We start from the raw sequence: 115343 nt of genomic DNA, 5'->3' as shown, positions 1-115343 counted from the left end.
TCACGCCCTCTTTAAGAGTGGACATTCCACGACGAATCATGAGGTTACTCGTCAATGACACCATCACCCGAATCCGATTTCAAGCCAAACTATCAAAGCCATCTTAAACACCTCAAGCTCAAAGGGTTGCAGCCCAAGACGATAGAGAGGCCTAACCGCCATCACGATCACTGCGGTCTGTTTTTTGAAAGCAACGTCATAAACAGACCGCAACCGCCCAAAACACCGAAAAGCTATTTTCTTATATTAAAGTGACCTACCGAACCCAGGGCTTGTCCAACAATCGGTTCAGATGGTGGCTTCGCGCGTTGCGCTCGCACCATCTAACCTTATTCGTTAGGCATTTTTCTTCTTGGGCTTGGGTTGGGGGAGCTCATTTGCCGTAACCTGAATTAACTGGCTTAGCCAGTCTCTGTCTTCCCACAAGTCTGCGGTAACTAAAAGGTGGGGTTTTGCTCCGGGATAAGGAGAGCCTTCAATTACCTGTGAAATAAACCCTCGGCCAGTACTCGTGGGTTTTAGAAACAGCTGATCGTCGCAGACTAGTGCGACGGGTTTCCCCGCCAAATACAAACAGTACTCCCCAAACATCTTTTTTGCGGATACTTGGCCTAGACTCGAGAGTTGGTCTAGGAGAAAGTCCATGGTTGTTTGAGAGGTCGTCATGCGGTTAATGCCTAACGATAAGGGTAACTTGACGGCGCAAGCGTAGCGGCGAAGGCCGCAGAGCTTTTGCCGGTCAAGTTGACCCGTGGGTTATGCGATGAATTCCAATCGCGGCTCATTTTCTAATTCCAGGATGATTTCTTTCTTATCTGTACGAAGACAAAAAATATGTTCACGAACCCAATGCATGCCTACAACACCATCCATACACATGTCGTCGTATTCATCATCGATAGTTTCTTCGGAGTAGGAGCGGATACCGGTAAAAATTACTTTGGTGTGCGGCTTTAAGCTATTTGGGTCCGGTACACATTCAAGGACCAGTGTTCTGTTACCAATATCGTAGACCAAGCTGCTGATATATGGTGAACAACTTGCTAGATACCTATTTGTAAGATCTTCCATGCCGAATTGTCTCTAAAGCGCATAACGATAGGTATAACGTGCCCAGAAAAGCGGAGCGGCGATAGCGGCGGAGCTTTTTGGGGTCAAGTTGATACGCTCGTTATGAGCTTTGCCTCTATTCATTGTTTTTCCCAGATCTTTCGGATAACCGAGAAAAGTTTCCTTTCTTCCTTTTCAACAACTTCAACTTCGGGCTTAATCTGATCGCTCTTTTCAGGGTTTTCCACTTCTAACTTCCATTTCTCGTCCTCGGTTAGCGGCTGCTTCAAGCTGCTTCCACCTTTGTGAGGGTATGGGACATAGTTTTCCGGAGGAGAGAGAATCAGACTCTCACATTGCTCAGAACAACTATTTATTAATAGCGGGACTACATCCGTACCAATACGAAGAGAAACCCATAGTTGATTGGTTTTATCGTAATCCATCTCTTTGTTACAGATACTACATTTAACGGTTTCTTGTGCGTACCTCACCGGATTTCTATCAAGTCCTGGAAAGCCCATACGATTTTTACAGTTTCCATATAATGCTCTCGTGCTAATCCGACTGCCCTTAAGCCGCTTACATCGTATAATCTCGTACGGTAACCAATGCAGCTCATAAGAAGTATACGGATCAAAAAATTCCAGCGACTCCATTTCGCCAATCTCTGGCGGAATTCTTTCTATCATGCTGCCGTAAAGCCAAACCTTCTTAACTTTATTTAATTTGGCTATTGATTCAGGTAATTCCCGAATTTCGCTAAATAATTCAGCACCTAGTACTTCCTTTGGTGAAAACTCACCACCACCATTATCTGCGAGCTCATCGACATACTCACAAAGCTTCTTCCAAGCCTCTGAAGTCCTATCTTGAACGTTATTCCTTATTGCAGATATTCGTGTGCTCAATGTTAAAACTCACTCTGGAATTTGGGTGTTCATAACGTAATGTATACGACATTGCTTGTCCTATAATCCAGGGCATTATGTCGTATAATCCTTTTTTCATGATAGCAAGTTATTGTTTGTGAAAGAATTCGCTCGGGCAAACGGGACATGTTATGGAAACAAATACGACATCGGCACCGCCAAAAAAACGACTGGATCAGGTACGCGATAAAATTCGTTTCAAGCACTACAGTCTGAGTACCGAGGATACCTATGTCTACTGGATTAAGCAATTTATTTTATTAACGCCAAGCGTCATTCGACGGAGATGGGTGCGGCCGAAGTCGAACGGTTCTTGACCTATCTGGCAACCCAGCGGCATGTCTCCAGCTCCACGCAAAATCAGGCTTTGTCGGCCATTCTGTTTTTGTATCGCGACATGCTAGCGGTGCAATTGCCTTGGTTGGACGGCTTCGAGCGCTCGAAAAAGCCGCGCGGATTGCCGGTGGTGTTGACGACGGCCGAAGTGCGGCAACTGCTCAAACACGCGGAATCAGCGTCGCCGCCCATAGGCCTCCTCATCCGCTTGCTTTACGGCACCGGCATGCGATTGATGGAAGCGGTTCGTTTGCGGATCAAGGATGTGGAGTTATCCCGCAAGGAGATTGTGGTTCGCGACGGCAAGGGCGGCAAAGACCGCGTAACGATGTTGCCGGATAGTTTGTTGGAGCTGATGCGGACACAACTGGCGCTGCGCAAGTCTTGGCACGATGAGGATTTGCGCTTGGGGAAAGTCGATGTCTGGTTGCCCGACGCGCTGGCGGTCAAATATCTCAACGCGGCAAGGGAATGGGGCTGGCAATAGGTGTTTGCAGCGGCAAATTATTCCGTCGATCCGCGTTCCAAAGGCGAACGCCGCCACCATGTCTATGAAAAACAGGTGCAGCGCTATGTCAAAAAAGCGGCCGCGGCGGCGGGCGTCGTCAAGCCGACTTCGCCGCATACTCTGCGCCATTCTTTCGCGACCCATATATTGCAAGCCGGCTACGATATTCGTACCGTGCGGGAATTGCTCGGCCACAGCGATGTCTCCACAACCGTAACTATTCAGCGCGAAGTAAAAACGCCCTCTCCCGACGGAGCGGGGGGTGAATACCTTGATGTCAGCTATGCCGTTCGCTGAGCGGAGTCGAAGCGAAATCGCTGGCTTCGGCTCCGCTCAGCCAGCGGCTTACATTGACTGTAACCGCTTAACTTGACGCCATTGGTAACCACCTTCCCCCCAAACGGCCTCTGAATAGTTACCCACGACCATGATATACACCCATGTACTGAACAAAGGCGGTAAAGGCGTGACCAGTCCGCTGGATTTAATTAAATAAGCACCAAACCGAGCAACAAGCCAGCAGAAATCCATCGGCGCCAGGTCTTGCAAAACCCGCGTAAGCCGACAGGCGTTTCTCCGCATGATAGTAACCGATGGCGCTAGCACCGCTGCTGAAACACGACTAGCTTAACCCACCTGATTTTCGCCGTTCTCACATACCTTGTCATAAACCTCGCGCAAGCTGAGTTGGCAGTCGATGCTTTCAAGGGGCACGTTCGCGTCCAATCCCAGCGATTCGCTCAATATCCAGACTTCGCCTTGGCGCAGATAGCGCTCGATGCCGGGCTGATCCTGGGTGACCAGCAGATATTCGCGCAAACTGGCGATTTTTCGATAATGGGCAAACTTTGCACCGCGGTCGTAGGCCTCGGTGGACGGTGATAACACTTCGATCAGCAGCGTGGGATTGAGCAAGGTATCCAACTGGGTGTCTTCGAACTCCGGTTTGCCGCAAACCACGGCGACATCCGGGTAATGATAGCTGCGGGCCTTGGCGGCCTTGACCCGCATGTCGTTGACATAGGCTTCGCAGGGGCGGTTTTTCAGTTGTCTTCGTAACTCTCCAGCGATATTGATGGTTATCAAATTATGCTCGCGGCTGGCACCGGTCATGGCATGGATTTGCCCGTCGTGGAATTCGCTTTTAATCGCGGCGCTGCGTTCCAGGCTTAAGTATTCTTCGGCGGTGTAGCGGGTTTGTTTAACCACGGCGGACATGAATCACCTCGACAAATCATCGCAATTAAGGGAGCAGACCAAATGACGGTGCTGCAAATGGCGGGAAGCTCGATAGGCGTTCAATTCTACGGAAAAACTAAAATAGCAGGCAACTTCCTACTTTCGTTTTACAGGGATTCTTGTAATGCCGCGCCCTAAATGCTCTCGGCACAAACCACCCCGGCCTGAGATAATAAGCGCTTCGTTGTTTCGCTGTATTCGCCGTCCGTGTCCCCCAAACTCAATCCGCAACAACTCGCCGCCGTCAAAACCATCGATCATCCGCTGCTGGTGTTGGCCGGCGCCGGCAGCGGCAAGACCCGGGTGATTACCGAGAAAATCGCCTATCTGGTGCGGCAAGGCACCCCGGCCCGGCATATCGCGGCGGTGACCTTCACCAACAAGGCGGCGCGGGAGATGAAGAGCCGGGTGTCCAAGTTGTTGGACGACAAGCAAAGCCGGGGACTTAGGGTTTCGACCTTTCACTCGCTGGGCCTGGACATACTGCGCGCCGAGTACAAGACGCTGGAGTACAAATCCAGCATCAGCCTGTTCGACGAACAAGACCGGCTGAGCTTGCTGAAAAATCTGGTCAGCCACGGCATCAAGGATTGCGACGAGGATCAGATCGACCAATACAACTGGCAGATCGGCCAATGGAAGAACGCCTTCGTCACCCCCAAGCAGGCCCTGCATTTGCCGGACGCGGCGCTGCACGCGCCGGCCAGGCTGTACGAGGCCTACACCCGCAGCCTGAAAGCCTACAACGCGGTGGATTTCGACGACTTGATTCTGTTGCCGGTGTTGCTGTTTCAACAGCATGCGCCGGTGCTGGAAAAATGGCAGAACCGAATTCGCTATTTGCTGGTGGACGAGTACCAGGACACCAACATCACCCAGTACCAACTGGTGAAACTGTTGGCCGGCAACTTGGGCCGCTTTACCGTGGTCGGCGACGACGACCAGTCGATTTACGCCTGGCGCGGGGCGCAGCCGGAAAATCTCAGTCAGTTACAGAAGGATTTCGGCCGCTTGCAGGTCATCAAGCTGGAGCAAAACTACCGCTCGGCCGGGCGAATCTTGAAAGTCGCCAACCACCTGATCGCCAACAATCCGCATACCTTCGAAAAGAAATTATGGAGCGAGCTGGGTTTCGGCGACCCGCTGCGAGTGCTGAGCCATAAAAACGACATTGCCGAGGCCAAGCAGATCGTCGCCGAAATCGTCCACCACCGCTTCAAGACCGGCGGCTCGTACGGCGATTACGCGATTCTGTATCGCGGTAATCATCAGTCGCGGTTGTTCGAGAAGGAATTACGCGAGAACAACGTGCCCTACTTCATCAGCGGTAGCGCCTCGTTTTTTTCTCACGCCGAGATCAAGGACGTGTTGGCCTATCTGCGCTTGTTGGTCAATCCCGGTGACGACGCGGCATTTTTGCGGGTGATCAACACCCCACGCCGCGAGATCGGCCCGACCACGCTGGAAAAACTCGGCGCTTACGCCAACGAACGGCATATCAGTCTGTTCGACGCCTGCGGCGAGTTCGGCTTGCAACAGCGCATCTCGGAAAAATCGACGCAACGTTTGCACAAGTTTTGCGAGCTGATTACCGACACTGCCCGCGAGGTCGAAACCGGCGACACCTTCAAGACCATCCACCGTCTGATCGACCAGATTCATTACCAATCCTGGTTGCAGGAAAACAGCAAAACGCCGGCGGCGGCCGAACGGCGGATGAAAAACGTGCTGGAACTGGTCGAATGGCTGGAGCGCATCGCCGTAAAAGACGGAGCTAACGGCGACGGGGATGCCGGAGCTAGCGCGACGCATGCGGCGGGCGCCGGGAAGTCGCTGGCCGAAGTCATCGCCAAGGTGATGTTGCTGGACATCCTAGACCGCAACCAGGAAGAGCAGGCCGGCGATCAAGTCAGTCTGATGACGCTGCACGCCGCCAAGGGTCTGGAGTTTCCGCATGTGTTCATGATCGGCATGGAAGAAAACCTGCTGCCGCATCAAAACAGCATCGAGACCGACAACATCGAGGAAGAACGCCGGCTGGCCTACGTGGGTATCACCCGCGCCCAACGGACCTTAACCTTCAGTTATTGCACCCATCGCAAGCGCTACGGCGAAATGGCCGAATGCGAACCCAGCCGGTTTTTGGCGGAATTGCCGGAAGAGGATTTGGAGTGGGCCAACAAGAAACAGTTGGCACCGGAAGAAAGCAAACAGCGCGGCAAGGCCAATTTGGCCAATTTGAAGGCGATGCTGAGTTGATTTGCATTGTATTTACAGTAATTTCGCAGTAGTCTTTTGTGTCGACGGTTTCACTTTTAGGAGCATTGACATGCCACGCTTTACGATAGATCTTTCCGCCGAGATCGACCAAAAACTCACCGAAATTTCGCGCAAGGAAGGCATCAGCAAAGCCGAAGCCATGCGCCGGGCTTTCGCGTTGCTGGCTGTTGCCGAGCAGGAGAAATCCAAGGGCAATTCATTGGGTATCGTGCGCGAAAATGCCGACAGTCATGAATTGCAAGCCATCGGCAGAATTGTGGGGGTCTGATGGCTGAAAAGCCGCAATCCCGGGACGTTGATATCAACGATGCTTTTCGGAGCGATAGCCAAGTCGGACTCGACGAGAGCGATAGGCTAAAATTGGCCCGCCAGGTGTTAATGGGCATGGCGGCGATTTGTATTGGGGTATTCGTTGGATACGCCAGTTATCCCGACAACAAAGCGTTGGTGGATATTTTTGAGCTGATAAAGATCGGTGCTTTGCCGTTAATTACGTTAATCGTGTCGTTCTATTTTCCGAATAGTGCGAAGTAGCTCGATGAAAGCCGGGGCAATCCAGTTTACCCCGGCTTTTTTCAATTTATTGCAGTACTACGAAAAACGCTTCTCCGCCGCGTTGCAGATTGACTAGCAGCGGGGCATTCGGATTAACCACCTGTTTTATTTCATCGAGATTGCGCACCCGGTAGCGGTTGGCGGTAACGATGATGTCGCCGGGGCGTAAACCGGTTTTCCAGGCCTTGGAGTTTTGCTCGACTTTTTCGATCAGCACGCCTTCGACCTGATCCTTGGGCGTCACGCCCAGCGCCGCGCCGCTCAGCGTGGGGTGCAGTTTGTCGCCGGCCAATTGCGGACGCTTGGGTTTGCCTATCGTGGCTTGCAGATTCATCCGCTCTTCGCCGCGCACGACGTCCAGATTGGCGGTGTCGCCGATTTGCAGCAAGCCGACGGCATTGCGGATTTGGGCACTGCCGCCCTTGACGTCCTGACCGTTGATGCCGACGATGATGTCGCCGGGTTCCAGGCCGGCTTTCTCGGCTGGCGAACCGGCTTCGACCCGGCTAACCACGGCGCCGTGCTGGCTTTTCAACGAAAAGGCCTTGATCAGATCCGGCGTCAAATCCTGAGTGGTCACGCCGAGCAGACCGCGACGGACTTCGCCGTGCTGAACCAACGACTCCATCAGGCGCATTGCCATGTTGGACGGAATCGCGAAACCGATGCCGACGTTACCGCCGCTGGGCGCCAGAATCGCGGTGTTCATGCCGACGAATTCGCCGCGCAGATTGACTAGCGCGCCACCGGAGTTGCCGGGGTTGATCGAGGCGTCGGTTTGAATGAAATCTTCGTAACCTTCGATACCCAAATTGGAGCGGCCCAAGGCGCTGACGATGCCGGAGGTCACGGTTTGGCCGAGGCCGAAGGGGTTGCCGATCGCCACGACGAAGTCGCCGACCTTGAGTTGGCCGGAGTCGGCGACTTTCAACGCGGTCAGATTGTCGGCCGGAATTTGAATAACCGCCACGTCGGCTTCCGGATCGGCGCCGAGCAGTTTGGCGTTCAATTGCCGGCCGTCGGCCAAGGTCACGGTGATCTTGTCGGCTTTGTCGATGACGTGGTTATTGGTCAGCACGTAACCTTGATCCTTATCGACGATGACGCCGGAACCCAGACTGTTTTTTTGTTGCTGGCGCGGATTGTTAGGAATGTTGAAGAAGCGCCGAAACACCGGATCGTTCATCAACGGATTTTCCTGCATCCGCACATTGGTGGAGGTGGAAATGTTCACCACGGCGGGCATGCTTTGTTCCAGCATCGGCGCCAACGACGGCAGCGGACTGCCATCCACTTGGCCAGGCAGCGCGGCCATGCCCCCGGTGCTTTGGAGACCTATCGCTATAATCAGTAACAATCGGGTAATCTTCATCATGGTTTCGGGTTTTAGGCGGTTAAAAATGCCAGCATGGACAAGCTGGATGACGAAATGTTTCTACAAGCCTATAAGTAATAATGTTCTATCATAATTCAAGTGCATCCGACGCAATCCCACCACTTTTTATCCGCAACTGACCCGTGGCTGTCGATATCCATTCCGCCGAAGGCCGGGTCATCCGGCAACTGATACCGCTGTCGACGCTGCCGTTCAACAAGTTCGAGGAGTTGTGCGGGCTGGTCGAGATCGAACAGGCCGAAGTGGGCGATTATTTGTTTCGCTACGGCGAGGATCGTAACGATCTGATTTATTTGATCGACGGCAGCGTCACACTGCAGACTGACGAGTTGACGATAGAAACCATCAAGGCCGGCGGCACGTCGGCCCGCTTCGCGCTGGCGCACCAGATCCCACGAAAAGTCAATGCGCTCGCGGATAGCAGGATTCGATTTTTACGCTTGAGTGCTGATATGATCAGGGCCGCGCAAGAGCCGCCGTACGAAGAAACCGAGAGTTATATGATAGTTGACGATGTCGAGGAAAACGACGATTGGATGACGACGTTGTTGAAGTCCCCGGTATTTCGCGCGTTGCCTCCCGCCAATTTGCAAAAAATTTTGATGGGTTTGCAGGAGGTCCGCTTCAATCCCGGCGACGTCATTGTCAGGCAAGGCGATGTCGGCGACTATTACTACATCGTCAAGAAAGGCCAATGTCTGGTCAGCCGCAAGCCGGCGCCCAACGCCAAGGACATTAAATTGGCGCAGTTGGGCAATCAGGATACCTTCGGCGAGGACGCCCTGATTTCCGGCGAGCCTCGTAACGTTTCGATCACCGCGCTGACCGAGGTGTCGTTGTTGCGCCTGGCCAAGGAAGCCTTCATCACGCTGATCAAGACGCCCACGTTGAAGTACGTCGATTATTACGAGATGCAGGATCTGGTGGCCAAGGGCGCCGATTTGATCGACGTGCGCGAGCCGGACGAATATCGCCGAGGTCATTTGCCGCTCAGTATCAACGTGCCGTTTTACTCGTTGCGGATGCAGATCAAGACCTTGAATCGTCAACACCCCATCGTGGTGGTTTGCCAAAGCGGCCGCATGAGCGCCACCGCCGCGTTCATCCTGCTCCGGCACAAATTCAACGCTTTGATCCTGAACGGCGGTTTAGACCAGATCGATCCCGGTCAATTGAAAACGGCCTCGTCGTTTCCGATCGACGACGGCGTCGAAACCAGTAACTTCATCGACACCACCGGTAGCGAACCGCAACCGGTCAGCAGTTTGCCGGCGACGACCCAGGCATCGTTCGCCGAATCGTCGTCGCTGCAAGACGATACGGTGCGCATGCGCCGCTTGTTGCAGCAACTGAAGACCAAATACAATATTTTGGATGCCGAGAAAAAGGCTTTGGAGATGAAGTATCTGGCACTCGCCAAATACACTGAAGCGTTGAAGGCCGAACTGGCCGAATTGAAAAAACCGCGCTAGCCGGGCCGGCGATGCGATGGCATCCGGCCCAATCCAGCGGACGGAAAGCCTTTATTTGATTTTGGCTTCTTTGTACATCACATGCTTGCGAACGACGGGATCGTATTTTTTGATCTCCATTTTTTCGGGCATGGTTTTTTTGTTTTTGGTGGTGGTATAGAAATGGCCGGTGCCTTCGCTGGATACCAATTTGATTTTGTCGCGCATGGTCAGTCTCCTTAAACTTTTTCGCCGCGTTTGCGGATGTCGGCCAACACTGAGTCTATGCCGTTTTTATCGATGATGCGCATGCCTTTCGGCGACACTCTCAAGCGGACCCAACGGTTTTCGCTCTCGACCCAAAATCTGTGGTAATGCAGATTGGGCAAAAAACGTCTTTTGGTGTGGTTCATTGCGTGCGACACGTTATTGCCGCTCAGCGGGTTTTTACCTGTTACTTGGCATACTCTGGACATGACTACCTCAGTGCGAGCTTTTAATTCAAAATAGCCGCGCTTTATATCAAAAAACTTAAGCCGGTAAACCACAGCCCGGAAAATAAATTTGATAGAATCGGACTTATTTTCTCCGGTTTTCCCCGCGAAAGGACAGCAATGGCTATCAAACTCGGCATGGTCATGGACCCCATAGACCAAATCAACATCAAGAAAGACACCAGTTTCGCCATGCTGTTGGAGGCCCAGGCGCGAGGCTGGGAATTGCATTATCTGGAGCTCGCCGATCTTTACCTCAGCAACGGCCATGCTTATGCCCGCAGCCGGCTGCTGAGGGTGGAACGCAATCCGAACGGATGGTTTGAGTTTACCGGCGAACAACGCATTGAATTGGCCGATCTCGATGCGATCATCATGCGCAAGGACCCGCCGTTCAATCAGGAATACATCTACGCGACCTACATGCTGGAACAGGCCGAGCGTCAGGGCGTTTACGTGGTCAATAAGCCGCAATCGCTACGCGACGCCAACGAAAAAATGTACACGGCCTGGTTCCCGCAATGCTGCACCGACACCTTGGTGGCTCGCGAACGGCAACGCATTCGCGAATTCCTGGCGGAGCACCGCGAAATCATTCTGAAGCCGCTGGACGGCATGGGCGGCGCGTCGATTTTCTACGTCCGCGAAGGCGATCCCAACCTGAGCGTGATTCTGGAAACGATGACCGACCACGGCAGCCGCTTCATCATGGCGCAAAAATACCTGCCGGAAGTCAGGGACGGCGACAAACGCATCTTGATGGTCAACGGCGAGCCGGTCCCTTATTGCTTGGCCCGCATCCCGGCCAGCGGCGAAAGCCGGGGCAATCTGGCGGCCGGCGGCCGCGGCGAAGGACGCGAATTGAGCGCCAGGGATCGCTGGATCGCCGAGCAAGTCGGCCCGGTGTTGCGCGAAAAAGGTCTGATTTTTGTCGGTCTGGACGTGATCGGCGACTATCTGACCGAAGTCAACGTTACCAGCCCGACCTGCGTTCAGGAATTGGACAAGCAATTCGGCATCAACATCAGCGCCCAGTTGATGGACCATATCGCCGCCAAGGTATCCGCCTGAAATGTCCGCACCGCCATTGACGCCAACGCCGTTATCGCAAAGCGACACGCTGCTCACCGCGCTATTCGTCGCGGCGATCATTCATGTCGCGGTCCTGCTCGGCGTCAATTTCACCGCGCCGCATCCGCCCAAGGCCGACAAATCGATCGAAATCACGGTCTCGCACGCGCCGGCCAAGCAGGCGCCCAAGGAAGCCAAATACTTGGCCGCCGATCACCAAATAGGCGCAGGCCGCGAAACCCGCAAGCCGGCGACGATTCCGCAAACTCTACCGAGAGCGGAACAAACCGAAAGTCAGCCGCGGCCTAAAGCCGCGCCCGTGCCGGCGGCACCGTCTCCCAAACCCGTCGTGCAAAAAGTCCTGACCCAGGCGCAAGCGCCGGTCAAGGTCGAATCGCGCCCCGAGCAGGCGGTCGAACCGGAACAGGTGGCCGAGCCGCTCGAAGACAAACCGAAATTGTCGGCCGAAGCCTTGCAACAGCAGATCGCCCAACTCGGCGAGCGTATCCGGGCCAGCCAGCTCAGCGCCGAAAACACCAAGATCAAGTCCGTCAACGCCATCAGCACGCATAAATATTTGGCGGCGCAATACGTCAAGGATTGGGAGGACAAGGTTGAGCGTACCGGCAATCTGAATTATCCTGAGGCTGCGCGTAAAGCCGGCTCCCAGCAAATGCTGACCATGGATGTCGGCATCAACGCCGACGGCAGTATTTACAGCATGCGCATCGTCCGGTCTTCCGGCAACCCGGCCTTGGACGACGCCGCCAAGCGGATTGTCAAGATGAGCGCGCCGTTTGCCGAATTGCCCGAGGAATTGATGCGCGAAGTGAACGTTTTGGTAATAACCAGAGTCTGGAAATTTTCAGACGAAACCGGGATGACCGCCCGCTAGCCCAACAGTATTCCCATGACAGACGCGACTTATCTGAATAACCAATTTCTGATCGCCATGCCCAGTTTGGCCGATCCGCACTTTTTTCATACCGTGACCTACCTATGCCAGCATAACGACGAAGGCGCGCTGGGTATCGTCATCAATCGACCGACCGGTATGAAATTGCGCGACATCTTCGAACAAATGGGCATCGATTGCGACCTGAACGACGTGCTGGAAACGCCGGTCTTCGCCGGCGGACCGGTGCAGCAGGAACGCGGCTTCGTCATCCACGGTTTTTGCGAACAGCACTGGGATTCCAGCATTCCGACCGCTGAAAACATTACGTTGACCAGCTCGCGCGACATCCTCGAAGCCATTGCCAAGGGCAAGGGGCCTAGGGATTATCTGATCGCTCTCGGTTACGCCGGCTGGGGTAGCGGCCAACTGGAAAAAGAGATCGTCGAAAACGCTTGGCTGAATACCCCGTCCGGCGAAACGATCCTGTATCACACGCCGATCAGCCAGCGCTGGAATGCCGCCGCCAGCCAACTTGGCATCGACATCAATCGCCTGACCACGCCGGCCGGCCATGGTTAACCGCGACCCCTTGGCCGCCAAACTGAGTAGCGACACGTATCTGGGTTTCGATTTCGGCAACAAGAAAATCGGCGTCTCGGTCGGCCATGCCGACACCGGCATCGCCAGTCCGCTGGCCACGTTGCGCTCGATTCAGCAAGTGCCGGACTGGCAAGCCATCGGCAAATTGATTGTCGAATGGCAACCGGTCGGCCTGGTGGTCGGCATTTCCCGGCAACAAGACGGCAGCGACAACGTCATCACCCCCCGTATGCGGAAATTTTGCCGGCAATTGCACGGCCGCTACCAACTGCCGGTGCATCAGATCGACGAAACCCTGACCACGTTCGCCGCCAAGCAAATGCTGTACGACGATCTGCATGTCAGCGCTGCTAAACTATGGGCCGTGCAGGACCAATTGGCCGCTCAAATCATTCTGCAGAGCTGGTTCGACCGCTAGTCGAGGCCGCTTCGGCCCGGTTTTTTCTTCGCTGGTTTTTCCTATAATAATTACAATCCAACCGCCAACCGCCATGTCAACCGCTACTTTAAACATTGATGTATTACTCGACGCACTGGAGTTGGCGATACGCCAGCAAATCGCCGAACGCAAGCTGCACAACCCGCTGCTGATCGGGATTCATAGCGGCGGCGCCTGGGTCGCCAATCACATGCATCGCCGCTTGGGCGGCAGCGAGCCGTTGGGCTTGTTGGACATCACCTTTTACCGAGACGATTTTTCGCAAATCGGCATGCATCCCAAGATCAAAACCAGCCAATTGCCGCCGCATCTGGAAGGCCGCGACATTATTTTGATCGACGACGTGTTCTATACCGGTCGCACCGCGCGGGCCGCGCTGAACGAAATTTTCGACTACGGCCGGCCCAACCAAGTGGTGTTGGCAGTGTTGATAGAACGCGACGGTCGGCAGATACCGCTGCAACCGGATTGCCGGGGCATCCGCATCGATTTGTCCGGCAATCAGCGCATCAAACTGACTGGCCCGGAACCCTTGGGCATCGAAATTCAAACCCCTAGCGGAGTACCTGCATGACCAAGCATTTGCAGCTCAACGAGCAGGGTAAGCTCAAGCATTTTCTATCCATTGAAGGTCTGAGCCGCGAACTGTTGACCGAGATCCTCGACACCGCCGAATCCTTCGCCGGCATGTCGGAGCATCAAGTCAAAAAAGTGCCGCTGCTACGCGGCAAAACCATCGTCAATCTGTTTTTCGAAAACAGCACTCGTACCCGCGCCACTTTCGAACTGGCCGCCGCCCGGCTGTCGGCCGACGTGATGAATATGAACATCGCCACTTCGTCCACGGCCAAGGGCGAAAGCCTGCTGGACACGATACATAACCTGGAAGCAATGCACGTCGACATGTTCGTGGTCCGTCACGCATTGAGCGGCGCCGCGCATTTCATCGCGCAGCATGTCGCGCCGCATATCAGCGTGATTAATGCCGGCGACGGTCAACATGCCCATCCGACCCAGGCGATGCTGGATATGTACACGATCCGCCAATATAAACAGCGTTTCGAAGGACTGAAGGTCGCCATCGTCGGCGACATTTTGCATTCGCGGGTAGCCCGCTCGCAAATCGTCGCGCTGAATACCTTGGGTGTTGCCGAAGTCAGGGTCATCGCCCCAAAAACCTTGTTGCCGGCTCAGGTCGCCAGCATGGGCGTCGTCGCCGTGCATGACATGGATGAGGGCTTGGACGATGTCGATGTGGTCATCATGCTCAGATTGCAAAAAGAGCGGATGAATTCGGCCTTTTTGCCGAGCGAAAGCGAATTTTTCCGTTGCTTCGGCCTGACCGAGGCCAGGCTGCAACGCGCCAAGCCGGATGCCGTCGTCATGCATCCCGGCCCGATCAATCGTGGCGTGGAGATCGCCTCCAGCGTCGCCGACGGTCCCCAGTCGGTGATTCTGCAACAGGTTAGTAACGGTATTTCGGTGAGAATGGCGATTATGTCGATGACGATGTCCGGTCAGGGAGGAACGGCGTGAGCAAAATATTGATCAAGAACGGCCGGGTGATCGATCCGGCCAACCGGATCGACGCCCAAGCCGATCTGGCGATCGCCGACGGTAAAATCGTCGGTTTAGTCGGCGACGACTTCAGTGCGGATCAAATCATCGACGCCGCCAACCAAATCGTTTGTCCCGGCTTCGTCGATATGAGCGTGCGGCTGCGCGAGCCGGGCCAAACCCAAAAAGGCAATATCCTCGGCGAATCGCGCGCCGCGCTGGCCGCCGGCGTCACCTCGTTGTGCCTGCCGCCGGATACCCAACCGGTCATCGATACGCCGGCCGTCGTCGAATTCATCAAGGACAAGGCCGAAAAAGCCGAATACCCGCAAATCCACCCGGTCGCCGCCTTGACGCAACGCCTGGCGGGCAGCGAGCTGAGCACGATGTTCGCACTGAAACAGGCCGGCTGCATCGCGGTCGGCAACGCCAGCGCGCCGCTCGCCAACCTGTTGATCCTGCGCCGGGCCATGGAATACGCCGGCAGTCACGGTCTGCTGTTGATGTATCGCGCCAACGAAGCCTCGCTGAGCGGCAAGGGATGTGCCCATGAAGGCGCGGTCGCCAGCCGTTACGGTCTGCCGGGCATTCCGGAAGCGGCCGAGTCGATTGCGTTGGCCCAGTGCCTGGAACTCGCCGAGCTGACCGGTTGCCGCGTGCATATCAGTCAAGTCAGCTGCCGACAGTCGGTGATTAAAATTCAGCAGGCGAAAAAATACGGGCTGAACGTCACCGCCGACGTCGCGGTACACCAACTGCACCTAACCGAGAACGACATTACGCCGTTCGACAGCAATTACCACGTGATTCCGCCGCTACGCAACGATATCGACCGCCAATATCTGCGCGACGGTCTCGCCAACGGTACGCTAGACGCGATTTGTTCCGACCACCAGCCCCACGACCTGGACGCCAAGCTCGGCGCATTCCCGGAAACCGAACCCGGCATCGCCGCGCTGGAGACGCTGCTGCCGTTGACCTTGGCCTACGCCCGCCAACATGGCTTGAGTCTGGCGCGCGCCATCGCCAGTCTCACCGAGAAGCCGGCGGGTATATTGAGCCTGAACGCCGGCTCGCTGACACCGGGGTGCCCCGCCGACGTTTGCGTGTTCGACCCCGAGTACCTTTGGCGGGTCGAACGTGGCCAATGGCTGAGCGCCGGTTGCAATACGCCCTATTGGGGACAAACCTTGACCGGCCGGGTCACGCACACCCTGCTCGGCGGTAGATTGGCGTATCGATTGCCACCCGGATGATGCCAGCTCGCCTCCGCTAACCCCATTTTGCGCCGCCACGCGGCATCTTTCAGGAAATACCCATGGTTTGTATCAAAAACAGGAATAGCTCGCCGAGCATCATCGACGACTTGAAAGGCGATCAGTCTTGGCGCATTTTCCGGATCATTAGCGAATTCACCGAAGGCTTCGACGAACTGTCGGATCTGTGCGACGCGGTTTCCATTTTCGGCTCGGCGCGGCTGGAGCCGGAACACTTTTATTACCAAAAGACCGTCGAATTGGCCGAGCTGCTCAGCCAACATGGTTTCGCGATCATCAGCGGCGGCGGGCCGGGCATCATGGAAGCCGCCAACAAGGGCGCGCTGGCCCAGGGCCAGACATCCATCGGTCTGAACATCGAGTTGCCTATGGAGCAAAAGCCCAACCCCTACCAAAGCCTGTCGCTGAATTTTCGCTATTTTTTCGTCCGCAAGGTCATGTTCGTCCGCTATTCGATGGGTTACGTGTGCATGCCCGGCGGTTTCGGTACGTTGGACGAGTTTTTCGAAGCGCTGACGCTGATGCAAACTCACAAGATCTATCCGTTGCCGCTGGTCTTGTTCGGCGGCGATTTCTGGAACGGATTGGTGGATTGGATGAAATGCAAGATGCTGGAATACGGTACGATTTCCGAGGAGGACCTGTCGTTGATCACGATCACCGACGATCCCCGCCAAGTCGTCGACATCATGATCGCCCATCGGGAATGGAAAGACCAACAGCGGCGCAATTAAACTTTCCGGGCCGCCATCTGTCACAACCTTGCTTTAAACCAGGATTTTATTCGACATGACCGAGACCAGTCTCAGTACCAGCCAAGCCGCCCTCCAACAACTGCAAGCCCACATCAACACCCAAATCATCGGCCAGGCCGTTCTGGTGGAGCGGATGCTGATCGCGCTGCTGGCCGACGGCCACTTGCTGGTCGAGGGCGCGCCGGGATTGGCTAAAACCCGTGCCATCAATGTGTTGGGTCAGGGGCTGGAAGCCGATTTCCATCGGGTGCAATTCACGCCAGACCTGCTGCCCGCCGATTTGACCGGCACCGAAATTTACCGCCCGCAACAAGGTAGCTTCGAATTTCAAAAAGGTCCGCTGTTTCACAACCTGATATTGGCAGACGAAATCAATCGGGCGCCGGCCAAGGTGCAGGCGGCGCTTTTGGAAGCGATGGCGGAACGCCAGATCACGGTCGGCAAGGCCACCTACCCGCTACCGCCCTTGTTCATGGTCATGGCCACCCAAAACCCGATCGAACAAGAAGGCACCTACCCGTTGCCGGAAGCCCAGCTCGACCGTTTCCTGCTGCACGTCAAAATCGATTATCCCAGCCCGAGTCACGAGCAGGCGATTCTGCACCTGGCCCGAGCCGAGGCGCGCGGCGAGCTGGCGCATAAGACCGCGGCGCCGACCAAGGTCGGCCAACAAACTTTGTTCGCGGCGCGCGCCGAGGTGCTGGATTTGTACATGGCCGAAAGTCTGGAGCAGTATTTGCTGCAAATCGTGCTGGCAACCCGCAATCCGGGCGCGTACGGCCAGGATTTGGCCGGCTGGATACAATACGGCGCCAGCCCGCGCGCCAGCATCGCGTTGGACCGGTGCGCCCGGGCCAAGGCCTGGCTGCAACAGCGCGATTTCGTCGATCCCGGCGACATCCAGGACCTGGCCTACGACGTGCTGCGCCATCGTTTGATTCTGTCCTACGAAGCGGAAGCGGAAGGCATCAGTCCGGACCACGTCATCAAAGAGTTGATCGCCCGTATCGCGGTACCCTGATGAACCAGTTCCAAATCGCCGGCAACGAACGCATCGCGGTCGACTTAAAGACGCTGCTCGATTTGGCCAAACCGGCCGCCGCGTTGAAACTGGGCAGCGGCACGATTCGCGCCAGCCAGGGCGGACATTATCTGTCGCGCTTCAAGGGTCGCGGCATGGCCTTCGATGAAACCCGTCTGTACCAACCCGGCGACGACGTGCGCCGCATCGATTGGCGGGTGACCGCGCGCACCGACAAACCGCACAGCAAAATCTATCGCGAAGAGCGCGAGCGGCCGATGTTTATTGCCGTCGATTATCGCGCCAGCATGCAATTCGCGACCCGAGGCGTATTCAAGGCGGTACAGGCCGCCCGACTGGCGGCGCTGCTGGCTTGGGCCGCCTGGCATCAGGGCGACCGGATCGGCGGGCAGATTTTCGCCGAACACGGCTGCCAGGAATTCAAGCCGCAAAACGGCAAGGCCGCCGTGTTGCGTTTCCTGAACGCGCTGGTTCGGCCGGATTTTGCCGGCGACCCGGTGACCGGTTTGGACCAGCCGTTGGCGCGTTTGCTGCACCACGCCCGCCCCGGCAGTCGGGTCTATATCCTCAGCGATTTTCGCGGACTGAACGCCGCCGCCGAAAATCATTTGGCTTATCTGGCTCGCCACTGCGACATCGTATTGGTGCAAATTTTCGATCCGTTCGAGCTTGCCTTGCCGGCGAGCGGCAGATTCCGACTGGTGGACCGCTGGCGCGAACTGATCGTCGACGCCGCCGACCGTCGGCAAGCTGAGGCGCATCGCCAACGCTTCGAGCAACGCCAAACCTTGCTGCAGCGCTTGAGCAAGCAATTGCGCTTGTCGTGGCTGCAATGCAGTACTCAGCAGCTTCCGCGGCAGGCCTTGGGACCGACCTTGCCCGCACCCGGAGGCCGGGCATGAACGCGATGCCGCCGATGTTTAACATCGTAGACAATGGGTTCGGCCAGGTCGGCCGCGAAAGCCGAAGCCTGCCGCCCGCCGGCATCAAAGCCATGTTTTGGTTGGCCGCCGCGATGTTCGCCAGCGGCTGGGCCGGCTTGAATATCGTGATTCCGCCGGGCTATGCCAGTCCGCTGTGGCCGCCGGCCGGTATCGCGCTGGCCGCGTTGCTGATCTGGGGCCGCCGCTTGTGGCCTGGCGTCTGGTTAGGCGCGACCGCGACCCAGTTTCTGGCGATCGCCGACTTTACCGAACACTATTCGCTGGTTTCGGCGCTGACCGCGTTGGTGATAGGCGGCGGCAGCACCTTGCAGGTGTTGGCCGCCTGCTATTTATCCGCGAAATACCTGGAACCCGGACTGCCGAAATTGGACAGCCCGCGCTCGATACTCGGATTCTTTGTGCTGACCGCGCCGCTGGCCTGCTTGATCGCCCCGAGCGTCGGCGTTGCCGCGCTATTCGCCGCGCAATTCATGCCACCCGAGCAGTTGGGAAGCGCTTGGCGTAACTGGTGGATAGGCGACTGTCTCGGCGTTACCGTCGTCACGCCGCTGTTGTTGTGCTGGTTCGGGATGCCTCGCGAACTCTGGCGGCCGCGCGGGATCAGCGTCGCGCTGCCGTTGCTGGCCGCGTTGTTGGCTTTGGTGCTGGTTTTCGTTCAGGTGTTTCGGGCCGAGCAGGCTCGCATCCAGGTGGCATTCGATAACCGTGCCGGCGAGATCGAGCGCTTGTTGACCGAGTACGCCGCCAATGTACTCGACAATACCCTGGCCCTGCGCGATGTGTTCGTGGCGTCCGAGGAGGTGACCCGCCGCGAGTTCGCGGTGTTCGCCCAAGGCATCTTGTTGCGCCATCCGGAAATTCAGGCCCTGGAATGGCTGCCGCTGGTCAAAGCGGCACGGTTGGCCGCTTTCGAAACGTCGGTGCGCGCGGAAGGTTACCGCGAGTTTCGAGTGACCGAGCGCCGGCCCGACGGCTCGCTGGCGCCGGCTGAATTACGTCCGGAATATTGTCCGGTTGCGTTTATCGAACCCATGCCGGGGAATCAGGCCGCCTTCGGCCTGGATTCCTGCGCCAATTCGGCTAGTAAAGCCTCCAAGGATTACGCTCGCGAAACCGGCAAGATTAGCGCCTCGCCGCTTTTGAATTTGATTCAGGATACCGCCGGTTTGCCGGGCATACTGGTATCGGCACCGCTGATCAAGCAAGCATCGAGCATTGATGCGCCGGTATTCGAGGGCTATATATCGGCGGTGCTTCTGCCGGCCAAAATGGTCGACATCGTCACCCAGGGTTTGAGTTTGGACGAATTCGGTTTAAAAATCGAAGATCTTGGCGCTCCGGAAACCTTGGCGGTGTTGTTCGCCAAACCCATCGACAGCCTGACCGGCAAATACGCTCTGAAAGAGTGGCACCATCGCTTTGCGTTCGCCGACCGAACTTGGCAAATCACGGTCAGTCCGGGTAGCGGCTTCGTGGCAGCGCAAGGCTCGTCGCTGCCCTGGATTACCTTGATCGGCGGTTTATGCTTCGCCAGTTTGCTGAACGTGTTGCTACTGATCGTCAGTGGCCGCACCGCTCACGTCGAAGCCTTGATCGAGGAACGCACCGACGAATTGGAAAACGCCGTCGCCGAATTGCAGTCGGCCGCGGCCAAGGCCCGAGAATCGGAAGTGAAGTTGCGCACCATCGTCGATTCAGAGCCGGACTGCGTGAAACTGCTGGATACCGCCGGCCGTTTGTTGCAGATCAATCCGGCCGGTTTGGACATGATAGGCGCCGAGAGTCTGGAACAGGCGCAAGCGCTGGATTTGGCCGAACTGATCGTGCCCAAGTACCGCGCCGCTTTCGAAGGCTTGAGTCGGCGGGTGTTTGCCGGCGTATCGGGAACCTTGGAATTCGAAATTATCGGCTTGAAGGGCCGCCATCGCTGGCTGGACACTCATTCGGTGCCGATGCGCGACGCCGAGGGGCGGATCACCGCGCTGCTGGGCCTGACCCGCGACATTACCGAACGCAAGCGCGCCGAGGAACATTTGCGGCTGGCGGCCAGGGTGTTCAGCGATGCCCACGAAGGTATCCTGATTACCGACGCCAACGCCAATATCATCGATGTCAATCCGACCTTTTGCGACATTACCGGCTATAGCCGCACCGAAGTCCTCGGACAAAATCCGAGGTTTTTGCAAAGCGGCAAACACCCAACCGATTTCTACGCGGACATCTGGAGAACCCTGCGGCTCAATTCGTATTGGCGCGGCGAGTTGTGGAACCGGAAGAAAAACGGCGAACTCTATGCCGAACATCTGACGATCTCGGCATTGTGCGACGCCGACGGCAATACCAGCCACTATATCGGCCTGTTCTCGGACGTGACCCACGCCAAGCAGCAACAGCAATTGCTGGAGTTGATCGCCCATTACGATCCGCTGACCGGCCTGCCCAACCGGATTTTGTTCGCCGACCGGCTGAACCGGGCCATCGCCCACGCCAAGCGCGAACCGTCGCTGCTGGCGATCTGCTTCCTGGATTTGGATGGTTTCAAGCCGGTCAACGATCAGTTCGGCCACGACGCCGGCGATCGGGTGTTGGTCGAAATTGCCGAACGCATCAAGGGCGGCATCCGCGAGGAAGACAGCGTGTCCCGCCACGGCGGCGACGAATTTGCGTTATTGTTGGGCGGCATCGAGTCGGTCGAACAATGCGAACAAGCGATATTGCGCATCCACCGGGCGATCTCGCAACCCATCCTGATCGACGACCAGCCGGTCGAGGTCGGCGCCAGCACCGGATTCACGGTGTTTCCACTGGACGACGCAGACCCGGATACCTTGTTGCGCCATGCCGACCAAGCTATGTATCAGGCCAAAATGGCCGGCAAGAACTGCTTCCGCCTGTTCGATACCAACCGCGACCAGCAAATCATTCACCGCAATCTGCGCCTCAAGGAAATCGAGGAAGCGTTTGGCGCCGGCCAGTTTTGCCTGTACTACCAACCCAAGGTCAACATTCAAACCGGTCGGGTGACCGGCGCGGAGGCCTTGCTGCGCTGGCGGCATCCCGAGCAAGGCTTGGTGCCGCCGCTGAGCTTTCTTCCCGCCATCGCCTCCACCGAACTGGAAATCCGGATCGGCAATTGGGTGATCGCCGAGGCTTGCCGACAACTCGCCGACTGGCAAGCGCAAGGCTTGAACTTGGAAGTCAGCGTCAACGTTTCGTCCTACCATCTGTTGTGGCCCGGTCTGTACGAGCACATCGAGGCGACGCTGGCCCAATATCCGGCGGTCGACTCGACCTATCTGCAACTGGAGATCCTGGAAAGCACCGCGCTGGACGATTTGACCGCGGTCAACCGTACCGTCAGGCATTGCCGCGAGGAGTTGGGCATCAGCATCGCGCTCGACGATTTCGGCACCGGTTACTCGTCGCTGACCCATTTGCGGCACTTGTCGGTGGATACCGTCAAAATCGACCAAAGCTTCGTCCGCGACATGCTGGACGATCCGGACGATTATGCGATCATCGAGAGCGTCATTGGGTTGAGTCAGGCGTTCCGGCGTCGGGTTATCGCCGAGGGGGTCGAAAACCCGGATCACGGTACCGTCCTGTTGTTGATGGGTTGTCAATTGCTGCAAGGCTACGCCATCGCCAGGCCGATGCCGGCCGCCGATCTGCCGGCCTGGATCGCCGCCTACCGCCCGTATTCGGAATGGCGGCATTACGCCAATGCCGGTTTGGCGCCGGATCGGGCCCTGGTCGAGATCCGCAAATTCGACACCCGCCACTGGCTGGCGCATCTGCGAGACAGTTTGAATGCGGAATCCGGTGCCGACCGGCATTGGCCGATATTGAATCCGCGTAAATGCCATTTGGGCCGGTGGTTGAAACAGGCCAAGGCAGGGAACAAACACAGTCAGGCCTGGTTGAACCAAATAGAGGTCCTGCACCAGGAACGTCATCGCTTGGCCAGCGACTTAAAACATCGCTACGATGCCGGCGAAATCGCGGTCGCTCGCAACGGGTTCGAGCAAGTGCGGGCCGTCCACGATGCGCTGTACGCGCTACTGGTCGCCGAACCCGAACCGGACACCGAGGACGCTTGATCATGGATGGCTTGCAACTCAAGGATATACATTTGCCTAGCCCGGTCGGCTATTGGCCGCCGGCACCGGGTTGGTGGCTGCTGGCAATAGTGCTGCCGGCGCTAGTTTGGGCGAGTTTCCGGTGGTACCGGCGCCCGCGCCGCCGCGCCGTCGTTAAAACCGCGCAAGCGATGTTGACGGCGATTCGCGACGATGCCGGAATGGACGATCGCCAAAAGCTGGCCGCCCTGTCGGCGCTGTTGCGGCGGGTGGCGATCAGCCGCGATGGGCGCGAATCGGTCGCCGGATTGCACGGCGACGCTTGGCTACGCTATCTGGACGCGAGTCTGGCCGACCGGCCGTTCAGCGAGGGCGAAGGCCGCTGCTTGGCCGACGGGCCTTACCGGCCGTCGGCGCCGGTCGACGACATTGCCGCCGTTGCAGCGCTGTGCGAGCGCTGGCTGAAGCAACGAGCGAAATCCTCATGATCGAATGGCAATGGCCCTGGCTGCTGGTTTTGCTACCGCTGCCGCTGCTGATCAGAATCGCGTTGCCGGCCCGGCCCATGGATAGACAGGCCGCGCTAAAAGTACCTTTTCTCGATGAGTTCGGCGGCGGCGACGCCCACATCGTCAGTGCGCGTAGCCCTTGGGCGCTACGCATCGCGGCAATCGCTTGGCTGTGTTTGATTTTGGCCGCCGCCCGGCCGTTGTGGCTAGGCGAACCCTTGGAACAGGCCGTCAGCGGCCGCGATTTGATGCTGGCCGTCGACGTATCCGGCAGCATGCAAGAAGAAGATTTTTTTATCGGTAAACGTCGGGTGGACCGATTGACCGCGATCAAGCAGGTGGCCGGCGACTTCATCCGGCGCCGGGCCGGGGATCGCCTCGGCTTGATTTTGTTCGGCACCCAGGCTTATTTGCACGTGCCGCTGACCTTCGACCGCAAAACCGTGCAGACCTTGCTGGACGAAGCCTTCATCGGGATTACCGAGGACGATCCGAAAACCTCCATCGGCGATGCGATTGGCTTGGCCGTCAAGCGCCTGGAACAACAGCGAGACGACAGCCGGGTCCTGATTTTGCTGACCGACGGCGCCAATACCGCCGGCGAACTGACGCCGTTGAAAGCCGCCGAAATCGCGGCCGAACACCATTTGAAAATTTACACGATAGGCATAGGCGCCGACGAAATGGTGGTGCGTAGCCTGTTTGGCAACCGCCGGGTCAATCCGTCCGCCGACTTGGACGAAACGACGCTGACCGCGATCGCAGAGGCAACCGGCGGCCGCTATTTTCGGGCGCGCGATACCGAAGAGCTGGATCGCATTTACCGGTTGTTGGATCAGCTGGAACCGGTCGAAAAGGACAAGCAATATTTCCGGCCGCGCCGGGAACTCTACCATTGGCCGTTGGGATTGGCGCTGTTACTGAGCGCCGGCTTGGCGACCGGTTATTTGCGGCGCGGCTGACGGAGACTTGAGCGATGATCGATTGGTCTAACTTTCATTTTCTACGTCCCTGGTGGTTGTACGCTTTATTGCCGGCCGCGATCTTGCTGGGACTGCTTTGGAAGCGCCGCTTGGGGCGCGGGGCATGGCGGGCGTTTTGCGATGCCGAGTTACTGCCGTTCATCTTGCAAGACCAGCCGGCGACCGGCCGGAATTACCGTTTGCCTCTGGCCGCGGCGGTTGTGTCGCTGACCGTGGTCGCGCTGGCCGGCCCAACCTGGCAACGTTTGCCGGGTCCGGCCTTCCGCAACGAATCGGCGCTGGTCATCGCGTTGGATTTGTCGCGATCGATGGATGCGACCGACATCAAACCCAGCCGCATCGCCAAGGCTCGCTATAAAATCGCCGATCTGCTCAAGCAGCGCAAGGACGGCCAGACCGCGTTGCTGGTCTACGGCGGCGATGCGTTTACCGTGACGCCGCTGACCAACGACGTCGCGACCATCGATAGCCAATTGACCGCGTTGACCACCGACATCATGCCCAGTCCCGGCACCAACGCCGGCGTCGCCATTCGCAAGGCCGCCGAATTGTTACAACAGGCCGGCCTCGCCCAAGGCCATATCCTGCTGGTCTGCGACGGCGTCGATAGCGACAGCGCCGCGCTGGCGGAACAATGGTTGGGTCGCTATCGCCTGTCGGTGCTGGGCATCGGCACCGGCGACGGCGCGCCGATTCCGGTCGGCGGGGGCGGATTCCTAAAGGACGCCGACGGCAATATCGTCGTCGCCAAGCTCGATGCCGGCGTGCTGCAAGCCTTGGCCGACGCTGGCCGAGGCCTGTATCGACCGGTCGGCGCCGGCGATGAAGACGTCGAAGCATTGAGCAAGTTGTTCAATAATCCGAACACTACCGAGCCGCTGACCGGCACCGAGTTGATGTTGCAGCAATGGGACGAAATCGGCCCCTGGTTGGTTTTGCTGCTGCTGCCTTGGGCTGCCTGGCAGTTTCGCAAGGGCTTGTTATTTTGGGCTGCCTTGGCGCTATTGCCGGCCTGGCCGGATGACGCCCACGCCCTGGACTGGCAAAGTTTGTGGCGCACGCCGGATCAACAGGGCCGGCAAGCTTTCGACAGCGAACAATACGACGCGGCGGCGAGCCGTTTCGAAAACCCGGAATGGCGCGCGGCGGCCCAATTTAGGGCGGGTCAATATCGGGAAGCCGCCGAAACCTTGAAATCGGCCACCAGCGCCGACGGCCATTACAACCGGGGGAACGCGTTGGCTCGGGCCGGCGATTTGTCCGCGGCGCTGGAAGCCTATCAACAGGCACTGAAATTGCAGCCGGATCATGCGGATGCCCGCTACAACAAAGAATTGATAGAGAAGCAATTGGCCCAACAACAACAACCGGAAAACTCGTCCGATTCCAAGCAAGAATCCACGCAAGCGCAACCCGGCGCTCAAAACCGGCAACAGCCGGGGTCGAAGCAGGATGATGCCACCCAATCGCCGCGTCCCGACCAACAAGGCCAGCCCTCGGACCCGGCGGCGGGTAACGAGAAGCGCCAGTCCGACACCCAATCGGCGCAAGCCGACGATCAACAGCGCGACGACAACAGCGAAAAGTCGCGAGAAGCCTCGCCGCAATCCGCCGAGCCGGCCAAGCCGCCCGAATCGACCGAGCCGGGTCGGGAGCTTACTCAACCGACCGCCCAGCCGGATCAAGCCGGCGAACGCGACGAAACCGAGCGGGCCAACGCCCAGTTGCTGAAACGCATCCCGGACGAACCGACCGGCCTGCTCAAGCGCAAATTCAAATACCAGTACGGTCAACGCAACCCGGCGCCTCGCGACGCGCCGGGTTGGTGAGCGCCGTGCCCTCCCGTCACTAGGATCGTGCGACGCTCGGAATGAAACCATAACGATGGACATAGGACTGATCCTGTTATTAATTGTCGTCAACGGCCTGTTCGCGATGTCGGAAATGGCCTTGGTATCGGCGCGCAAGGCCAGGCTGCGCAAACTGGCCGCCGAGAAACGGGCCGGCGCCGAAGCGGCGTTGAAACTGCACGACGAACCGTCGCGGTTTTTGTCCACGGTGCAGGTCGGCATCACCGGCGTCGGCATCTTGAACGGCGCGCTCGGCGAGGACGCCTTGACCGCGCCGATCGCCGGCTATTTACAACAGTTTCCGCTATTGGCGGACTATGCCGACTCGATCGCGCTGTTGGCGACGGTCGCGGTGATTACCTATTTCTCGGTGGTCGTCGGTGAGTTGTTGCCCAAGCGTCTGGCCTTGCTGAGGCCGGAAGCCATCGCCGCGCGGGTGGCGCGGCCGATGAACATGATCGCGCTGTTGGCCAGCCCGCTGGTTTGGTTGCTGTCGTCTTCCAGCAATCTATTGCTGAAACTGCTGCGGGCCGATCGGACCCCGGAAGCCGCCGTCACCGATGAGGAGATCAAATTGTTGATGGAAATCGGCGCGGAATCCGGCGTGTTTCATGCCGAAGAGCGCCACTTGGTCGGCAACGTGTTGCAACTGGATGCCCAACAAGTCGGCGCGGTGATGACGCCGCGCCAACGGATCTACGCCATCGACCTGACCGATGACCTAGTCGTCACCCGCGCCAAGCTGGCCGATTGCCCGTATTCGCGCGCGGTCGTCTGCCGGGGCGGCCTGGACGAGGTGGTCGGCATCCTGCAACGCAGCGAACTATTGAAGGCGGCGATGAACGGGCAGGCCTTCGATTTGGTTTCCGGATTGCACGCGCCGATCTACGTTCCGGAATCGCTGACGCTGACCCAGTTGTTGAAGCGCTTTCGCGAAACGCGTAGCGATCTGGCGCTGATCGTCGATGAATACGGCGACATTGAAGGCCTGGCGACGCTGAGCGACGTGTTGAAAGCCATCGTCGGCGACTTGCCCAGTCCCGAGCTCAATCTGGACAGCGAAGCGGCGCAACGCGCGGACGGTTCCTGGCTGATCGACGGCCGCTTGGCGATACAACGCATGAAAACCCTGACAGGCATCGATATGCCGCTGCCCGGCGAAAACGACGGCGATTACCACACCGTCGGCGGGTTCATCCTTTATTATCTGGAAGACCTGCCCAAGGTCGCCGATGCCTTCGAATACGAACGTTGGCGTTTTGAAGTGGTCGATATCGACGGCACGCGCATCGATAAGGTGCTGATCGCCGAGGTGTCGCGGCCATGACGCCCTCCACACACCGCCGGCCCAAGTCCGGCACCGACTCACTCGGTGGAACCGCCGGATGGCGGGTCGCTACCCGATCAATTACCAGGAATAGGTCAATGCCCATCAATCCTCGTTTCTCTCGTTACGCCCGTCTGTTGAACGCCGCACTGTTGGCTTTGGCCTTGGTCCCGGCCGCGCGAGCCGAGTCCGGCCAAGCGGTGACCGCCACGCCGGCGCTGTTGAAGCTGTTGAAAATCGCCGAAATCAAACCCGTCACGGTCAGCGAGTCGCTGAGATTGTCGGCGCGGGTGGAACTGGACCAGCATCGGGTTGCCAAGATCGGCGCCACCGTGACCGGCCGGGTCACCGAAATCAATGCGATGCTGGGACAAGTCGTCACCAAGGGCGAGCGCTTGGCCTCGCTGAACAGCACCGAACTCAGCCAAGCTCAATCCGAATATCTCAAGGCCAGCTCGCAAGTCAATTTGCGACGCCTGACCGTGCAACGCGCCGAGCGCTTGCACGACAGCGGGGTGCTGGCGGAAGCCGAGTTGCTGGAACGGCGCGGCGTGCTGACCGAAGCCGAAGTCGATCTACGGGCGGCGACCGACCGCCTGCGGGTGCTGGGCATGAGCGACGGCGATTTGAAACGCTTGTCCCAGCAACGGGTCATCGATTCGTTTTCGCCGGTGACTTCCAGTATCGCCGGCGTCGTCATCGAGCGCAACGTCGCGGTCGGACAGGTCGTGCAGCCGGCCGACAGCTTGTACACGGTGGCCGACTTGTCGCATTTATGGTTGGTGGCCGAAATTCCCGAGCAGCAGGCTTACTGGGCGCGGCAAGGCGACCAGGTTCAAGCCGAGGTGCCGGCCTTGCCGGGCCTGGAAGTCAGCGGCAAGTTGATTTACGTGGCCGATTTGGTCGATCCCGATACCCGCACCGTTACCGTGCGCATGGCCTTGGCCAATCCGGAACGCTTGTTCAAGCCGCAAATGCTGGCCACCTTGAAAATCAGCAAGCCGGACACCCAATCCCTGGTGGTGCCGAGCCGGGCCGTGGTCCGCGAGACCGATCGGGATTATGTATTCGTGCGTCTGGCCGACGACCGCTTTGAACTGCGGCCGGTGCAACTGGGCGCCGAACAGGCGCAACAACGGCCGTTGCTGTCCGGTCTGAACGCCGGCGAGCATATCGTCGTGGACGGCGCGTTTCATTTGAACAACGAGCGCTTGCGTAGCGCGTTGGAGTAAACCATGGTCAACGGACTGATCGAAGTCGCGCTGCGACAACGGATTTTGGTGGCGGTACTGGCGGTGGCGCTGATCGGCTTCGGTGCCAGGGCGATGCAAAAACTGTCGGTGGACGCATTTCCCGACGTAACCAATATCCAGGTGCAAATCGCCACCGATGCCACCGGCCGTTCCCCCGACGAAGTCGAGCGTTTGGTGACGGTGCCGCTGGAAATCGCGATGGCCGGCTTGCCGGGCCTGGAAGAGATGCGTTCGCTGAACAAAAACGGCTTGTCGCTGATCACGCTGATTTTCAGCGATAGCACCGAAGTGTATTTCGCCAGGCAATTGGTGATGGAGCGGCTGATCGAGGTCAAGCAGCAAATGCCGGACGGCGTCAATCCGGTGTTGGGTCCGGTGTCCACGGGGCTGGGTGAGGTCTATCAATACACGCTGGACCGCGACGACGACGGGGAACGGCCTTTGTCCGTGGATGAATTGCAGTTACGTCGGGAGACTCAGGATTGGGTGGTGCGGCCGTTGTTGCGCGGCATTCCCGGTGTCGCCGAAATCAATTCCCAGGGCGGTTACGTCAAGCAATATCAGGTATTGGTCAACCCGGATCGTCTGCACCATTACCGGATCAAGCTAAACGACGTTTTCGACGCACTGGCCCGTAACAACGCCAACAGCGGCGGCGGCGTATTGCCGCATTATGCCGAACAATATCTGATTCGCGGCGTCGGTCTGATCAACGATGTCGACGACATCGGCGGGATCGTGCTGAAGGAAGACAACAGCGTGCCGGTACACATGCATGACGTCGCCGACATCAAGATCGGCCACGAAGTCCGGGTCGGCGCGGTCGTCAAGGACGGTTACACCGAGGCGGTCGGCGGCATCGTGATGATGCTGCGCGGCGGCAACGCCAAGGAAGTGGTCGGCCGGATCAAGGCGCGCGTCGCCGAAATCAACGCCAAGGGCATGCTCCCGCACGGTCTGAAAATCGTGTCGTACTACGACCGTAGCGATTTGGTGGACGCCGCGCTGCACACGGTCACCAAGGTGTTGATGGAAGGCATCGTGTTGGTCATCATCGTCTTGTTCCTGTTTCTCGGCGATGTGCGCTCCAGCTTGATTGTCGTCGCCACGTTGATCGTGACGCCGCTGGTCACCTTTATCGCGATGAACAAACTCGGTTTGTCCGCCAATCTGATGTCGCTGGGCGGCTTGGCCATCGCGATCGGATTGATGGTGGACGGTTCGGTGGTGGTGGTGGAAAACGCGTTTCGGCTGCTCGGCGAGCGCAAGGGCCGCGCCACCAGCCGGGTCAGGGTCGTCGAAGCCGCCACGCACGAAGTGGCGACGCCGGTATTGTTCGGGGTCGGCATCATCATCCTGGTATTTCTGCCGCTGATGACCTTGCAAGGCATGGAGGGCAAGATGTTCGCGCCGTTGGCGTACACGATCGCGATCGCGCTGTTGGTATCGCTGATCGTGTCGTTGACGTTGTCGCCGGTGTTGTGCGCGTTTTTTCTGGAAGGCCACGACGGCAAGCACGACACGCGCTTGATTGCGTTCTGCAAACGCCAATACCTGCGTATCCTGAATCTGGCCTTGACCAACCGGCTTAAGGTGGTGGCGATCGCGCTGGCGATTTTCGGGGCGACGCTGCTCATGTTGCCCTTCCTCGGTACGTCGTTCATTCCGGAAATGAAGGAAGGCTCCATCGTGCCGGGCATCAATCGCATGCCGAACATTTCGTTGGAAGAGAGCATCAACGTCGAAATGCAGGCGATGAAGATGGTGCTGGGCATTCCCGGCGTCAAAAATGTGGTCAGCGGCGTCGGCCGCGGCGAGAGTCCGGCCGATCCGCAGGCGCAGAACGAATCGACACCCATCGTTACTTTAAAACCGCGCGAGGAATGGCCGGCCGGCTGGACCCAGGACGATATCGCCGACGCGATGAGCGACACCTTGAACGCCAACCTGCCCGGCATGCAAGTGGTCATGGCGCAACCGATATCCGACCGGGTGGACGAAATGGTCACCGGCGTACGTTCCGACGTGGCGGTCAAGGTGTTCGGCGACGATTTGGTCGAACTGAAACGGCTGGCCGATGCGATCGCGGTCGCGGCCGGCGGCGTCGCCGGCGCTCGCGACATTCGGGTCGAACGGATGACAGGCCAGCAATATCTGAATATCACGATCGATCGCCAGGCCATCGCCCGTCACGGCCTGAATGCGTCCGACATTCACGACGTGATCGAAACCGCGATCGCCGGCAAGGTCGCCACCGAAATATATCAAGGCGAGCGGCGCTTCTCGGCGGCGGTGCGCTTGCCGGAGAATTTCCGCAACGATATCGCCGCGATCGACAATCTGATGTTGACCGCGCCCAACGGCGCTCGCGTCCGGCTGGGCGACGTCACCGAGATCAGCTTGAACGACGGCCCGGCGCAAGTCAGCCGGGAAATGGGCAAGCGCCGCATCGTGGTCGGCATCAACGTTCGCGATCGGGATTTGGGTGGTTTCGTCGCTGAGTTGCAGCAAACCATTTCGGCCAAGATCGCGTTGCCGGAAGGCTATTATCTGCAGTGGGGCGGTCAATTCCAGAACATGGAGCGGGCCTTGGGTCACTTGCAGTTGATCATTCCGATCACGATCGCGGCGATTTTCTTTTTGTTGTTCATGCTGTTCCAGTCGTTGCGTTTTGCCGCGCTGATCATCCTGGTGTTGCCGTTCGCGTCGATCGGCGGGATCATCACCCTGTTCGCGACCGGCGAATATTTGTCGGTGCCGGCCTCGGTCGGTTTTATCGCCCTATGGGGTATCGCGGTATTGAACGGCGTGGTATTGATTTCCTACATTCGCGGTTTACGCGCCAGCGGCATGACCCAAGCGCATGCGATCCGCCAGGGCTGCGAGCAACGTTTCCGGCCGGTGATGATGACGGCGACCGTGGCCTTGCTGGGTCTAGTGCCGTTTCTATTCGCCACCGGGCCCGGTTCGGAAGTCCAAAAACCGCTGGCCATCGTCGTGATCGGCGGCCTGATCAGCTCGACGCTGTTGACGCTGGTGGTGTTGCCGGCCTTGTACGGCTGGTTCGACGACCGTAGCGACAGCCGCAAACCTTTTTCGATGCATTAATTTCCGGAAGCCTACGATGTTGACTCGCCTAGGCCGGCGCGCCGGCTTATTTTTTTGTTGATGCTGATCGCCACGCTGTCGCGGGCCGCCGACATCCAGGTGTCGGTCAGCCGCAACCCGGTGGCGATGAACGAATCGTTTCAAATCGTGTTCAGCGCCGAGGATGAACCCGACGGCGAGCCGGACTTCGGGCCGTTGCGCGACCATTTCGAGATTCTCAACCAGCAGCGTAGTTCCAGTTCCTCCTGGGTCAACGGCAAAAGCAGCCGCAATGAGCAGTGGATATTGAACGCGATGGCCAAGCAGGCCGGCGAGTTGTTGATTCCGCCGATCCGGTTCGGCGCCGACAGTAGCCGGCCGCTGAAAATTGTCGTGTCCGCTTCCGCGGTCGATCCCCAGCAGGATGGCGATCTGTTTCTGGAGGTGACGGCGACGCCGGAAAAACCCTACGTGCAATCGCAGGTCATCTATACCTTGAAACTGTTCCGGCGCGTGCAAATTACCCAGGCCAGCCTCGGCGAGCCGGAGATCAAGGACGCGCTGGTCGAAAAATTAGGCGAGGACGACAGTTACACGACGCAGGTCGACGGCGTCGAGTATTGGGTGACCGAACGCAAATACGCGATTTTTCCGCAGCAGAGCGGCTTGTTTACGATTGCGCCGCTGACGCTGAACGCCGAAGTCGTGGCCGGCGGCCGGCCGCGTTTCAACGGCTTCTTCAATCGGCCCAGTACCGAAACCCGCCGGGTCACCTCCAAGCCGGTCACATTGAACGTGTTGCCGGTACCGGCCGGGTTCGCGGGCAACTGGTTGAGCGCCGAACATCTGGAATTGCGCGAGCAATGGTCCGATCCCGGTCGGCACGCCAAGGTTGGCGAGCCGCTGACCCGCACGATCACACTGACCGCTCGGGGCGCCACGGTCGGTCAGTTGCCGGAATTGACCGATAAGGCCGCGATCGACGGCGTTAAGAGCTATCCCGACCAGCCGCTGTTGAAGGAAGACAAGCTGACCGACGGCCTGACCGCGCTACGCGAGGAGAAAGTCGCGTTGATTCCGTCCAAACCCGGCCGCTACACCCTGCCTCCCCTGGAAATTCCCTGGTTCAACACCCGTACCGGCAAAATCGAGAGCGCTCGGCTACCGGCCGCGACGATCATTGCCGAAGCCGGCGCCGGCGAGACCGCGCCAACCGGCTCGCAACCACAGACCGGCGCGGACGCAACCATGCCGATGATGCGTGTCGAAACGGTGGTCGCCTCGGATAGCGAGTTACGCTTTTGGCGGGCGGCGACGGTCGTCTGCGCGCTAGGTTGGCTGGCTACCGGAATTTGGGCATGGCGCCGTCGAGCCGGTGCGGTGGCGGAAAACCGCGTCAAACCGGTGCCGGCCGGCGAGTCGTCGCTGGAGCGCAACTTGAAGCGGGCGTGCTGGGAAAACAATCCGCAAGCCGCCAAGCAGTGCTTGCTGCAATGGGGCCGTCAGCGCTTCGGTACCGACAGCCTGTCCGGGCTGGCCGACCAATGTAGTGCGATGCTGGCCGAGGAAATCGAGGCCTTGAACCGATTGCTCTATTCCGGTGGGGAAGCCGATTGGCAGGGGCGCCTGCTTTGGGAGGCTTACGCGGCGGAGTCGCCGGCCGCGCCGGTTCAGTCCGGGGTGGACGACGGGCTGGAGCCGTTGTTTAAAATCCGCGACTAGGCCTGATGCCGGCCTCAATCGCGTCGGCGCAAATGATCGCGCGCCAAGTATAACGCGGCGATCGAACGGGCCTCGCTGCACTCGCCGCTGGCCAGCAAGCTGTCGATCCTCGCCAGCGGCCACGGTACCACTTGCAGTTCTTCCGGCTCGTCGCCGACCAGTTTTTCCGGATAAAGTTGCTCGGCCAGGATGATGTCTATCGTGTGCTCCAGATAGGCCGGCGCCAGGGAGACCTGATGGAGATGCCGTAAACTGGCCGCGCCGTAACCGATTTCTTCCTTCAATTCCCGATTGGCGGCGCTGAGCATGTCCTCGCCGTCGTCCAGCTTGCCCTTGGGCAGCCCCAATTCGTAGCGGTGCAAACCAGCGGCGTATTCCCGGACCAATAGTACCGTTTCGGCATCCAACATCGGCACGATCAACACCGCGCCGCAGCCGGTGCCGCCGCGCGCCAGGCGTTCGTAACGGCGGCGGACGCCGTTGCTGAATTCCAGCTCCAGCGCTTCGACGCGGAACTGGCTGGTCTGAGCGACCACGGTCTTGTTGAGAATTTTCGGTCGGTTCGGCATGGCTGCGGGTCGGCGTAAGGTCTTGAGTCACTATAACCCAGACCCGCCGACCGCCGGCAAGAATTTAGCCGGCGTCCGCCAGCGCGACGATGGCCGGCAGGCGGACGCCGGGGCGCTGGCGGAAACCCAACACCGGCGTGATGCCGCTCGCCAGCAAGGCTTGAATTTGACTCTCGCTCAACACGGTTTCTGCGCCGGCCTGCAACACGGTTTCGCCTTGTTCGCTGTAGGCAAACACCGGTATCTCCGGGAAAGCCAAGTCTTCCGGTTCCGGGTTGGCCTTTAACAAGGCCTGCGCGCACAAAAACGCCGGATTGCCCCAAAGTAGCTCTTCGACCGCCGGCGGTAGAGCGCACTCCTCGAACGCCAGACTTTCCAGCGGATCGCGTTTGGCGCCGTAGGGCAAGCGCATCAAATAGCGCGGATAAGCCAGTACGACGCGGTCGGCGGCGATGTCCAGGCTAGGCGCGTGGCGGGTCAGCGCGGCTTCGGCCCAGTCTGCCGCGATGCCGCCGATCGCGCATCCGTCCAGGCTCGCCGCCAGATCGGCGTAAGCGGCTAGCAGTGCCCGATCCGCGTCGCCCAGGCCGAAGCGGTGATCGATCAACACCACGGACGAACGGTCGTCCTCGCGGCGGCGGGCATGTTCGACGATAGCCGCGGCGGTTGCCGCGTCGAACGCCGCTGGATCGGCATCGACCAAAAACAGCCGATGTTCGCCTTCGGCCGCGGCGCCGACCAAGTTCCGAGTGGCGCGCCATAGGGCTTCCATATCCTGAAAGGCCGGGGCGTGCAAGACGCCGCGCAGATATTGGCCGACCACGGCGTCGATCAAGTCGGCCAGGGCGGTGTGTTCCGGTAGGGTAGCCCGACTGACGTGCGGCGCTACCAAGCCGTCTAACCAGCCGGTGAGCTTATCGGTCGGCACCGACGCGGCTTCCGAGGATCGGCCGAGCAGACGCCGTAAGGTTTCGTCGTCGCTTTCGTCGCCGGTCGGCGCGGTCGCTGGCGGCGGGGTTACGGCCGGCGCGATCGGCAGATACTGGCGGATTGCCGCCGCGGCCAACTCGGCGGTTGCCGGATTGTTCAAGCGAGTTTTCAGTTCGCTCAAATCGGCGAGTAGCGCTATCCGTTTCAGCCAGCGGTCGGGATGAAAATCGTCCAGCTCGGCAAACGGCAAAGTCTGGCCGCCGGTAACCGTCACCGTCGGCGCCAATTCCGCCAAAACCTGGTCGAAATTGTCGAGGTCAATCGCAATGGGACGCCCGGCGCCGGATCGGCCGGAGTAGCGCCCGAGCAGATAAATGCAACGGCCGTCGCCATCCTCGATGCGGCGCGATGTTGGCCGGTTCCAGCCCAGATTGAATTCGATACGGCCGGTCATGTCGTTGCTCCTAGTACTGGTTGTTGGATTTTGGCCCGACGGGCCGTCACGGATGGGTGCGGTCTATAAGTCTGGACCAATTCGGCGAATTCGTCCGCTCGAGGTCGCGAAGATGGTCAGGCGCGACGGATTTAGTTAACATCGCGGCCGGCTCGGGGGCTTCCCGGCGCAACTAAAAGTTGAGAGACGATGCTGGATTGGCGAGAAATCGATACCGTGCTATTGGATATGGACGGCACGCTACTGGACCTGAACTTCGATAATCATTTCTGGCAGGAATTCGTGCCGTTACGCTACGCCGAATTGCACGGCTTAACGCTGGAGGCTGCCAAAGTGGCATTGGCGCCCCGATTTAAAGCGATGGAAGGCAAACTGGAATGGTATTGCCTGGACTACTGGAGCGAAGAGTTGAACTTGAATATCGCCGGTTTGAAACAGGAGTTGGCGGGTTTGATTGCCGTGCATCCGCATGTCGTCGAGTTTTTGGAAGCGGCGCGCGGCCGAGGCGTGTACTTATTGCTGGTGACCAACGCCCATCACGACAGTTTGAGTCTGAAAATGGAAAAGACCTGTTTGCACCGTTTTTTCGATCGTATCGTCAGTTCGCACGATGTCGGGTTGGCCAAGGAACAATGCGGATTCTGGCAGCGACTGCAGGATCAGCATGTCTTCGAAAAGCAGCGGACCTTGCTGGTCGACGATAGTTTGGCGGTGTTGCGTTCGGCGGCGGCGTTCGGGATTGCTCATCTGGTATCGATCAGCAAGCCGGATAGCCGCCGGCCGATTCGCGAGATTACGGAGTTTCCGGCTGTGGAAGATTTTCGGGCGCTGATGCCGGGGCTGTTGTAGCGGGCTGGCCGTGCTCGCGGTGCGGACGCGGCCGGCGGTCGCGTTCCGGTTTATCGCCGCGCGGCGGCCGCTTGCCGTGGGCCGGCACGCGTTCGCGCGGCTCGCGCCGTTCAGGCTTGATCACGTCTTCGATCAGCAATTCCTGGTCGATCGCCCTAACCGGCACTTTTTCGCCGATGTAATCTTCGATGTCGGGCATCGAGTAGGCATATTCCTCGCAGATAAAGCTGATCGCTTCGCCGCTGGCGCCGAAACGGGCGGTGCGGCCGATGCGGTGTACGTAATCCTCGACATCCTGCGGCAGATCGTAGTTGAACACGTGCGACACATCGGGAATATGCAAGCCGCGCGCCGCGACGTCGGTGGCGATCAGCAAGGTGACCCGGTTTTCCTGGAAGTCGTTGAGTAGGCGCTGACGCTTTTCCTGCGGCACGTCGCCGCTCAGCATCGCTACTTTGTGGCCGTTGGCTTGCAGATAATCGTCGAGCTGTTCGGCGCAACGCTTGGTGTTGACGAACACGATGCTGCGCACCGGCTGGTGGGTTTTCAACAAACCCAGCAATAGCGGAATTTTCTGATCGTTGGCCGGACAGAACGCGAACTGATTGATGGCCTTGGAGGTGACTTCCTCGGTCTCGATCTTGACCATCACCGGGTTGTTCATGTGCTCGTAGGCCAGTTCGGTGACCTTGTAGGACAAGGTGGCCGAGAACAGCAGGTTCAGACGCTTCTCCGGCGGCGGCATCCGGCGTAGCAGGAAGCGAATGTCCTTGATGAAGCCCAGATCGAACATCCGATCGGCTTCGTCCATCACCGACACCTGGATATTGTCGAGCGTGAATGCGCCTTGCCGGTAAAAGTCGATAATGCGCCCCGGCGTGCCGATAATGATGTCCACGTCGGTTTTCAGTTTATCGAGTTGCTTCTGGTAATCGGTGCCGCCGTAAATCAGCGCGAATTTCAGGTTCAGGTAGCGGCTGAGCGCCAGGGCATCCTTGTGAATCTGGATTGCCAGTTCACGGGTCGGCGCCAAAATCAATGCTCTGGGATTTTTGATCTTTTCGCTTTCGTCGTTGATCAAACGCTGAAAGGTCGCCAACAAAAACGTGGCGGTCTTGCCGGTGCCGGTTTGGGCCTGGCCGGCGACATCGCGGTCGCGCAGCGCAATCGGCAGGGCTCTGTCCTGGATCGGCGAGCATTGGATGAATCCGGCTTCTTTCAAACCTTTGATAATGGAGTCGGACAACTCCAGGTTGCTAAAACGGGTTTCCGTCAAAATTGTTTTTTTCATAACGCGATAGAATACCGTAAAAGCCGTGGCGTTTGAAATCGATTGACAATCGAAGCGGGACGAAACTATAGTCTTGACTTTGCAAACTATTGGAGATTGGCGTGAGTGACCTAGTCCTTCATGTATCGGACGCGGAGTTTAACGATACCGTATTGAAAGCCAGCGGGCCGGTTCTGGTTGATTATTGGGCGGAATGGTGCGGCCCTTGCAAAATGATCGCCCCGGTTCTGGACGAAATCGCCTCGGAATACCAAGGTAAGCTGACCGTGGCCAAACTGAACATCGACGAGAACCCCAAAACTCCGCAACATTACGGCGTGCGCGGCATCCCGACGCTGATGATATTCAAGGGTGGCGAGATCGAAGCTACCAAGGTCGGCGCGCTGACCAAATCCCAATTGGCTGCCTTCATCGATAGCAACCTCTAAATTTACCGTATTCGACGTTAACCGGACCGCTGACAAATTAAGTTTGCTAAGTCCGGTTATTGCGCTAGAATTCCCGGCAGCGTATACCCCACACGCGCCTTAGCCGCCCGAACTCAAAACTCCAACAACACACTTACCCCCGCTGTAAACGGCATTCTGCTGCTTTACGTGTTCTTTTTTCCCTAAAACATCATGAATCTTACCGAGTTAAAACTTAAACAAGTCAGTGAAATCATCAATATAGCCGAGTCCCTAGGACTGGAAAACATAGACAGAGCCCGAAAGCAGGAATTGATCTTTTCGATCTTGAAGAAACAGGCTAAAAGCGGCGAGGATATATTTGGCGATGGGGTATTGGAGATTTTGCAGGACGGTTTTGGGTTTTTACGCACCCCCGGCGCATCCTATTTGGCCGGCCCCGACGACATTTACGTTTCGCCCAGCCAGATCAGACGTTTCGGTTTACGCACCGGCGACACGGTAAGCGGCAAGATCAGACCGCCAAAAGAAGGCGAACGCTATTTCGCGATGCTGAAAGTCGAAAGCATCAACTTCGAATCTCCCGAACAATCCAAAAACAAGATTTCCTTTTCCAACCTGACCCCTCTGTTCGCCAATAAGCGTTTTCGCTTGGAGCAAGGTAACGGTACCAGCGAAGATCTTACCGCCCGTATCATCGATTTGGTCGCGCCTATCGGCAAGGGTCAGCGCGGACTAATCGTGTCGCCGCCGAAAGCCGGTAAAACGATGATCATGCAAGCGATCGCCCATGCGATAGCCGAGAAAAACCCGGACTGCTACCTGATCGTATTGTTGATCGACGAACGGCCGGAAGAGGTCACCGAAATGGAACGTTGCGTACGCGGCGAAGTGATTTCCAGCACCTTCGACGAACCGGCGACCCGCCACGTTCAGGTGGCCGAGATGGTGATCGAGAAAGCCCGCCGGTTGGTAGAGCACAAATTCGATGTAGTCATTCTGTTAGACTCGATCACCCGTCTGGCGCGCGCCTACAACATGGTAGTGCCGTCGTCCGGTAAATTGCTGTCCGGCGGTGTCGACGCGAATGCCCTGGAAAAACCTAAGCGCTTTTTCGGCGCGGCTCGAAATATCGAGGAAGGCGGCAGCTTGACGATCATCGCTACCGCGTTGGTCGAGACCGGTTCGCGGATGGACGAGGTGATTTTCGAGGAGTTCAAAGGCACCGGCAACATGGAGTTGCATCTGGAACGTAAGATCGCCGAAAAACGCGTTTATCCGGCCATCAACATCAACCGTTCCGGTACTCGCCGCGAGGAATACTTGGTCGATCCCGACGAACTGCAAAAAACCTGGATTCTGCGCAAAATCCTGCAACCGATGGACGAGTTGGCGGCATCCGAATTCCTGCTGGGCAAACTCAAGGATTTCAAAACCAATGCCGAGTTTTTCGATTCGATGAAACGCTAAACCGTCGGCCGAGGCGGTGCTGTCGCGCCGCCTCGACGTTGCCGGTATCCGAATATCGCTTTTTCCCGCCGATCTTTGCTATAGTCCGCCCCCAGACTGTTTGGGGGGACGTGTTTTGCAACGCTCAAGTAAATTTCTTGTCCAGTTTTTGCACTTAACTGGACCATTCTGGAACGCCGAAAACAAGGCGCTTAGCCGTAGCCTGACGCTATCTCTAATCGGGTTGACCGTCGCGCAAATCGCTGTATCGGTGATTATTACCGAGTGGAGCGCGCACCTATTCGATGCTCTTGATCAGCATGACATGAGCAAACTCTGGACTCAAGTCGGCGCGATACTACTGATTTTCGTCGCCAACATCGGCATTACCGTTACTCACTTAAAAGTCAAACGCCGCTTGCAACTGGAATGGCGAGCCTGGTTGACCGAAAAAATGCTGGGCCAATGGATGCACAAGGGTCGTCATTATCTCGTTACCCATATTCCCGGCAAGCATGACAATCCTGACGGCCGGATTGCCGAGGATATTCGGATCGCTACCGAATATGCGGTGGATTTGTTTCATACCTTGCTGTACTGCGTGCTGTTGTTGATCAGCTTTACCGAGATCCTCTGGTCCTTGTCCGGCACGGTGACCTTGGATCTACTATTCGTTCAAGTGCCCATTCACGGCCATTTGGTGTGGTTGGCGCTGATCTACGCCGCCACCGCCTCGACCTTGGGCTGGCTGATCGGCCGGCCGTTGATCAAGGCCACCGACAACCGCCAGACCGTCGAAGCCAATTTCCGTTTCGGCCTGGTCAAGGCGCGGGAGAACTCGATGGCCATCGCGCTGATCCATGGCGAACCTCATGAAAAGCAACACTTTCAAACCCTGTTTGCCGACATCGTCGCCGCTTGGCACGATCAAACCAAGGCTTGGGAGAAGATTATGCTGTTCAGCTCCGGTTATTCGGTGCTGACGATGGCGTTTCCGATTCTGGTATCCGCGCCGCGCTACATCTTGGGTAGCATCACGCTCGGCGCGCTGATGCAATCGGCCCAGGCTTTCCAGCACACGGTGTCCGCACTGTCCTGGCCTGTCGACAATATGGGCAAGGTCGCGGAATGGCGGGCCTCGGTGGAACGCGTGCTGGGTTTGAGCCAAGGCTTGATCCAGCTCGAACGCGAAATCGCCAAACCCGATCCGCACCGCATTCAAATCCAAAAAGGCAGCGACTCGGTGTTGCGTTTTCGCGATTTGTGTATCGCTCGGCTGGACTCCATTGTCTGCATTGCCAATCTGAACGAGGAGGTTCGTGGTGGCGAGCGCATCCTGATCGGCGGCAACGCATTTTCCGGTAACAAGTTATTCAAGGCGATTGCCGGCTTGTGGCCGTGGGGCGAAGGCGTCATCGAGCTGCCCGACGACGAACCCTTAATGTTCATGCCGCCGCGTCCCTATTTGCCGACCGGCACGTTGCGCGATTCGATTTGTTACCCGGCCTCCGGCACCGCCGTCAAGCAGGATGACCTGGAAGCTGCGCTGTTACTGGCCGGCTTGCCGGAATTGATCGAACCTCTCGACAAATTCGACGACTGGGCGAAATCGTTGGAGCGCGAGCAACAACAGCGGCTGGGCATGGTGCGCTTGCTGTTGCACAAGCCGAAATGGATATTGATGCAGGAGGCTTTCGACTCGTTGGATCCGGATGGCGAATTGGCAATGATCAATCTGATTTTCGAAAGATTGCCGAATTCGGCGTTATTGACGATTACCAAACAACCCAATATTCAAGCCTTACACCAGCGTCAAATCACGCTTTGCTAGTCGAATTGCGGCCGCCCGCGCTGGTGGTGAACAAGCACCAGACCAGTCGTTAAGGCTGGGTCCGGCCGGTTGGGCTAAATTTTTTTGCACAATGATGAGGTTTTTCGCCGCTGAAACGTCTTATCAAATGAAACCCCGAAAAAGCCCGGCCGCATTTCGCCGCCGGACAAGGAAAAACTGGTGTAGTTCATGATAAAACCAAGACGCTCTAATCGCTCCAAAGCCGACGGCGATGCATTGGCCGTTACATCCGACAGCTTTCCATCGGCGCGTTACTTTCAAATACATTTCGAATATTTGCATGAAATGATCGGCGATTTGCGCCAACAGATCGGGCAAGCCAATCAGCAAATCGCCGAACTGCAACGTCAGTTGCGGAGCGATGTCGATTTGGACGAGATGGGATCTGTCGGTTATCAAGGCGAGAGTCAGGCACGTATCGGCCGGCCGGCCGGCTGAGCCGATCAGACCTTGTAACCGTCGCTGTTTTTTTCGACCCAGCGACTCTGCCCGGCTGCCAGGGTTTCCCGTTTCCAAAACGGTGCCCGACTTTTCAGCGCTTCCATGATGTAGCGGCTGGCATCGAAGGCGTCGCCGCGATGCTCGGCCCAAGCCGCGACCAGAACCAGCGTATCGCCTGGTTGCACCTCGCCGACCCGATGAATCACCAAGGTATCCAGCAGTGCCCAGCGCGAGTTGGCGTCGACCACGATGGTGGCCAATTGCTTCTCGGTCATGCCTGGGTAATGGTGCAATGTCATGCCGATAACGCCGTCGCCGAGATTAAAGTCTCGCATGCTACCGACGAATACCGCGGCCGCGCCATATTTCCCAATGTTTTCCGCCAGTTCGAATCGCTCGTAGTCCGCCAATAGCGACCAAGGTTCGAACGTTTGTTCCACGATGCGTATCGTCATGTCAGCCGCCGGTCACCGGTGGAAAAAACGCCACTTCGTCACCGTCGTTTAGCGCGGCGTCGCTAGAGGCATAATCCATATTGATTGCAATCAACATATTGTCAGGCCAGGCCAGATCGGGATTCAGGCGCCGCCAAAGCGCGCCGGCCGAAATCGGGCCGTCCCAAACGAATTCGTCGGCTTGCCGCCCTACCCGATCTTGCAGGCTGGCGAAATAGAGGACTTTAATCGACATAACAATTTTCCGGAGAATACAATACAAGCCTGTTTTACTACACCGAACACCCAGATGCCAGCAAAGCTCTCTCATTTTAATGCCGTCGGCGAAGCGCACATGGTCGACGTCGGTGATAAAGCCGTGACAGAGCGCACGGCTGTCGGCGAAGGCTATATCGCGATGCAGGATTACACTCTGACGTTGATTATGTCCGGCAGCCATAAAAAAGGCGACGTGCTGGGAATTGCTCGAATCGCCGGCATCATGGCCAGCAAGAAAACCGCCGAGTTGATTCCGCTGTGCCACCCATTGTCGCTGACCCACGTCGAGATCCAACTGGAACCGCAACCCGAATTCAATCGAGTTTATTGTCGAGCCACCGTCAAAACTACCGGGAAAACCGGCGTGGAAATGGAAGCCCTGAATGCTACCCAGGTAGCGCTATTGACGATATATGACATGTGCAAGGCGGTTGATCGCGGCATGACGATACAATCGGTACGCTTGGTGGAAAAAATCGGCGGCAAATCCGGCCACTGGCGCCGCGACGAATCCGAAATCGTTTGATGTCGTCGACCTTTGGCGCCAAGCACGCCAAAGGTATACCGCGTACCACTGTCAAGCTTTCGGAACAGCGCACGAATTTTACTGGTCAAAACGCCTCTCCATGCTATTTTAAATTTCCATGAAGCGCCTAATTTGCTGAACCGCAACTGGAAAAGGTCGGTTACCGATTCAATTGTCGCCAGAACAGGGTAGAATTAGCGAATGATGATGGCGTTGAATTTGGCAATTGGCTGCCGATATGCAAACGACCGTACTATCGCATCAGGAGTTTCAACCGTTTGACCATGACTTTTAAACCACGCGCCTCAATAGATCATCGCCGCCGACCTGCCTGGTTTACGTTACTGGCTTGCCTCGCGACTTATCAAGGCACGGTTCCAGCGCTAAGTGCGGATGTACCCGCGGCCGCGCCTGTGCTGGAGACCATGCCCCCAAGCCAGGTCAGTCCGCCTACGATTCCGATTCCTGCCGACAATCCTATCGGCGCGATACTGCTCAGCAAACAACACCCTTTGCTGTTGCGCGCCGATTTTAGCCGCGTGAGCGAGCTCGTCAATCAGGTCTACCAGAATAGCCATTTTCAACCGATTTGGTTCTCCGCCACGCGTTCCGAAAAGAATCTGCGCGATTTGATCGATATTTTGAATAATGCGCCTAACGATGCGCTAAATCCGGGCAATTATGATGTCGACCATATCCGGAATTTGATTGGCGGCTTAAGCCCGACCGGAAACGCGATTGCCGGCCACGACGTCGCATTGACGGTGTCGCTAGTGCGCTTCCTGCACGAATTGCGTCAGGGTCAGGTCGAGCCCCGCGAAGTCGGCTATCCGGTGCATATCGCCCCTAAACCAACCTTGGATGTGGCGACCTTGTTACGAGAGCATTTAGATAAGCAGACTCTGCCCGAACTCGTCCAAACTTTCGAGCCGAAAGCCAAGCAGTATCAACAGCTGAAACAGATTCTGAATCGGCTGCGGCAACTGGACCGGCAAAGCGATTTGGCGGAGTTCAAACCCGGACATGCGTTAAGACCCGGCGATCGGCATCCGCAAGTCGCTAATTTGCGTCAACGTTTGGTCGCGCTGGGTGTGGTTGACTCGCTGCAAGGCGGAGACGATACGTATTCTAGCGATTTGGTCGAAGCGGTCAAAAAGATTCAGCAACAGCAAGTGTTGAAGGCCGACGGCGTCATAGGTCCGGCGACACTGGCGGCGTTGAACGCGCAATCCGTCGGCGAAAAAATTGCGCAAATCGAGCTGGCAATGGAACGGGCGCGCTGGATTCCAGATCCCGCCGACGGCCCTATGATAGTCGTCAACATCCCCGCCTTCGAATTGTGGGCGTTTAATTCGACCGACGATGCCAATCCGTTGAACATGAAAGTCATCGTTGGTAAATCCCCGGACAATCAGACGCCGCTACTCTGGGAAGAAATGAAATACCTGGAGTTCATGCCTTACTGGAATATTCCGAAAAGCATTTTCGAGAAGGAAATCTTGCCGAAAACCGCGAATAACGAAGGCTATCTGGCTAGCCAGGATATCGAACTGGTTCGTCACCAAAATAGCGAGGAGCGCGGCGGCGGCAGCTATTTGCGCGCCCGGCAACGGCCCGGCAAGAAAAACCCGCTGGGCCGCGTCAAATTCGTGTTCCCGAACACCGCCGACGTTTATTTGCACGATACGCCGGGCCGGGCGGCTTTCAATCGCCAACGCCGCGACTTGAGTCACGGTTGCGTTCGGGTCGCAGAGCCGGAGCAGTTGGCCGAATTCGTGTTGGGCGATCAACAAGGCTGGGACAAGGAAAGCATTAAATCAGCGATGTCCGCTCCGAAGACTCGCCACGTGACCTTGAAGCGCTCGGTACCGGTGTTGTTTTATTACGGCACCGCGTTCGTCGATCACCAAAACCAGTTGCGCTTTTATCCGGATATTTACGGGCAAGACGAGCAATTGAAAAAAGCCCTACAAAAATTGCAAAACCCGTCGGCGCCGAATGCCGCCGCCAACAATCAATTGGCGGCGAACAAAACCTCGGACCTCCCGACCAATCCGTAATCCGGGATGCCCATAAAAAAAGCGCCTTAAAGGCGCTTTTTTTATGGGCTGGCGAGTTACAAGCTCCAGGTTCTAAACGTTCCGGTATCCAGGTGGATGAAATTCGAGTCCGGATAATAGCCCACTCCGCCGCGATGCATCGCTACCGCCGCATTGTGGATGCGCCGCAGATCGAAGCGTTCGATGCGAATGTCGACCGCCCGGCCATACATATGGAAGCTGTTGTTGGCAACGCCCGAATGTTCGGCGTGCAATTTGGCGTTGGTTAACGGCGAGCGATATCCGCAAATCACGTCGAACGGCTGACTTAGACCCAGCATTTGCTTGAGATCGTGTAATTGATCCAAAAGCTCCGGATCGATGGGGTGAACATCATCGGTGCGGTGGTCCCGCAGCAAAAAACTGATTTCGTTCAACGCATCGCTCAGATAGCGGCCTTTTTCAAAATAGGTCAGATTCAAGTGATCGCCGGTATGCGGATTTTGAAAAGCCAGCGAACGATGATTCACCAAGCGTCCCCGGTCCGCTAAAAACATCGGCTCGCGCGGGCCTGGCAGCACCAAATCGCGTTGGATCGGTTGAATCTCCGAATGTACTCTACCGCCGTGATAACTATGCCGATTCGCATAGTGATATTCCGTCGTCACGCCGTGTTTTTTTCCGCCGTAAACGTCGTGTACCCGGCTGTTAGGCGCGCCATGCTGGTCCGCCGAAGCGAGACGGGCATGACCGTGATCCGGTCGCGCGGATTTAGCCGATCTGCTTGCTACCGTCATGTTTGATCCCCGGCTGGATCCAGACTTGTGAATTTCTCGCGCCGCCTTCGCGGCGTGTTTAGGTAAGCGCACCGCAGTTCTGCCGGCGGTTGCCGCACCATGGTTGTGTTCCGATTTTGCCGCCGATTTTTTTGCTGCCTGCACCGCGCCGGGCATCGCTATAGATAAGACAGCGCCGACCGCGAAACGGCCGAAAAAACTACGGCGAGAGAGTTCCACCTCGTCTTGTTTGCTGCTGTGATTTTCTAAGTTACGTCTCAGCATCCATCATCTCCCAATTTAACTTCGCTCGGATAGTTATTGATTCCGAAGGCCAAAACCCAAAAAGGTCCGGAACGATTATAGCACTGCATCACGGTTCTGGCCCGTTTTGAGGGAAACCGCGGCTCCTCTTCGGTGCGGCAATGGGTAGGAGTATCTCAACGCGGCAGGTCTATCCGTTCGAAATACTTTTGCAAGTCGATCCGAATCGGCATGAAGTAAACGTGCAGATCGGCAATGGCGGCGGACGCGATCAGCTGGTTGGCGAAGGCAACGTTCCAGTCGTAATCGGGGCGGAAGTCGGCCGGAAATTTGACCTGGTTTTTGACTTCCCAATAATTCATCGACGCTTTGGTGGTTATCGGACTGATCCCGATATAAGTCTCCAGCCCCCGAACCTGCTCGGCATAAATTTCCACCATTCGGCTATCGTAGAACGGTTGCGAAAATAGCCCTGTCGCGCCGGCATCGGCCTTGCGCTGGATGTAGTCGCATTCGTCCCGCAGACCGTGCCGATGCGGGTCGAAACCGGCATAGATATTCAACTCGGGAAAACGCTGATGTGTCGCACGAATCAGATCCACGACATCGGTGTTGTAAAAAGCCCGCTTCAAGCCTTCCGGCGGATCGCCGGTGACCAGCAATACGCTGTCCAACTGGTACTGCTCGATGATCCGGTACAACTCGCCGCTCTCAATCTTGAAATCGATTGCTCGAAAATGCGGAACAAAGCGATATTTGCCGCGATCGATGCGAGTCGCCAATTCCCAACTACGGGTGTCGAAACGCTGGATATCCGGTATGTTGATGATATTAATACCGTTACCCAAACCTTGAACGAAAGCGTATTGTTCATCGAAAGCCGCAAGGCTTCTAGGCACTATTTCAAAAGAGATATTCATGGACGTTGCGTGCAGTGTTGAGCATCGATTCGCCGTTACCGTTAGCGCTTAGGTCGAACCAAAACTCAATCATCCTAGATGGCCTGCTCGGAGATTCGGCTGCCGGCGCTAGCGCTGGTTGCGATGTTAGGGTGTTGAAACGTTTGTTGGACGTTGAGTTAATGAATGTAGGGTTGGCGGCAGCGGATATTTAGGCATTTCCGACGGAGGCATCTCCGCCGGGGGGCAATACACACGCTACATCGGGCCGATTGATTCGGTATTCTAGCCGACTCCGGGACAAAAAACGCGTGCGAGACGGTTCGGAACTATTTTGCTAAGGGATGAATTGCTCGCGCGTTTGTTGCTGATGCTGCTGAATTGCCAACTGCAGCTTGTACGCCGCATAGTATTTGTAAATATTGCGCACGTACGTCGTGGTTTCCCAGCCTATTTTATCGGCGACGACCAATTCCAGGTTATTGAACCAGCGATTGGGGTCGAAGCCGCGCTTTTCCGCCTCGCGGCGCAGACGGGTGATGGCGCCGGGGCCGGCATTGTAGCTGGCGAAGGCAAAAAGCGTTCGGTCGTCGTCGCGGAACTCGATGTCGCTGAAGTAACGCACCATCAAATCGTCCAAATACTTTGCGCCGGCGTGGATGTTGGCTTCCAAACGCCGCACGTCGCCGACGTTTAGGCTCCTGCCGGTGGACGGCAATACCTGCATCACCCCAATCGCGCCGGTTGGTCCGCGCGCGCTCTGCCTCAGTTGCGATTCCTGAAAACCTTGGGCGGCCAGCATCAGTGGGTCGAAGCGGTATTGGTCGCCGTATTTTTCGAACAGCTTCAGCATATCGGCGAAACGCTGCCATTCCTGATCGGCGGTGTTGTTCCGGATTTGCTCGATGTTTTTATTGAAAGCCACGATGGTTTGTTCGATCAAACGATGTTTTTTGACATCATTGAAATAAAAGTCCCGCAGTACTGTCTGCAATTCGGGGCTTTGCTTGCGAAAAACCCACCCCGACTGTCCGGCGGAGCGCACCGCCACATCGGTCACGGTGATATTGGGCAAAACCTTGGCCCAAATATCCGCCTTCCAATCGTCGACGATGATGATGCCGACCAAGCCGGCATTCAGCATTTCCATTAAATCTTCGTCTTCAATCGCATCCGGTACGGTGACGATATTGACCGGCGCTTTTCCGGCGCTTTTCAGTCGGCCGTTCAACGCGGTCAGGCTGGCGTGGTAGCTGGACGACGGGCGGACATGCACGGTTTTGCCGCTTAAGTCCTCGACGTTAGCGATTACTTCGCCGCCGCGACGAACCAGCACCAACTCGGAGATCGAATAGTCGTCGGGCGCCAGAAAGTCGACCAGATCAAGACGCTCCGGGGTTTTAGTCAGATCGGCGGCGACAATGTCTCCCAAGCCGCGCTTGAGATCATCAATCAGCCGGTCGCGAGTCGTCGGCACGATTACAACGGTAATCGGCCGTTTGTGTAACTGCTTGGCGTATTGATGGTTAATGTAACGTTCGAAGTTACGCACCAGTTCGGCGGTTAAACCGCGCTCGCGACCCTTATCGTGAAAATATAGCGTCCGGCTGTGAGGCGCTAAAACTCGAATTAATCGCCGCTCCAACATTTGCGAGAAATCGCCGACCCAAACCTCGTTGGTCAGCGACAATTGCCGGGTCGAACCGGATGTGGACCGGTTCGGAAATAGGTCGGCATCGGCAAGCGCGGGTTGCGGCAACGCCAGACACAGTACAAACAGTTTCAGTATGAATTTCGGCATCGGACGATGAATAACACTGCTTTGAAATTATCGAAGATTGGCACTATACCGCGAGCTGGGGACAGGTGGGAACGTCGAGTTGGCATGCGGGTCCGCTTGATTTTCCGAATAGATTTCGTTGTCGAGTCAGCGTGGACGGCTAAGGTGCCGGGGTTACCCCCGTTTCTAATTACCAGGCCTCGAATCCTTGCGTATTGGTAGACTGCCGGCTTCAGGCTACGGGGGTAATGCCGTAAATTACTCGGTCACGACTGGAATCTTGCCAATCTTCGATTGCCATTCCTTGGGAGCAGTGTCGTGTATCGACTCGCCCCGACTATCGACCGCCACCGTCACCGGCATGTCTTCCACCACAAATTCGTGAATCGCTTCCATACCCAGCTCGGGAAAGGCCACGATACGCGCCTGCTTGATGGCCTTGGAGACTAAATAGGCCGCGCCGCCGACCGCGATCAAATAGACGGCTTTGTGCTTGGCGATGGCGGCTATTGCTTGCGGGCCGCGCTCGGATTTGCCTATCATGCCCAGTAGGCCGGTTTTTTCCAGTACCGTATCGGTAAAGCCGTCCATTCGGGTGGCGGTGGTCGGGCCGGCCGGGCCCACGACTTCGTCGCGTACCGGATCAACCGGGCCGACGTAATAGATGAATTTATCTTTTAAATCGACGCCGTTCGGTAACGGCTCTCCTTTGTTTAAAAGATCGACGATACGCTTATGGGCGGCGTCGCGACCGGTCAGCAATGTGCCGCTGAGCAGTAGAGTTTCGCCGGGTTTCCAGTCGGCAACGTCTTGCTTGGTCAGACCGTCGATATTGACGCGGCGCGCTGTGCTGGCGGACTGGGTAATTTCCGGCCAATCGGATAATTTAGGTGGCGTCAGTATGGCGGGGCCTGTACCGTCCAAAACAAAATGGGCGTGACGGGTGGCGGCGCAGTTGGGGATCATCGCCACCGGTTTGTTGGCGGCGTGAGTCGGGTAATCGAGGATTTTCACATCCAGCACCGTGGTCAGCCCCCCAGACCTTGGGCACCGATGCCTAGCGCGTTGACCTTGTCGTACAACGCCAGCCGCAATTCTTCCAGCGCATTGCTGGGGCCGCGCGCGATCAAGTCCTGAATATCGATAGCGCCCATGCAAGCCTGTTTAGCCAAGATCATGGCTTTTTCGGCGGTGCCGCCGATGCCGATGCCGAGAATGCCGGGCGGGCACCAGCCGGCACCCATGGTCGGCACGGTTTTCATCACCCAATCGGCGATGCTGTCGGCCGGATTCAGCATCACGAATTTGGACTTGGCTTCCGAACCGCCGCCCTTCGCGGCGACTTCCACGTCTACTTTGTCGCCTGGCACCAGTTCCATATGAATTACCGCCGGCGTATTGTCCTTGGTGTTGATACGCTTGCCGGCCGGATCGGACAGGATCGACGCGCGCAACACGTTATCCGGATGCAGATAAGCCCGCCGTACGCCTTCGTTGACCATTTCGCTAACACCCAGCTTGGCGTCCCAGCGCACCGCCATGCCGATCTTCAAAAACACCGTGACGATGCCGGTGTCCTGACAAATCGGCCGCCGGCCTTCCGCGCACATCCGCGAGTTAATCAGAATCTGCGCCATCGCGTCCTTGGCGGCCGGGCTTTGCTCCTTCAGATACGCCGTGTGTAAGGCGTCGATAAAATCCTGAGGATGGTAGTACGAGATGAATTGCAAGGCATCGGCGATGCTTTGGATGAAATCGTCTTGACGTATCGTTGTCATGGCGCGACTGAAAGCTAAAAATCAGCCGAAAATTTACCACGAAGAGCCAAGGAATTGAGTATTTTTGAAATCGCGGGATTTATCCGCTAGCTCGTTGATTCATCGGATTCGCAATAACCCCGCAACGCCATACGCCAAGACCTAGATATTCCCGACATTGACCAATAGGGTTCTGAAAGTGCGGCGTGCCGCTCTCGATCTCGATGGCCTTGTTTGATTATCGAAGGCATAAATCCGGCATATCGAAGAAGACTTCCAGGCGATCCAGTTCGGTGTTGGCGATTTCCAGCGCGGCATCGAAAGTCGCCAAGTCGCCGGATTGGGTGGCGATATCCAGCATCAGATCGCACATCGATTTGGTTTTGATCAGGGAGTCGCGTTGCCTTTCCAGTTCTTCCTGTTGCTCGTCTGTTATTAAGTAAATTTTCATGACAACTATCCTTTACCGTCCACGGTCAGTCCAATGTCAGCATCGCCATTTTTCTTTGAAAGAATTTACGATTTGGCAATCTGGTTTGATTAAAAATGTGATCAATTTTGCAATTATCGGCTTGTTGCGTATGGTCGCCTTGAAAGCGCCGGCCTGGAATTGTTCGAAGGTCCAGTGCGCGACCATGATGACGGTGCGGATGTCGGGAAGGTTTTTGACATGCGTCGGCGCTGGTTGGTGGGAACCGCGCGGTTCGCAACGCATTGAAACTATGGATGTGGAGTGTGAGGATTCAGTCGGGTGGACACCGCGCGGGCCGGCTCGCGCTGCAACCGGAATTTGCCAGTGCGTTTAAGGCCGGGCTTGGCGGCATTCGACTTACCGTACGACTTACGTTAGACCTTGGGACTAACCTAGACCGTCCCCGCCCGCCGTTCTCAAATAGCCGTTTTTGATCGCTTGAGCCAGCTCGTGTACCGCCATCGCATAATGGGTGCTGTGGTTGTAACGGGTAATGACGTAAAAGTTGGGGTGTCCCAGCCGGTATTCGTCGCGGTCATGATGGCGGAGCAACAGCAAACTGAGCGGGTAATCGCAACTGCAGGATTCCGCCGGTTTCAGCCCCGCGTCGGTCAGTTTGTCCAGCGAATACCGGCTGTCGAAGCCGGTTTCCAATTCGGCGGCGGGTTGGCCGGACGCGGCGGAAACCACCGGTTGACCGGCTTGCCAACCGTGTTCGGCAAAATAGTGGGCGACGCTGCCGATCGCGTCTTCCGGATTCCATAGATCGCGGCGGCCATCGCCGTTGAAGTCGACCGCCCATTGCAAAAAGCTGCTGGGCATAAATTGACCCAAGCCCATCGCGCCGGCGAACGAGCCGACCGGCTTGCCGGGGTCCACGCCTTCGGCACGGGTCATGACCAGAAAATTCTCCAGTTCGCCTCGGAAATACTCGCCCCGGCGCTGGTAATCGAAGGCCAAGGTGGTTAGGGCGTCGATGACGCGGTGATTGCCGACGAAACCGCCGAACGTGGTTTCCACCGCCAGAATGCCAAGGATGTACTCGGCAGGCACGCCGTATTCGCGGCTGGCGCGTTGCAGCGAGGATCGGTACTTTTGCCAGAAAGCGACGCCGGCGTCGATATGACGGGCGTCGAGAAATTGGGCGCGATAGCGGCTCCAGCCGCCCTTGGCCGGCTTGCCCTTCATCGCTTGGTCCGACTTGGCGAGGTAGTCCAGAGTCCATTGCTTGCGCTTGGCTTGGCTGAACAGGCCGTACAGATATTCGCGATGGAAGCCGTGCTTTTGGCTGATGTCGTCAATAAAACGGCCGAGCGCTGGGTATCCGGCGTAATCGCCGGATACCGAAGAGGCCCGATAGTTGCCCGGTTCGGCCAGCGGTCTTAAATCGGGTGTCGCGGTACGGCCGCGTTCCGGCGGCGCTTGCCGGGTTGGACTGTAAGCCCGCTCGGAGGGCGCGTTCTTGGAAATGGGTTGAGAGCTGCAGCCATCCAGCAGCGCAATCAGCAGGACGGCGGCGATTTTGTTGGCGCGCGGAGAATTCGGAGGTTTCAAAGGTCGGGTTACCCAATGCTATTTATACAGCGCGCCTCCGTCGTCGTCGTTTTCTTCCAGCATCATGTCCTTGACCTCGAAATTGACGTTTTCGGCGCCCAGTTTGATCATCAGGCGGACTTCGTTGCGGGAGTCGGCGGCGTGCAGCGCGTCTTCGTAGCTAATTTTACCGGCTGCGTACAAATCGTAAAGCGCTTGGTCGAAAGTCTGCATGCCGTGTTCGCGCGAATTCTTCATCAATTCCTTCAATTTATGCACTTCGCCCTTGCGGATCATGTCCGACACCAGCGGGGTGTTCAACAGAATTTCGATCGCCGGATAGCGGCCCTTGCCGTCCGAGCGCTGCACCAGTTGTTGGGCGACGATACCACGCAGATTCAACGATAGGTCCATGAACAATTGGCTATGCATCTCCTCCGGAAAGAAATGCAGAATCCGGTCCAACGCTTGGTTGGCGTTGTTGGCATGCAAGGTACAAACGCACAAGTGACCGGTTTCGGCGAAGGTGATGGCGTGCTGCATCGTGTCGCGGGTGCGTACCTCGCCGATCAGGATCACGTCGGGCGCTTGCCGCAAGGTGTTTTTCAGCGCGACTTCGAAGGACTCGGTATCCAGGCCCACCTCGCGCTGCGTCACAATACAGCCTTGGTGCGGATGGATGAACTCGATCGGGTCCTCGATCGAAATGATGTGACCGCTGGTGTTTTCGTTACGATGCCGAATCAGCGCCGCCAGCGATGTGGATTTACCGGTGCCGGTCGCGCCGACGAACATCACCAGACCGCGCTTATACATGATCAAGTCTTTCAGCACCGGCGGCAGGTGCAGTTGTTCGGCGGTCGGAATCGTGGTTTCGATGCGGCGTAACACCATGCCGGCCGAATCGCGTTGAGTGAAGGCGCTTACCCGGAAGCGGCCCAATTCACTGACACTCAGCGCGAACTGGCATTCCTTGGTATTCTCGAACTCGTCGCGCTGGCGTTGCGACATCACGCTGAGCACCAGTTTCATGGTTTGTTCGCTGTTCAAAACACCCTTGGATACTTCGACGACCTTGCCGTCCACTTTCATCGACGGCGCCCGGCCGGCGGTAATGAACAGGTCGGACGCTCTTTTCTCGACCATCAGCGCCAATAAGGCTTTAAAGTCCATGGCCCCTCCTTAACCTCAGCGGAACATATCTTTGTTGACCGCGCGCGTCATCGCCGCCTTCGCGGTGATCAAACCCTTATCAACCAGCTCCTTCAGGTTTTGATCCAGCGTCTGCATGCCGTCCTTGCGGCCGGTTTGGATCGCCGAATACATTTGCGCCACCTTGGCCTCGCGGATCAGGTTGCGAATCGCCGGCGTGCCGACCATGATTTCGTGCGCGGCGATTCGGCCGCCGCCGACTTTCTTTAGCAGCGTTTGCGAAATTACCGCTTGCAAGGACTCCGACAGCATGGCCCGGATCATGTCTTTCTCGGCGGCGGGGAACACGTCGATAATCCGGTCTATGGTTTTCGCGGCCGAGGTGGTGTGTAGCGTACCGAACACCAAGTGGCCGGTTTCCGCGGCGGTCAGCGCCAGCCGGATGGTTTCCAGGTCGCGCATCTCGCCGACCAGGATGATGTCGGGGTCTTCCCGCAAGGCCGAGCGCAAAGCTTCGTTAAAACCTAAGGTATCGCGGTGAATTTCGCGTTGGTTGATCAGCGATTTCTGGCTTTCGTGAACGAATTCGATCGGGTCTTCGACGGTCAGGATGTGCGCGTAATCGTTGGTGTTGATGTGATTGATCATCGCCGCTAGCGTCGTCGACTTACCGGAACCGGTCGGTCCGGTCACCAGGATCAAGCCGCGCGGTTTGGTACATAGTTCCGCGAAAAATTTCGGCGCGTCCAAATCTTCCAGCGTCAGCACCTTGGACGGAATGGTCCGGAACACGCCGGCCGCGCCGCGATCCTGATTGAAAGCGTTGACCCGGAACCGAGCCACGCCGGGCAACGCGAACGAAAAGTCGGTCTCCAGAAACTCCTCGTAATCGCGGCGCTGCTTGTCGTTCATGATGTCGTAGATCAGCGCGTGGACTTCCTTGTGATTGAGCGGCGGGATGTTGATCCGCCGGATGTCGCCGTCCACCCGGATCATCGGCGGCAAGCCGGCGGACAAGTGCAGGTCCGAGGCCTTGTTTTTAACGGAAAAAGTCAGCAATTCTGCGATGTCCATGGGGCGGGGTCCAACGAAAAAAGGTGGTGGGCAAAGGATAGTACAAAATCCGAATCGGCGGCGGGGATGCGCGCCGAACCCGCCGGAAACGACAGGCTTGGACGTCACGATGCCGCGAACCCTGGCCGCCGGAATGGTTGCGGCCCTGAAGGCCCGGCCGTTGTTTTTGAATGCGGGGTTCAGGCCCGAGGGCTCGCGTCATCCGTCTGGAACCACTGAAGGTGATTCCTCGGCGGGTTTACTGTTGCTCGGCGCAGCGTATACAGAGCGCGGCGTAGGGCAACGCGGCCAGCCGGGCGGGCTTGATCGGCTCGCCGCAGCGTTGGCAGATGCCGTAGGTGCCGGCGTCGATGCGGATGATCGCTTGCTTGATTTTTTCGACTTCGTCCCGAGTGACGTTGCCGATGGCATCCAGCACTTCGTCGTTCTCGGTTTGGGTCGCTTGTTCGGAAAAATCGCGGTCCAGCGCTTGGTCGATGTGCTTAACGTCGTCGGTAATTTTACCGAGGCGGTCGTCCAGCTCTTCCAGCATGTTCAAAAGCTGGTCGCGCACGTCGTCGTAGTCTTTCATAAGCGTCTCCGCGGTCCGGCCGGATCGCATGGGTGTTGGGGCTGTCGGCTTTATACAACGAAGCCGATGGCGGGTGCAACCGGGCTGGACTATACTCGGCCGCAGCCCTTTCGCTACCGACATTTCGCCGATGGATCTCGCCCTCGAACGCTTATTGGACACCGCTAACCGGATTATCCTCGGCAAGCCCCGCCAAATCCGGTTGGCGGTTTGCTGTCTGCTGGCCAGGGGGCATCTGTTGATCGAGGACATTCCGGGCGTCGGCAAAACCACGCTGGCGCACACTCTGGCCAAACTGTTCGGGATGGAGTACCAGCGCATCCAATTCACCAGCGACATTTTGCCCGCCGATATTCTCGGCTCGTCGGTCTTCGATGCCCAACGCCAGACGTTTACGTTTCACGCCGGACCGATTTTCAAGCAAATGGTGTTGGCCGACGAAATCAACCGGGCCACGCCCAAGGCGCAAAGCGCGTTGCTGGAGGCGATGGAAGAGCGTCAGGTGACGATAGAAGGCAAGACCTATCCGTTGCCGCGGCCGTTTTTCGTGATCGCGACCCAGAATCCGACTCACCAGATCGGCACTTTCCCGCTGCCGGAATCGCAGGTGGATCGGTTTTTGATGCGGATCGAACTGGGTTATCCCGATCGCCAGGCCGAACGCGAATTGCTAAGCGGCCGTCCCCGGCATGCCTTGATCGACAATCTGCCAGTGGTGATCGGCGCCGGCGAATTGCTCGAAATGCAATTGGCGGCGACCGAGGTTCACGTTTCGCCGGCCTTGCTGGATTATCTGCAAGGCATCTTGGATTTCAGCCGGCACCACCCGGATTACGCCAGCGGCTTGTCGCCGCGCGGCGGATTGGGCTTATTAGCCGCTGCTAGGGCTTGGGCGTTTCTGGACCGGCGCAAGGCGGTCTTGCCGGAAGACTTGCAAGCCGTGTTGCCGGCGGTGGCCGGCCATCGCTTGCAGGCGGGGGTTGTCGATTCGGCGGCCACCGTCGCGCCGATACTCGAACAAGTCGCCGTGTTGTGAGCCTGAAGCTGTCGGAACGCTTTCGCCTGTCCCGCTTCATTCGCGGCGAAGCGCCGTCCGGCGACGCGATAGAACTCAATCACCGGCGCATCTTCATTATTCCCAACCGGCGGGGATTGTTGTTCGTTGGCTTGATCGGCGTGCTATTGCTGATCGGCTACGTTTACGGCAACAACCTGTGCTACTTGTTGGGGTTTTTGTTGGCCGGCGTTTTTTTCGTGACGATACTGCATACCTATCTGGCGCTGGCGGGCTTGGTGGTGCGGGCCGGGCGGCAGGCACCGGTATTCGCGGGCCAACCGGCCGCTTACGCTTTTACGCTGGAACCGGGACGGCGACCTCGTCCAAATCTCGAGTTGAGTTTGCGGAGTCGCTTGACGGTGGAATTGCCGGCCGAACAAAGCCGTACCGTCACGTTATTCGAGACTGCCGCCCTGCGCGGACGGCGCCAACCGGGCACTTTAACCGTCACCAGTAGTTATCCGCTGGGTATATTTCGGGCTTGGTCGCCGTTGCGTTTCGATAGTCCGTTGCTGGTTTACCCTAAACCGGCCGAGCCGGGCGCGCCGTTTCCCGAGCAAGCCGGCGGCGACGGCCGGGCAGGCTATCGGGCGCGCGGCGGCGACGAGTTCAACGGATTGCGGGCCTACCAACTCGGCGACACCCTGCGGCAGATCGATTGGAAGACTTACGCCAAGGGCCAGGGCGTGCATAGCAAACAGTACGGCGGCAATACCGCCGCCGAGCTGTGGCTGGATTTGCAAGCGGCGTCCGGCCACCATTTGGAGGAACGCTTGAGTTTGCTGTGCCGCTGGGTGGTGGACGCCGAACATGCCGGCCTGCGTTACGGCTTGGTGCTACCCAATCTGCGTTTCGCGCCCGATCGAGGTACCCAGCATTATCGGCGCTGCCTGGAAGCGCTGGCGGTGTTCGGCGTATGACCGACTATTTACCCGACCGCCTGCTCTGGTTTGTGTTGGCATCGACCGGCCTGATCGTGTTGCCGCACGCCTGGCACGTGCCGCTGCCGCTGTTCGGCTTTTTCCTGTTGCCGCTGGGCTGGCGATGCGTGGGTATCGGCCGGCCGGACTGCTTGCCGGGCAAGTGGCTGTTGTTCGCGCTGACCGTGGCCGGGCTGGCCTTGCTGTTCAGTCAGCAGCGCGGCGTGTTCGGCCGCGATGCCGGCACCGGTTTATTCGTGGTGTCGCTGGGCTTGAAATTGTTGGAAATTCGCGGCCGGCGCGACGTCTACGTGATCGTGTTTTTGTCGTTCATCGTCGCCGCCACCCAATTTCTTTACGAAGAAAGCATCTTGATGGCCGGCTATATTGCGCTGGTCTGCGTCCTAGGCTTGGCGACCTTGATTACGTTGAACAGCCGGACGCCGCGCACCGGCGCGGCGCTGTGGAGTGCCGGGCGCTTGATCGCCCAGGCTGTTCCGGCCGCGCTGGTGTTGTTCGTATTGTTTCCGCGACTGGAGGCGCCGCGCTGGAGTTGGTTGCAGGATACCGACAGGGCCAGGAGCGGCTTGAGCAATAAGCTGGAGCCGGGCGCCATCGCCGAACTGAGTCTGTCCGGCGACCTGGTGTTCCGGGTGAAGTTCGCCGGCGAGCTGCCACCGGCCCATCTGCGTTACTGGCGCGGGCCGATTTACGCCTTCACCGACGGCGTGGTTTGGCAGCAATTGCCCTATGCCGGTCGCGGCGAAACCGATCCGGCCTTCGATACGTCGCAGGTTTACGACTACACGCTGTTGATGGAACCGCAAAACCAGCATTGGGTCTACGCGCTGGATTTGCCTTACCGCTATCCGCCCGAATTGCGCCGCAACGGCTTGTACCAATTGCTGGCCGACAACAACCCCGGCGAACGCGCCGAATATCGGCTGGCGTCGGCCCCCAACTACCGGACCGGCGACCTCGACGACTCGGGACGCCGGGAAAACCTGCAACTGCCGGGCAAGCTGGCGCCCAGGATCCAAGCGCTGGTCGAGCGCTTGCGCGACGGCGATGCCGATCCGGAACGCTTCATCACTCGACTACTCGGGTATTTTCGCGAGCAGAATTTTCGTTACACGCTGACGCCGCCGACTATGCCGGTCAAACCGATCGAAGCGTTTTTGTTCGACCACCGGGCCGGCTTCTGCAGTCACTACGCGACCGCGTTCGTTTACGTGTTGCGGGCGGCGGGCATTCCGGCGCGGGTGGTGGGCGGTTATCAGGGTGGCCAGTTCAACGCGGTCGGCGGCTTTCTGGAAGTCCGCCAAGCCGACGCGCATGCTTGGGCGGAAGTCTGGCTGGCGGAACGCGGCTGGGTGCGCTTCGATCCGACCGCGGCGATTGCCCCGGAGCGCATCGAGCGCGGCGTCGATATCGACCTTCAGGTTGCCAGCGGCGCGGTGAACTTTCGGGCCTCCAATTTCGATCCAACGGCGCTAAGTTGGTTGCAACGCAGCGCTCAATTGTGGAGTAACGTCGATTATCAATGGCAGCGCTGGGTCATCAATTACGATAACGCCAGTCAGCGCGAATTTCTTTCGGCGCTGGGGATCCAGGATTGGTTGACGCTGGCCTACTGGCTGTTTGCCAGTTTGGCCGGCATCGGCGGGCTACTGGCCTGGCGTTTGTTGAAACCCTTGCGTCGGCGCCGGGACCCGGTCGCCGAGTTGTACAGACGCTTCGTCGCGCGCTTGGTCAAAGCGGGATTGATGGCCAAACCGGGGTATGGTCCGAGCGAATTGGCGGATCAGCTTCGCCGGCTAAGACCCGATTTAGCCGAACCGGCCAGCCGCATCGCCGAAACGTTTAACCGTCTGTATTTCGAGGAAACCGGCGAAGACGTCGATCTAAGCGATTTGAAACGGCGGATCGACGCGCTACGCTGATCGGCCCGGATCGGCCCGTTTTAGGGCTGAGTCGCCGGCTTGGCGGCCGGCGCCGGTTTAACGACCGGCACGTCGCCGCTGGTGGGTGCCGGCGGCGGTGGGGTTTGGGCCTTGGCTTGTTGGGCTTTTTCGGCTTGGAGTTCCTTGTTGCCTTCACCGTACATCACGGCCGACGTCATGAACAGGCCGGTGCAAACAAAGATGATCGGTAAGCGGCCGGGTTTGTCCATCCAAAATAGCAGCCACTTAGGCTTGATCAAACCGACCAGCAACAGGACTAAGGTAAGAATCAGGAGGTTGAAGCTGTAGTAAATCAGAGTGTTCATGTATCCGGGTTGGTTAGCGGCAGGTGAAAGAAACCTATATTATTACCAGGCTTAGGATCGGCAATCATAAAAAAATTACATCAGCCTCGGGAGGCAGTTATGGGCGGTTTCGGTTTATTCGTGACAGTGTTGTTCTTTTTCGCCATTTTGATGGTGTTCATGAGCGTCAAATCGGTGCCGCAAGGCATGGAATACACGGTCGAGCGTTTCGGCAAGTACACGGCGACCTTGACGCCGGGTTTGAACATCATCGTCCCCATCATTGATCAGATCGGCAGAAAATTGAACATGATGGAACAAGTCATCGACGTGCCGTCGCAGGAAGTCATTACCAAGGACAACGCCATGGTGCGGGTGGACGGCGTGGTGTTCTACCAAATCATGGATGCCGCCAAGGCGGCTTACGAGGTGAATTATCTGGATGTGGCGATTATCAATCTGGTGATGACCAACATCCGCACCGTGATGGGTTCGATGGACCTGGACGAATTGCTGTCGCGCCGCGACGAGATCAACGCCCGTTTGTTGGCGGTGGTCGACGACGCGACCACGCCGTGGGGCATCAAAGTCACCCGGATCGAAATCAAGGACATTGCGCCACCCAAGGATTTGGTCGATTCGATGGCTCGGCAAATGAAGGCGGAACGGGAAAAACGCGCGCAGATTTTGGAAGCCGAAGGCTTGCGGCAGGCGGAAATTTTAAAAGCCGAGGGTTTGAAACAGAGCGCGATTCTGGAAGCCGAAGGCCGCCGCGAAGCGGCGTTTCGCGAGGCCGAAGCCCGCGAGCGCTTGGCCGAAGCCGAGGCCAAGGCCACGCTGATGGTGTCCGAAGCCATCGCCAAGGGCGACGTGCAGGCGATCAATTTTTTCGTCGCGCAAAAATACATCGAGTCCATCAAGGAGATCGCTACCGCCGACAACAGCAAGCTGATTCTAATGCCGCTGGAAGCCTCCAGCGTGATCGGTGCCTTAGGCGGTATCGGCGAATTGGCCAAGGAAGCTTTGTCCAAAAAGGCTAGCGCGATGAGCGAATTCGACATCGTGTTCTGGTATTGGTGGGTGGCCGCGGTCGCGTTCCTGGGCTTGGAGATTTTGGTCAGCGGTTTCTTCTTTTTGTGGCTGGCGGTGGCGGCTTTCGTGACCGGCGCGTTGTTACTGGTCGTGCCGGTGATGGGATTTAACGTGCAAGTGCTGCTGTTCTCGGCGATGGCGATCGCGGCGGTACTGGCTTGGCGCCGTTACGCCAGCGCCAAATCGCAAACCAGCGATCATCCGCTATTGAACCGGCGCGGCGCGCAATACGTCGGCCGCACCTTCAATCTGGTGGAAGCCATTGAAAACGGACAGGGCAAAATCAAGGTGGACGACACGATCTGGAAAGTCCACGGCGACGATTGCCCGGTGGGCGGGAAGGTCAAGGTAGTCGCCGTCAACGGTACCGTGTTCGACGTGGAAATCTGTCGCTAGCTACCCCCCAGTGAGAGGATTGCGATTTTTAACCCAGGGTGAGCTTCAATCCGCCAATAGTTTGCCCTGGGTGCTCGTTATCGTTCACGGGCTTAACGCTGAAGAATTTGTCCAAAAACAACGAGGTAGTCTCGGCGTGGGTATTCAAGGGGCCGAGACCGCAAAAATCGATCTGAAGCAATCCTGAATCTCTTAGCAATTTGGCGGATTCCGGATGCCAGTCGGAGTTATCGAGAATAATCAAACCACCTGCTCTTAAATGCTTTAACGCGTTGTTTGCGCAAGCGTAGCGCGTCCTGAAACGAGATTCGCCGTCGACAATAATGACGTCGAACTGGCCGAAATTATTCAAAGCCTCCGCGTAATCGCCAAATGCTTGACTATATTCATCCCCATCTATTGCGACAAGTATCGGTGTGGTGTTGTCCGGTAAGACATTGGAAGACAAGATTTTGTCGTACCAGACCCGTGAGCCCTCCAGGCTCACGACCGATTTAGACCGGCCGGCCCACCATCGAGTCGAATTGCCGCAACCGAATTCAAAGACTTCCGCTTCTGAAAAATCCCATTTCGCTAGTTGTTCGATGGCCGGATAGGTGTACCAGGGGAGCGGATTACCTTCGCGGTCGACGCACATGGTTTCGCGAAGCGAACGCAAATACCCTCTATGAGTTCCAACCGCGCTGCAAGTGTACAAATACTGCTCCAACTCAGATGCGCTAAGCCTATCGTCCAGCAGATTACAGTGTTTAAGTATTCGGTACTTCTTTGCCAATTCAGGCAAGTATTTTATCTTTTTGAATAATTTTTCCATTTTCAGACCTGCTATCAAAGTAAATATTTATAGCCCACGCGGCGGCCTGTCTGGAATCTAACGCTAATTCCGAAGGAAATTTCCCATTCCGATGGACGACGCAAGTGATTGAGGAAAAATCAATCATCAAATAAACAACTTGCCGGACATTCAATTTCCGACGTCAATTATGATCGGAAATCAAACCGCTAAACTATCTACTTTTTAACGTAAAGATCGGTAATCGTCCCTTCTATCATCTCCGCCGCGAACGCAAACGTCTCCGACAAGGTTGGGTGCGGATGGATGCTCAGGCTGACGTCGGTGGCGTCAGCGCCCATTTCCAGCGCCAATACCGCTTCCGCCACCAATTCGCCTGCGCCGGGGCCGGTGAAGCCGGCACCCAGGATTCGCCCGTTGGTTTTGTCGGTCAAAATTTTAGTGATGCCTTCGCTACGTCCCAAGGCTAACGACCGACCGCTGGCGGCCCACGGGAATACGGCTTTGTCGTATTCGACGCCTTGCTGTTGCGCCTGGTTTTCGGTCAATCCCATCCAGGCCACTTCCGGATCGGTGTAGGCCACCGATGGAATCGTCAACGCATCGAAACCGGCTTTATGGCCGGCAATGGTTTCGGCGGCGATTTTGCCTTCGTGAGTGGCTTTGTGGGCCAGCATCGGGTTGCCGACGATATCGCCGATCGCGAAAATGTGGCCGACGTTGGTGCGGCCCTGTTTGTCGACCGGAATAAAGCCGCGTTCGTCGACCGTAACGCCGGCTTGCTCGGCGTTTATCAATTTGCCGTTTGGACGGCGGCCGACCGCGACCAGCACCGCGTCGAAAGTTTCCGATTCCGGCGCGTCCTTACCTTCCATCGCTACCTTAATGCCGGTGTCGGTGGCTTCCATCGCTTTCACGCTGGTTTTCAGCCACAGATTGTCGTATTGCTTTTTGATCTTACGTTGCAGCGGCGTGACCAAATCCTTGTCGCAGCCGGGGATGATTTGGTCCATCAACTCGACCACGCTGATTTTCGAACCCAACGCGTGATACACCGTCGCCATTTCCAGACCGATGATGCCGCCGCCGACGATCAGCAGCTTCTCCGGCACGAAGTTCAAGTTCAACGCATCGGTCGAATCCCAGACGCGCGGGTCGTCGTGCGGGAAACCGGGAATTTTGGTCGGCTGCGAGCCGGCGGCGATGATCGCGTTATCGAAAGTCACGGTTTGGCTGCCGGACTCGTTTTCGACGGTCAGGCTGTTGGCCGAAGCGAACTTGCCGACGCCGTTGATCACGGTGACTTTGCGCTGTTTGGCCAGCTTCGCCAAACCTTGATTCAAACCCTGGCTGACGCTTTGCTTCCAGCCGCGAATTTTATCCAAATCGACTTGCGGCTGGCCGAAGCTGACGCCGTGTTCGGCCATCGCCTCGGCTTCGTGAATGATTTGCGCGGCGTGCAACAAGGCTTTCGACGGAATACAACCGACGTTCAGACAAACGCCGCCCAGCACCGGATAGCGTTCGACCAGGACCACTTGCTTGCCCAAATCGGCGGCGCGGAAGGCCGCCGTGTAACCGCCGGGGCCGCCGCCCAGGACCAGAACTTCGGCGTGAGTTTGTGTATTGCTCATGAAATGGAACTCCTAAATGACGAAATCGGTGAGGCGTGCCAGCTGATGCCGAAACGGCGCCAACGCTTAAAGGCGATTTTACAGCTTACCGCGACGGATCAAAAACTAAACTGAGGCCTTTCGGTAAAACCTGCGTCAGCGACCGGCGGCACGCGCGAGCCAGATGCCCTGAAGCATTAAGCATCAGACTAAGGGTAAGGATCAGCCGGGTTTCGGGGGAACCCGGTCGGAATCGCCGGGCGACTTTCGAGACGGGGTTTTATACGGATGAGCCGTAGGCGAGGACCCGTGGCGTGGTATTCCACATATTCGGTTTGGATTACTGTTTTCCCTGAATAGTTACACAAGCCGTTCCTATCATGTCGGAGAACCCCGAGTAATCAAAAAGCTGGGTGGATCGGCTTCAATCGCGATCGAAGGCGTTCGGACACCGGTCTGTCCGTACTTCCCTCAACGACTTTCGGCACAAACAGACAAGTGCTCGTCGGGTCCTTATACCCTCGGGCCGGCTACGGCATACCGGCTGGTAGCGTATACACCGCTTGGGCGGTTTCGCCGATCGTCGCCAAAAAGGCCGACATGTCGGGCGCCGAACCGGACGTGTAGAAAGTGGTGGCGCTGGCTGGTCGCCGAGGCGCGGTGGCGGCCGGCAGAACTCGGGCGAGTTGTCGGGCGATGGCGTAGGAAGGCTCGACCACCGCGACCGCCGGTCCGGCAATCCGCGAAATTTCCGAAGTCAGAAACGCGTAATGCGTGCAGCCCAGCACAATGGTATCGGCGCCGGCGGCAATGCCGGGGCTGATGAATCTGTCCAACAGATCTAAGGTTGCCGCGCTACCAAATTCGCCGCGTTCGACCTGGTCCGCCAAACCCGGACACGGTTGCAGGATCACGTTAACCTCCCGGCCGTAGGCGCTGCACAGTCGGGCGACCGACGCGCTCCGGATCGTGTTGGTGGTGGCCATGACCAACACCACCTTGGATTGCGTGATTCGCGCGGCCGGCTTGATGGCCGGTTCCATCGCGACGATCGGCAAGCCATGCAGTTTGCGTAGCTGTTGGGCGGCGACGACGCTGGCGGTGTTGCAGGCCAGCACCAAGGCTCGCGCGCCGCGTTGCACCAGGAAGGCGGCGATTTGCCGGGCGCGCGCTTCGATGAAGTCCGGCGCCCGGTCGCCGTAAGGCGCGTGGGCATTGTCCGCGACGTAAACGAAGGATTCGTTTGGCAACTTTTCCCGTAAGGCGCGCAACACCGACAGTCCGCCGATGCCGGAGTCGTAAACGCCGATCGGCGCGGAACAGGTTTCGGAGGTGGGCATGATCGAGCTAAGGCTCCCAATTGGCGAACCGTGAATTTTCGCACATTCACTGAAAAACGCCCGCGCGGAATCCTGTCTTGGGCTTACCCAAGCGCTTTGCCGCTACTGCCCGAGGTCTACCCGGCGAAATTAAATTGCGGCCTAGCGGTCCCGTTAGTCGCCGCACCCCGCCTTGCCGGACTTGATGTCGGCAAGGCTGCAAGCACCGAAACCAAGCAATTGGCTGTCCAACAACGCCACTTTGACCGAATGTCCGGCCGCGGAATCGTCGGTTTGCTGCTCGGCGGCCGCTTCGTTTGTCGACGCTGACCGGCTGGCGGCGGCCGCTGCCGCGCCGGCATTGTCGGGCATGGTCGGGAGCGCTAGGATTTGGCCGAATCCGATACTGTTTCCCAACACCTGAATATTGCTGGCGCCGATCACGGCGGTGGCGGCAATTGTCACGTTCTGCCCACCGATACCGGCCTCGCCGGCATCGACGACGCCTTTCGGCGCGGCCAGCACGACATTGCCTATCCTATCGCTGTTATAGCCCGACTGCGCCCGAATGCCGCTGCCGGAAATCGTCGGCGGAAATTCGACGATCAGTTGGCTGGTGGATTTGTCGATGCTGATTCTTGGCGCGGCGGTCGCCAAGGCCGCTTTGGCGCCGCGGCCCGCGTCGATATTGCCCTCGGAAGACCAGACGGTAATGTCGCCGCCGGCCAATGTGAATACCCGTTGCTGGTTCACCTGCAAGTCGTTTTTGACCAGGATGTTGATGTTGCCTTCGCGCTGAGCCATGATGCCCAGATCGGCTTGGTCGGCTTTACCGCCGGTAAATCCCGAAGCCAGGCCGACGTTGATCATGCCGCCCGGCGCCAACAGATTGACGTCGCCGCCTTGCACGGTTTGAATCCGGCTAAAGAACAACTTGATGTCGCCGGCCGGCGCGTCCGGGAACAACAGAGCGATCGCGTCGTAACCGCGTTGGTAGGCCGCCTGCCGCTTGGCGCCCGTCGTCACCGCCGCGGCCTTGGCCGAGGCGCGAATTTCGTCGAACAGCACCGCCAACGCGATTTGTAGCCGGCCGATCGGCGTGGTTTGTTGCTCCAAGGAAGCGCGCAAGCTTTGGTAGTTGCCGGACACGACATAGGTGTTCAGGAAGTCTTCCAGCGGCGCGGTGGAGTCGGAGAAGCGGTTGCCGGCCAACACGCTAATGTCGGCGCCTTGACTGGGTAGCGCGACGTTGTGCAAATTGCCGACCGAGATAATGCCGCCGGACACGCCCAGGTCAATATTGCGACCGGCCCACACGTTCAACAAACCCGGCCCGCCCAGTTCGATTTGGGCGTTGGTCGTAATATAAGCCCCGGTCGTCGGGTTTCTGATCAATTCGTAGAGGATGTCGCGGCCGGCGCTGATGCTGCTGACGTCGTCGGCATGCAGATTCTGCAATGCCAAGCCCAGGTTTTTAAAGTCCAGTCCGGCGTAAAACGTGGTGGCCTTGGCGGTAATCACGCTGGCGGACCCGATACCGGTGATGCTGCCGTGCGCGGCAATCAGCCGATTTGAACGGCTGTCGTTGGTGTGGACCGATACATCGGCGTGCTCGGGCCAAACGCCGCCGGTATTGGTCGGATTCAGCACGGACGGCAACAGGCTGGGATCGGCGTCCAGTTGTTCGATCTTGCTGTCGCTTAGCGTACCGACGCCCAGGGTCAGATTGCCCCAGGCCGCTAGATCCAGCGTCCCGCCGCTGCTCGGAAACAGCGACAGCGAATTGTTGACGTTGATATCGCCGCTGAGCGCGTGGGCGGTCAGATTGCCGGGATAGTAGGACCACCAATCCACGCCGGCCTGAGAAATATAGGATTGCGGATCGCTGGTGGCGGTCGGGAAGGTTTTGGCCAGTTGGTCGATCAGATCCGTGTCGTTGTTAAAATCGATAGCGCCGGCCAGCGTTTGCAGTGCGAGGCCACTACGCTCGCTGTAATTGAAAAAGTAGCTGTTGACGATGGCCGTATTGGACGCCGGATTACTGGCCGGTGGGACACCGAACGGATTCACAACCGCGCCGACCGCGATACCGGTCGCCGCTTGCACGCTAAAAATCGAATCGCCGATCGCGAAAATCGGCCCCGCGCTGTAGACGACGCTGTCTTCCGGGGCGTCCGGATCGGATCGGCTGGCGGTAATCGCGCCGCCGGCCTTCAGGTTAGCATTGCCCTTGTCCACAAAAAACACCCCGCCGGCAATGTCGCCGCCCGCCCGCAAGTTCAGATCGCCGCCGCCGCGAATCAGCGGCATGCTTTCGGCGATGTTGCCGTCGGCATCGACGGCGCCGGTCAGCTTGGCCGAGGTCGGCAGCATCACCGACAAATTCAGAATGTCGCGGCCGGCGTTGATTTCTATATCGCCGCCGCCGAGCGCGCCAAGGTTTTCCCGGAAGCCGAAGCTTTGGTTTTGGTTGTTAAAGCTATACGGCGCATCGAAGCTGATACCCCAGGCCGTGGCGCCTGTCAATGTACCGTCATCGGCTGGGGATCGAACGCTGCCGTGTTGCAGCCAATCGCTGAGGAACTGCGAGCTGACCGCGCCGATGATGTCGCCGCCGGCGCGCAGCGACAAGCCGCCGCCGTCGACCGGATATTCCACGAAAAACTCCTTGCCGGCGGTTTTACCGGACAGACTGCCGTAGCGGTTGACGGACTCGGCGCGGCCCATCGTATAGATTGCCGAAGTCCAGTCGGTCAGCTTGATATTGCCGGCGGTGGCAATCTCGATGTCGCCGGTGCCGGTCCGAATGCGGCTGTTGGCGCCCACCGTCAAATTGCCGGTGCCGAATGCCGGCGCGCTCAGCAAGCCCATCAGGTTCGCGCTGGACAAGTCGGCGCCGGCCACCAGTTGGTAGCTCCAGGACGCGCCGGTTTGCAGGACTTCCCGACTTTGCCAACTGTCGTTAGTACCCAATAATGCGTTCATTTGCTTGCCGTCGTAGCGGGCAATGCCGTCCGACAGGTTTTGATTGATGTCCAAATTTTCGGCGGCGCGAATCACCAACAGCCCTGGTACTTTTTCTGCCCCGAAATGCCAATCCTGGCCATTGGCGTAGGGCAAGGCCAGGTCCCAGCCGTTGAATTCGGTCAAGCCGCTCAGCGTGCGCGGGTTGGCGTTGGTAGTGCCCCTGAAAAACAAGGTTCGGTAGGTGGGCGAGTTGGGATTGGCATCGAAATAATAGCTGCCGGCAGTCAACGAGCAACTGGTCAGCGTGCACGGAGAGTTCGAAGACGCCGGCGAAAAGTAGCTGTACTCCTTGATAATCTCGCCATCGGCGTTTAAGCGGCGTAAGGCCTGGACGGCGCCGGCGATATTGTCCAGCTTGGTTCGCCAGACTGTCGTCGAGCCGACTCTGGTCCAGGTTGCCGTCGCCAAATTCTCGGACAAATTCATATCCAGACTGCCGCTGCCTTGCACGTCCAATCCGGGCTGTAGCGTAAAGCCGCCCAAGCGCCCGCTCAAATCCGCGTTGTCGGCGGCGGCGGTCATGAAAACGCGGGTATCGTCGTACCATTGCTTGATTTGGGCGTTGGTGATGGTGTCGGTCGCGTAATGGGCCATCGCCGCGACTTTCAGGCTGGCGGCGCCGGCGACGCTGCCGGCGGCAATATCGACCGCCGCATCGTCGTCGCCTTTGCGGTTGACGATGACGTCGATTTCGCCGCCGCCGGCCGTGCCGCTCAGGTCCAGCACGGCGCCGGACGCTATCGCGACGCCTTCCAGCCCGTCGCCGTCGGCGTCGGTCGAGGTCAACGTGATCGTGCCGCCGGCCTGATCGGCACCGCTCGAAACCGCGCCGAGTTTGGCGCCGGCCATTATCGTCAGCGCGTCGCCGGCCGCTAGTTGCAATGTGCCGGCTTCGGCGCCGCTGACGCTTAGTTCGCCGGCAACCGTCAGCGAACCGCTGTCGGCGGCCAGCGTGATGTTGGCGGCTTGCAGGCTTTGGCCGGCGGCGATGTTCATGTCGCCCAGCCGCTGGCGGATCGCGATATCGCCGTTAAAACCGCCGTCGTGCAATTGCCCGAGCAACCCGGCCCACTGGGCGGAGCTCAGGCTGAGGCTATCCAAGGCCAAGCCGCCGCCGACCGCGCCGGCGTGGGCACGGCCCACCAAGCTGCCTGCCAACGTCAGCTCGCCGTTGGCGGCCGCCAGGTTCAGATTGCCGGCGTCGCCGCCGACACTGCTGCCGGATACGTCCAAGCGCGCGCCGTTCAGGATTGCCAGTTTGCCTTGCTCGGCGGTCAGCGAAATATAGCCGCCGCTGGCATAGGCTACCGCATCGGCCAGGTTGACGACCCGGCCGGCGGCATCGATGTCGCCGCCGACCGTCAGGTCGCGGCCGGCGTTCAGCGTCACGCCGCCGGCGGCCAGTTCGATACGGCCTTGTTGCACGATGTCGCGCGCGTTAACGGTCAAGCGCGCGCCCAGGCCGCCACCGACCGCGCCGCCGTTGCCGGCGCCGACCGTCAGATCGTGGCCGCCCAACTCGATCACGGTATTGGCGCCGGCACTGGCGGTCCACACCGGCGCGGTGACGGCCAAGTCGGCGGTCGAGTGGATCGTGGCGGTGCCGTCGTCGATCAGCGCCACACCGGCGCTGAGCGCGACTTGGCCGAAGCCGGACCAAGCGTATTCGCCTTCGGCCAAGCTCAGGCTGTTACGGGCGGATAAATCCAAGCGCATGTCGCCGGCTAAGGTTTGCGCCGGCGCCGCGCGACCGGTATGGGTCAACGTGATCGTATCGGCAACGATGCTGGCGGTTTGTCCACCGGCCACGCCGCGCAAGTTCGCGGCATTCAAGGTTAATTCTTTCACCGCCAGATGCAGCGCGCCGGCAAAGTCGATGGCGTCGTAGCTGTTCAACGCGATACGGTCCGCATTTAGGCCGTTCAAGCTACTGTCGCTCAGGTTCAGGCCGGCGGCCGTGCCGTCGCCGCCCAGCGTGATTCGGCTGGAACTCAAGGCCAGATCGCCGCCGTTCATCGCGATCGTGCCGTTGAATGCCACATCCCGGCTACCGTCCAGCAAGATGGAGCCGGCGCTGCTTAACACCGCGCCGGTTTTTACCTCCAGCAAGCCGGTCGCGTTGCCGACTCCGCCGCCGGAGCGTTCGATTTGGCTTTGCGCTCCCGCCGAAACCCGCAGCAAGGCGCCGGCGCCGCTGCCGTCGGCATTCGTCACGCTGAATTCGGTGTCGGTTCGGCTCAAACGGCCGGATGCGGCCAAACTCGCGTTGGCGCCGACCGTGACCCGGTCGCGCGCGGCCAACAGGATTTCCCGGCCGTGCAGGGCTACTCCGTCGCTAATCGCGACGCTATCGGCGGCGACGGTCAGTTGAGTGCCGTCGTCGTTCCGTTGCCGGCGTCCGCCCAATAACAGACTATCGACGTTCAGCCGATTCAGTTGCTCGGCCAATAAGGCGACGCCGTCGCTCGGAACGGCCGCGCTCAAGTCTTGCACGACGTTGAGTTTATTGGCGCCGATGTCCAGCATGCCGCCCAAGCCGCCGGCCGCGGCGGTGGCACTGATGTCGGCGGCCAACGTCAGGCGGCCTTGCGCCAACAGGGCCAGATTGCCGGCATCTTGCGGCAAGCCGGCGCCTTTCGCGCCGAAAAATTCGCTGGCGGTGGTCTCGTCGTATTCCGAGCGGGTCCGGGCAACAGTGCCGGCTTCGACCGCGAAACCGGACCAGCGGCTGGCGGCGATACCGGTATTCGCGGTGTAACGGTAACCGGCGATGACCTGGGTGCCGTCGATCAGACTACTGGTGGTGCCGGCGGCCATGTCCAAGCTGTCGGCTTGCGGCGTGACCAAAAACGCATTAGGCAACAGTGCGTAATGGGCCGGTAACAGCACGTAGTCGCCGGCCGCCAGATAATTGGCATCGCCCGGATTACCCAGCGCCGCGCTCAAATGCAGGTTGTCGCCAAAATTTAGACCCGAGTTGGCGAATTCGATGGGATCGTAAGCGGCGAAATCCGCCAAATAAGCCGGCAAGATCGCGTAAGCGCCGCTGGTGTCGAGGACATCCTGGCTGCCACCGGCGCCGGCGACGAATTCGAAGGCCGACAAATCGCCGCCGCCGTTCAGATTAACGCTGGCCCCGGCGGCCAGGTTGATGTCGGGCCCGGACAATACGATGGACTTGGCCGGTGTCGTGGTTTGGATGTTGCTGGCGGTGCCGAGCGGATACAGCCAGCCCAGACCGCCTTGGGTGCGGCCGAACGGAATCACGCTGTCGGCGCCGACCGAAGTAATGCTGCCGTCCAACAAGGCCAAGGATAGGCCGGCATTCAACTCGATGTTGCCGAACGGCGCCAGCAAGCGGCCTTGGCTTTGGATATGCGCCGCCTCTATCGTCAACGCGCCGGCCGCCGACAACGGCGTCGCCTGGCTGCCGACGCCGGGCAGAACGGTCACCGTGCCGTCGGGATTGACGGCCGCATCGATAGCGATCGTGTAATGGCTGAGCGTGGTCGGGTAGATTTCCCGAGCGCCCAAGACCAGATCGCCGGCCAGTCTCAGCGCGCCCAGCAAATCCGCTTCGGCATTGGGATTGATGCCGGTCAGCCGCAGGTCGCCGTTGCTGAGCAAGCGAGTCTCGGCGAAGCCGCCGATCGCGGTGGCGCCGAACAGGTTGATCAGGTTGGCGTTGACGGTCAAGCGGTCTTCGGTGTCGGCGGCGCCTTGTGGGCCGGACACGGTTCGGTTCAAGCTCGAACCCAGATTGACTACGTTGGCGGACAGAACGGCCGAACCGTCGCCAACGTGGCCAATCAACGGCGCATCCAGGGTCAAGCTTTGTTCGACGGCCAGAGTGACCGGGCCGTCGAAGCGGATTTCGCCATTGCTCAGGTTCGCCAGACTGAGCCGGTCGGCGCCGCTTTGCGTGATTTGGCGGGCACTGATATAAGCAAGACCATTGAATTCGGCCGGTACGGCGCCGGCCGCGATCGCGGCCTGGACATCGCTCGATAGCACCTCCGCTTCGGCGCCGACCCGAATCACCCGCTCGCCGGTCGGAAAATTGGTGAACTCGCCGGCGCCGCGTTTGCGGATGTCCAGAGCCAGATTGAGGGTGCCGCCGGATACGCCGCCGCCGGCCGCGCCGGTACCGGCGCCGGCTTGCGCCAGCAATTGGCCTTGCAGGATCAAACCTTCGGCTGCACTCAGGTCGATCGTACCGCTGGCCGAGGCCAGGGTCTGTTTGGTTCGGCCCTTGGCGTTGAGGATGTCCAGCCGTGCCTGTGTGCCGGAAACGTCGATCGTGCTGCCGGCGGCGGCGGCAATATAGCCTCGGAGAGCGGTCAGCGACACCGTGCCGCCGGCTTTCACATCGCCCTGCGACAAGCCGGAGCCGTTCGGCGTTAGCACGCTGGCGCCGACCGCGTTGAGATGGCCGAGGGCGCCGAGGAAAATGCCTAAATCGGGATCGTAGCCGCTGTCGAAAGCGCTGCCGGGGCTGGTTAGGGCGATTTTGATGGTACCGGCCGGCGCATTCAGCGTGCCGTTAATACGGATGCTATCGTCGGAGGTCAGAGCGAATTGCGCGCCCCAATCCGCGCCTATCCAAGCGTTGGCGCCGATCACGATGCCGCCGTGGTCGCTGACGATGCCAAAACTGGTTCGTCTGGCATGGGTTAAATTCAGATCAACCGCCAGGCGCTGGTAATCCGGCAGCAGCGCCAGATGGACTAATTCGCTTAAAGGCGTGCCGCTGGCGGCTTGCATCGCGTTGCCGTTCAATTGCCAATTGGTTTGGCGCAATTGCCAGCGGGTGCCGTCGGCGATTTTTAACGCGCCAACCGTCGTTGTCAGCGCGTAAGCGCCGAAGTTGGCGTTTTGCAGCCAACTGCTGCTCAAATACAAGGTGCCGTCGGCTTCAATCGGCAGACCGGAGCCGTCGGCGATTTCGACCCGGCCGGTGCTGATGCTCAGCGTGCCGTTTTTTTGCAAGCCGACCGCCGACAGCGTGGCGCCGAGCCGGAATTCGCTCGGTTCTCTGGCGGTACTGTTGTTTTGCAGCGAGATGTTGCCGCCGGCGCCGCCGGTGACTTTATGGGTGGCGGTCATCCGGGCGCCGCCGTTGGCCGCCAAGCTGGCACCGCGCGCCAACAGCAAGCCGCCGCCGGCCTGCAAGGCAATGTCGCCGCCGTCCAGCCACAAGGTTTGCAAGCTATTGGTCCGGCCGTCCTTGATGTCGTTGATCCAGCGGCCGCTGGTGTCGATGCGGCTCGCGGTACCCAGCGTCAGCTTGCCGTCTAAATCGCCGGACACCGAGGTCAACGCGACGTCGCCGGCCGGCGCGATCAGGCTGCCCTGCACATCGATAGTTCCGGCACGGACCGTGAAGCCGCCGCCGGCCGCCAGGTTCAAGACCACGCCGGCGTCGATCGTGAAACGTCCCAGGGTTTTCAACTCGAAATGATTCAGGCCGTGGCCGAACAAGGCCGGCGTCAGGGCCAAGACGTTGGCGATGTCTTCGCCGCCGCCGTTCGCCGCGCCGACAAAGGCCACGGTTTGCGACGCGGTGCCGTTCCAAGTAAGATCCAGGTCCAGCGTGCCGCCAGCGGCGGCCGTGGCCGGATCGCGCTGATACAGGCCGCCGACGGTGTCGGCATTCACGCTGCCGTCGAGGCGCGCCGCTTGGGTCCGGATCGAAAGCGTGCCGGCAGCGCCGCCCTGCCGGTAAGCCGCTTCGTAATGCCGGCCGCTGACGATTTGTTGGTAGGTGCGGTTGGGGTCGGCCGTGGCGATGTCGAACAGGCGGCCGTCGGACAGTAGTTGCGTGGTATTGACGTAACCGCCGAGGTAACTCAGGTAGCCGCCGGAAATGTCCAGGTTGGCGCCGGTCTGGACGATCAGATCGCCTTCCGATTGCAAGCTGATCGTGCCGGCGCCGATACTGCGTTCGAATACCGAGTGCGGCCGCTTGGCGATCGCGCCGGAAGCGTCGGCCAGCGTCGTGCCGTCGCGGACGTCCACCTTGACGGTTTTACCGTGCAAGATACCGTCTTTCTGCAAGGGCGCGTCGCGCAACTCGTAATTGCGCAATTCCAGATCGACGATATTGCTGCTCATCGCCAATTCGACGTTCTTAACGCCGGATACGTCGATGTTACTGCCTTGCTCCAGGACGATACGGCTGGCGTTGCCGGCGATATTTTGAGTGAGCGGTGCGTCGGGAACGGCGCTGGCGATCAAATTCACATCGCCGGCGTGGGCGACTATTTGCGCGCCATTCTTCAATCGAATGCTCCCGGCCTCGATGTCGATGCGCGAGCGCGGTTGGGTTTGTTCGTCCACGGCGGTGCCGCCGCTGGCGTCGAGCGCCACTTCGGTCAGACTGCCGCCGTCCAGCACCACGCGGGCTTGTCTGCCCAAACCGTCCTCGCCCGCTTGGGCCCTGGTCGTGGTTTTAGGTTTTAGCTTATAGGGGCCTGTTCCGGTCAATTGCGCGCCTTCGCGGGCCAGCAAGCGCACGCTGCCGTTCAAGGCTACCGAGGTCGAGGCCGAAATGACGCCTTGCTGCGACACCGCGAAGCCCAGCATCGTGGTGTTGCCGCGCTCGGTCAGAATTTTGCCGACGTTTTCGACGCTGCCGCCGGTAGCGACCTCCACCAGCAAGCCGCGCACATCGCTGGAATCGCTGGCTTGCAAATAGACTTTATCGGTCGCGCCGACCAGCAGGACTTGGCCGTCCGGCGCGGTGATGGTGCCGTCGTTTTCCACGTCCGGCGCCGCCAACAGCACCCGACCGCTGTTGGCGGCGGAGATCGCGGCGCCGTTCTCGACCAAAATCCGAATTTTCTCGCGCTGGCCGTTGCCGAGATCGCGGTAGACCGCGCCGTCGCCGGTCAACGCCGCGACCGGCGCGGGGTTGACGCCGGTCGCGCCGGAATCGACGACGTTGGCGATGCCCTTGTCGAAGACGTCATCCTCGATTTTCAAGGTGGTGGCGACCAGCGAGTTGACGTTGACCGACGCGCCCTGACCGAATACGAAGCCATTGGCATTGACCAAATACACCTGACCGTTGGCGCTGAGATTGCCGTAAATCTTGCTGGCGTCGAGCTGGTGAATGTTGTTCAACGCAATCGAACCGCTACCGGGCTGGGCGAATTGCACGCTCTTGCCGGCGTCGACGTTAAAGCTTTGCCAATCCAGCACGGTTTTAGCGGTGGTTTGGTTGATCGTCAGCTTTTGGCCGTCCGCGCTGTAGCTGGCCGAGGCATGGCCGACGTCGATATTGGGATGCAAGGCCGGGTTCGCCAACTCGGCGACGCTGGAACCGGGTGACGCGCCAGCGCCGACCGCGACCGGCAAGCCGGCGTCGGCCAGCAATTCGCCGCCGGCGCCGGCCAGCAAGCTGCCCGCTAGAATCCGCCGAATGCAGACCGCGAGTGGAGCCAGTTTGAAGCTGAACGGGGAGCGCTGGGATTTCATCGAATTTCACCGGAATCGAGTTTGAAGCATGTTATATATCAATGTCTATATCGAATTCGCAAGCCTTCGGGCTGGAGCGCTCTGGCTAAGCTAGTAAAAAAACTATGTCGCCAATGGCGTAAACACTGATTTTCCGCAGGTTGTGTGGGATTATTTCCAAATTGCAAATAAGCCATTGCCTCTGAATGTGTTTGACGAGCTTCACATTTTTGCATTACGTTATGCTCCACGGTAAACATCGAAGATAGATGATTGAATCGTAAGGGCTGGGTAGCGGACGCGGATAGATTGATGCCGGAATGCTGACAAGGCCGTGGGCAACCAACGGGACGGACGTCCCTCTCAAACTAACTACAGAGGTAGAGTATGAAAATTTTTAACAAACACGGTTTCGGCTTGACGGCGGTGTGCATGGCGCTCGGCATGGGTTCGGCCCAGGCGGCGATTAACCCCGGTACCCAAGCGCAGCAAACCAGCGGCGAGATGTTTTTGAGCGTCTACGACGTCGACAATGCCACGACCTACGGCATCGATTTGGCGACCACGGTCAACGACTTCACCGACAACATTGCCAATGGCACGAGCTATACCTGGAATCTGGGACCGCGCTGGGCCAACTTTATCGCCAACGCCACCGGCGAGTTGCAATGGAACGTTTTGGGCAGCAACTATTACACTGCGGTCAGCTTGTTAGACCCGCATTACGGTATTCTGGTCAGCCAAACCAATATCTCGGATCTAAGGGAAGCCGATAAGCTTCTGGTGCAGGTCAGCCAGTTGCAAGGCCAAACCACTGGGGTCAAAAACCAGGCGCTCGCGCTTAACCAGGCCTTGCCGAACAGTACGCCGATTGTGACCCCGGGCAAGACCAAGTTGACCGACTACGCGGCGAACTGGGACTTGACGACGACCAATTCCAACGCGTTTAGCGAGGAAGGCGGCATTGGCCTGTTCCAGGCCTCTGCCTACCTGTATGCCGACGGCACGGAACATACCAATTTCTTCGGTGAAAATGACGAAACCGTCAGAATGTTGTTTTGGCACACCGGCTCCACGCCCGGCACCACCACAAATAGCCAGGCAAATTTCGACTTCATGCCCGGTTATATGTCGCTGGATATCGCTAGCGGCACCTTGAACTGGAATTACGTCACCGCGGTACCGCTACCCGGCGCCGCCTGGATGTTTCTGGGCGGCTTGCTGAGCTTGTTGCGCTTTACCAACCGCTCTCGCCAGTCTGTTCAAGCCTGAATCAGCATTACAAACGGTAACAGCCCCGGCATGGCCGGGGCGATCGTTAACTTAGGAGACAAAAAATGAATCGCTTTACCCCTAAGCGCCTGGCTCAACTGAGCTTGGCGATCAGCATGGTATTTTCGGGCGGCGCCCTGGCGCTGCTGCCCACCGACGGCACACCCGATCTGGCGCTCTATTTGCCGGGTTCGCAAGCCAACGATCCGGTGCTGGGCTTTCCGGTAGCCAATAGCGTCATCGACAGCATCTGTGCCGACAAGGCCAATATCGCCGGCACGACTACCCACGTCTACTTTCAAGCGCTGCCTTCCGAGGTGGACAGTGTCGCGAAAAACGACAGTTATTCGGGAATTTATTGCCTGACTTCTAGCGCGAAACTGGCCAGCATACTGGGTAGCGGCGCGGCCAGTACCTTGGCGACCGCCGGCAGCTATGTGGCCGATGCGACTCACCCCGCTCCCGCCACCGCCCCTTACAACACCGCCGCCACCAAGATCAAAGTCTGGATCTCGCGCCGCCGCTTGGGTGCGTCCGCGGTGGGTTTATCCGCCGCGTCCACGAATAGCCCGTTGGGTTTTATCAAGGACCCCAGCAATTGCGGCACGACCACCAATACCTCGGGCAGCTTCAGCTACTCGTCGGGCGGCACCACCTTCCAATATAACTTCGCTTGTCACCTCACGCCCGACGACCCGCTCGATACCTTCAACGTGGCCCTGCCCACCGGGGCGACCGGCGACGTCACCCCGGATGTGATGGGGGCACCGGACAATACCGTGCCGGATACCACGCCGATCGACTATACCCAGTTCAACACCCGCAGAACCATCGCCAGCCACATCATCGGCACGCCGGTTACGTTGAAACTGTACCAAGCCCTGCAACTGGCCGGCATCGTCAGCGGCACCCTGCCCAGCGACTGCGGTTTGGCCGGCCAAGGCGTAACCCCGGTCAGCTCTAACGCATCCGGCGAGAACGCCGCTTGCCAACCCAGCCTGACCAAATCGCAACTGGCCAGTATCTTTAGCGGCGCGGTCGGGGATTGGACCGCGCTCAAGGTGAAATTGCCGACCACGCCGACCACTGGCTTTACGCCGACCGATACCGATCCGGCACCGAACGACACCGATAACGTGATCGATTTGGAAGAGTTGGTCAGCCAGGCCAAGGCCGCCGGTTTCGCCGGAACCGGTACCGGTAACACCAAATTGGACGTCCCCCAGGACACCAAGGTGCACGTCTGCCGCCGCGAAAACGGCGCCGGCCAACAAGTGGCGGTTTTAGCCAATATCTTGCAGTACCCATGCTTGGGTAGTCACGGACCGGTGATTGCCGATACCGGTTCGTCCAACGCGGATTTTATGTATGCGACCAGCTTGGGCGCGGTGGATAGCTGCCTGACCGACTTGAACAACGGCACCAACAACTATTTCAGCGGCACCAACTCCTGGAATAGCACCACCGGCGCGACCAGGCACAACCCCGCACCGTACAACGATTACCGCGACATTCCGCAAAACGTCGCTCACGGCAATCAGTGGGGCATCAGTATCCAAACTACCGAGCGTAACGCGAGCCGCAGTGCCAATTACCGCTTCATTAAAATCGACGGCGCGTCGCCAACCGGCAAGGAAGTGGCGCAAAACCGCTATCCCTTGGTCGGCGAGTACACCTTCTCCTGGCGCACGACATATAACACCGCCAACCTGGGAACCAGCAAGGGCAACGATGTTAACAAGCTGCAAAACGGCCTGGTCAAAGTGGGCCAATTGGCCTCTACCGTTGCCGCCCGCAATACCAGCTTGAGCAACCACGGTTGGGGGCAAGCCGGCTACGTGGCACTGAGCGCCAACGTGGCGCCGCCGGCTGGTTGGGACCCGGCCAATCCGGTAACCCCTTATCTGCGGCAAACGGCCGGCCAGCCCGATGCTTGCGCGCTGCCTGTCCTTAACACCAACTACAACGACTTGTCGTTGCCTACCCCTTAAGTTTCCCACGCCGCGGCCAAACCGGACCTTGGCCGCGGTATCCCCTGCGAACCGTGCATTGGCGGGAAGTCCTTTACCCAAACACGTTAGCGTTAACAAATCAGGATCTTCGAGCCTCTGTCCATAGGGAACCGGATACGCTTGGACGGCACACGGATGTGCACCCTTTCGCCGATCCGCGGGAAGCCAATCGGATTCCGCTACCGGATGTGTCAGCCGACGAGTTTCGGCGCATATGTCCAGAGCTTCCGCGATTTCGGCCTTTTACACTGGATTCAGGCTGGTCGACGATCGTGAATTTGTCCGATGAAGTGCTTTTATTCCCCTGTTCGCCCAAGTCCGTTCGGCGAGAACGTGGCCGGCGGGCTTCCGAACTTTCAATCACTCTCCCCTAACGATTTTTCCCGACGATCCCATTCGATGCGTAATCTTATTCCGCGAATTCTATTCCTTTGTTGTTTACCTTCTCTCGGCCACGCCTGGTGGAACGCCGACTGGAGTTCGCGCCGGCAGGTAGCGGTGGACGCCTCGGCGACCGGAGCCGACATCCAGCAGACCTTGTCTGACGTACCGGTGCTGGTGCGGCTGCATGCCGGCAACTTCGGCTATTTTGCCGAACTGGCCGAGAACGGCCGCGATTTGCGCGCCTTGAAGGACGAGCAGACCCCGCTGGCCTATCAGGTCGAGCAAGTCGATGTGTTGAGCGAAATCGGCCTGATCTGGGTCAAGCTGCCGCAAGTGCGCGGCGGCGTGGCGACCGACGATTTCTGGTTGTACTACGGCAACGCCAATGCCGCCGACGGCTCCGATTCGAAAAGCCTGTACGACGTGGCCCAAGGCTTGGTCTACCACTTTGCCGCCGGCGAGATCCTGCCGCAAGACGCCACCGCCTACGCTAGCCACGCCGCCGATTCCAAAGCCGCGATTCAGTCCGCCGGCTGGATCGGCGCCGCCGCTCAATTCACCGGCGCCGGGCCTATTGTCGTTAATCCGGCGCCGCAATTGGCGGTCGATCCGGCGAAAGGCTGGACCTTTTCGGCCTGGCTGAAAATCGACCAAGCCAACCCGGCCGCCACCCTGCTCAGCGCCCAAGCCGCCGGCCTGGACTTGCGTTTGAGTGTGCAAGGCAACGCCCTGACTGCCGTCGCCGGCGGTGCAAGCACCGCGCCGGCACCGCTGACCCTGGGTCGATGGCAACACGTCGCTTTGGTTTTGCGTCCGGAAAACCTGACCGCCCAGACCGGCGGCCAAGCCGTGCGAAACCCTGGCAGCGAGGTTACGCCGCAAATCGTCGAGCTTTATATCGACGGTGTTTCGGCCGGCAGCGTCAAAACCCAACTCCCGGCCGGCCAACCGGTCATCCGCTTGGGCGACAACTACCAAGGCTGGCTGGACGAAGTGCAAATCGCCGCCACCGCCCGCGGCGCCGACTGGCTCAAGTTCGCCTACCGCAGCCAAAGCCCCGACTTCGCCGTCATCGGCTACGGCCAGGACGAGTCCAACGGCGGCGGCTCGGATAGCCATTTTCTAGTCATCGTCCAAAACGTTACCGTCGATGGCTGGGTCGTCATCGGCCTGACCTTGGTGATGCTGATAATCGCCGTCATGGTTATGGTCGGTAAAGCCTTGGTGCTTAATCGCATCGGCAAGGACAACCGCGCCTTTCTCGAAAAATACCGCCAGCTCGATCCGAATAAGCTCGGCGGGCTGGACCAACAGGAAAGCTCGGCGGAGCACGAACTGGCCGATTCGGATTTACTGACCGCGCTGGTCGGCAAACACGATCACTTTCAAAGCTCGCCGCTATACCATCTCTACCACACCGCGATTCACGAGTTGCAAAAGCTGCAAGGCAACGCCGAACAAGTCGTCGCCCGCGAAGCCTGGGACTACTTGCGGGTCAAGCTGGACAGCCGAATCGTCCACGAAAGCCAACGCCTGAATCGGCATATGGTGTTGCTGACTATCGCGATTGCCGGCGGCCCGTTCTTGGGGTTGCTCGGCACGGTGGTCGGCGTGATGATCACCTTCGCCGCCATCGCCGCCACCGGCGACGTCAACATCAACTCGATCGCGCCCGGCATTGCCGCCGCGCTGCTGGCGACCGTCGCCGGCTTGGCGGTCGCGATCCCGTCCTTGTTTGCCTATAACTATCTGCTGACCCAAATCAAGGATATCACCGCCGGCATGCGGGTGTTCAGCGACGAATTTCTGGCCTTGTTGGCGATGCGCGCCGCCCGCCAAACAGCCGCGCGGCAAGAGGCCAGGCCATGAAGATCGACGACCAGGATAAAGTTTACGACGACATCAACATCACGCCGATGCTGGACGTGGCCTATGTGCTGTTGCTGATTTTCATCATCATGACCACCGCCACGGTGCAAGGCATCACCGTCAACCTACCCAAGGCCAGCAACACGCCGGCCATGTCCAAGCCTAAGACCAAGGCCATTTCGATTACGCCGGACGGCAGTATTTACCTGGATACCTACCCGGTGTCGCTACAGGAACTGGAAACCCGGCTGGCGCAATATAAGGCCGCCACGCCGGACTTGCCGGTGGTGGTGAAAGCCGACGCCAGCGTGCAGTACCAGAAAGTTATCGATGTGCTGGACATCGTCACCCGCCTGCAAATCAGCCAGTTGGGCTTGGTGACGCAGAAGTTGGTGAAGTAGCGACCGATGACAAATCAGTATGCGTGGTTACGCCGTTTGCCGATGTTGCTCGGCATCGGTTTGAGCGTGGCGATTGTCTGGGGCGTGTGGTGGTTGGCGAAGCACTACGAGAAGCCGCCTCAGGCCAAAAAGCAGGTGCAGCAAATCGCGATGATCCAGCCGCCCCCGCCCCCGCCGCCAACGCCGGACCAACCGCCGCCGCCGGAAGAGATCAAGGTGGAAAAAATCGAAGAACCGGAACCCGCGCCAGAGCCGGAACCTTCGCCCGAGAAGGATGAAGCACCGCCGGCGGAGGCGCTCGGTTTGGATGCCGACGGCTCGGCCGGCGGCGACGCTTTTGGCTTGCAAGCTCGCAAGGGCGGCCGCTCGCTGCTGGGCGGCGGGGGCGGCAACGCGGTGATTTGGTACGGCGGCCAAGTCCAGCGCCGGATCGAAGACGGCTTGCAAAACTTGCTGGCCGACACGCCGGCCGCCAGCGTGGCGTTTAGCGTGATTCTGGATATCTGGGTCGGCGCCGACGGCGGCATTAGCCGTAGCGAGCTGGCGTCAGGCAGCGGCAATGCCGAGGTCGATCGCGCGTTGCGCGCGGCGTTGCCGAAGTTGCGGGCCAGCGTTGGCCGTCCGCCGCCGGAAACGATGCCGCAACCGATCCGGATTCGACTGAATTCCAGGGTTTAGCAGTGGCTAACCCGGTGCTCGGCGCTGGCCCAAGCCGACTAACTTAAAAACCTTTGAATAGCGAAAACACCACGATGAACACCGCGATCAAACCCCTGGTTCTACTGTTGATTGGCGGCGCGACGACGGCCGCCCAGGCCGCCGCGCCCGGCGACGAAGTCATCCCGGTCAAGAAATCCACGTTGGTGAATTTGGTAGACCTGCTGGTGCAGCGGGGCGTCTTGAAACCCGACGAGGGCCAGGGTTTGGTGCGGGCGGCCGAACAGGAAGCCGCCGAAACCCAAGCCGCGCAAGTCAAAAGCAATGAAGCCAAAGCGGCGACCTCGACCGCGGAAGATGCCGGGGAGCCGGGTAATTCGGCTCCCAAAACCGGCAAAACCAAGCACGTCGGCTACGTACCGGAATTCGTCAAAAAGGAGATCCGCGACCAGGTACGGGCCGAGTTGAAGGCCGAGGTGTTGCAGGACGTCAAACAAGACGCCAAAACCGAAGGTTGGGGCATCCCCGCCGCGCTGCCGGAATGGGTGGCGGCGATTCATCCCAGCTTCGATATGCGGGTGCGTTTTGCCGACGAGTTTTACGGCAAGGAAAATGCCGGGGGGATCGCGAATGCCGGTCTGGATGCCGCCGGCAATTTTTTCGGCCCTTACAACTGGTTGGCGATCAACCGGCTCGCCAACAGTCCGCAAGGCGGCTTGCAGCGGCAGGTTTCTCAAAACCCTAATGAGGCCATCGTCAACAACCAAATCGATCGTTTGCGGCTGCGGGAACGTTTCCGTTTGGGTTTCGAAGCCAATTTGAGCGACGGCTTGAAAGCCGGCGTCCGCTTTGCGACCAGCAATCTGAACAACCCGGTCTCCAACGACCAGACCTTGGGCAACACCGGCCAGTCCTACCAGTTCGCGATCGACCGCGCCTATCTGCGATACGACTACCTGGACGAGCGAAAAACTTCCTGGTTCAGCCTGTACGCCGGGCGCATCATCAATCCCTTCCTGTCCACCGATGTGGTGTTCGACCCGGATTTGAGCTTCGAAGGCGTGGCCGGTAGTGTACGTTTGCCGTTCAATCGCGGTACCAGCAAATTGGCCGGCTATAAAGCGCCAAATCCGACCGCCCGCTTCGGCATCAACCAAGGTCAGCAAACCCCGGACAGTCTGTTCTTGACTCTGGGCGTGTTTCCGTTGCAAGACATCGACGTGTCGGTTAACGACAAATGGCTGTACGCCGGTCAGGTCGGCGCCGACTGGTTGGTGTGGCATGATTCCCGGCTGAATATGGCGGCATCGTATTACGAATTCCAGAACGTCAACGCCCGCCGCAACCCGATCGGCAGCCATGTCTACGATTGGACCGCGCCGCAGTTCGTCCAGAAGGGCAACTCGATGGTGGCGATTACCGACGATCAGACCTTGAACGGTGTGTGCGACGATACGGTCGGTTGTTTATTCGGCCTGGCCTCGCGGTTTAAGGTGTTCAATGCCACCGCGATGTTCGACTACGCCGGCTTCGACCCGGTTCATGTATTGCTGACCGCCGATTACGCCAAAAACTTGGGCTACAACCAGCAAAAAATCTTGACCGAATTCGCCAACGGTGTCGTTAACTACACCGACAGCCGGCCGCGCACCACCGCTTATCAGATTCGCGCCGATATCGGCCAAGTCGAGGTTCGTCATTTCGGCGACTGGAGTGTCAATTTGGCTTACCGCTACGTGCAGCGCGACGCGGTGTTGGACGCCTTCACCGACTCGATTTTCCATCTGGGCGGTACCAATGCCAAGGGCTGGGTAATCGGCACCCAATACGGTCTGTCCAAATACGCCTGGCTCAATCTGCGCTGGCTCAGCACCGATGCGATCGACGGCCCCAAATACAGCATCGACACTGTCAACGTCGATCTGAACGCACGGTTCTAGGGGGGCGATGCGTTGGATTGGTTTATCAGGTTTAACGGTGTTGGTGTTGTTGGCCGGCCTCGAAACCGGTCGGGCCGAACCCAAGCCGGCACCCGTCGGCGACAGCGCGATCAAGAAAGCCCAGGGTATCATCCGCCAGCTAAGCCAGGAAAAATCCGCGCTGGAGGCGGAAAAAGCCGCATGGCTGGCCGACAAGGCAACTTTGGAGGGCAAACTCAAATTACTCGAAAATCAGGCCAGATTGCTGCCGGCACTGCAGGACCAGGTGGAACGCTACAAAGCCGGCTTGGACAGCGTGCGCGGTAGCCTGGAAAATCAGTTGGTCCAACAGCGTCAGCGCGAACAGGCCTTGCTGCAAAAGCATAACGACGTGGTTTTGCAGGCCCGCGCCATCCGCGAAGATAACACGGTGTTGGTGCAAGCCGTGCAAGAACGCGAGCGATGGATTAGCCATTGCGGCGAATTGAACCGTCAGCTGCGCGAAGTCGGCCGGGACATCGTGCAACACCATGGCGATAAAAGTCTGTTCGAACAACTGGCCGAGCTGGAACCGATCACCGGGATTGCCCAAGTGCAAAACGAAGCCCAGGCCGAAACCTATCGCTATCGCTTGCGGCAATTGAAAGTCACGCCGTTCGAAGCCGTAGTGCCGGTACAATCCGACGGTGCGCCCGCCGCCGCCGCCGCCGCGGCAATGCCGGCCGAACCGGCGTCGACCGGGGCACCTGAAGCCGGTGCGGCAGAGCCGGTTGATAACGCGGAATCGCCGGATGCCGGCCAAGCGGCGCGGGCGGCCGATGACACCGCGAGTCGCGGCCGGGGGCTGGCCGATGAGCCGCATCGCGCCTTTTGCCGTTGCGATCGGGCTAAGCCTGGCCGTCACGACGGTTCAAGCGCAAACTGCGGCAGCCGCGCCAACCGGTGCCGGCGCCACGGGTGCCGATCGCGCCGCCAATGCCGAGACGGTCGCCGCCGAATGGGCGGGCGAGCAGAAACCCCGATTCGACGTTTTCGATTATCAAATCGACGGCAACACGCTGCTAGACGACGAAACCCTGGAAAAAGCCGTTTATCCCTTCCTCGGTCCGGATAAGAGCGTCGACGAGGTCGAACGGGCCCGCGCGGCGCTGGAGCAAGCCTACCGTCAGGCCGGCTATCCAACCGTGGTCGTGTCGATTCCGGAGCAGGACGTGGCGGGCGACAGCGTGCGCCTACAAGTACTGGAAGGCAGCATCGAAACCGTCTACATCAGCGGTTCGCGTTATTACGCGCTGGGCAAGATCCGCGAAGGCTTGCCGGCTCTGGCCGAGGGTCAAGTCCCGCACATGCCGCGACTACAGGAGCAAATGAACACGCTAGCCAAGCAATCGGCCGACCGCAACGTCACGCCGGTGTTCCGGGCCGGTGCGACGCCGGGCAAAATGGAAGTGGAACTGAAGGTCAAGGACGAATTACCGCTGCATGGCAGCGTCGAAATGAACAGCCGCAACTCCGAGCGCACCAGCTATTCCCGGCTGCTGGGCTCGTTGCGCTACGACAACCTGTGGCAGGCTTTTCATAGCGCCTCATTGCAATACCAGGTCTCGCCGCAAGTCAGCGAAGAAGTCGAAGTCTGGTCGGGCACCTACGTGCTGCCGACCGGTTGGGCCGACACCCGTTTGGCGCTATACGGCATAGGCATCAGCTCCAACACCCAACTCGGCGTCAATATCGGCGGCCTGTCGGTGGTCGGTACCGGCTCGATCTACGGCGCGCGGCTAGTCAAGCCGCTGGCGGGTTCCTCCGACAGTATTTTTCACAACCTGACTTTCGGCTTCGACTATAAAAGTTTCGGTCAGCAGATTGCCAGCTTCACCGAGAATACGCCGATCAGCTATGCAGGGTTCATGGCCGGCTACGACGGAACGCGGCGCGGCGACGGCTACGCCAGCAGTCTGAACTTGGCCGGTCATTTCAGTTTTCGCGGCTTGGGTAATGATGCCGCCGAATTCGAGCGCAAGCGGGCCGGGGCCACCCCTAACTATTTCTACCTGACTGGCGACGTGAAACACCAGCAGCTACTGCCCTGGGATTTTCGCTTGCAAGCCAGGGCCAGCGGCCAGGCCAGCATCGGAAAACTGATCAGTAACGAGCAATTCGCGGCCGGCGGCCCGCTCAGCGTGCGCGGTTATCATCAGACCCAGGTTCTGGCGGACCATGGCGTCAATCTGTCTCTGGAGTTTTACAGCCCGCACTTGCTGCCGACCGACTGGGACGCCGCGCAAAATCTGCGCTTGCTGGGTTTTATCGACTGGGCCAGATTGTGGACAGACGCGCCGATCGCGCCGACTCCGGCGGTCGAACAACTCGCTTCGGCCGGTTTGGGCCTGCGTATGCAATGGTTCAAGCGCCTGCTCGGCGAACTGGATTGGAGTTATCCCTTTCACGGCCAAAGCAGTGTTTCCGCCGGCCAACAGCGCGTGGATTTTCGGTTGGTTTACGAATTTTAGGGCTGCAAATCAAACGGCTTTCGTAGCGTTTGCCGATCGCCGGAAGGCTAACGGAGTTCAACGGATTGCGGAGGCAAGACAACCTTTAGTGATGACAGCCAACAAGTCGGATCGGTGTTTATAAATCCCATCCCGTTCGTCGGTTCTCAAGAAACTGAAACCGTGATGGAGAAAAAGTGCGCGGATAACTTCATCAGAGCCGGACGATCAATTAAGCACCTTCACGAAGAAACCGAAACGACCTTCGACAAGGCTTTCCCGAGCGAGGCCGAAGGACTCGGGACAAACGGTCGAGACTAAACTGAACGGCAATGGGTGCTGGGCAAGGAAGGCGGTTCGAACCAGGGGCGCTGGTAACGCGTGTCGCGGTAACGCTCATTGCGGTGCAAAAAGCCGGCTTGCGATTGATTTTGGTGCGGCTTTTCGGCGGGCGGCGCGGGGAGGATCGGTGTGAAGGCCGGTAGCGTGGGACATGCAAGGGTTGGCACCGGATTTGCTAAATTAAAATCGTAACTCCTGGCTGTTCCTCCTGTCCTCTCCCGTGGGACTCACACCCTCCGCTTCTGACCGGGCCGAGGGTATTTTTTTGCGCCGAGTGCGGCCTTGGGTTTTGGAGGGGCTCAGTCGCTCAGCAGCGGCATGGTGCCTTGAAACTGCCGACGGGCTTGCGCGGTGAGTTTAGCAAGCCGCTCGCCGTCCAATTTCAGGCGCGACCAAGCCACGCCGTTGACTTGCAATTGGCGCGCCTCGCACACCTCGTCATCTTGGAGCGTTTCGGCCAGCAGATTGGCGGTATAGATGACATCGGCCATCGTCTTGCCGCCGCCGGGCAGATAGTGGGTATGGTGCAACGCGATCGCGTGTTGAATATCCACCGGAAAATTCCAGCGTTTGGCGACTTCGCTGCCCAGCAGGGTATGGTCGAAACCGAAGGTTTCCCGTTCCAGTTGCAGCGGCGACAAGCCGCTTTCTTCGCTGAGTTCGCCCAATCGGGCGACGTCGTGCGGAAAACAGCTCCACATTACCAATTTGCCGATGTCGTGGAGCAGGCCGGCGGTGAACGCGGCGTCAGGGTTTAGGCCTGTGCCGCCCGCCAACAGCTTCGCGCACACCGCGGCGGCGACATTGTGCCGCCAGAATGCCCGCCAGTCGAAATACTTTTCCATGCCGGTAAAGACGTTGATCAGGCCGGCGGTCAATACTAAACCGCGCACGTTGGTGAACCCGAGCATGGCGATGGCTTCGCTGATCGAGCCGATCTGCCCGGATACCCCGTAAAACGGTGAGTTGGCGACCCGCATCAAGCGAGCCACTAGCGCCTGGTCGTGGGCGATTTTATTGGCCAGCGTGGCGATATTGACGTTTTCGTCGCCGAAGTTTTCCAGTAATTCTACGACCAATCCAGGCAGCGACGGCAGCTGCCGAATGCTGTCCAGAACTTTGTCGAGATTGCCGGCGTATTGGGATCTTTCAGTCATGGCCTCGAGTTTTCCTGGCCGGATTCCGGCCACAGCATCAGGATGCGTCCGCGCGAAACGCTGTCGGCTCCCATGGTTCGACAAAGCGCCCATGCGGATAGGCCGCCGGTCAGCACGATGCGCCGCTCGCGGCCGTCGGGATCGGCCAGTACCGCCAGCGCGGCGGCCGGCAGGCGCAGGGAGGCCTCGCAGCTCAGCAACGGTATGCCGTCGTCGCTGGCCAGCAAGCGGTTGGCCTGGCGATTGGCCATTACGATCAAACCGTCGTCGTCGATGCCGATCACCGCGGTCGGCAAATGTTCCAGGATTTCCCTGGACACTTGCAGCATGTTGATGCCCCGGCCGAGTTCCCGGGTTTTTTCGGCGATGCGCCGCTCCAAGTCCCGATTGATGGCCGACAGCTCGGCGTTGGCTTGTTCCAAGGCCCGGCCCAGCGCGGCATTCTCCAGCGTCAATTCGTAGCGTTGAAAAGCTTCGCGCACCGCGTCGCGCAGATGCTCCTCGCGCCAGGGTTTGTTCAAGAATTTATAGATGGCACCCTGATTGATCGCGTCGGTCACGGTCTGGATGTCGTTGAACCCGGACAGAATGATGCGAGCCGTGGCCGGGTAAAGATCCTTGACCTTGCGGAAAAATTCGACGCCGCTCATGCCCGGCATGCGCTGGCCGGACACGATGACGCCGACTCGCTGCCTGGCCAGTATCTCCAGTGCCTCGCCGCCGCCGGTCGCGGTCATAATCCGGTAGCCGTCGCCGTCGAGTTGACGCACCAAGGCTTCGACGACCTTGGTTTCGTCGTCGACCACCAGTAGACGGCGCTCCTCGCTGTCGCCGCCGCCGCGCCGGGCGGCCAATCGATCGAAACGCCGGTAAAAGTCGATGAATTCATCGGCCGGTAACGGTTTGCCCAGAAAATAGCCTTGCACTTCGTTGCAACGGTGATTGGCTAGAAAATTCAATTGGCCTTCGGTTTCTACGCCTTCGGCTATGACCCGCAGGCGCAATTCGTGCGCCATGCTGATGATAGAGCGGACCAGCGCGGCGACGTTGGGGTCGCTGGTCAGCTCGCGGGTAAAGGATTGGTCGATCTTGACCGTCGTGACCGGAAAACGGCTCAGATAACTCAGCGACGAATAGCCGGTGCCGAAGTCGTCGACGGCCAAGCAGATGCCCATCGCCCGTAGCGCTCGCAACGTACCTATCGACTCCTCGACGTTGCGCATCAACAGGCTTTCGGTCAGCTCCAGTTCCAATAATCTGGGGTCCAGACCGGTTTCCCGCAGTACCGCCTCGATGCAATCGGCCATGCTGTGTTCGGTGAATTGTACCGGCGACAGATTGATGGCCATTCTTAACGGGGGCAGGCCGGCCGCGCGCCAGGCGCCGACCTGGCGGCAACCGGTTTCCAGCACCCACCGTCCCAACGGCACGATCAATGCGGTTTCCTCGGCGATCTTGATGAATTCGGCCGGCGAGATCCAACCCAGCGTCGGATGCCGCCAACGCGCCAAGGCTTCGACGCCGATGATGCGGCCGCTATCCAGATCGATCTGCGGTTGATAATGCAGAGCCAGCTGGCGGTGCTCCAAGGCCAAGCGCAATTCGTTTTCCAGATGCAGCCGGTGGGCGTTGGCGGCATTCATTTCGTCGGAAAAATACAGATACCGGTTCTTGCCTTGTTCCTTGGCGCGGTACATCGCGGTGTCGGCGCGTTTCAGCAACACCACCGCGTCGGCGCCGTCTTTCGGAAAGGCGCAAACGCCGATACTGACCGTCAAAAACAAGGTGTGGCCGTCGATGTAAAACGGCGCCGCCAGCAAATCGAGAATTTTCTGAGCGATGCAATGAATGTCTTCGAACTTGCCTATTCCGGTGGCGAGAATCACGAATTCGTCGCCGCCCAGTCTGGCCACGGTGTCGGCTTCGCGGATACCGCTGTCCAGTCGCACCGATGCCGCCACCAATAATTTATCGCCGATTTCGTGGCCCAAACTGTCGTTGATCAATTTGAAACGGTCGAAGTCTATCGACAGTACCGCTAGCCAGTGCTCGCTACGCCCGGCCAGCGCGATGGCTTGGCCGATACGGTCCAGCATCAGGTTGCGGTTGGGTAGGCCGGTCAATTCGTCGCGACTTGCCGCTTGCGTTGCCACAGCCGCGCGCTCGGCGGCGTAGATCAGCATCGTGCCATGCAAGGCGGCCGGCCGGTCCGACTCGGCCGCGGCGGTGCTCAGTTGCAGTCGCGCGGGCATTTGCGCACCGTCCGCGCGGGCGACTCGACACTCGGTCCCGCTCGGCGAGAGCTGTGTCAATAAGTGCCGGTCTTCGGGGATGACCACGGTTTGCCAGAAATACGGAATTCGCCGCCAATGTTCGGCGGGGTAACCCAGTCGTTCGGTCTGGTCTGAGACGTAACGGCACAAGCCGGTCCGCGGATCGGCTTCCCACGCGATAGTCCAGATTCGTTGCAACAACTGATAACTTTCCGGATCGGCGATCATGGTACCTTGAGTAGCGGAAGCGGAACGAACAAGCGGTTAGATGTCATTTCAGTGAGAGTGGGTGCGGACCGGTCGACTTGGCGGACGAAACGCGGCGCAAACCTCCAAAAGGTAGTCGAAATCCGGGATTTGCCAATGGCGCGAACTTCCGACCGCGCCCTCGTCTAATGCCGTATTGACGTCGACGCGGGTCGCCGACGCCGGAATTCCGCAAAATGCCGGAGCCGCTGGCGCGCGTTGGGATAAGCTCCCCGCGCGCGGCAAGGCGCCCGGACATTGTCCCAATCAAATTCAGGATAGTTTCCAGTATGACGCATTGGCTTTATTTGGCCGTATCCATTCTGACCGAAGTCGCGGCGAGCTCGCTGCTCAAGTACAGCGACGGTTTTTCCAAGCCGTGGCCCTCGTTGGCGATCGCGATCGGCTACGGTCTGTCGTTTTATTGCTTTTCGGTGGCGCTACGCACGATCCCAATCAGCATAGGCTATGCGGTTTGGGCCGGGCTTGGCATTGTCGGCATCGGCTTGATCGACGTTGCCCTGTTCGGCCAGAAGCTGGACGGACCGGCACTGGCCGGTATCGGCTTGGTGGTGGCCGGTGTCGTGACGCTGAGTCTGTTTTCCAATTCGGTCGGGCATTAAGGATTCGGCGCCAACCGCCGGCCGGCCGGATCTCACGCTAGCGCGTCAGCCGCGATCAGAGGCTCGCCGGCCGTGCCTTAAGCCCGCGCCGGGCGATCTTACTCTTTTCGCGGCACGTAGCCGTTCGGCACTTGGAAACCGCCGGCAAACAGGAATTTTTCCCGTTCGACCTCCAGGACCTTCTTGGCGTAGGGATCGAAACTGGATAAGCGCTGCTCGTTAATGATCATAGTCTGCATCGCCAGCCAGTCTTTCCAGGCTTGTTTGGAAACCTGTTCGAAAATACGTTGGCCCTTGGGGCCGGGAAACGGTGGCGAGTCTAGGCCCTCCGCTTCCACACCCAGTTTTACGCATTGAACCATTCTTGTCATAGTGAACCTCGCTCTCGTTAGGTGGTCACAGCTGCTCCGAAACGTGCCGGAAGCCGTGAGTATTCCGGCCAGCGTTATACCAAAGCACGGGTTCCGCTTCCATCACATTGTTGATAGGGTTATTGGAGACGATGCCAACGTCGCCAACTTTAAGCTCGGATCGCGGCGGTGCGGTTTTACCGTTCCGTTTTGCCGGATCGACAATGTATGAAAGAATCGGCGACGGTACCAACCCAGGCCCGATTCGGCAATCCGCCGGATCGGGCCTCCACTTCATATAGATCACGGACATGACGACCTTTTGCTTTCGCGGCACTGTTTTCCTCGCCGCTTGGATGTTTTTTGCCGGCTGCGGTAGCGACGTGCCGGCCACCGAATCGACTCCCGCCACCAACCCCGCCCTGAGTGTGACGACGATACAGCCCGCCGGTCGGGATATTCCGCTGATGCTGGCCGCCAACGGTTCGATCGCCGCCTGGCAGGAGGCGATCATCGGCGCCGAGGTCGGCGATCTGCGGCTGGCCGAAGTCCGCGCCCAGGTCGGCGACGCAGTGCGCAAGGGTCAGGTGCTGGCGCTACTGGATGCCGAAACCGTGCAGGCGGATCTTGCCCAAGCCAAGGCCATATTGGCCGAGACCAAGGCCAGCCTGGAAGAGGCCAAACTCAACGCCGACCGCACCCGCCATTCCACCTCGTCGTTGGCGCTTAGCGCCCAACAAGTCGCCCAATATCTGACCGGCGAAAAGACCGCCCAGGCCAAGGTCGAATCGGCTCAGGCCCAAGTGGACGCACAGTTGTTGCGCCTCAAGCATACCCAAGTGGTCGCCAGTGACGACGGCGTGATTTCGGCGCGCAACGCGACCTTGGGCGCGGTGGCGTCGGCCGGCCAGGAATTATTTCGCTTGATTCGGCAGAGCCGCTTGGAATGGCGCGCCGAAGTCACCGCCGCCGAAATCGCCAAATTGCGGCCGGGACTGGATGTGACGGTCGAGGTGCCCAATGTCGGCCGGACGCCCGGCAAAGTCCGTCAGTTGGCGCCAACTCTGGACCCGCAAAGCCGCAACGGTCTGGTCTACGTTGACCTGCCGGATGCCGTCCGCCAAGGCCTGCGAGCCGGTATGTTCGCCAGGGGCGAATTTGCCCTGGGCGCCAGTCCCGCGCTGATCGTGCCGCAAACCGCGGTGTCCTTGCGCGAAGGTTTCAGCTACGTGTTCAAGCTCGGCGAGCGCCAGGGCGACCTGGCCAAGGTGGCCCTGGTCAAGGTTCAACTCGGCCGGCGCAGCGGCGACGATCTGGAAGTACTGGCCGGCATCAGCACCGGCGACCAGCTGGTGGCCGGCGGCGTGTCCTTCCTGGCCGACGGCGATCTGGTGCGGGTGGTGCCGAAATGAACGTCTCCGCTTGGTGCATCCGCAATCCGATTCCGGCCCTGATGCTGTTCGTGCTGCTGGGTTTCGGCGGTTTACAAGGCTTCAAGGCGATGAAAGTCCAGAACTTTCCCGATCTGGACTTGCCGACCGTGACCTTGACCGCCAATCTACCCGGCGCGTCGCCGGCCCAATTGGAAACCGACGTGGCCCGCAAGCTGGAAAACTCGCTGGCCACGCTGCAAGGCCTTAAGCACCTCTACACCAAGATCTACGACGGCAACGTGGTGATCAACGCCGAATTTCGCCTGGAAAAACCGGTGCAGGAAGCGGTGGACGATGTGCGCTCGGCGGTCTCCAAGGTGCGCGCCGATTTGCCGGCCGACTTGCGCGAGCCGGTCGTTACCAAATTGGATCTGGCCGGCGCGCCGATACTGGCGCTGACCGTGTCCTCCGACAAACGCGACGACGAAGCGTTGTCCTGGTTCGTCGAGGACACCGTCGCCAAGCGCCTGCTGGCGGTGCGGGGCGTCGGTGCGGTGACCCGAGTCGGCGGCGTCAGCCGGGAAATCGGCATCGCGTTGGACCCGGTCAAACTACAGGCGCTGGGCGTCAGCGCCGCCGACATTTCCCGGCAACTGCGCCAGGTGCAGCAGGAAAGCGCCGGCGGCCGCACCGATCTTGGCAGCGGCGAGCAGCCCTTGCGCACGCTGGCGAAAGTCGCGTCGGTCGAGGAATTACGGCCGCTGCAACTGGCCTTGCCCGACGGCCGCCGCATCCGGCTGGATCAAGTCGCCGACCTGAACGATTCGGTTGCCGAACCGCGCGCGCTGGCCTTGCTGGACGGCCGGCCGGTGGTCGGCTTTGAGGTCACCCGCAGCCGAGGCGCCAGCGAGGTCGAAGTCGGTGCCGGCGTGCAACAGGCGCTGGCGGACTTGAAACTAAGCTATCCGGACGTGCAATTCACCGAAGCCTTTAATTTTGTCGAGCCGGTCGCCGAGGAATTTCAAGGCTCGATGACGATGATCTACGAAGGCGCGCTGCTGGCGGTCATCGTGGTCTGGCTGTTTTTGCGAGACTGGCGCGCCACCTTCGTCTCGGCGGTGGCGTTGCCCTTGTCGGTGATCCCGTCGTTTCTGGGCATGTATTTGCTGGGTTTTTCGTTGAACGTGATTACCTTGCTGGCGCTGTCGCTGGTGATCGGCATTCTGGTCGACGACGCGATCGTCGAAGTCGAAAACATCGTCCGTCACCAGCGCATGGGCAAGACGCCCTATCAAGCGGCGCTGGAAGCGGCCGACGAAATAGGCCTGGCCGTCGTCGCCACCACGTTCGCGTTGGTGGCGGTGTTTCTGCCCACCGCCTTCATGAGCGGGGTGCCGGGGCGTTTTTTCAAACAATTCGGCTGGACCGCCGCGCTGGCCATCATCGCCTCGCTGATTGTGGCCCGGATGTTGACGCCGATGATGTCGGCTTATCTGTTGAAGGATCGCGAACACGTCGCGGCGCCCGAAGGTTGGCTGATGCGGACTTACATGAACATGACGGCCTGGTGCTTGCGCCACCGCATCCTCACGATGGCCGGCGCGCTGGCGTTTTTCATCGGCTCGCTGATGTTGATTCCGCTGTTGCCGACCGGCTTCATCCCGGCCGACGACAATCCGCAAACCCAGGTCTTCGTCGAGCTGTCGCCCGGCGCGACCTTGGCGCAAACCCGCGCCTCGGCCGAACAGGCCCGGCAATTGGTGGCGGCGGTGCCTTACGTCAAAAGCGTCTACACCACGATAGGCGCCGGCGCGGCCGGTAGCGACCCGATGGTAATGAGCATGGGTACCAGCGAGGTGCGCAAGGCGACGCTGACCATCACCCTGGCCGCCCGCCGCGACCGGCCGGTGCGCAAGCAAACGATAGAAAACGACATTCGGATTGCGTTGCAACGTTTGCCCGGCGTGCGCACCAAGGTCGGCTTGGGCGCGTCCGGCGAAAAATACGTGCTGGTGTTGAGCGGCGACGATCCGCAGGCCTTGAACAAGGCCGCCGGCGATGTCGAGCGCGACTTGCGCACGATACCCGGCCTGGGCAGCATCGCCTCCAGCGCGGCCTTGATCCGCCCGGAAATCGCGGTGCGTCCCGACTTCGCCCGCGCCGCCGATCTGGGCGTCACCACCGCCGCGTTGGCCGAAACCCTGCGCATCGCGACGATAGGCGACTACGACTGGTCGCTGCCCAAACTCAACCTGAGCCAGCGGCAAGTGCCGATCGTCGTCAAACTGGCGAGTGCCGGCCGTCAGGATTTGGCGGTGCTGGAACGTTTGACGGTGCCGTCCAACAAGCCCAACGTCGGCTCGGTGCTGGTCGGCCAGGTCGCCAAGCTGGAGCTGTCCAGCGGCCCGGCCTTGATCGACCGCTACGACCGCGCCCGCAACGTCAATTTCGAAATCGAACTCAACGGCCAACCGCTCGGCGACGTCGCCAATGCCGCGCATCAGTTGCCCAGCATCCGCCACCTGCCGGCCGGTGTGCGCTTGCTCAGCATCGGCGATGCCGAAATGATGGAGGAGTTGTTCGGCAGTTTCGGTTCGGCGATGTTGACCGGCGTGTTGTGCATCTTCGTGGTGTTGGTATTGCTGTTTAAGGACTTCATCCAACCCGTCACGATTTTGACCGCGCTGCCGTTGTCGTTCGGCGGCGGCTTCGTCGCATTGCTGATCGCCGGCAAGGCCTTCTCGATGCCGTCGCTGATCGGCCTGGTGATGCTGATGGGCATCGCCACCAAAAACTCCATTCTGCTGGTGGAATACGCCATCGTCGCTCGCCGCGAGCATGGCCTGAGCCGCGGCGAAGCGCTGCTGGACGCCTGCCGCAAGCGGGCTAGGCCCATCGTGATGACAACGATCGCGATGGGCGCCGGCATGCTGCCGATCGCGTTGGGCATGGGTGCCGCCGACGCCTCGTTTCGCAGTCCGATGGCGATCGCGGTGATCGGCGGCTTGGTCACGTCGACGCTGCTCAGCCTATTGGTGATTCCGGTGGCCTATTGCTATCTGGACGATTTGAAAATGAGCTTGGCGCGCGGCTACGCTCGGTGGTTGAGCTGGTTGAATCGGCGGGCGGCGCAAGCCTGATCGCGATATCCGTTGGCCGCCGGCGCCTAAAGGAGGCGCGGACCGGGCGAAATAACCGCGCCGTCCGGTTCGGGCAGTTGCGCCAACAGCTGTTTGATCGGTGTCGGCAAACCCAGGGCGGCCCAGGCCTCCGGGGCTTGCCAGGCAAAAGTCGCGGGGTCGGCGATGGCAGTGACCTCCGCCAAACTAGCCGATAACGGCGTGTAGTCCAGGTGATAATGCGAAAAGGTATGGCGGCGTTGCGCTAAGGTCGCGACGGCCGCCAAACGATAGCCCCGTTCGCGACACCAGATTTCGGCGCTCGGCCGATCCGGAAACTCCGGCAAACTCCACAAGCCGCCCCAGATACCGGTTGGCGGACGCTTTTCCAGCAAGATCGCGCCGTCGCGCGCTGTCAACAGCAGCATATAACATTGTTTGACCGGCATGGACTTACGCGGTTTGGCGGCCGGCAATTGCCGAACCAGTCCCCGATGTTTGGCCTCGCATCCGGCCTGGACCGGGCAAATCTCGCACAGCGGCTTGGCGCGGGTACACAGGGTCGCGCCCAAATCCATCATCGCCTGGGTATAGTCGGCGGTTCGGTGTTTCGGCGTGTAGGTCTCCGCGAGCTGCCAGAGTTGGGCCGCGACCCTGGTCTCGCCCGGCCAGCCATGGATCGCGTGAAAGCGCGTCAATACCCGTTTGACGTTGCCGTCCAATATCGGTTGGCTTTGCCCGCCGGCAATGCTGAGTATCGCGCCGGCCGTCGAGCGGCCGATGCCGGGCAAGGCGCTCAGCGCTTCGACGGTTTGCGGAAACTCGCCGCCGTTCGCCGCGACCAGGCGCGCGGTCTTGTGCAGATTGCGGGCACGGGCGTAATAACCCAGTCCGGCCCAATGCTGCAACACATCGTCCAGTTCCGCGTCCGCCAAATGCCGAATGGTCGGGAATCGGTCCATGAAGCGCTGGAAATAGCCGATCACGCTGGCTACTTGAGTCTGCTGCAACATGATCTCCGACACCCAAACCCGGTAGGGACTGATGTCTTGTTGCCAAGGTAAATCCTTGCGGCCATGTAGGTCGAACCATGCGAAGAGGTGTTGTTGGAAGTGGGCGGGTGACACGGAAGGAATATTGAAGCGGCTCGGTGAAATGGGATGACGATCCCACGGAAGGGTTCCTGAATCAAGCGTGATTATAGAGCTTGCTATTTGCGGTCGGCGGTTTATTCCACAACTACCGCCCGTCGAATTTTCACGACCTGATGTTTTCCTATGCCGGTCTGGGCAGTCCGCGTTCGGGATTGAACGAAAAGATTGTCGAGCGAGGCCGGAAACCGGGTCATATCGGGTTGGGCGTCCGGTTTTCGGCACTCGACGATGCTGGACCTCGCGGGATTGGGCCGACCTACAACAGTCTGGCTAGATCCGCCGACGGGACGCGGAAATGGGCGCTCCGACGGCGCAAAAATCAGATCAGCATGTAACGCGGGCTGCGCTTATCCGCCTAAGGTTGGCCTGACGCCGGTTGTCGTGGCCCCTTACTCTCGGCGGATACGCTCGACGGCGGTAAATCCGTCGCGCGTTTGGTCATCGTGTCGTATCATCGGTCGCCAGTGACCCGTTTGCCCTTTCCGAGGAGCCGTTCTGATGAGTAAGAGCCATCCCGTCCCAATTTGCCGAAGCGATCAGTTAGCCGAGCTGGGTAAGTGGTGCTTTTCGGTGCTATACCGGGGAGCGCCCGAACCGGCCTTGGTGGTGCGTTTTAACGGCACGGTGTTCGGCTATTTGAATCATTGCGCCCATATGCCGAGGACGCTGGATTGCGAACGCGACGGCGTGTTCGATCCGTCCGGCCGTTATCTGCAATGCTCGATGCACGGGATTTGTTACGATCCGGTCAGCGGACGTTCGCTGAGCGAAATTTGTCTGGACAAGAGTCTGACGGCGATCAAGGTCGACGAACAACAGGGGTGGATTTACCTGATCGACAAGCACGCCAGGCTGGAACCGCCGGAATCGTAAGGATCGCGGCGTCTATAGCCATTCGATGACCGCACTGGCTTGCTGGCGGGTTTTCGGGCGAGCCGGCGGGTTTTTCCGGTAACCGAAAGCCACCAGATAAGCGACGCTCCATTGTTCGAGGTCGATGCCGATCTCGGCGGCCAGAGCCTGTTCCAAACTGTTGCGCTCGAAGCCTTCGATCGGACAGGAGTCTATGCCGATTAGGGCTGCCGCCGTCATCATATTGGCCAGCGGAATATAGGTCTGCTTGCCGGCCCAGTCGTTGATGGCGCGTTCCGATTCCAGCAGCGCGAAGTCGTGCTTTTGAAATTTTTCCAGTACTTGGGTGCGGGCCTGGGCGGCGTCTTCCGGGTAATGCTGAACCTCGCGCATGAAACCTTGCACATAGTCGCTGTCGTAGCGCAGGTCGCGGCTTTTGCGGCACAGCGTCAAGATCAGGTGGCTGGCGGTCGGCAACTGTTTTTGGCCGCCCCAGATATGCGGACGCAATTTCTCGCGCAATGTCGGGGTCTGAATCACCAGAAACTTCCAGGGCTCCAGGCCGAACGAACACGGCGACAGCCTGGCGGTTTCCAGTATGAAGTCGAAGTCCGCGCCGGCGATTTTGCGCTCGGCATCGAATTCCTTGCAGGCGTGGCGGAAGTGGAAGGCTTCCAGAATTGCGGGTTTATTGATCGTCATCGCATCCTCGTGGCGAACGGTGGACTAAGGGTTTGCCCCGGACCCCGGCCTCGCCGACAGCGGCCGGCAAGGCCCATGGGCGAGGGTCGGCCCTCGGATTCCAGGCGTTTAATGCTAGAGGCTATCGCCCACTTCTCGGTGGTAAAACGGCCATTTCTTGACGTGCAAATATTTGCGGATCGGGGTTTTGATGACCGACACGCACAGCGCGATCGAAAACAAACACCAGACCGCGCAATATTCGTTCGGATCGTCGGTGGTGACGTCCGATATCCACGGTCCGATCAAATAGTGAAAACCGACGAAACGCCAGGAACCATAAATGATGGGCAGATAAAACGCCGCCAAAATATAGGAAAACGCATGCAGGCCCCAGTTGAAGCCGAACAGCCACTCGACCGGATTGGACATCAAGCCGTTCAACGGCATTTTCCACGCGATATGCCAGGCACCCGACACCGAACAGGTTTGAGCGCCGCAGAAGCCTTCGACGCCTTCCACGCAGTTGCCGGCCCATGCGAACGGATACATTTTAATCAACATCGCCAGCGAGCTGATCGCGCACAGCGTATAGACGGTAGTCCTGATTTTGAGCTTGACGCTTTCCGGAATGAAATACATCGCCACCATATTCACGAAAAACGGCTGAAAGGCAATATGCACGTAGCCGAGCAGCGTCAGTATCTGATTGTTCGGGTTGTCGCATAGATTGATGTACACATAGGTTGCCGCCTGCAACAGTTCCATCAACGCGAAATAAGTCAACGGAATCCAAAGTTCCTTGGACTCGCCTTTGTACGCCACGTAAACGGCGGTGGTCAAACCGGCGGCGGCTAATACGCCCGACGCTTCTCCGCTCCAACACATTGAAAAGTACCCCCTTTCGTTATTTTAATTATGTGATTGCCATTCGGATTGGGGTGGGGTGCTAGTCCCGCCGCCATAGACCGCAATCTTCCGGGCGGGGCGTTCGGTGAGCCCGAAGTGTCGGCCTGGCGAATACCCCTGGTTTTTTGCCGCGACCTCGAGCCGCGAAAAAGCGGCGAATTATCCCATAAAACCCTTCACTTACCGGCGGCTTTTTGCCGGGCGATCGCAGTGAATCGATAGCGGATGGTTAATACAAGTCCAGCGGATCGACATCCAGCGACCAACGTACCGATCTGGCCTCGCGTAAGTCGGCGAGGCGGGGAACCCAAAATCCAGTAGCCGCTGCAAAGCCGGGCGCTTATCGCTTTGCAGCAGTATTTGGTATCGGTATAACCCGGCGCGTCTGACCATAGGCGCGCTAACCGGGCCGAGCACTTGCACGCCCGACTGTGTAAAGTCGGTCAGACATTGAATGGCTGCCCCCAAAAATTGCTGCGGAGCACCGGCGTTGCCGGCTTGCGCCCGCAACAGGGCTTGATAGCCGAAGGGGGGCAGTCCGGCGGCGCGGCGTTCGCTAAGTGCGGTTTCGGCGAAAGCTCGATAGCCGCGGCTCAGCAGGCTATGCAGCAGCGCGTGTCGCGGATGGCGGGTTTGTAGGATCACCCGGCCGGGCAATTCGGCTCGGCCGGCCCGACCGGCGACTTGCACGATCAACTGCGCCAATTTCTCGCCGCCGCGAAAGTCGATGCTGAACAGGCCGCTGTCGATATCCAGGATCGCGACCAAGGTCACATTCGGAAAGTGGTGGCCCTTGGCCAGCATTTGCGTGCCGAGCACGATATCGGCGTCGCCGCGATGAATTTGCTGCAAATAGCCTTCCAGCGCGCCCTTGCGCTGCGTGGTGTCGCGGTCCAGGCGGACGATGCGGTGGCCGGCGAACAACTCGTTCAGCGTTTCTTCGATGCGTTCGGTGCCGAGACCGAGCGCCTGCAACTCGCCGACGCCGCAGGCCGGACACTGCCGCGGCAAGGCTTGCTCGTAGCCGCAATGATGGCAGCGCAATTTGTGTATGCCGGCGTGGATGACCAGATTGGCGTCGCAACGGTGACAGCGCGATACCCAACCGCAATCGTGGCAGATTTGCACCGGCGCATAACCGCGCCGGTTTAGAAACAGCAGCACTTGCCGGCCTTCGGCGAGTTCCGCGCCGATCGCCGTTACCAATGGCTCCGACAGACCGGCTTGCAGCTTCTTGCCGCGAATGTCCAACACCTGAAATGCCGGCGGCTTGGCGTTGCCGGCTCGGTGCGGCAAGTGCGATAGACGGTAGCGGCCCTGGGCCACATTGGCCAGACTCTCCAGCGACGGCGTCGCCGAACCCATCACCACCGGAATATTCAGCAGCTTGGCTCTGGCGATCGCGACATCGCGCGCCGAAAATCGAAACCCGTCCTGTTGTTTGAAGGAGCCGTCGTGTTCCTCGTCCAACACGATCAGGCCGGGTTCCCGAAGCGGCGTAAATAGTGCGGATCGAGTGCCGAGCAGTATCCGCGCCACGCCGGCGCGCATGCTCAGCCAGGCTTGTTGGCGTTGCCGGTCGGTCAGATTCGAGTGAAAGGTTTCGATCCCCACCCCGAAGCGCTGCCGAAACCGCTGTTCCAATTGCGGTGTCAGATTGATTTCAGGCAGCAATACCAAGACTTGCCGCCCCAAAGCCAGGGTTCGGGCGATGATCTGCATGTAGACTTCGGTTTTGCCGCTGCCGGTCACCCCCTCCAACAAATGCACCGCGAACCGGCCCAGGTCGGCGCCGACCGCGTCGATCGCGGCTTGCTGATCCGGATTGGCGGCCAGCGCGGCACCGAGCACGACCGGACCATCCGACGGGTCCGGCATTCGCGGCTCGACCAAACCTTTGTCGATCAACGCCCGCAGGGCCGGCTTGTGTCCGGCCAATTCGGCCGCCGACCAAGCCGGTTCGCGGCTGAGCATTCGCCGCAGCAAATCTTTTTGCCGAGTGGCGCGTCCCAAATCGACATCAGGCGCCCGGCCGGCCGCGGTCGGCGCGAAATAACGCTCGCACTGCAAAGTGGCCGGCAAACCTTGGCGTAACGCGGTCGGAAATGCCGTTGCCACTACTTCACCGATCGGATGGTGGTAGTAGCGGGCAGCCCATTCCAGCAACTGCAAATCGAGAGCCGACAACAACGGGGTGTCGTCCAGTAGCTCGATGACCGGCTTAATCGAGCGACTGGCTAGCGTCGAGCCGTTGGCGCTACCCATGACGACGCCGACGCATTGACGCTTGCCGAACGGCACCAAAACCCTGGCGCCACGCTGAAATTCCGCCGAATTGCCGAGTTCGGAAGGTCGGTAATCGAACAATCTGTCCAACGGAACCGGCACCGCAATTTTTAAAATCAAACTGTCGGCGGCATCGCATTTAGCCATTTTTGATGAGTTGTTTTCGATGTTGCATCGCTAAGTGATTATGTCGGCTAAGGAATTTAAGTTACCCACAAAACCTGTGGATAACTCTGTGGATGGAGGCGAATACGGACCGCTTAGTGTCGGATTTAATTACAGATTTGTTAAATTGCGTAAATTTGAGCCAATGTAATTTATCTTTAGTTATCAATGGCTTGAAATCAATCTTCGGCAGGCTCCATCGTTTTCCGTCTAGGCGGTGAGGCTTCGGGCGTTTGCTCCGTTTTTGTGCATAACTTGTTACAAAACTGAGGGAAATAACACAGCTTGGAGAAGGAAACCCTGTCCGATATTCGACAATGCTTATTCGCTAATATGCGGTGTCGAATCGCGCCATAGCAGCCCGGCCCAGGTCGCCAGCAACAGGAAAGCAAACAAGGTCCAGGCCGGTATGCTCAATCCCAGTAAGGTCCAGTCGATCTTGGCGCATTCGCCGGTGCCGCTCAACATCAATTTGATGGTGTCGGCCAACGGGAAATTCTGAAATACGTATTCCAGGCCGGGGCTGCATTCCGGTACCTCCTCCGGCGGCAAATGCTGCAACCACACGTGACGGGCGGAAACGCTGGCGCCGATCAATGCGGCGGCGGCGGCCAAAACCGCATAGATCTTACGGCCGCGGTTGTGCAGGCCCGCCGCCAGGAAAATCAAGCCGGTGGCCAGTATGGCCAAGCGCTGCGAAATACATAGCGGACAGGGCTCCAGCTCTTCGACGAATTGCAAATAGGCACCGACGGCCAGCAAACCAGCGCAGGCCATAAAACCGATAAAGAACCGCGCGCGCGGACTGAAATAATCAAAAAGCGAGCTGATCATAACGAATGAGGGCTAAATTTGGAGTATGAAAAATCGGTTCGAAGCGGAGGCTTTCGAACCGCGCTAACCATCCGCGACATGTTAACAACTTCGCGCTGCGATGGCTTATCGGGTCCAAGCATTCCGCTAAATATCGCAAAACTCGTCTTCGACATCTTTTTTAAAAGCCCGAATTTCCCGAGTCGGCCCCAGAATGACCAGAATGTCGCCGGCGTTCAAGCGGCGTTCGGTTTGTTCGCTGACAAACTGCAACTGATCGCCGGCCTGTTGATCGACGATGCCGATCAGTATCAAATTGTATTGCGTCCCAAGCTCCAGTTGCTCGACCGTGCGGCCTTGTAAATAGCTGGTTTGAGGAATCGCGATTTCCGCCATCCGCAAATCGTGGCGGCCGAATACGGTGTGGTCGAAAATATCGGTAATGTCGGGCCGTTTCAGCATGTCGTGAATCTTGCGGCCGCAAATTTCGTAGGGGTCGATGATTTTGTTGGCGCCGGCCGCCAGCAGTTTTTCCGCCGATTCCGGGCTGTCGACGATGGCGATGATGACCAGTTTCTTGTCCATCGCTCGCGCCGACAAGGTCAGAAACACGTTTTCGGAGTCGTCGTCGAAAAAACAAAACAGGATGTCGATATCCCGACCGATGCCTATCGATTTCAATTCCTCGTCGCTACGAAAATCGATCGTGGCCGATTCGAAGCCGTTTTCAGCGGCCATAGCGGTATGCAGCGGCCGATGGTCGATAACCAGGATGTCGTGGTGCTCGCGATCCAGACGGCTGATGGCCTCGAACGAAAGGCGGTTGTAGCCGAATACGGCGACCTTTTTCATGGCGACGTCCTATTCCACAAGCGGCGCTGCTCGACCTGATCGCGAAAATGATCGATCCCGTATTTCCGCCCCAGCAACACTAACAAATCGCCATGGCGCAGGATGAATTTTTCTTCGGGATTGAAGTAAAAATGCTGTTGTTTCACCTGGTACTTGTTCTTGTGCTTGAAATGGATGGGATTGTCGCTGATCACGCCCAGCAGCGTCAGCTTGTTTTGCTTCAGGTCCAACTGGCCGATGCGACGGTTGTCTAGCGGAGAGTTTTCGGTGACCAAAACGGTTTCCATCGTAATTTCGGTCTGGTTTTGCAGAATCCCGGAAATCGCCTCGAAGGCCACCGGCTGGCCGACGAACTCGGCGGCCAGCAACCCGGCGACCTCGAAGGGCCGAATCACGTTGTCCGCGCCGGCTTGGTAGAGTTTGTTGACGTTTTCGTGGCGGTTGGCGCGGGAAATAATCCGCACATTTTTATTCAAGTGCCGGCCGGTCAGCGTGATGTAAACGTTGACGACGTCGTCGCCGGTGATGCACAAAATCGCGGTGGCGCCGCGATTGATGCCGGCGTTCAGTAACACTTCGTTTTTGCTGGCATCGTTTTGCACCGCCAGATATCCCAGGTTTTTGGCCTGGACGACGTTAACCTCCTTGCGGTCGATAATGATGAAGGGCTGCTGCTCCCGATGCAGATGGCGGGCGATTTCTTGCCCGACCCGGCCGAAGCCGCAAATGATGATGAAATTTTGGTAGCGGTCCAGTTCGGCATAGGCGCGACTTTCGCGCAGCGACAGCATTTTTTCGGCGAAGGCGGCGATCAGAATCGATGTAAAAAACGACAACACGCCGATGCTGGTTAGGATCAGAAACACCGCGACCCAGCGTCCGCCGGTGGTTTGCGGGGTGATGTCGCCGTAACCGACCGTCGCCAAGGTCACGACGGACCAATAGAAGGCGTCGAACATGGTTTTGATGCTGCCGCTCGCCACCTGGTATTCGAACATATAAATCGCCACGCTGGCGATGAACAGCAAGAAACCGCTGAAAATCAGCAAGGTGGTCAGTTCGTAGCGGCGGCTGGCCAGTACGTTGGCAAACAATTTGGCGCTGTCCGAATAGCGGAACAGTTTGAACAAGCGGAATACGATGAAGATGCGCAAGATGTCCAGCGGTCGATAGCTGGGCAAAATCGCCAAAATATCGATCACCGCGAACGCCGAGCTCATGTATTCCAGTTCCTTCGCCAGGATGCGCTTGCCGGCCGCCGGCAAATTGAACGGCAAATTCAAATAAAGGGCTTTTTCGTATTCTTCGATGATGATTTTGTAGGAATCCGAATAAATCCAACCGCGTAGCAAGTACTCGGTAATGAATACCGCCAGGATGGCCTGCTCGAAATAGCCGCCCATGGTGCTGGCCTGATGTTCGATCCGATACAGCAAAAAGATCACGCTCAACACAATCAAGCCGATCATGATGCTGTCGAAGCGTCGTTTACGCGGACTATGCGGTTCTTCCAATAGCTGGTAGAAGAATTGTTTGCTGCGCCGGTAGCCTTCGGCCGACTTCAGAAAATACGCGGCGTAAACGATTAGTTTGGAAAGCATGACTCAGGGCTGATGGGGTGGCTTCTTAAAGTCGACGACCTTGCAGGCCGGGCCGAGGTTGATTTCGTCGATCACCAGATGCGGGCCGGCTTGCAATATGTAGAGCGCGGCGTCGGCGACATCGTCGGCACTTAAGGCTTGCCCCGCTTGCTTGCCCGGTGCGAAGTGCAAGGTTTCGAAAAACGCGGTATCGACCATGCCGGGGTTGATCAAGGATACCCGAACGCCGCTCTTGCCGCATTCCTCGCGTAACGCCTGACTAAAACCGCGTAACGCAAACTTGCTGGCGCAATAGATGCTACCGTTACGGCTACCTTTCAGAGCGGCTTCCGAGCCGATGTAGAGCAGGTTGGCGCGAGCTTGTTGCTTGAGTTGGGGCAGCAGCGCCCGCGTCAAACAAGCTTGAGCGGTGAAGTTGACGGTCATGAGTTGCTCGATCTGCACTGGGGAGTGTTGCTCGAGCGCGCCGAACCGGCCGTAACCGGCCGCGAACACCACGGCGTCGAGATCTGGAAAGTCCTGTTGCAAACGCTTCGCGAACGGCGCGATAGCGGACAAATCCGCCAAATCCAGCGGCATCGGATAAAAACGCGGATGGACCCGCTCGAAACGACGGCTATCGCGGGACGTGCCGATCACGCGATGGCCTAGTTGTAACAGACGCCGGGCGATGGCGCGGCCGATGCCCGAACTCGCGCCGGTGACCAGGATTGCGCGGCTCACGGCATGCACCGGAACAACTGGGCTTCGTCTAGGTATTGCCGTAACATTTCGCTACAGTCGGCGATCATCGATTGTTCCAGGTCGGCGCGATACGAGACCAGGCCGGCCGAGGTTTGCAACGGACTGGCAAACAGGCGTTCGTCCGGATAGAGCTTGTGCATCTTCTTGAAATACGCCTCGGGCAGGCGGAAGGCGCCGAGGCTGACGGAATGCAAGTTTTCGGCATCCAACGTCGCGAAGACTTGCTGGAACAAAGTCCGGTATTGCTCGCGGTAGTCGTGTTGGTAAATCAGCGGATCGAAACGCAGCCCGATCGGCCAGCCCTGTTGTTGCAACTTGGTAGCCGCTTCCAAGCGCTTGGCGACGGCTGGCGCCTTGGCTTCGACTTGTTCGGCCACCGCGTCCGGCGCCAAGCTAAATGCCACGACGCAACGCGGCCACGGCCGGCGCGTCAGGAGGCTGCGAATTTGGGTGCTCTTGGTACGTAACTCCAGCCAGGCGTTGGGTAGCGTCTCGAAAAACGGCAGGAACTGCTCGGCGAAACCGGTGATCGGTTCCAGGGCCAAGCTGTCGCAATCGTAGCCGGAGAAAAAATAAACGGCCTCATTGGGCGTTTCGGCGCAAATTTGGTCGATTTCACGCTGAAAATCCTCGAAATTGACGAACAACACGTAATTGGCCGACTGGTACATGCCTTGTAAAAAGCAGTAGCGGCAGTCGTACAGGCAATTGAGCATATGCGAGAAGTAGTAATTACGTGTCCCGCCGATGCCGTAACCCGCCGGCGCCGGCAACGCGAATTTCCGGTATTTCTCGGCCAGGATCAACGCCGGCCTTTGCTTTTGCAAGCGAAAATTCTGCGCCCTGGGATTGAAGACTTCGCCGTAGCGCGCGCACTCCACTACGCGCGCTCGCGGAAAGCGGGCGCGTATCGCCGCCGTGCGGGAATGCCCGGCGACGGCGGCTTCGATATACAAGGTATCTATCATGCGGGCATAAACAACGAAGGCGAAAACTCGGTCGGGCGCTCATTATAAATGACGATAGGCCGGGGTCGGCGCTTGCTGATAGAATCGGCACTTTTAACCCGACACAGCCATGCGATTGATCAGAGGCCTGCACCATCTGGAGCCGTTGCGCGACGGTTGCGCATTGACGATAGGCAATTTCGACGGACTGCACCTTGGCCACCGCCGCGTCATCGAAACCTTGGCCGAGCATGGCCGCCGCCTGCATCTGCCGACCGTGGCGATGGTGTTCGAACCCCAGCCGCTGGAATATTTTCTAGGCGATCACGCTCCGTCCCGGTTGACCCGCTTACGGGAAAAAGCCATTCAATTCGCCAAATTGCCGATAGACGAACTGTTGGTGCTGCCTTTCAATCGGACCCTGGCCGATTGCGATGCCGAACATTTCATCCGCGACATTCTGGTCGAGCGCTTGCACGTCAAGCATTTGGTGGTCGGCGACGATTTTCATTTCGGCAAGGCCAGGCGCGGCAATTTCGCGATGCTGCAGCATTTCGGCGAACAGTACGGTTTCGCGGTCGAAGACAGCCATTCCTTCGAAGTCGATAGTTTGCGGGTCAGCAGTACGTTAATTCGCGACGCGCTCAGCGAAGGCCAACTGGCGTTGGCTCGAACCATGTTGGGCCGCGACTTTTCGGTGTGCGGACGGGTAGCGCACGGCGACAAACGCGGTCGCGAACTGGGTTTTCCGACCGCCAACGTACGGATGTTTCGAAAAAATACGCCGATAGTCGGTGTGTACGCCGTGACGATGAGCGGTCTGGACGGTAACGAATATCCTGGGGTTGCCAACGTCGGCACGCGTCCTACCGTCGACGGCGGCGCTAAAGTGGTCTTGGAAACGCATTTATTCGATTTCCATCAAGATATTTACGGCCATTACGTGGAAGTTCATTTCAAACGCAAATTGCGTGACGAAACCCGCTTTGCGTCGTTGGCAGCCTTGAAAGCGCAAATTGAATTGGATGTGGTCGATGCGCGGCGGTTTTTCGCCGAGGAGGAAGCGCGATGAGTGGGCTGGATCGGGTGGCTTCGCCCTGCGTGCGCAATTGTTGTCTGGACGACGAGGATGTTTGCTTGGGATGCTTCCGGAGTTTGTCGGAAATTTGCGGCTGGAGCGTCGCCGACGACGGCGAGCGTCTGAGTTGCTTGGCCCGCGCCGAACAGCGTAAAGCGGCCAAAAAGTCGCCGAAAGCTCAAGTAGGAGCCGGCGAGCCGACCGGCGGAATCTCACCGTAAAATCCAAGGAGACGACGGTTACTGCTTCGGATCGGCAAATCACGCAACATTCGCCGATCCGCGCAATGGCGCGCGCCGCCTCGAAAATCTCACATCTTATGGGTCTGAATCGTCAATCCGAGCTGTTGATACCGCCGATAGCGCTGGCGACCGGCTTGTTTGCTGGCTTCGCTGTTATCCAGGATCTCGAGTATCCGTTCGGTCGGAGGCGAGGTCGGCGGAAAGTCGGCGGACAGGTTGACAATGACACCGCGCCAGTTTTCCGGAATATCGCCGACGCCGATCAGAATCGTGCCGGGGTGGCCGGGCAGCGTGCCCGAATAGCGTTGATGAGGCACGAAACTGCCGGCCCGAAACGTCCACAAGCGCTTGTCCATCAATTCGGCCTGTTCCGCCGAATCGGTGAGCACATAACAAAATCGGCCGCTACGGTAGATCTTTTCGATCAGCTTGCAGGCGAATTCGTGGCGCTGCTCCGGATCGTGCGAGCTCAGCACGTAAAAGCTGACTTCAGGCGCAGCGGGCGAGTAGCCGGGCTCGGTCATGTCGTAGGCGTGGTTCGGCCGGGAGCTTGAAGCAGCGATCGCCATCGCGGCTGAGTTTGATTTTTCCCCAAAACGAACTTACGCCGCAGCCCGGTTCAGCAAATACTGAGTCAGCAACGGCACGGGTCGGCCGGTCGCGCCTTTGTTCGCACCGGTGCGCCAAGCGGTACCGGCGATGTCGATATGAGCCCAGCGGAAATCCTCGGCGAATTTGGACAGAAACACCGCCGCGGTGATGCTGCCGCCGTCTGGACCGCCGATGTTGGCCAGATCGGCAAAATTGGATTTAAGCTGTTCCTGGTATTCTTCCCAGATCGGCATGCGCCAGAGCATGTCGCAGGCGGTTTCGCTAGCGCCCAGCAGATCGTTGCACAACTTGTCGTCGTTGCCGAACAGGCCGCTCGGCACTCGGCCCAACGCGACGATGCAGGCACCGGTCAGCGTGGCCATGTCGATCACCACGTCGGGATTGTATTTTTTGGCGTAGGTCAGCGTGTCGCACAGAATCAAGCGGCCTTCGGCATCGGTGTTCAGCACTTCGATGGTTTTGCCGGACATGCTGGTCAAGATGTCGCCCGGTTTGTTGGCGGCGCCGTCCGGCAGGTTTTCCGAGGACGGGATCAGGCCAACAATGTTCAGCGGCAAATTCAATTGGGTGACCGCCCGCAGAATCCCTAACACACTGGCCCCGCCGCACATGTCGTACTTCATTTCGTCCATGCCTTGGCCGGGCTTCAGCGAAATGCCGCCGGCGTCGAAAGTCAGGCCCTTGCCGACCAGCACGATGGGCTTGTGGCTATTGTCGCCGCCCTGATAGTCCAGGCAAATCAGCTTGGCCGGCTGGCGGCTACCGCGCGATACGGCCAGGAACGAGCCCATGCCCAGCGCTTCCATGTCGTGCTCTTCGAGAATTTGGCAGGTCAGCTTGTCGTGTTGGCCGGCCAACGCCAAGGCCTGCTCGGCCAGATAAGTCGGCGTGCAGACGTTGCCCGGCAAGTCGCCGAGCGATTTGGCCAATTCGACGCCGGCCGCGATCGCCGCGCCTTGTTGCAATCCGGCTTCGGCCTGGGCGTGTTGTGCTTCACTGGCAACGATGGCCAGTTGTTGCAACGGAATCTTGTCGTCGACCTTTTTGGTCGCGCTGTATTGGTAAACGCCGTCGCCGAACAGTTCCACGATTTGCCGGGCTTTCCATTGCGCGTCGCCGGCTTCGACGTCGATGTCCAGCAACGCGGCGGTCGCGGCCTTGACCTTGCTAGCCTTGATCGCGCCGACCGCGGCGATCAGCGCCTTACGGAACTGCTTGCGGCCGATTTTGCCGCGCTCGCCGAAGCCGACCAACACGAGACGTTGAATACCGCCGTCCGGCAAATGGTTGATTAACAGCGTTTCGGCGTTTTTCCCCTTGATGTCGCCCCGGCCGATCAGTTTGGTGAGCAGGCCGCCAAATTGTTGGTCTAGCGCCGTCGCGGCCGGGCCGAGTTGTTGGTTTTCGTAGAGGCCGACCAGCAGGCAGTCGCTTTGCAGTTTGTCTAGGGGAGCGCTTTCTATAAAATAGTCCATTGCGATAGGTCGTGGGTGTCTTGGATTGAAGGGGATCGCCGAGGCGCGGCCGGGTTCGCCGGATTATACCTTAGAAAATCAGGAGTGCGTTGTTGAGCAATTTGCGAGCTTTACCCAGTGCCGGCCGGCCGTTTCGGCTATTGACGGTGCTGGACAAAATGATCGTCAAGGAGTTGTTTTTGACGGTCGGCGGCGTGTTGACGGTACTGGTGGTAATTATCGTCAGCCGCAAGTTCATCCGGGTGTTGGCTCAGGCCATCGAGGGCAACATCGCCAACGAGACGGTATTGACCTTGTTGGGTCTGAAAATTGTGTTGGCCGCCAACGCCTTCCTGCCCGCATCGTTGTTCATGGCGGTCCTGATGGTGCTGGGCCGGATGTACCGGGAACAGGAGATGGCGGCGATCGCCTCCGCCGGCGGCAGTGTGTTCACGATTTACCGCGCGGTATTTCTGTTGGTCGTGCCGCTGAGTCTGGCCGGCGTGGCGCTGTCGATGCTCGCGGCGCCCTGGGCCGAGGCGATGAGCGAAAAACTGATGCACCAGGATAGGCAGGATGCCGATATTCGCGGTATTTCAGCCGGCCGCTTCAGCGAATACAGCGACGGCGAGTTGATCTTTTACACCGAGAACGTCGACAAGGACGGTCGGATGCACAAGGTCTTCGTGCAAAACAAGCAGGGCGAGCGCACCGGCGTCGTCAACGCCGAGACCGGACGTTTGGCATTTTTACCCGGCGGGCTATACCTGATACTGGAAAACGGCGAGCGGGTGATGGGCCAGCCCGGTAACCGGGACTTCACGATCGAAAAATTCGGCGAATACGCGGTCTTGGTCGAAAAGAAAACCACCGAACTGGTGTTGGGCCGAGAGGCGGTAGCGACCGAAGATTTGTGGTCGTCTCGGGAGACGCGCGATGTCGCCGAATTGCAGGATCGCTTGAATACGCCATCCGGCGTCATCCTGTTGGCATTCTTGGGCGTGCCGCTGGCCCGGCTTTCGCCGCGCGGCGGTATTTACGGGAGCATGATGGTCGCTTTCGGCATTTATTTCGTGTACGGCAACTTGCAACGGGTCAATCATAGCTGGGTGGTCGGCGGCAAAGTGCCGGGCTGGCTTGGCTATTTTTGGGTGGACGCCCTGTTGTTGACGGTCGGTTTGCTAATGCTGGCTCGACTCTACGGCTGGCGCTGGCTGTGGGAAACCGTAAGGGGGAAACTGGCATGATCAATGTTCTGACTTGGTATATCGTCAAGGAAATCGTCAAGGGTTCGTTGATTGCGGTGTTGCTGTTGCTGACGTTGTTTAATTTATTTAGCTTCAGCGACGAACTGAAAGATTTGGGCCAGGGCAATTACGGCCTGAAACAAATTCTGTGGTTTTTGACCCTGACCTCGCCTCGGGTGTTTTACGAATTGGTGCCGTCGTCGGCATTGCTCGGCAGCTTGTTCGTGGTCGGCTCAATGGCGAACAATCGTGAAATCGTCGCGATGCGCGCCGCCGGCTTGTCGATCGCCTGGATCATCCGCTCCATCATGTTGGCCGGCTTGGTGTTGGTCAGCGTCGCGGTCGCGGTGGGCGAATTCGTCGCGCCGACTTGCGAGAAGGCCGCGCAGATCTTGAAAACCACGGCCTTGCATGACGGCGTCGTGATGCGCTCTTTATACGGTATGTGGCTGCGCGAGGGCGACAGCTTTATCAATGTCCGTAGATTGCAAGATGACGGTACCTTGGCCGATATCCGGATTTACGACATCGACGACCAGCACCACGTGAGTCGAATCACCCAGGCCGAGCGTGCCCAATTTCTAGGCAATAAACAATGGAAGTTGGAAAACGTCCGCTATTCCGAAATCGGCCAACCGCGAATTTTGGCCGGCGCCCAGCCTGAACAGGCCTGGACTTCGGGCATCGATTCGGATTTGCTGAAAGTTGCGGTCGTCAACTCGGATAATTTATCGTTGTACGATTTATTTATGTACATCGACTTTCTGAAACAGAACAGTCAGAAGTCGCAGAGTTACGAACTGGCGTTCTGGAGTCGTTTGATCAACCCGTTCGTGACCTTCGTGATGCTGATGGTGTCGGCGCCGTTCGTGATCGGCATAGGCCGAGGTACCAGCACCGGTGCCAGGGTGATGGTAGGTATCGTGATCGGGATGACTTTCAACATCTTTGACCGGATTGCCGGTCATGTTGGCTTGGTTTACGACATGAATCCGATGCTAATGGCCATGTTGCCGAGCGCCGTGGTGTTTTGCGTGGCTTCGTTGGCGGTGTGGCGAGTCAGCTAGCGGTGGGCGGGCGCTTGGGGCGGAAGTTTCCGCACCAAGCGGCATTGGGTTATTTGTGGGTCATGAACAAATAGAGAAATTTACATTTCAGCGTCATATCCTTGCCGTCCAGTTCAACGACCGAACAGTCTTCGTATTTTTCGCGGCCGGGCGTGATTTGTTTTTTGATCACACCGTTTTCGATACTGTATTTAATCGGAATGGTCATTTCGCCGATGCCGCTACGCGCATCTTCGCCGGTAGTGATCAAGGTACCGTCTTTTTGGAATTCCCAGGTGACCTGCAAGGGTTTCCTTTCTCTGTCCAGCGCGAGCGCTTCGGCGGTAACTTGCCATTTTCCGATGAGTTTAGAGTTGTCTTGCAGTTGCACGTCGGCATCAGCGGCGGCCGAGATCAATGCGCCAAACAGTGACAGGGCTATTGTTATAGTTTTCATTCTGGACTCCCGGACTAGGATTGGTGTGAGGCGCGAATATAGCACATCCGTTTCGGCATTATCCCGGGCCGTCCAGAAAAAACAGGCGGGTGCCGGATAGCCGGTCGTGCCAGGCCAAGCCTTCTTTGTCGATCAAACACCACGCAAAGCCCAAGCCAAAAATTGCCCATGACAGCAGGCCGCCAATAAAGCGCACGCCGGCCCGCCGCCATCCCAGTTTGCCGCCGGCCTTGTCCGCGACTCGAATTTTCCAGGCCTTCAAGCCGAGCGTCTGGCCGCCATGCGTCCAAAACCAACCGTAAAAACCGAACGCCACGGCCAACAAATACAGCGGATAAAAATATTGGCCGCTGTTAAAGGCTTCTCCGGCATTGAACGGCAGAATCAGCGCGGTTGCGACAAACCAGATGGCCAACAACAGGAATCCGTCGTAAAACACGGCGGCCATGCGACGCAAAAAGCCCGGTGTCGCGGCTTTGGCGGCACCGGGCTTGGCGGTTTCAAAAAGATCGTGACGCAATTATTTTTCGAACAAAGCCAGCTTCTGGCCCATGTACATGCTCATGCCGACCAGACAGCCCAGCATGACCAGCGAAAACAAGAAAGGCGGCCGGTGAAACACCAGCAATGCGAAATCGGCCACGAACAAACTGGTGAACAAGGGTTGGTCGATAAAACCATTTAATATCTTCTTAAACATACGCTCCACGCTCCGAAGTAAATTGCCCGCCGCCGGAGCCCGGACAACGAGGACAGTCATCGATATTATTTAGTATCGCCGCCACTCGGCGAGTCTCTGAATTCTACCTATAAAGGTAGGGATTGTAAAAGAAAGCGCTCGATTGAGCATGAATCTGGCTCGGTGTTATGATAAAGGTGCCCGGCCGGCTCCGATCCTGCTTGATAGCCTTCGACCCGCCGCCACTTAAAACTTTAGGGATAGAGCCATTTTTAGTTTTTTCAGAAGAATTTTCTCGCCGCCCGGCACCGCTGTTGAAGCGGCTCCAGTCGCGCCGCATTCCAGTAATGCCCCGAGGATATACGCGCGGGCCGAACATTGCATTTCCAGAGCGCAAATCAGCGAGAATGCGTTGAAGGTGTTGTTGCGGCTTAAAAAAGCCGATTTCGAAGCTTATTTGGTCGGCGGATGTGTCAGGGATTTGCTTTTAGGCCGGGAGCCGAAAGACTTCGATGTCGCGACTAACGCCAGCCCCGAGCAGGTTAAGCAGATCTTTCGCAATTGCCGAATCATAGGCCGGCGCTTTCGGTTGGCTCACGTGTTTTTCGGTCGGGAAATTATCGAAGTGGCAACGTTCCGAGGCTCGGAGGCCGAGGCGCCCGATCAGCAAGTCGTTCACGAAGATGGCCGCTTACTGCGCGATAATGTGTTCGGTACGTTGGAGGAAGACGTCTGGCGGCGGGATTTTACCGTCAACGCGCTCTACTATAATATCCGAGATTTTTCGGTCGTCGACTTTACCGGCGGCATGAGTGACCACTCGGCCGGCGTCTTGAAGCTAATCGGCGATCCTCAGCAGCGCTACCGGGAAGATCCGGTGAGGATGCTGCGCGCGGTGCGCTTCGCGGTCAAGCTGAGTTTCAGCTTGCATCCGGATACCGAGCAGCCGATATACGAACTGACGGATTTACTAAAAAGTATCCCTTCCGCCCGCTTGTACGACGAAGTGTTGAAGCTGTTTTTGGCCGGCTACGGTGTGCAAACCTTCGAAATGCTGCGCCATTACGGCTTGTTTGCGATTTTGTTTCCCGACACCGATCGCTGTCTGGCCAGCCAGGAGCAGGATTTTCCCCGCTTATTTGTGATCCGAGCGCTGGAAAATTCCGATGCGCGCTTTAATGACGGCAAGACGCTGACGCCGTATTTTCTGTTGGCCGCATTATTGTGGGAACCACTGACCGTATCGGCCCAACAACGCATCGACCACGGTGAAAACGAAACGCTGGCTTATCAAAACGCCGCCAACGAAGTCCTGGGCCGGCAAATCAAGATTACCGCAATGCCGCGCCACATCACGCAGTCGATCCGCGACGTCTGGTTTTTGCAACAGAAATTCACTCGCACCGTAGGTTCTCGGCCGTTTCGTTTGCTCGAACAACCCAAATTCCGCGCGGCCTACGATTTTCTGCAGTTGCGCGCCGAAACCGGTGGCGCCGATCCGGAACTAGTGGCCTGGTGGACGGGCTTTCAGGAGGCCGACGAGGACGAACGTCATCGGATGACCGCACCGCCCAAGGGCGGCGGTAAACCCAGGGCAAGAAAAACAGGCCGCTACCGCTCCCGTTCCAAACAACCCAATTCGCAATGAGCCTACCCGTTGGTTATAGGGAAGCCTATATCGGC

General features: G+C 58.6%; 96 protein-coding genes and 3 pseudogenes (1 of these 99 only partly in view). 55 read left to right on the top strand and 44 right to left on the bottom strand.

Annotated features, from left to right (window positions below; translation table 11 throughout):
• Positions 1–336: 336 nt before the first annotated feature.
• The 3 genes from ACP4CD_RS16795 to ACP4CD_RS16785 all read right to left on the bottom strand — a co-directional run bounded on the left by ACP4CD_RS16795 (position 337) and on the right by ACP4CD_RS16785 (position 1961).
• The gene (locus tag ACP4CD_RS16795) at positions 337–645 is read right to left on the bottom strand and encodes a TfoX/Sxy family protein (RefSeq protein WP_269454743.1); all 309 of its coding nucleotides are present in this window, start codon (positions 643–645) and stop codon (positions 337–339) included.
• Positions 646–756: 111 nt separating this feature from the next.
• Positions 757–1071: a hypothetical protein gene (locus tag ACP4CD_RS16790; RefSeq protein WP_064024648.1), complete on the bottom strand. Its 315-nt coding sequence runs from the start codon at positions 1069–1071 to the stop codon at positions 757–759.
• Between the two features lie 119 nt (positions 1072–1190).
• Positions 1191–1961, bottom strand: coding sequence for a hypothetical protein (locus tag ACP4CD_RS16785; protein ID WP_426991715.1), 771 nt, complete (start codon positions 1959–1961; stop codon positions 1191–1193).
• Positions 1962–2113: 152 nt separating this feature from the next.
• On the opposite strand from ACP4CD_RS16785, the pseudogene ACP4CD_RS16780 reads away from it, so the two are divergent.
• From ACP4CD_RS16780 to ACP4CD_RS16770, 3 genes and pseudogenes are all read left to right on the top strand, one after another.
• Positions 2114–2337 (top strand): annotated as a pseudogene (locus tag ACP4CD_RS16780) (phage integrase N-terminal SAM-like domain-containing protein); the annotation flags it as partial.
• Positions 2338–2379: 42 nt separating this feature from the next.
• The gene (locus tag ACP4CD_RS16775; protein WP_426994701.1) at positions 2380–2805 is read left to right on the top strand and encodes a tyrosine-type recombinase/integrase; all 426 of its coding nucleotides are present in this window, start codon (positions 2380–2382) and stop codon (positions 2803–2805) included.
• Positions 2806–3123, top strand: a complete 318-nt coding sequence (locus ACP4CD_RS16770; protein WP_426991714.1) for a tyrosine-type recombinase/integrase — start codon at positions 2806–2808, stop codon at positions 3121–3123.
• A 330-nt stretch (positions 3124–3453) separates the two neighbouring features.
• Here the strand turns inward: ACP4CD_RS16770 and ACP4CD_RS16765 are convergent, their stop codons facing one another.
• A complete protein-coding gene (locus ACP4CD_RS16765; protein ID WP_426991713.1) occupies positions 3454–4044 on the bottom strand; it encodes a Uma2 family endonuclease in 591 nt (196 codons plus the stop codon).
• 228 nt (positions 4045–4272) lie between these two features.
• Between ACP4CD_RS16765 and rep the strand changes: the two genes are divergently transcribed.
• The 3 genes from rep to ACP4CD_RS16750 all read left to right on the top strand — a co-directional run bounded on the left by rep (position 4273) and on the right by ACP4CD_RS16750 (position 6879).
• Positions 4273–6324: a DNA helicase Rep gene (rep, locus tag ACP4CD_RS16760; RefSeq protein ID WP_426991712.1), complete on the top strand. Its 2052-nt coding sequence runs from the start codon at positions 4273–4275 to the stop codon at positions 6322–6324.
• A 70-nt stretch (positions 6325–6394) separates the two neighbouring features.
• Entirely contained in the window at positions 6395–6613 is a 219-nt protein-coding gene (locus ACP4CD_RS16755) for a ribbon-helix-helix protein, CopG family (protein ID WP_064024659.1), read from the top strand.
• Positions 6613–6879, top strand: a complete 267-nt coding sequence (locus ACP4CD_RS16750; RefSeq protein WP_426991710.1) for a hypothetical protein — start codon at positions 6613–6615, stop codon at positions 6877–6879. The genes ACP4CD_RS16755 and ACP4CD_RS16750 overlap by 1 nt, the downstream gene beginning before the upstream one ends.
• A gap of 46 nt (positions 6880–6925) precedes the next feature.
• On the opposite strand, the gene ACP4CD_RS16745 is transcribed toward ACP4CD_RS16750, so the two are convergent.
• Positions 6926–8272 (bottom strand): DegQ family serine endoprotease, encoded by a 1347-nt coding sequence (locus ACP4CD_RS16745; protein ID WP_064024691.1) that lies wholly within the window; start codon positions 8270–8272, stop codon positions 6926–6928.
• A gap of 146 nt (positions 8273–8418) precedes the next feature.
• On the opposite strand from ACP4CD_RS16745, the gene ACP4CD_RS16740 reads away from it, so the two are divergent.
• A complete protein-coding gene (locus tag ACP4CD_RS16740; RefSeq protein WP_064024663.1) occupies positions 8419–9768 on the top strand; it encodes a cyclic nucleotide-binding domain-containing protein in 1350 nt (449 codons plus the stop codon).
• Positions 9769–9819: 51 nt separating this feature from the next.
• Here the strand turns inward: ACP4CD_RS16740 and rpmG are convergent, their stop codons facing one another.
• Complete coding sequence (gene rpmG / locus ACP4CD_RS16735; protein ID WP_064024665.1) at positions 9820–9975, bottom strand: 50S ribosomal protein L33; 156 nt, start codon at positions 9973–9975, stop codon at positions 9820–9822.
• Positions 9976–9986: 11 nt separating this feature from the next.
• Positions 9987–10223: a 50S ribosomal protein L28 gene (gene rpmB / locus ACP4CD_RS16730; RefSeq protein WP_064024667.1), complete on the bottom strand. Its 237-nt coding sequence runs from the start codon at positions 10221–10223 to the stop codon at positions 9987–9989.
• Between the two features lie 138 nt (positions 10224–10361).
• Here rpmB and gshB point away from each other — a divergent pair, with 138 nt between their 5' ends.
• From gshB to ACP4CD_RS16640, 18 genes are all read left to right on the top strand, one after another.
• Positions 10362–11312 carry a glutathione synthase gene (gshB, locus tag ACP4CD_RS16725; RefSeq protein WP_064024669.1) on the top strand — a complete coding sequence of 317 codons (951 nt, stop codon included), beginning with the start codon at positions 10362–10364 and terminating at the stop codon, positions 11310–11312.
• Position 11313: 1 nt separating this feature from the next.
• Positions 11314–12207: an energy transducer TonB gene (locus tag ACP4CD_RS16720; RefSeq protein ID WP_426991709.1), complete on the top strand. Its 894-nt coding sequence runs from the start codon at positions 11314–11316 to the stop codon at positions 12205–12207.
• A 15-nt stretch (positions 12208–12222) separates the two neighbouring features.
• Positions 12223–12789, top strand: coding sequence for a YqgE/AlgH family protein (locus ACP4CD_RS16715; RefSeq protein WP_064024672.1), 567 nt, complete (start codon positions 12223–12225; stop codon positions 12787–12789).
• The gene (ruvX, locus tag ACP4CD_RS16710) at positions 12782–13228 is read left to right on the top strand and encodes a Holliday junction resolvase RuvX (protein ID WP_064024674.1); all 447 of its coding nucleotides are present in this window, start codon (positions 12782–12784) and stop codon (positions 13226–13228) included. The genes ACP4CD_RS16715 and ruvX overlap by 8 nt, the downstream gene beginning before the upstream one ends.
• Positions 13229–13301: 73 nt before the next feature.
• Complete coding sequence (pyrR, locus tag ACP4CD_RS16705) at positions 13302–13823, top strand: bifunctional pyr operon transcriptional regulator/uracil phosphoribosyltransferase PyrR (RefSeq protein WP_064024676.1); 522 nt, start codon at positions 13302–13304, stop codon at positions 13821–13823.
• Complete coding sequence (locus ACP4CD_RS16700; RefSeq protein ID WP_064024678.1) at positions 13820–14785, top strand: aspartate carbamoyltransferase catalytic subunit; 966 nt, start codon at positions 13820–13822, stop codon at positions 14783–14785. Before pyrR ends, ACP4CD_RS16700 begins: the two co-directional genes overlap by 4 nt.
• Positions 14782–16062, top strand: coding sequence for a dihydroorotase (locus tag ACP4CD_RS16695; protein WP_426991707.1), 1281 nt, complete (start codon positions 14782–14784; stop codon positions 16060–16062). The genes ACP4CD_RS16700 and ACP4CD_RS16695 overlap by 4 nt, the downstream gene beginning before the upstream one ends.
• Positions 16063–16124: 62 nt before the next feature.
• Entirely contained in the window at positions 16125–16817 is a 693-nt protein-coding gene (locus ACP4CD_RS16690; protein WP_071158495.1) for a TIGR00730 family Rossman fold protein, read from the top strand.
• A 55-nt stretch (positions 16818–16872) separates the two neighbouring features.
• On the top strand, positions 16873–17859 hold the full coding sequence (locus ACP4CD_RS16685) for an AAA family ATPase (protein WP_064024686.1): 987 nt from the start codon (positions 16873–16875) through the stop codon (positions 17857–17859).
• Entirely contained in the window at positions 17859–18782 is a 924-nt protein-coding gene (locus tag ACP4CD_RS16680; RefSeq protein ID WP_281021883.1) for a DUF58 domain-containing protein, read from the top strand. Before ACP4CD_RS16685 ends, ACP4CD_RS16680 begins: the two co-directional genes overlap by 1 nt.
• Entirely contained in the window at positions 18779–22924 is a 4146-nt protein-coding gene (locus tag ACP4CD_RS16675; RefSeq protein WP_396642933.1) for an EAL domain-containing protein, read from the top strand. Before ACP4CD_RS16680 ends, ACP4CD_RS16675 begins: the two co-directional genes overlap by 4 nt.
• A 2-nt stretch (positions 22925–22926) precedes the next feature.
• Positions 22927–23391, top strand: coding sequence for a DUF4381 domain-containing protein (locus ACP4CD_RS16670; protein ID WP_168030411.1), 465 nt, complete (start codon positions 22927–22929; stop codon positions 23389–23391).
• Positions 23388–24374, top strand: coding sequence for a vWA domain-containing protein (locus tag ACP4CD_RS16665; RefSeq protein WP_426991704.1), 987 nt, complete (start codon positions 23388–23390; stop codon positions 24372–24374). The genes ACP4CD_RS16670 and ACP4CD_RS16665 overlap by 4 nt, the downstream gene beginning before the upstream one ends.
• 14 nt (positions 24375–24388) lie before the next feature.
• Entirely contained in the window at positions 24389–26224 is a 1836-nt protein-coding gene (locus ACP4CD_RS16660; protein ID WP_426991702.1) for a VWA domain-containing protein, read from the top strand.
• 55 nt (positions 26225–26279) lie between these two features.
• Complete coding sequence (locus tag ACP4CD_RS16655) at positions 26280–27572, top strand: hemolysin family protein (protein ID WP_281021887.1); 1293 nt, start codon at positions 26280–26282, stop codon at positions 27570–27572.
• A 98-nt stretch (positions 27573–27670) separates the two neighbouring features.
• Positions 27671–28804 (top strand): efflux RND transporter periplasmic adaptor subunit, encoded by a 1134-nt coding sequence (locus ACP4CD_RS16650; RefSeq protein WP_281021888.1) that lies wholly within the window; start codon positions 27671–27673, stop codon positions 28802–28804.
• Positions 28805–28807: 3 nt separating this feature from the next.
• Entirely contained in the window at positions 28808–31933 is a 3126-nt protein-coding gene (locus tag ACP4CD_RS16645) for an efflux RND transporter permease subunit (protein WP_426991700.1), read from the top strand.
• Between the two features lie 60 nt (positions 31934–31993).
• The gene (locus tag ACP4CD_RS16640) at positions 31994–33634 is read left to right on the top strand and encodes a BatD family protein (RefSeq protein WP_426994700.1); all 1641 of its coding nucleotides are present in this window, start codon (positions 31994–31996) and stop codon (positions 33632–33634) included.
• A 14-nt stretch (positions 33635–33648) separates the two neighbouring features.
• Here ACP4CD_RS16640 and nudE read toward each other — a convergent pair whose 3' ends face one another.
• Positions 33649–34203: an ADP compounds hydrolase NudE gene (gene nudE / locus ACP4CD_RS16635; RefSeq protein WP_281021891.1), complete on the bottom strand. Its 555-nt coding sequence runs from the start codon at positions 34201–34203 to the stop codon at positions 33649–33651.
• A 64-nt stretch (positions 34204–34267) separates the two neighbouring features.
• A complete protein-coding gene (locus tag ACP4CD_RS16630; protein ID WP_281021892.1) occupies positions 34268–35587 on the bottom strand; it encodes a type VI secretion system contractile sheath domain-containing protein in 1320 nt (439 codons plus the stop codon).
• Between the two features lie 189 nt (positions 35588–35776).
• Here ACP4CD_RS16630 and yrfG point away from each other — a divergent pair, with 189 nt between their 5' ends.
• Positions 35777–36436, top strand: a complete 660-nt coding sequence (yrfG, locus tag ACP4CD_RS16625) for a GMP/IMP nucleotidase (RefSeq protein ID WP_426991697.1) — start codon at positions 35777–35779, stop codon at positions 36434–36436.
• Here the strand turns inward: yrfG and ACP4CD_RS16620 are convergent.
• Complete coding sequence (locus ACP4CD_RS16620; protein ID WP_426991695.1) at positions 36381–37727, bottom strand: DEAD/DEAH box helicase; 1347 nt, start codon at positions 37725–37727, stop codon at positions 36381–36383. The genes yrfG and ACP4CD_RS16620 overlap by 56 nt on opposite strands.
• Before the next feature lie 101 nt (positions 37728–37828).
• On the opposite strand from ACP4CD_RS16620, the gene trxA reads away from it, so the two are divergent.
• From trxA to ACP4CD_RS16600, 4 genes are all read left to right on the top strand, one after another.
• A complete protein-coding gene (trxA, locus tag ACP4CD_RS16615; RefSeq protein WP_064025458.1) occupies positions 37829–38155 on the top strand; it encodes a thioredoxin TrxA in 327 nt (108 codons plus the stop codon).
• Between the two features lie 192 nt (positions 38156–38347).
• Positions 38348–39604, top strand: coding sequence for a transcription termination factor Rho (gene rho, locus ACP4CD_RS16610; protein WP_064025460.1), 1257 nt, complete (start codon positions 38348–38350; stop codon positions 39602–39604).
• Between the two features lie 100 nt (positions 39605–39704).
• Positions 39705–41414 (top strand): ABC transporter ATP-binding protein/permease, encoded by a 1710-nt coding sequence (locus ACP4CD_RS16605; protein WP_426991694.1) that lies wholly within the window; start codon positions 39705–39707, stop codon positions 41412–41414.
• Between the two features lie 189 nt (positions 41415–41603).
• Positions 41604–41873, top strand: a complete 270-nt coding sequence (locus ACP4CD_RS16600; RefSeq protein WP_064025464.1) for a hypothetical protein — start codon at positions 41604–41606, stop codon at positions 41871–41873.
• 5 nt (positions 41874–41878) lie between these two features.
• Here the strand turns inward: ACP4CD_RS16600 and ACP4CD_RS16595 are convergent, their stop codons facing one another.
• Together ACP4CD_RS16595 and ACP4CD_RS16590 are read right to left on the bottom strand one after the other, a co-directional pair.
• Complete coding sequence (locus ACP4CD_RS16595) at positions 41879–42331, bottom strand: molybdenum cofactor biosynthesis protein MoaE (RefSeq protein ID WP_313729398.1); 453 nt, start codon at positions 42329–42331, stop codon at positions 41879–41881.
• 1 nt (position 42332) lies between these two features.
• Positions 42333–42566, bottom strand: coding sequence for a MoaD/ThiS family protein (locus tag ACP4CD_RS16590; RefSeq protein ID WP_064025469.1), 234 nt, complete (start codon positions 42564–42566; stop codon positions 42333–42335).
• Between the two features lie 54 nt (positions 42567–42620).
• Here ACP4CD_RS16590 and moaC point away from each other — a divergent pair, with 54 nt between their 5' ends.
• Both moaC and ACP4CD_RS16580 read left to right on the top strand, forming a co-directional pair.
• Positions 42621–43115: a cyclic pyranopterin monophosphate synthase MoaC gene (gene moaC, locus ACP4CD_RS16585; RefSeq protein WP_064025471.1), complete on the top strand. Its 495-nt coding sequence runs from the start codon at positions 42621–42623 to the stop codon at positions 43113–43115.
• Between the two features lie 425 nt (positions 43116–43540).
• Positions 43541–45175, top strand: coding sequence for a L,D-transpeptidase family protein (locus ACP4CD_RS16580; protein ID WP_168030394.1), 1635 nt, complete (start codon positions 43541–43543; stop codon positions 45173–45175).
• 56 nt (positions 45176–45231) lie between these two features.
• On the opposite strand, the gene ACP4CD_RS16575 is transcribed toward ACP4CD_RS16580, so the two are convergent.
• From ACP4CD_RS16575 to ACP4CD_RS16550, 6 genes and pseudogenes are all read right to left on the bottom strand, one after another.
• Complete coding sequence (locus ACP4CD_RS16575) at positions 45232–45951, bottom strand: YcbK family protein (protein WP_426991692.1); 720 nt, start codon at positions 45949–45951, stop codon at positions 45232–45234.
• Positions 45952–46370: 419 nt separating this feature from the next.
• Positions 46371–47114: a methylenetetrahydrofolate reductase gene (locus ACP4CD_RS16570; RefSeq protein ID WP_281021898.1), complete on the bottom strand. Its 744-nt coding sequence runs from the start codon at positions 47112–47114 to the stop codon at positions 46371–46373.
• 316 nt (positions 47115–47430) lie between these two features.
• Positions 47431–48894 (bottom strand): transglycosylase SLT domain-containing protein, encoded by a 1464-nt coding sequence (locus tag ACP4CD_RS16565; protein WP_426991691.1) that lies wholly within the window; start codon positions 48892–48894, stop codon positions 47431–47433.
• A 237-nt stretch (positions 48895–49131) separates the two neighbouring features.
• The gene (locus tag ACP4CD_RS16560; RefSeq protein ID WP_426994699.1) at positions 49132–49839 is read right to left on the bottom strand and encodes a FumA C-terminus/TtdB family hydratase beta subunit; all 708 of its coding nucleotides are present in this window, start codon (positions 49837–49839) and stop codon (positions 49132–49134) included.
• Positions 49840–49860: 21 nt separating this feature from the next.
• Positions 49861–50651, bottom strand: a pseudogene (locus tag ACP4CD_RS16555) (fumarate hydratase); the annotation flags it as partial.
• A gap of 217 nt (positions 50652–50868) precedes the next feature.
• Positions 50869–51081, bottom strand: coding sequence for a hypothetical protein (locus ACP4CD_RS16550; protein ID WP_071160012.1), 213 nt, complete (start codon positions 51079–51081; stop codon positions 50869–50871).
• A gap of 55 nt (positions 51082–51136) precedes the next feature.
• Here ACP4CD_RS16550 and ACP4CD_RS16545 point away from each other — a divergent pair, with 55 nt between their 5' ends.
• Positions 51137–51436, top strand: coding sequence for a hypothetical protein (locus ACP4CD_RS16545; protein WP_426991690.1), 300 nt, complete (start codon positions 51137–51139; stop codon positions 51434–51436).
• 53 nt (positions 51437–51489) lie between these two features.
• On the opposite strand, the gene mltB is transcribed toward ACP4CD_RS16545, so the two are convergent.
• From mltB to ACP4CD_RS16525, 4 genes are all read right to left on the bottom strand, one after another.
• Positions 51490–52656 carry a lytic murein transglycosylase B gene (mltB, locus tag ACP4CD_RS16540; RefSeq protein WP_426991689.1) on the bottom strand — a complete coding sequence of 389 codons (1167 nt, stop codon included), beginning with the start codon at positions 52654–52656 and terminating at the stop codon, positions 51490–51492.
• Between the two features lie 18 nt (positions 52657–52674).
• Complete coding sequence (locus ACP4CD_RS16535) at positions 52675–53808, bottom strand: PilT/PilU family type 4a pilus ATPase (protein ID WP_064026987.1); 1134 nt, start codon at positions 53806–53808, stop codon at positions 52675–52677.
• Between the two features lie 15 nt (positions 53809–53823).
• Positions 53824–54861, bottom strand: a complete 1038-nt coding sequence (locus tag ACP4CD_RS16530) for a type IV pilus twitching motility protein PilT (protein WP_064026984.1) — start codon at positions 54859–54861, stop codon at positions 53824–53826.
• 238 nt (positions 54862–55099) lie between these two features.
• On the bottom strand, positions 55100–55432 hold the full coding sequence (locus ACP4CD_RS16525) for a TraR/DksA family transcriptional regulator (RefSeq protein ID WP_064026982.1): 333 nt from the start codon (positions 55430–55432) through the stop codon (positions 55100–55102).
• Between the two features lie 130 nt (positions 55433–55562).
• On the opposite strand from ACP4CD_RS16525, the gene ACP4CD_RS16520 reads away from it, so the two are divergent.
• Genes ACP4CD_RS16520 through ACP4CD_RS16510 form a run of 3 tightly spaced genes read left to right on the top strand, consistent with a single transcriptional unit; the run spans position 55563 to position 59352 of the window.
• Positions 55563–56468 carry an AAA family ATPase gene (locus ACP4CD_RS16520; RefSeq protein ID WP_426991688.1) on the top strand — a complete coding sequence of 302 codons (906 nt, stop codon included), beginning with the start codon at positions 55563–55565 and terminating at the stop codon, positions 56466–56468.
• Entirely contained in the window at positions 56465–57409 is a 945-nt protein-coding gene (locus ACP4CD_RS16515; RefSeq protein ID WP_426991686.1) for a DUF58 domain-containing protein, read from the top strand. The genes ACP4CD_RS16520 and ACP4CD_RS16515 overlap by 4 nt, the downstream gene beginning before the upstream one ends.
• Positions 57406–59352 carry a DUF3488 and transglutaminase-like domain-containing protein gene (locus ACP4CD_RS16510; RefSeq protein ID WP_168030382.1) on the top strand — a complete coding sequence of 649 codons (1947 nt, stop codon included), beginning with the start codon at positions 57406–57408 and terminating at the stop codon, positions 59350–59352. The genes ACP4CD_RS16515 and ACP4CD_RS16510 overlap by 4 nt, the downstream gene beginning before the upstream one ends.
• 20 nt (positions 59353–59372) lie before the next feature.
• On the opposite strand, the gene ACP4CD_RS16505 is transcribed toward ACP4CD_RS16510, so the two are convergent.
• The gene (locus tag ACP4CD_RS16505) at positions 59373–59678 is read right to left on the bottom strand and encodes a hypothetical protein (protein WP_426991684.1); all 306 of its coding nucleotides are present in this window, start codon (positions 59676–59678) and stop codon (positions 59373–59375) included.
• 99 nt (positions 59679–59777) lie between these two features.
• Here ACP4CD_RS16505 and ACP4CD_RS16500 point away from each other — a divergent pair.
• Together ACP4CD_RS16500 and ACP4CD_RS16495 are read left to right on the top strand one after the other, a co-directional pair.
• Positions 59778–60692: pseudogene (locus ACP4CD_RS16500) on the top strand (SPFH domain-containing protein); the annotation flags it as partial.
• 9 nt (positions 60693–60701) lie between these two features.
• Positions 60702–61145, top strand: a complete 444-nt coding sequence (locus ACP4CD_RS16495; RefSeq protein WP_281021909.1) for an NfeD family protein — start codon at positions 60702–60704, stop codon at positions 61143–61145.
• A 28-nt stretch (positions 61146–61173) separates the two neighbouring features.
• Here ACP4CD_RS16495 and ACP4CD_RS16490 read toward each other — a convergent pair whose 3' ends face one another.
• The 4 genes from ACP4CD_RS16490 to ACP4CD_RS16475 form a co-directional block, all read right to left on the bottom strand.
• Positions 61174–61959 carry a class I SAM-dependent methyltransferase gene (locus ACP4CD_RS16490; RefSeq protein WP_064026968.1) on the bottom strand — a complete coding sequence of 262 codons (786 nt, stop codon included), beginning with the start codon at positions 61957–61959 and terminating at the stop codon, positions 61174–61176.
• Between the two features lie 197 nt (positions 61960–62156).
• Positions 62157–63572 (bottom strand): dihydrolipoyl dehydrogenase, encoded by a 1416-nt coding sequence (gene lpdA, locus ACP4CD_RS16485; protein WP_426991683.1) that lies wholly within the window; start codon positions 63570–63572, stop codon positions 62157–62159.
• Between the two features lie 509 nt (positions 63573–64081).
• A complete protein-coding gene (gene murI, locus ACP4CD_RS16480; RefSeq protein WP_426991682.1) occupies positions 64082–64891 on the bottom strand; it encodes a glutamate racemase in 810 nt (269 codons plus the stop codon).
• A gap of 153 nt (positions 64892–65044) precedes the next feature.
• Positions 65045–75376 carry a filamentous haemagglutinin family protein gene (locus ACP4CD_RS16475; protein ID WP_426991681.1) on the bottom strand — a complete coding sequence of 3444 codons (10332 nt, stop codon included), beginning with the start codon at positions 75374–75376 and terminating at the stop codon, positions 65045–65047.
• 366 nt (positions 75377–75742) lie between these two features.
• Between ACP4CD_RS16475 and ACP4CD_RS16470 the strand changes: the two genes are divergently transcribed.
• The 7 genes from ACP4CD_RS16470 (at position 75743) to ACP4CD_RS16440 (ending at position 86379) form a co-directional block, all read left to right on the top strand.
• Positions 75743–76627, top strand: a complete 885-nt coding sequence (locus ACP4CD_RS16470; RefSeq protein WP_426991680.1) for a hypothetical protein — start codon at positions 75743–75745, stop codon at positions 76625–76627.
• Between the two features lie 65 nt (positions 76628–76692).
• Positions 76693–78618, top strand: a complete 1926-nt coding sequence (locus ACP4CD_RS16465; RefSeq protein WP_071160033.1) for a hypothetical protein — start codon at positions 76693–76695, stop codon at positions 78616–78618.
• A 420-nt stretch (positions 78619–79038) separates the two neighbouring features.
• Positions 79039–80892, top strand: a complete 1854-nt coding sequence (locus ACP4CD_RS16460; protein WP_426991679.1) for a DUF2341 domain-containing protein — start codon at positions 79039–79041, stop codon at positions 80890–80892.
• Complete coding sequence (locus ACP4CD_RS16455) at positions 80889–81293, top strand: ExbD/TolR family protein (protein ID WP_064026943.1); 405 nt, start codon at positions 80889–80891, stop codon at positions 81291–81293. The genes ACP4CD_RS16460 and ACP4CD_RS16455 overlap by 4 nt, the downstream gene beginning before the upstream one ends.
• 6 nt (positions 81294–81299) lie before the next feature.
• Entirely contained in the window at positions 81300–81971 is a 672-nt protein-coding gene (locus ACP4CD_RS16450) for an energy transducer TonB family protein (RefSeq protein WP_313729386.1), read from the top strand.
• A 74-nt stretch (positions 81972–82045) separates the two neighbouring features.
• A complete protein-coding gene (locus ACP4CD_RS16445) occupies positions 82046–83890 on the top strand; it encodes a putative porin (RefSeq protein ID WP_426991678.1) in 1845 nt (614 codons plus the stop codon).
• An 830-nt stretch (positions 83891–84720) separates the two neighbouring features.
• Positions 84721–86379 (top strand): ShlB/FhaC/HecB family hemolysin secretion/activation protein, encoded by a 1659-nt coding sequence (locus ACP4CD_RS16440; RefSeq protein ID WP_426991677.1) that lies wholly within the window; start codon positions 84721–84723, stop codon positions 86377–86379.
• Positions 86380–86999: 620 nt separating this feature from the next.
• Here the strand turns inward: ACP4CD_RS16440 and ACP4CD_RS16435 are convergent.
• Positions 87000–87857 carry an HDOD domain-containing protein gene (locus ACP4CD_RS16435; protein ID WP_071160047.1) on the bottom strand — a complete coding sequence of 286 codons (858 nt, stop codon included), beginning with the start codon at positions 87855–87857 and terminating at the stop codon, positions 87000–87002.
• Positions 87854–90358, bottom strand: coding sequence for an EAL domain-containing protein (locus tag ACP4CD_RS16430; RefSeq protein WP_426991676.1), 2505 nt, complete (start codon positions 90356–90358; stop codon positions 87854–87856). The genes ACP4CD_RS16435 and ACP4CD_RS16430 overlap by 4 nt, the downstream gene beginning before the upstream one ends.
• A gap of 308 nt (positions 90359–90666) precedes the next feature.
• On the opposite strand from ACP4CD_RS16430, the gene ACP4CD_RS16425 reads away from it, so the two are divergent.
• Positions 90667–90999 (top strand): DMT family transporter, encoded by a 333-nt coding sequence (locus ACP4CD_RS16425; RefSeq protein ID WP_071160050.1) that lies wholly within the window; start codon positions 90667–90669, stop codon positions 90997–90999.
• Between the two features lie 98 nt (positions 91000–91097).
• On the opposite strand, the gene ACP4CD_RS16420 is transcribed toward ACP4CD_RS16425, so the two are convergent.
• A complete protein-coding gene (locus tag ACP4CD_RS16420) occupies positions 91098–91370 on the bottom strand; it encodes an oxidative damage protection protein (protein WP_071160052.1) in 273 nt (90 codons plus the stop codon).
• A 290-nt stretch (positions 91371–91660) separates the two neighbouring features.
• Here ACP4CD_RS16420 and ACP4CD_RS16415 point away from each other — a divergent pair, with 290 nt between their 5' ends.
• A complete protein-coding gene (locus ACP4CD_RS16415; protein ID WP_426991675.1) occupies positions 91661–92761 on the top strand; it encodes an efflux RND transporter periplasmic adaptor subunit in 1101 nt (366 codons plus the stop codon).
• Positions 92758–95862, top strand: a complete 3105-nt coding sequence (locus ACP4CD_RS16410; protein ID WP_426991674.1) for an efflux RND transporter permease subunit — start codon at positions 92758–92760, stop codon at positions 95860–95862. Before ACP4CD_RS16415 ends, ACP4CD_RS16410 begins: the two co-directional genes overlap by 4 nt.
• 26 nt (positions 95863–95888) lie before the next feature.
• Here ACP4CD_RS16410 and mutY read toward each other — a convergent pair whose 3' ends face one another.
• On the bottom strand, positions 95889–96968 hold the full coding sequence (mutY, locus tag ACP4CD_RS16405) for an A/G-specific adenine glycosylase (RefSeq protein WP_426991673.1): 1080 nt from the start codon (positions 96966–96968) through the stop codon (positions 95889–95891).
• A gap of 525 nt (positions 96969–97493) precedes the next feature.
• Between mutY and ACP4CD_RS16400 the strand changes: the two genes are divergently transcribed.
• Entirely contained in the window at positions 97494–97868 is a 375-nt protein-coding gene (locus ACP4CD_RS16400; protein ID WP_426991671.1) for a Rieske (2Fe-2S) protein, read from the top strand.
• Between the two features lie 12 nt (positions 97869–97880).
• Here ACP4CD_RS16400 and ACP4CD_RS16395 read toward each other — a convergent pair whose 3' ends face one another.
• The 8 genes from ACP4CD_RS16395 to ACP4CD_RS16360 form a co-directional block, all read right to left on the bottom strand.
• Positions 97881–98549, bottom strand: coding sequence for an NAD(P)H-dependent oxidoreductase (locus tag ACP4CD_RS16395; RefSeq protein WP_426991669.1), 669 nt, complete (start codon positions 98547–98549; stop codon positions 97881–97883).
• Positions 98550–98663: 114 nt separating this feature from the next.
• On the bottom strand, positions 98664–99416 hold the full coding sequence (locus ACP4CD_RS16390; protein ID WP_064026909.1) for a DUF5765 domain-containing protein: 753 nt from the start codon (positions 99414–99416) through the stop codon (positions 98664–98666).
• A gap of 201 nt (positions 99417–99617) precedes the next feature.
• Complete coding sequence (locus ACP4CD_RS16385) at positions 99618–101870, bottom strand: primosomal protein N' (protein WP_426991668.1); 2253 nt, start codon at positions 101868–101870, stop codon at positions 99618–99620.
• Between the two features lie 339 nt (positions 101871–102209).
• Positions 102210–102722: a disulfide bond formation protein B gene (locus ACP4CD_RS16380; protein ID WP_071160069.1), complete on the bottom strand. Its 513-nt coding sequence runs from the start codon at positions 102720–102722 to the stop codon at positions 102210–102212.
• Positions 102723–102848: 126 nt separating this feature from the next.
• Entirely contained in the window at positions 102849–103553 is a 705-nt protein-coding gene (locus ACP4CD_RS16375; protein WP_071160071.1) for a potassium channel family protein, read from the bottom strand.
• On the bottom strand, positions 103550–105154 hold the full coding sequence (locus ACP4CD_RS16370) for an NAD-binding protein (RefSeq protein WP_426991667.1): 1605 nt from the start codon (positions 105152–105154) through the stop codon (positions 103550–103552). The genes ACP4CD_RS16375 and ACP4CD_RS16370 overlap by 4 nt, the downstream gene beginning before the upstream one ends.
• Before the next feature lie 3 nt (positions 105155–105157).
• Positions 105158–105886, bottom strand: a complete 729-nt coding sequence (locus ACP4CD_RS16365) for an SDR family oxidoreductase (protein ID WP_426991666.1) — start codon at positions 105884–105886, stop codon at positions 105158–105160.
• Complete coding sequence (locus ACP4CD_RS16360; protein WP_426991665.1) at positions 105874–106866, bottom strand: radical SAM protein; 993 nt, start codon at positions 106864–106866, stop codon at positions 105874–105876. The genes ACP4CD_RS16365 and ACP4CD_RS16360 overlap by 13 nt, the downstream gene beginning before the upstream one ends.
• A gap of 109 nt (positions 106867–106975) precedes the next feature.
• On the opposite strand from ACP4CD_RS16360, the gene ribF reads away from it, so the two are divergent.
• Both ribF and ACP4CD_RS16350 read left to right on the top strand, forming a co-directional pair.
• Positions 106976–107917, top strand: a complete 942-nt coding sequence (ribF, locus tag ACP4CD_RS16355) for a bifunctional riboflavin kinase/FAD synthetase (protein ID WP_426991664.1) — start codon at positions 106976–106978, stop codon at positions 107915–107917.
• Positions 107914–108144 (top strand): DUF1289 domain-containing protein, encoded by a 231-nt coding sequence (locus ACP4CD_RS16350; protein WP_168030342.1) that lies wholly within the window; start codon positions 107914–107916, stop codon positions 108142–108144. The genes ribF and ACP4CD_RS16350 overlap by 4 nt, the downstream gene beginning before the upstream one ends.
• An 89-nt stretch (positions 108145–108233) precedes the next feature.
• Here the strand turns inward: ACP4CD_RS16350 and ACP4CD_RS16345 are convergent, their stop codons facing one another.
• Positions 108234–108689, bottom strand: a complete 456-nt coding sequence (locus tag ACP4CD_RS16345; protein WP_281021932.1) for a DNA polymerase III subunit chi — start codon at positions 108687–108689, stop codon at positions 108234–108236.
• A gap of 78 nt (positions 108690–108767) precedes the next feature.
• Positions 108768–110252 carry a leucyl aminopeptidase gene (locus ACP4CD_RS16340; protein ID WP_426991663.1) on the bottom strand — a complete coding sequence of 495 codons (1485 nt, stop codon included), beginning with the start codon at positions 110250–110252 and terminating at the stop codon, positions 108768–108770.
• A gap of 92 nt (positions 110253–110344) precedes the next feature.
• Here ACP4CD_RS16340 and lptF point away from each other — a divergent pair, with 92 nt between their 5' ends.
• Positions 110345–111478 carry an LPS export ABC transporter permease LptF gene (gene lptF / locus ACP4CD_RS16335; protein WP_064026539.1) on the top strand — a complete coding sequence of 378 codons (1134 nt, stop codon included), beginning with the start codon at positions 110345–110347 and terminating at the stop codon, positions 111476–111478.
• A complete protein-coding gene (gene lptG / locus ACP4CD_RS16330; protein WP_426994698.1) occupies positions 111478–112545 on the top strand; it encodes an LPS export ABC transporter permease LptG in 1068 nt (355 codons plus the stop codon). Before lptF ends, lptG begins: the two co-directional genes overlap by 1 nt.
• 49 nt (positions 112546–112594) lie before the next feature.
• On the opposite strand, the gene ACP4CD_RS16325 is transcribed toward lptG, so the two are convergent.
• From ACP4CD_RS16325 to ACP4CD_RS16315, 3 genes are read right to left on the bottom strand one after another with little or no spacing between them, the layout of a single operon-like run.
• Positions 112595–112981: a lipocalin family protein gene (locus ACP4CD_RS16325; RefSeq protein WP_168030336.1), complete on the bottom strand. Its 387-nt coding sequence runs from the start codon at positions 112979–112981 to the stop codon at positions 112595–112597.
• Between the two features lie 58 nt (positions 112982–113039).
• Positions 113040–113501, bottom strand: a complete 462-nt coding sequence (locus tag ACP4CD_RS16320; protein WP_269454748.1) for an RDD family protein — start codon at positions 113499–113501, stop codon at positions 113040–113042.
• Positions 113502–113681 (bottom strand): hypothetical protein, encoded by a 180-nt coding sequence (locus ACP4CD_RS16315; RefSeq protein WP_064026486.1) that lies wholly within the window; start codon positions 113679–113681, stop codon positions 113502–113504.
• A gap of 247 nt (positions 113682–113928) precedes the next feature.
• On the opposite strand from ACP4CD_RS16315, the gene pcnB reads away from it, so the two are divergent.
• Both pcnB and folK read left to right on the top strand, forming a co-directional pair.
• The gene (gene pcnB, locus ACP4CD_RS16310) at positions 113929–115308 is read left to right on the top strand and encodes a polynucleotide adenylyltransferase PcnB (RefSeq protein ID WP_426994697.1); all 1380 of its coding nucleotides are present in this window, start codon (positions 113929–113931) and stop codon (positions 115306–115308) included.
• Positions 115305–115343, top strand: partial view of a 2-amino-4-hydroxy-6-hydroxymethyldihydropteridine diphosphokinase gene (gene folK, locus ACP4CD_RS16305; RefSeq protein WP_064026482.1) — the start only. The gene runs 465 nt beyond the window's last position; the window shows 39 of its 504 coding nt (coding positions 1–39); it begins with the start codon at positions 115305–115307; the stop codon falls past the right edge of the window. The genes pcnB and folK overlap by 4 nt, the downstream gene beginning before the upstream one ends.

Source organism: Methylomonas stagni (genome assembly GCF_050154735.1).
GTDB classification, from domain to species: domain Bacteria; phylum Pseudomonadota; class Gammaproteobacteria; order Methylococcales; family Methylomonadaceae; genus Methylomonas; species Methylomonas koyamae_A.
The sequence above is the reverse complement of the archived record's forward strand: the minus strand, read 5'-3'. Positions and strand labels throughout refer to the sequence as shown.

Coding starts and splice junctions, on each gene's coding strand:
- ACP4CD_RS16795 (WP_269454743.1), bottom strand. CDS start 645: ATGGACTTTCTCCTAGACCAACTCTCGAGTCTAGGCCAAGTATCCGCA.
- ACP4CD_RS16790 (WP_064024648.1), bottom strand. CDS start 1,071: ATGGAAGATCTTACAAATAGGTATCTAGCAAGTTGTTCACCATATATC.
- ACP4CD_RS16775 (WP_426994701.1), top strand. CDS start 2,380: ATGCTAGCGGTGCAATTGCCTTGGTTGGACGGCTTCGAGCGCTCGAAA.
- ACP4CD_RS16765 (WP_426991713.1), bottom strand. CDS start 4,044: ATGTCCGCCGTGGTTAAACAAACCCGCTACACCGCCGAAGAATACTTA.
- ACP4CD_RS16755 (WP_064024659.1), top strand. CDS start 6,395: ATGCCACGCTTTACGATAGATCTTTCCGCCGAGATCGACCAAAAACTC.
- ACP4CD_RS16750 (WP_426991710.1), top strand. CDS start 6,613: ATGGCTGAAAAGCCGCAATCCCGGGACGTTGATATCAACGATGCTTTT.
- ACP4CD_RS16745 (WP_064024691.1), bottom strand. CDS start 8,272: ATGAAGATTACCCGATTGTTACTGATTATAGCGATAGGTCTCCAAAGC.
- rpmG (WP_064024665.1), bottom strand. CDS start 9,975: ATGCGCGACAAAATCAAATTGGTATCCAGCGAAGGCACCGGCCATTTC.
- rpmB (WP_064024667.1), bottom strand. CDS start 10,223: ATGTCCAGAGTATGCCAAGTAACAGGTAAAAACCCGCTGAGCGGCAAT.
- gshB (WP_064024669.1), top strand. CDS start 10,362: ATGGCTATCAAACTCGGCATGGTCATGGACCCCATAGACCAAATCAAC.
- ACP4CD_RS16720 (WP_426991709.1), top strand. CDS start 11,314: ATGTCCGCACCGCCATTGACGCCAACGCCGTTATCGCAAAGCGACACG.
- ACP4CD_RS16715 (WP_064024672.1), top strand. CDS start 12,223: ATGACAGACGCGACTTATCTGAATAACCAATTTCTGATCGCCATGCCC.
- ruvX (WP_064024674.1), top strand. CDS start 12,782: ATGGTTAACCGCGACCCCTTGGCCGCCAAACTGAGTAGCGACACGTAT.
- pyrR (WP_064024676.1), top strand. CDS start 13,302: ATGTCAACCGCTACTTTAAACATTGATGTATTACTCGACGCACTGGAG.
- ACP4CD_RS16700 (WP_064024678.1), top strand. CDS start 13,820: ATGACCAAGCATTTGCAGCTCAACGAGCAGGGTAAGCTCAAGCATTTT.
- ACP4CD_RS16690 (WP_071158495.1), top strand. CDS start 16,125: ATGGTTTGTATCAAAAACAGGAATAGCTCGCCGAGCATCATCGACGAC.
- ACP4CD_RS16685 (WP_064024686.1), top strand. CDS start 16,873: ATGACCGAGACCAGTCTCAGTACCAGCCAAGCCGCCCTCCAACAACTG.
- ACP4CD_RS16680 (WP_281021883.1), top strand. CDS start 17,859: ATGAACCAGTTCCAAATCGCCGGCAACGAACGCATCGCGGTCGACTTA.
- ACP4CD_RS16675 (WP_396642933.1), top strand. CDS start 18,779: ATGAACGCGATGCCGCCGATGTTTAACATCGTAGACAATGGGTTCGGC.
- ACP4CD_RS16670 (WP_168030411.1), top strand. CDS start 22,927: ATGGATGGCTTGCAACTCAAGGATATACATTTGCCTAGCCCGGTCGGC.
- ACP4CD_RS16665 (WP_426991704.1), top strand. CDS start 23,388: ATGATCGAATGGCAATGGCCCTGGCTGCTGGTTTTGCTACCGCTGCCG.
- ACP4CD_RS16660 (WP_426991702.1), top strand. CDS start 24,389: ATGATCGATTGGTCTAACTTTCATTTTCTACGTCCCTGGTGGTTGTAC.
- ACP4CD_RS16655 (WP_281021887.1), top strand. CDS start 26,280: ATGGACATAGGACTGATCCTGTTATTAATTGTCGTCAACGGCCTGTTC.
- ACP4CD_RS16650 (WP_281021888.1), top strand. CDS start 27,671: ATGCCCATCAATCCTCGTTTCTCTCGTTACGCCCGTCTGTTGAACGCC.
- ACP4CD_RS16645 (WP_426991700.1), top strand. CDS start 28,808: ATGGTCAACGGACTGATCGAAGTCGCGCTGCGACAACGGATTTTGGTG.
- ACP4CD_RS16640 (WP_426994700.1), top strand. CDS start 31,994: ATGCTGATCGCCACGCTGTCGCGGGCCGCCGACATCCAGGTGTCGGTC.
- nudE (WP_281021891.1), bottom strand. CDS start 34,203: ATGCCGAACCGACCGAAAATTCTCAACAAGACCGTGGTCGCTCAGACC.
- ACP4CD_RS16630 (WP_281021892.1), bottom strand. CDS start 35,587: ATGACCGGCCGTATCGAATTCAATCTGGGCTGGAACCGGCCAACATCG.
- yrfG (WP_426991697.1), top strand. CDS start 35,777: ATGCTGGATTGGCGAGAAATCGATACCGTGCTATTGGATATGGACGGC.
- ACP4CD_RS16620 (WP_426991695.1), bottom strand. CDS start 37,727: ATGAAAAAAACAATTTTGACGGAAACCCGTTTTAGCAACCTGGAGTTG.
- rho (WP_064025460.1), top strand. CDS start 38,348: ATGAATCTTACCGAGTTAAAACTTAAACAAGTCAGTGAAATCATCAAT.
- ACP4CD_RS16600 (WP_064025464.1), top strand. CDS start 41,604: ATGATAAAACCAAGACGCTCTAATCGCTCCAAAGCCGACGGCGATGCA.
- ACP4CD_RS16595 (WP_313729398.1), bottom strand. CDS start 42,331: ATGACGATACGCATCGTGGAACAAACGTTCGAACCTTGGTCGCTATTG.
- ACP4CD_RS16590 (WP_064025469.1), bottom strand. CDS start 42,566: ATGTCGATTAAAGTCCTCTATTTCGCCAGCCTGCAAGATCGGGTAGGG.
- moaC (WP_064025471.1), top strand. CDS start 42,621: ATGCCAGCAAAGCTCTCTCATTTTAATGCCGTCGGCGAAGCGCACATG.
- ACP4CD_RS16580 (WP_168030394.1), top strand. CDS start 43,541: ATGCCCCCAAGCCAGGTCAGTCCGCCTACGATTCCGATTCCTGCCGAC.
- ACP4CD_RS16575 (WP_426991692.1), bottom strand. CDS start 45,951: ATGACGGTAGCAAGCAGATCGGCTAAATCCGCGCGACCGGATCACGGT.
- ACP4CD_RS16570 (WP_281021898.1), bottom strand. CDS start 47,114: ATGAATATCTCTTTTGAAATAGTGCCTAGAAGCCTTGCGGCTTTCGAT.
- ACP4CD_RS16565 (WP_426991691.1), bottom strand. CDS start 48,894: ATGCCGAAATTCATACTGAAACTGTTTGTACTGTGTCTGGCGTTGCCG.
- ACP4CD_RS16560 (WP_426994699.1), bottom strand. CDS start 49,839: ATGATCCCCAACTGCGCCGCCACCCGTCACGCCCATTTTGTTTTGGAC.
- ACP4CD_RS16550 (WP_071160012.1), bottom strand. CDS start 51,081: ATGAAAATTTACTTAATAACAGACGAGCAACAGGAAGAACTGGAAAGG.
- ACP4CD_RS16535 (WP_064026987.1), bottom strand. CDS start 53,808: ATGGACTTTAAAGCCTTATTGGCGCTGATGGTCGAGAAAAGAGCGTCC.
- ACP4CD_RS16530 (WP_064026984.1), bottom strand. CDS start 54,861: ATGGACATCGCAGAATTGCTGACTTTTTCCGTTAAAAACAAGGCCTCG.
- ACP4CD_RS16525 (WP_064026982.1), bottom strand. CDS start 55,432: ATGAAAGACTACGACGACGTGCGCGACCAGCTTTTGAACATGCTGGAA.
- ACP4CD_RS16520 (WP_426991688.1), top strand. CDS start 55,563: ATGGATCTCGCCCTCGAACGCTTATTGGACACCGCTAACCGGATTATC.
- ACP4CD_RS16510 (WP_168030382.1), top strand. CDS start 57,406: ATGACCGACTATTTACCCGACCGCCTGCTCTGGTTTGTGTTGGCATCG.
- ACP4CD_RS16505 (WP_426991684.1), bottom strand. CDS start 59,678: ATGAACACTCTGATTTACTACAGCTTCAACCTCCTGATTCTTACCTTA.
- ACP4CD_RS16495 (WP_281021909.1), top strand. CDS start 60,702: ATGAGCGAATTCGACATCGTGTTCTGGTATTGGTGGGTGGCCGCGGTC.
- ACP4CD_RS16490 (WP_064026968.1), bottom strand. CDS start 61,959: ATGGAAAAATTATTCAAAAAGATAAAATACTTGCCTGAATTGGCAAAG.
- lpdA (WP_426991683.1), bottom strand. CDS start 63,572: ATGAGCAATACACAAACTCACGCCGAAGTTCTGGTCCTGGGCGGCGGC.
- murI (WP_426991682.1), bottom strand. CDS start 64,891: ATGCCCACCTCCGAAACCTGTTCCGCGCCGATCGGCGTTTACGACTCC.
- ACP4CD_RS16475 (WP_426991681.1), bottom strand. CDS start 75,376: ATGAAATCCCAGCGCTCCCCGTTCAGCTTCAAACTGGCTCCACTCGCG.
- ACP4CD_RS16470 (WP_426991680.1), top strand. CDS start 75,743: ATGAAAATTTTTAACAAACACGGTTTCGGCTTGACGGCGGTGTGCATG.
- ACP4CD_RS16465 (WP_071160033.1), top strand. CDS start 76,693: ATGAATCGCTTTACCCCTAAGCGCCTGGCTCAACTGAGCTTGGCGATC.
- ACP4CD_RS16460 (WP_426991679.1), top strand. CDS start 79,039: ATGCGTAATCTTATTCCGCGAATTCTATTCCTTTGTTGTTTACCTTCT.
- ACP4CD_RS16455 (WP_064026943.1), top strand. CDS start 80,889: ATGAAGATCGACGACCAGGATAAAGTTTACGACGACATCAACATCACG.
- ACP4CD_RS16450 (WP_313729386.1), top strand. CDS start 81,300: ATGACAAATCAGTATGCGTGGTTACGCCGTTTGCCGATGTTGCTCGGC.
- ACP4CD_RS16445 (WP_426991678.1), top strand. CDS start 82,046: ATGAACACCGCGATCAAACCCCTGGTTCTACTGTTGATTGGCGGCGCG.
- ACP4CD_RS16440 (WP_426991677.1), top strand. CDS start 84,721: ATGAGCCGCATCGCGCCTTTTGCCGTTGCGATCGGGCTAAGCCTGGCC.
- ACP4CD_RS16435 (WP_071160047.1), bottom strand. CDS start 87,857: ATGACTGAAAGATCCCAATACGCCGGCAATCTCGACAAAGTTCTGGAC.
- ACP4CD_RS16430 (WP_426991676.1), bottom strand. CDS start 90,358: ATGATCGCCGATCCGGAAAGTTATCAGTTGTTGCAACGAATCTGGACT.
- ACP4CD_RS16425 (WP_071160050.1), top strand. CDS start 90,667: ATGACGCATTGGCTTTATTTGGCCGTATCCATTCTGACCGAAGTCGCG.
- ACP4CD_RS16420 (WP_071160052.1), bottom strand. CDS start 91,370: ATGACAAGAATGGTTCAATGCGTAAAACTGGGTGTGGAAGCGGAGGGC.
- ACP4CD_RS16415 (WP_426991675.1), top strand. CDS start 91,661: ATGACGACCTTTTGCTTTCGCGGCACTGTTTTCCTCGCCGCTTGGATG.
- ACP4CD_RS16410 (WP_426991674.1), top strand. CDS start 92,758: ATGAACGTCTCCGCTTGGTGCATCCGCAATCCGATTCCGGCCCTGATG.
- ACP4CD_RS16400 (WP_426991671.1), top strand. CDS start 97,494: ATGAGTAAGAGCCATCCCGTCCCAATTTGCCGAAGCGATCAGTTAGCC.
- ACP4CD_RS16395 (WP_426991669.1), bottom strand. CDS start 98,549: ATGACGATCAATAAACCCGCAATTCTGGAAGCCTTCCACTTCCGCCAC.
- ACP4CD_RS16390 (WP_064026909.1), bottom strand. CDS start 99,416: ATGTGTTGGAGCGGAGAAGCGTCGGGCGTATTAGCCGCCGCCGGTTTG.
- ACP4CD_RS16385 (WP_426991668.1), bottom strand. CDS start 101,870: ATGGCTAAATGCGATGCCGCCGACAGTTTGATTTTAAAAATTGCGGTG.
- ACP4CD_RS16380 (WP_071160069.1), bottom strand. CDS start 102,722: ATGATCAGCTCGCTTTTTGATTATTTCAGTCCGCGCGCGCGGTTCTTT.
- ACP4CD_RS16375 (WP_071160071.1), bottom strand. CDS start 103,553: ATGAAAAAGGTCGCCGTATTCGGCTACAACCGCCTTTCGTTCGAGGCC.
- ACP4CD_RS16370 (WP_426991667.1), bottom strand. CDS start 105,154: ATGCTTTCCAAACTAATCGTTTACGCCGCGTATTTTCTGAAGTCGGCC.
- ACP4CD_RS16360 (WP_426991665.1), bottom strand. CDS start 106,866: ATGATAGATACCTTGTATATCGAAGCCGCCGTCGCCGGGCATTCCCGC.
- ribF (WP_426991664.1), top strand. CDS start 106,976: ATGCGATTGATCAGAGGCCTGCACCATCTGGAGCCGTTGCGCGACGGT.
- ACP4CD_RS16350 (WP_168030342.1), top strand. CDS start 107,914: ATGAGTGGGCTGGATCGGGTGGCTTCGCCCTGCGTGCGCAATTGTTGT.
- ACP4CD_RS16345 (WP_281021932.1), bottom strand. CDS start 108,689: ATGACCGAGCCCGGCTACTCGCCCGCTGCGCCTGAAGTCAGCTTTTAC.
- ACP4CD_RS16340 (WP_426991663.1), bottom strand. CDS start 110,252: ATGGACTATTTTATAGAAAGCGCTCCCCTAGACAAACTGCAAAGCGAC.
- ACP4CD_RS16325 (WP_168030336.1), bottom strand. CDS start 112,981: ATGAAAACTATAACAATAGCCCTGTCACTGTTTGGCGCATTGATCTCG.
- ACP4CD_RS16315 (WP_064026486.1), bottom strand. CDS start 113,681: ATGTTTAAGAAGATATTAAATGGTTTTATCGACCAACCCTTGTTCACC.